This is a genomic window from Arthrobacter sp. 18067, from assembly GCF_902706295.1.
GTDB lineage: Bacteria > Actinomycetota > Actinomycetes > Actinomycetales > Micrococcaceae > Arthrobacter.
Genome location: NZ_CACSJJ010000004.1, coordinates 1 through 115,343, shown reverse-complemented (window position 1 = coordinate 115,343; position 115,343 = coordinate 1). Strand labels below are relative to the sequence as shown.

The following is a 115,343-nucleotide window of genomic DNA, read 5'->3' as shown; positions in this document are numbered from 1 at the left end:
GAAACCACGCGCAGGGACGTGAAGCGCCGCGTATTGGATACCGCTCCGGCACCCGCCGAGTAGGACAACCCACCGCGCATATAAGCAACCGAAAAAGGGTGTATCTCTGTCTCCCTCGCGTCGCACTCTCAGGAAATTCGCAGGAAACTCCAGAGAGTGGCTAAACTCATGCTGGCCGTAGACTCGCGGCCATTTTTCCGCGCTCTTGGGGGCGTTTGAGCAGAGGGCGCTGTCTATGCAGAACCGACGGAGAGCCAGCGTGCGCTCTCAAATACTACTTGTGGGCGTTATCGCGTTGGTCGGAGCTGGTTTGCCAGCGTTGCCGGCAGTGGCGGATGACGTGCCTGTGCCGGCGCCGAGCGCGGCACCGTTATCGACGGCCACCCAATCGTCGGTGATACCGACCGATCAGTTCATCGTGAAGTTCAAAGAGCGAGCGGGCATCCAGTCGGCTGATCGGCAGTCCTCTCTTCGCCAGGCTGCCGGTGCAGCAGGCGTTCCTGTCCAAGCGGTTCGCAGCACTGCCACGGGCGAGGAGGTCGTCAAGACCGACCGAAAGCTTGGGGCCGAAGAAGCAGGTGAGCTGGCTGCCACCCTGGCGGCGGACCCCAATGTGGAATATGCCGAACCGGACACGATCATGCGGCTTCACGATGTCCGGCCCAACGACACCTACTTCGATTTTCAGTGGGGTGTGGGTGACAACAACAGCGGCGGCATACGCATGCCATTGGCATGGGAGATCAATCAGGGTGAGGGCAGCGTAGTTGCAGTCATCGACAGCGGCATTCTGAGCCACAGTGACCTGAACGCAAACGTCCTCCCTGGCTACGACATGATCAACGACCCCGCTGTTGCACGCGATGGGAACGGGAGGGACTCCAACCCGCGGGATGAAGGAGACGCCGTCACTGCTGGTCAGTGTGCGCCGGGTGAGCCTGCCAATATTTCTTCCTGGCACGGGACGCACGTAGCCGGCATTGTTGCGGCCGTAGGTGGTAACGGAAAGGGCGTCACCGGCGTGGCGCCGAAAGCCAAGGTTGTGCCCATCCGCACCATCGGCACGTGCGGTGGCTACACCTCCGATATTGTCGACTCGATTGTATGGGCCGCAGGTGGAGCCGTGACCGGTGTCCCCGCGAACGCCAACCCTGCCCGCGTCATCAACCTCAGCCTTGGTGGGCGGTCCACGTGTCCCGCAGCCATCCAGAACGCCGTGGACTTCGCGCATGGCAAGGGCGCGGTGGTAGTCGTATCGGCCGGCAATGAAAACATCGACGCATCGCTGGTGAGCCCCGGCAACTGCCGGGACGTCATCAACGTCGGCGCCACCACTAAAGATGAGAGCAAGGCCTACTACTCCAACTACGGTGCGGCCATCGACGTCATGGCGCCCGGCGGCGACATGCGCGTGGACGTTCTGGGCGGCATCGTGTCCACTCTCAACAACGGTACCGACCGCGCCACAACGGAGGACTACTACCTCAAAGCCGGCACGTCCATGGCTGCGCCGCACGTCGCAGGAGTGGCAGCAATGATGTTGTCGGTCCTGCCAGCCTTGAAGCCGGAGGACGTAGAAGCGAAGCTCAAGGCAACGGCCAAGGCACCAACGTGCAGCGGTTGTGGTGCGGGGCTCATTAACGCAACGGGTGCCCTCCGAGACGTAGAGCTGGAAGCTGAGCCCATCATTGGTGGAACTCCGGTGATCACGGGTGAGCCCTTCGTAGGCAAAACGTTGACCTCGACGGACATCGGTAACTGGACCTTCAACCACCTCACTCAGTGGACGCATCAGTGGAACCGAAGCGGGGTTGCGATCCCCGGCGCCACTGACTACTCGTACACGCTCGTGCCGGAAGACCTGGGCTCTACACTCACCTTTACTGTTACAGCCAAAAAGGACTTCCATCCCACGGTCTCAGGCACCTCAGCTCCGACGGCCACGGTAAAACCGGGGATGCTGTCCTCAAACGTTCCCACTATCAGCGGCTCGGCCTATGTCGGCAACGCTCTGACAATGGACGCGGGAACATGGGGACCTGAACCTGTCGAGCTTTCGTACCAGTGGTATCGGGCCGGTGCCGCCATCCCTGGCGCCACGGGGACGGGTTACACACTTGCGGATGCAGATGCGGGCAAGGCACTGACAGTGAAGGTAACTGGCACAAAACCGGCCTACGGCACCGTGGTGAAGACCAGCGCTGCTACGCAGACCGTGGTGACGGCCGACAAGGCGGTCACGCCGAAAGCAGTTGGCTTCGCAGAGGCCCCTTACATGGCGAACGATAAGTACACGATCCCGGAATCTATTGGCACTGAATACCAAATCTCGGGGACTGCCGTTGCGGCCGGGACATATACAGCTCGTGGCCAAGTCAAGGTAACGGCCAAAATCAAGGACGGCTTTGCACTGGCTAACGGTGCAGCCTCCGAATGGCTGGCGTACTTCAGCTCAAAGGGCCCCGCATTCACGCCTCCAGCCAAGTCGCCGTTCAAGGACGTGCTGACTACCCAGCAGTTCTACAAGGAAATGGCATGGATGGCCGACCGGAAGATCTCCACGGGATGGGTCGAAGCGGACAAGTCCGTGACTTACCGCCCCGTGACACCGATCAACCGTGACGCGATGGCTGCGTTCCTCTACCGCATGGCGGGATCGCCTGCCTACACCCCGCCAGCCAAGTCGCCGTTCAAGGACGTGCTGACCACCCAGCAGTTCTACAAGGAAATGTCCTGGTTGGCTGAAACAGGCATTTCATCGGGGTGGACGGAATCTGATGGTTCACGGACCTACCGACCTTTGACTCCCATCAACCGTGACGCCATGGCTGCATTCCTGTACCGCCTGGCGAACAAGCCCGACTACCAGCCGCCAAATTGGCTGCCATTCTATGACGTCCCCTATGGAACGCAGTTCTACAAGGAGATGGCGTGGATGTACGAACAGGAGATCTCCAAGGGCTGGCTGGAGGCTGACGGACAGTACACGTACCGCCCGCTGTCGCCTATCAACCGCGACGCCATGGCAGCCTTCCTCTACCGGATGCCGTAGGGACGCCAAAGCGGATATCAACCGGGGCCGGTTGCAGATTTTTCTGCAGCCGGCCCTCGGCGTCACTGAGCATGTGAGATACGACTCACAGGTAATTCGCAGGAATCTCAACTCTTTGGCTAAACTCAATCTGGCCGCGCATCGCGGCCATTTTTCCGCGCTCTTGGGGGCGTTTGAGTAGAGGGCGCTGTTTATGCAGAACCGACGGAGAGCCAGCGTGCGCTCTCGAGTATTACTGATGGTCGTAATCGCGATGGCCGGCGCCGTGCTGCCGGCTCTGCCTGCTGCTGCCGACGATGAGCCCGTGCCCAGTGCTGCACCGCTGTCGGAATCTGTCTCTGCGGCACCAGCACCGACCGATCAGCTCATCGTCAAGTTCAACGAGCGGGCAGGAATTCAATCTGCGGATCGCCGCAATTCCCTGGACCGTATCGCCGATGACCTGGGCGGACAGGTTGAAAGTGTTCGAACCACCGCCGCAGGCGAGCAGGTAATCAAGGCTGACCGGAAGCTGACTGCTGACGAAGTCGGTGACGTCATTGAAACCTTGGAATCGGATCCAAGCGTGGAGTACGCCGAACCTGACGTCATCATGAGGCCATTCGCCACCGCACCGGACGACACTTACTACGATTTGCAGTGGGCGCTTGGCGACGGGACCGCTGGAATCGACATCCTTGGTGCCTGGGACTACAGCGAAGGTGAAGGCAGCGTGGTTGCTGTCATTGATAGCGGCATCCTCAAGCACACCGATCTCGATGCCAACATCCTTCCGGGTTATGACATGATCGCGGACCTCGACACTTCCCGTGACGGCGATGGCCGGGACTCCAACCCCCAGGACGATGGTGACACAACCTTTGATGGCCAGTGCGCTGCTGGGGAGCCCGGGACAAAGTCCTCATGGCACGGAACGCACGTCGCAGGCATCATCGCCGCTGTTGCTGACAACGCGAAGGGTGTTGCCGGCGTCGCTCCGAAATCGAAAGTAGTCCCGATCCGGGCTATTGGAACGTGCGGGGGATACACCTCTGACATCGCCGACGGCATCCGATGGGCCGTCGGCGGAACCGTGACCGGGGTGCCCGCGAACGCTAATCCCGCCCGGGTGGTCAACTTGAGTTTGGGCGGAAAGGCTACGTGCTCAACTACTTACCAGAACGCCGTGAACTTTGCGCGCAGCAAAGGAGCGGTAGTGGTTGCTGCGGCCGGCAACGAGAACGTGGACGCCGCCCAGGTCAGCCCGGCTAACTGCCAAAACGTGATTACCGTAGCCGCCAGCACACGAACGCATGCCAAAGCCGATTACTCGAACTTCGGATCCGTGGATCTCTATGCTCCCGGTGGCGAGATGAGCAAGGCAGCCGTAGATGGCATCGTGTCCACGCTTAACAACGGAACGGACCGACCCGGCGTCGAGGATTATTACCTCAAAGAAGGCACATCCATGGCGGCTCCGCATGTGGCGGGCGTCGCTGCCCTCATGCTGGCGCGGATGCCGGCCTCCACCCCCGCCGATATTGAACGACGACTCATCAAGACCGCCCAAGACCTCGGATGCACCTACTTCAGCTGCCGGGTGAACGTGGTTGACGCCAGATTGGCTTTGAGGGAAACCGCGTGGGATGCAACCCCTTTGGTTGCTGTCCCTCCCACCATCAGTGGTGATCTGAGGGTGGGCTCGGCCTTGTATGCGCTCCCAGGCAACTGGGGACCTGACGCTTCTGATGTTGTCCGCTGGGGGTACCAGTGGTATCGGGACGGCGTACCCATTTCAGACGCTTCGAGCGCTTCCTACAAATTGGTCCCGGGAGACCTGAACGCCGGCATGACGGTGAAAGTCTCGGCAAACAAAGTCCACTTTGACGAAGTATCTGCGACCTCGGCGCCCACGGCCAAGGTGGGGCCGGGGATCATGAGTGCCAGCGTTCCCGTCATCGATGGTCCCGCATACGTGGGAAGCGTGCTGAAAGCACAGGCAGGGACGTGGGAGCCGGCTCCAGTTGAGTTGACCTACCAATGGAGCCGTGCCGATAACCCAATCGAAGGTGCCACCGCCGCCGACTACGAGGTAACGGAAGCAGACGCGGGCAAGCCGCTGCGAGTAACCGTGTCGGGGACCAAGGCTGCCTACGCACAGGCGTCGAGTACGAGCGCCCCGACCATTAACGTGCTTGGCGCCGACAAAGCGGCGACGCCCGCACCGGTGGTCTTCAAGGACGAGACCTACATGGGCGACGACGCGTACACCATTCCCGAGTCCACGGGCGTGGAGTATCAGGTAAGCGGCAAGACCGTCGCGGCGGGTACCTACCCAGCCAGGGGACAGGTGAAGGTTTCAGTCATAGCTAAGTCCGGGTACCTCCTGAAGGCAGGCGCCACGGCCGGGTGGTCCGCATACTTCAGCGCGAAGGGCCCTGATTTCACCGCACCCACCACGTCGCCTTTCAAGGATGTGCTGACGACGCAGCAGTTCTACAAGGAAATGTCCTGGTTGGCTGACCGGAAGATCTCCACGGGTTGGGTTGAGGCGGATAAGTCTGTGACGTACCGGCCCGTGACGCCCATCAACCGTGATGCCATGGCTGCTTTCCTCTATCGCATGGCTGGCTCGCCGGATTACACACCGCCGGCAAAGTCCCCGTTCAAGGACGTGCTGACCACGCAGCAGTTCTATAAGGAGATGTCCTGGCTGGCTGATACGGGCATTTCGTCCGGTTGGACGGAAAGCGACGGTTCACGCACGTACAAACCGCTGACGCCTATCAACCGTGACGCCATGGCCGCCTTCCTCTATCGTTTGGCCAACAGCCCGGACTTCGAGGCTCCCACGACGTCGCCCTTCCAGGATGTGTACACCTATCAGCAGTTCTACAAGGAGATGGCGTGGATGGCCGACAAGAAGATCTCCTCGGGCTGGCTGGAGTCGGACGGCGCCTACACTTACCGGGCTTTGTCTCCCATCAACCGTGACGCGATGGCCGCCTTCCTCTACCGCATGCCATAGGTCTTGGGAGCTGCTGCTTCCTGACCCTCTTTGAACAAACAACGGCCGCAGAACAACCCCTTCAGGTTGTTCTGCGGCCGTTGTGGTTTCAAACAAGGTCAGGAGGCCACCGAATCCGATGACACCGGCCGCGGTGTCTTCCACACCCGGTCCGGTACCTTGCCGGTGACAAGGGCCACTGCGATCACCAGCAGCACCAAGCCCCACGTCGCATTCGCTGCATCCAAGGCCGTCCTCATCACTACGAACGGCGGAATGATGGCCAGGGCAGTCCCTGCCGCGATGCGCCACATTGCGGGCCTTGAAGCACCCGGCGCCAGGGCAGTGGTGGCGAGCTCCAAGCGGACCAGCGGGGTTGAGACCAGGAGCACCAAGGCCCAGGCCGCAACGTAGAACGGAGGCCGGGTGAGCCACCACTCGCTGCTGGCCGGCTCGGGGAACGGCAGCCTCAGGACAAGCGCGACGCCGAACATGGCGATGATCAGCGGCAAGTGCCACAGGTAAATAGTCATCGCCCGACTACCCACCACGAACATCACCTTCTGCACCCACGCAATGCGCACGAACCGCTGCAGAACCGGGTACACGGCCTTCACCAGCAACACATGTGCCAGGCCCACCAGGATGAGCGGGAACATCGGCGGGTTCTGGCTGGTCAGCATATCCACGGGATACGGGCCGGAATGAGTGAGTGGAACCAGGACGACGTAGCAAGCAGCAGCAGCCATGATGAGCTTCCAGCGGGAGAACCTGTCAAAGAATCCATCGGCATAGAAGAAACCCAGTTGCTGCAGCAAGCCCCACACGAACACCATGTTCAACAGGCCGATCGGGTTCGAGTCGAAGCCCCACGGGTTGCGCTCCAAGCCCAGGCGAAGGACATCGACGACGACGGCGCCCGCGGCCAGCGCTGCGAGGGTCCGGTACGGTGCCAGGCCGTGGAGCTTGGCCATCGTGGGCACCATGGCTTGGCAGATCAGGTACGCAGCCAGGAACCACAGCTGGACTCCGGCGCCGGCAGCGATAACAGCAAGCAGCTCGCCCGGGACGCCTGCCGCCGTCGCACTCCACAAGGCAATGGCGAGGAACGCATACAAGGCAACTGTGGGACGGACCAGTCGGAGCACCCTGTTCCGGAGGTAGTCACCGGCGTCGCCACCCTTCCGTTGCAGGCTGCGCCAGGAGGTGAGCGAAGCGAAGCCGCCCACCACAAAGAAGAGTGGCATGACCTGGCCGAACCACGTGCCCTGAGCAAACCAACTCAGGGAAGTCAGTGGATTTCCTACTCCGATGCCGGAGGAGTCCACGCTGATGCCCATCATGAGCAGATGGACGGCGACCACTGCAAACATGCAAGCGACGCGGATGAAGTCGACCACGAGATCGCGGGAGGCGGGAACGGCAGTACTGCGGCCAGCGGTGGGGCTCAAGCCGGGGCTGAGAGTCGAAGACATGGGGGCTCCTGGGATTTGCCATTGTTTATCCATCGAGTGGATTAACTGTAACCCATGGATGGCAGCCCGTCGACGTCACACGCAGAAACCCGGACGCAATCGGGTCAAGATCGGCAGTGCCGGGCGTAGCCTTAAAGAGGACCTCCGCCCCCGATCACCCGAGAATTACTCCGGCGCAAAATGGCGCATTCCATGAACCCACACCCCACCAATGAAGGGCAGTGCTGATTGTTGTGCACATCAAAGAATTCTGGGACCAGCTCTCTTCGGACACGCAGCAGTGGCTCATCGACAACCCGGGAACCATGATTGTGCCCCGAACCGTCACGGCGATCATCAATGGCGAGACGGGGGAGAGCGACACTGTGGACGCACATGGTGGCACGCAGCTCACTGATGAGGACCGGCATTTCATCCGGGATCAGGCCAGGCGCGCCGGGTAGCGCGAATCGGACCCATAAGCTCGGGTGCGATCGGCGCGGAAGTGGTGCGCCGCCGTCGAACGTGAAGCGCGTTTAGCTCTTCCGCGCCGCCAGGCCGAAGAGCCAGGTGCCGCCGAGGGCTGATAGGTAGCCGGCAATCACGATGAACGCTGTGCCTGCCCAAAAGTAATCGATGGTGCTGTCGGTGCTGAGGCCGGGCATGACCTGAAGCAGCGAGTAGGCGGCAACAATGCCAGCGATCACCAGGGCGATCACTGTGAGCCATACCCAAAGCCGGGATGCGGCCCAGTGCTCGCCGTATCCCTTCCAGACATTCCAGCTGCTGCCGGTGCGCAGGATGAGCCATCCTGCGGGGAGCATGACAGCTCCAACGAGCAGGAAGGCTGCCACGACGTCGGCCGGCCGGTGCCATTGGTTGATGAGCGTGGAGACCCCTGTGGCTACGGCGAAGGAGCTTCCGAGGAAGCCTGCCAAGGGGCGCCAGCGCGGCGACACCATCAGGAACACGGCAGCCGCTGCTGAAGCGGCGAGGGTGGTGTGCCCGGAGGGCAGTGAGTTCAGCTCCAGGGTTTGCACGCCGCGGTCAGGCCTGTCCGGGATGAGGAACTTGAGGATCTGGGTGGCCACATTGGCGGCGACGCAGGCTGCGACAGCGATGCCGGCAGCCTTCCAGCGGCGGCGTGCGATGGTCACGAAGAGCACCATAATGGCGGCGATCGCCAGCGAAAGCATGGGGAGCATGTCCAGGAATTCCGTGGAGGCCCTGCCGGCTGTTCCACCCAGCACCGTGGCTTCAACCAGCGCGGACTCGTCGATGAACTGGCCCATAGTGGTGCGCACAAAGAAGTAGTAGGTCGCGGCAAGGCCCACCACGCTGGCGATCGTGGCCAGGATGAAGAGGAATCCTGTTCCAACGCCTGCGTTGCGCTGCTGAAGCGGCCGTTTGCTCGACCTCCCGCTGGTGCGGAATTGCTGGGAACTCATTCTGTCTAGGGTGCCACAGTTCTCTGGATGGCCCATGTGAGTGCTGCCTTCGCGTGGCGGGGCCAAGCGAGATCCCTGCAACATTCCTGTGACGCTTGACACGTGTTAGGTGACGGGTTTAGGCTTCCTAACACGTGTTAGGGAAGGAAATCTACATGTCGGGAACCAATGGGGCTTTGCGTCAATTCACACGCAGAAGTGCCCTCACAGCCCTCGGCGCCGGGATTGTTGGAGTAACCGCGGCGTCGTGGCCGCGCTTGACCGGGGCGGACATTCCAGGCCGGGGAGACAACAGCCTCAGCATCGCCATCATGGGCACCGCGGCAGATGCGGCAGCCCGCCAAAAGGTCATTGATGCCTTTGCCAAAGTCCACCCCGAAATCAAGGTCAAGGTCCAGGCGATCCAAGCCGTGGACTGGAAGGACTTCTTCACCAAGATCCTCACCATGGTGGCCGCCGGCACCCCGCCGGACGTCGTGTACGTAGCCACGGAAGGTGCCCAGCTCTTCGCCGAGAAACTGGCCCACCCGCTGGACGAGTACCTGCGCCGCGACGCAGCGGACATGAAGGAGTACTTCGAGGACGTCCACCCCAGCCTGGTGGAAGCGTTCATGTACAAAGGCAGCCTGTTCCAGCTCCCCATCGACTGGAACGCAGCCAACATGTACTACAACACCGCGTCACTTCGCTCGGCAGGCCTGGAACGCCCAGCCGACAACTGGACGCAGACCGACTTCCGCAGCACACTCGCTGCGATGAAGAAGGCCAACCCCCGGGACTTCACTCCGTACTACTGGACCAACCGTCTCTTCGGAGGCGTCGTGCCATGGCTCTACGCAAACGAGACCAGCTTCCTCAAGGAGACCAAGTCCCCGGGCGGCGAATGGCTCTGGGACAGCTTCTACGCCAACGACCCCTCCCGCAGCCTTCGCTCCGGCGGCTACCAGTGGCTGGAACCCAATGCGGACGATCCCAGGGTCTTCGAATCCTTCGACTACCTCCGCGGACTGGTCAAGGACGGGTTGGGTGTTCGGCCGGAGGAAGGCGGAGGCAGCGCGCTGATCGGCCTCTTCGCCTCCAACAGGATAGGTACGACGCCGGCGGGCGGCTATTGGGTGCAAGGCCTCCACGAAGCGGGGATGACTGAGGACGGTTTCGACGTCCAGTTCTTCCCGAAATGGCGCACCCAGCGGCACCAGTTCGGCACGGCGGGCTACGCGATCATGAAGACCGCCAAGGACAAGGACGCCGCCTGGGAATGGGTGAAGTTCAGCTCCAGCCTCGAGGCCATGCAGATCGTGTTCCCCACCCCGAACACCACACCGGCCCGGCGTTCCATGGTCAATGAGCAGCTATACGCAGGAACTGGTCCGCGGAACTGGAAGGTCTTCTACGACACCCTGGACAGGTTCCCCACCACAGGTCCCATTCCAGCGCCACCCCAGCAGGCCGCCGTCGAAACCGCCCTCATGAAAAACGTGAGCCTGGCTGTCAGCGGAGATGAGCGCCAACTCAAAGACGCCCTCAGCTCCATGCAGCGTGACCTCGAACTTGCCCTGAGGAGGCAACCATGAGCACCGCAACCAGTACGCCTACGGGCACGGGGAGCGAGCCGGGCCGTCGCCAGGCCGCCCACAAGAACGGCCAAGGCTCCACACGCCGCCGCGTGCAGCAACGCTGGCTGCCGTGGGCCTTCCTGGCGCCCACCATCGCGGGTATGGGCATCTTCACCCTGCTGCCGATCGTCGCATCGATCGCGCTCGCGTTCTTCCGCTGGGACATCATCTCCGCGCCGACGTTCGTGGGATTCGACAACTTTGCCGAGGTAGTCCAAGACCCCACCGTCCGGGTCTCGTTCCTGAACACGATCGTGTTTGTTGTGGTGGCAGTGGCACTCCAGCTCGGACTGGCCTTGGGCCTGGCCATCATGGTGCAGGAGAAGCTCCCGGCCTGGCTCAGGGTGTTCTTCCGCTCCGCGTTCTTCTTCCCGCTGATCCTGTCCGCGGCTTCCGTGTCGATCTTCATGCGCTATCTCTTCAACGAACAGTTCGGCGTAGTGAACTGGATGCTGTCCATCGTCGGCATCCCAGCGGTCCCGTGGCTGACGACGCCAGGTGGATCTGCCGCCGTCGTGATTCTTGTCTATGTGTGGCAGAACTTCGGGTTCTCGTTCCTGCTGTTCATCGGCGGGCTGGCCTCCATTCCGGTGGAGACGTACGAGGCTGCGTCCATCGACGGCGCTACCGGGTGGCGGAAGCACTGGTTCGTGACCCTGCCGCTGCTGAGCCCCACCACACTGGTGGCCTCGGTCATGGCGATCATCAATGCCCTCCAAGTGTTCGACCAGCCCTACGTACTGACCCGAGGCGGTCCCGGCGACTCAACGCGCACGGCTGTGATGGTCATCTTCGAGTCGGCATTCCAGCGTCTTGAATTCGGCCAGGCTTCGGCGATCGGCGTGATCCTTACGCTCATCATCATGGCCATCACCGCCGCGCAATTCCGGCTCAGCAAACGATTCGTCTTCTACCAGTAAGGCCCGTCATGACCACTATTCAAGAACGTGTCACCACCACGGCGCCTGTAGTCACGCGGAAGAAGCGCGACTGGTCAGTTGCCGTCCGCGTCATCGTCTTGCTGATCGCGTCCGTCTTTGTCCTGGGACCCGTGCTGTGGACGCTGTCCACCTCGCTGCGGCCGCCGTCGGAATCCTTCCAGCTGCCTCCCGCCTTCCTGCCGCTGAACCCGGACCTGACCTCCTACGAACAAGTGTTCAAGCAGCTCAACATCGTTGCCCTGGTAGTGAACAGTGCACTGGTGACCGGCCTCATTGCCGTAGGGCAGATGCTCACCGCCGCGCTGGCCGGGTACGCCTTCGCCCACCTGAAGTTCCGGGGGCGCGGAGCGCTGTTCTCGATCGTGCTGGCCACCATGATGGTGCCTGCACAGGTCACGATCGTGCCCGTCTTCATGCTGATCCGTGGTGTTGGCCTCTCGGACACGCTGCTGGCGCTGATCATTCCGGCCATCCCGACGGCGTTCGGCACCTTCCTGATGCGCCAGTACTTCATGGGGTTGCCGGGTGAGCTCGCTGAAGCGGCCGCGATCGACGGTGCCTCGCCCTGGCGGACCTTCCGCTCCGTGTATGCACCGTTGGCCATGCCGGGCCTGGCGATCGTGGGCATCCTGGCATTCAACTTCCACTGGAACGAGTTCTTCAGGCCACTCATCATGACCATCTCCGAGCAGAACTTCACCCTGCCCTTGGGCTTGGTCTCACTCCAAGGCAACCTCGGCACCGGAAGTATCTCGGTGGTCCTGGCCGGTGTTGTCCTCTCCATGATTCCCGCGTTGGTGGTGTTCATGTTCGGTCAGCGCGCGCTGCAGGACGGGCTCACCGCCGGTACGGGCAAGTAGTTCTCTCGTCTTCTTTCTGAAAGGGGTTCCGTTGACGGACCTTGCACTTATTTCCTCCCTGGCCATTGCGGCGACGCATCCGGATCCCGCGTTCCCGCGCTTCCACCCGCGCCCGGCGCAAGGCTGGATCAACGATCCCAACGGCATCAGCTACATCAATGGCCGGTACCACGTGTTCTTCCAGTACAACCCGTCGTCCGCGCGGCACTCTCAGATCCAGTGGGGCCATGTGAGCTCCGCGGACTTGGTCCAGTGGGAAGAACACCCCGTAGCGCTTTCGCCCCAGGAAGGCGGACCCGACTCCGCTGGGTGCTGGACCGGCGTGGTGACTTCCGATGGTGGTGTGCCCACCGCGGCGTACTCCGGCATCAAGGACCACGGCGGTCACTCGCAGGTGGTGATTGCCCGCGGTTCCTCTGACTTGGTGACGTGGGAGCAAGATGGGCATGTTGCGGCCTCAATGCCTAACGACCCACTGGTGACCGCGGTCCGCGATCCCTTCATCTTCCACTTCAACGGCGCCCGGTACGCCATGCAGGGAGCGGGCCTGTCCGACGGGCGCGCCGCTTTGCTGTTGTACACCGTGGAGGACATGGATTCCTGGGAGTACCAGGGGATCTGGCTGACCACCGCCGATCCCGTGGCCGCCGCCCACACTCCGGCTGAGATCTGGGAGTGCCCTCAACTGGTGGAGGTGCCTGTCTCTTCGGGTGGCTCGGCTTGGGTCATGATGTTCTCGCTGTGGCTCTCCGGCGACAACCACGAGCACGCCAACGGTGTGGGGCACCTAGTCGGTTCCCTGACCGCGGACCCTGAGACCGGGTTGCCTGTGTTTGCGGCTACTTCGGGCGGAAGGTCCGATCTTGGCCGCGACTTCTACGCCCCGCAGATCATGCAGCTCTCTAATGGATCTGCTGAGTCCGCGCCTGCGGCGTTGCTGTGGGGGTGGGCCAACGAAGGTCCCGGACGTGACGGTCGCCGAGGCCGCACCCAGGAAGAAATCGACGACGCCGGGTGGGCCGGTGTGCTGACGCATCCCCGTGTTCTGTCTGTGGTTGACGGGGCCCTGGTCGTCTCTCCTGCGCCCGCGGTTGAGGCGTACCGTGGTGCTGCTGTTGCTGCGGGTTCCTTGGTGGTTCCGGAGTTTGCCGAGGTTCTGGTTCAGGGTTCGACCGCAACGTCAGGCTCTGTGGATCTGGTGCTTGGTTCGGGAGCCGATGCACAGGTGGTCTACTCAGGCTCCCTGGAAGCGGGGGAGGAGCTCCGGATCTTCATCGATGCTTCCCTCGTGGAGGTGTACCGCGCTGGTTCCGTGGCCACGACCCTTCGGGCCTACCCGGCTCCGGGCGAGGAATGGCAGCTCACCTTGCCCGACGGCGCGACTGCCGATGTGTGGGAGTTGGGCCTTCCCGCATAGGTGGCAGGCCGGCGTCGTGCTTGTGAGGCCTGGTGTGCAGGGTTTGACGCTTGGTTCAGCGCGACGGCGCGGGGCCGGTCGACTCCCGGGTGACAAGGCGGCAGGGGACCATCGTTTCGACGGAGGTCCCCTTCCCCGTGGTCTCTGTTCCCTCGATGGCGTCCAACAGTGTGGTCATGGCGGCGCGGCCAATCTCGCGCAGCGGCAGGGCCATGGTGGTGAGAGCCGGGACCATGGTGTCAGCGATCCGGGCTTCGTCGTCGTAGCCCATCACGGACAGGTCCTCCGGGACGCTCAGTCCCAGGCGTGCGGCGGCAAGGGTAACGCCGATGGCCAGGCGGTCATTGGCGCACATGATGGCAGTGGGCCGATCAGCCGGGGACACGTCCTCGAGCAGTTTCATGGCGCCCCGGTAGCCGGCATCGATGTCCCAGCCGGCCATGACAATCCGGTCCTCGTTGGCTGTGAGCCCGGCAGCAGCGTATGCATCCCGGTAGCCCTGGACGCGCAGGGGAGCCGCAGGCGAATCCACCGAGCCGGCGAGCAGCGCGATGTCCCGGTGCCCCAGTTGCAACAGATGTTCGGTGGCTTCGCGGCCGCCGGAGACCTCGTCCGGAATGACGTGGTGCAGCTGAGGTTCGGGGTGGGCGTCGTAGCAATTCGCCAGGACCGAGGGAACCCGGAGCATCCCCTGTGGCACGTCAATGGGTTTCAGGCCAACGGTCACGTACATGAGCCCATCCACCTGCCGGTCCAGAAGCGTCTCGATGGCGCTCGCATCCCGGGCGGTATCGCGCTCGGTGTCCATGACCACCGTGACGAAACCACGGCTGCGGGCGATGTCGTCAGCACCGCCGATGATGTTGCCGTCGAAAGGGCTGACCACCACCTCGTCGGACAGGATCCCGATAACCCGGGAACGCTGGTTCCGCAGACTCAATGCGATCGCGTTGGGGGAGTAGTTCAGCTCCAAAGCCGCCGCACGTATCCGGTCCTGGCTCTCCTTGGCTACGTTTCCGTCGCCGCGGCCATTCAGGACCAGCGAGACCGCGCTCCTGGAGACACCCGCCCTCTTGGCGACGTCCAGTGCAGTGGCCTTGCGGTTCATCGGGAGAGTCCTTCCATCTTTTGACAGCAGTCTACCTAACGCGTGTGAGGTTTCCTTCGTGTCAGGTAGAGATGGAATATCCGAAGGACGACATCATGGTCTGCATCATGTTCGACGTCCAAATGCCGGCCACCACCATGCTGATCACAAAAACGGCGATGGTGATCCACACCGGCAACAGTCCGCGTTTGGGCGCCACTTTGTTGACGATCACTGAACGGCCAATGACATAGACCACCGAATTCAGGAACGCCCAGGCCCAGTGGAAAGGACGTACGACGCCGGCCCTCGCCAACCGCTGCTGGTCCAGGTAAGCGAAGAACACCGAGAGTCCGTAGATGACGAAGCTCGATGCCATGAGCAGGAAATAGCCTGGTGTGTAGATCGAGAGGGGGTCGACGGTTGTGACGCCCTGCCGTGTGGTGATGATGCGGAATTCCGGCTGCCACGTGAGCATGAACAATACCGACACCAAGGGCAGCAGGGTGATCGCCCAGATGAAGGGGTTGTAAACCGGCGTCTCGGCGCTGATCTGGGTCCGAGGAGCCTTGAAAACCTGCTGGTACTGCACCTGCTGCGGAGCCTGGTGGGCTGTCCAGGCGTGTCCGTCCCACCAGCGGACAAACCGCGGGTCCGAAGGGTCCGGGTACCAGCCGGGAGGCGTCGTGGAACCGGGCATTGATTGCGTCATATCTCCCCCACATTGAGTCGTATTCTGAGAATATCGCGATTGAGGTCTCTCGGTTGTCAGGTACCCCTCCCCAGTGTCTGTGTGGTGGTGTAAGAGTGGATTATGAGCTTCTTCGACGACCTCCCTGAACCCCCTGCGCGGCCACGACATCCGCAGCCGGTGAGGCCCGGATGGTTCGGCCCACCGACGGATGAATTGCCGGGCATCGTGCCTGTTGGTGGGATTCTCTACAACAGCCCCAGGATGGTGGTGGCCCTGAAATTGCTGGAAGTGTACTCCACGGGGTGCCTGCTGGACCTGGTGTGGTGTGTCCGGCGCGAAGAGGAATCAGACCAGGAATGGCGGGACGTCATGGAGGTGAGCTTCAGCCGGCCCGCCCTGCCAGGCATCATGATCGGAGTGGCGTTCCCTGACGGCAGGAAGGCCATCGCAGCACACCCCACCCCGTCCATGTTTGAAGGTTCCGAGGACGTGATAGGTCCCGTGCTGACCCATCAAGGCGGCGGTGGCACCGGCGGAAGTGACGAGCAAGTGGATGGCTCCGCGCGGTACTGGCTGTGGCCGCTGCCCGTTGAAGGGGATGCGCAGTTGGTGGCCCGCTGGGACGAGCTGGGGATGCCTGAGAGTTCACTCGTCCTGCCCGGTGAGGAGTTCGGCGACGCCCTCGGGCGTGTTCGGAACTACTGGGCGGAGTAGCTTTCCACATAGCCCAATTCGCCTTCCATGGAGGCGACGGGCCGCCGGTACAGTGGCAATATGCCTGCTCTTCCCTCCCTCGAAGAACTCCTCGACTCCGCCCACGTAGTCTCGCTGCCCATGCGCGTGAAGTTCCGCGGCATCATGGAGCGCGAGACACTCCTCCTGCGCGGGCCGCTGGGCTGGGGCGAGTTCTGCCCCTTTCCCGAATACGACGACGACGAATCCTCCCGTTGGCTGGCCGCAGCCCTGGAGGCTGGCTGGCTTGGGTTTCCCCCTCCGCTGAGGGGCAGGATCCCGGTCAACGCCACAGTTCCCGCTGTTCCTGCCGAACGTGTTCCTGACGTGTTGGCCCGGTTCGGCCGAGTGGACGCGGTCAAGATCAAGGTTGCCGAGCGCGGTCAGGAGTTAGTCGACGACGTCGCGCGCGTGCAAGCGGTGCGCGAGGCCCTGCCTGACGCTGCCCTCCGGGTGGATGCGAACGGGGGCTGGGATGTAGAGCAAGCAGTGGAGGCCTTAGGCAAACTCTCTGCTGTTGGCCTTGAATATGCCGAGCAGCCCGTCCCCACCATTGAGGGACTGGCCGAAGTGCGCCGAAGACTCGTTGCCGCCGGGACACCTGTCCTCATCGCTGCCGACGAAAGCGTGCGAAAGGAAGATGATCCCCTGCGCGTGGCCAGAGCCGGCGCCGCAGACCTCATCGTGGTCAAGGTCGCGCCGCTCGGGGGAGTCCAGCGGGCCCTGGACATCGTGGAGCAGGCGGGGCTGCCCGCCGTCGTCAGCTCCGCCCTTGATACCTCGGTGGGTATCCGAGCCGGGCTCGCGCTGGCAGCGGCTCTCCCTTCCCTTCCTTACGCCTGTGGGCTGGGAACCGTTTCGCTGTTCGCCTCAGATATCACGCTGGACCCCCTGGTGGCTGACGACGGCGCCATCACGTTGCGCGAAAGCGTCGCCGATCCGGGGCTGCTTGAGCAGTACGCGGCATCGGGGGAGCGTCGCGACTGGTGGCTGGACCGTCTCCGGCGGGTGCACTCGGTACTCGAGGGAAACCAGCACGGTTTGTTCACCGATCCTTAACCAGAGGGACCTCTCAGATTCGGATTCCGCTGAAAGGCTCAACGGGAACCCGATACATCCTCTGGAAGGTCTTCCCCCATGTCTGAAACCACCGGACGCACGTTTGCGCTGCTCCCCATGCTCGGCCACACCAAGGGCAAGCGCAGCCCCGTTACGTGTGCCCTGAAGTGCGATAACGCCTGTTCGGGCGATGTTTGCAACACCAGCGCCAACGGCTACTTTCGCGACATTGCCTCAACGGCCATGTCCCGCCGCGCCGCCCTTGGCCTCGGCGCCGCCGGTGCGCTCGCCGTCGTACTCGGTGGTGCTGTAACCGGTGCCGAAACCGCGGTGGCTGACTCCGGCAACGGACTCTCCGAGGCTGCGAAGAAGGGCTTCGAGAAGTCCAAGCTCAAGTTCTCTGCCATCAAGCCAGTAGATGCAGCTGTGGACGCTTTCACCGTGCCCGAAGGCTTCGACTGGAAGCCGATCATCCGCTGGGGCGACCCCCTGTTCGCCGATTCCCCGGCCTTCGACCTCAACGCGCAGACCGCCGCAGCCCAGGCCCGACAGTTCGGCTACAACAACGACTACACGGACATCCTGCCCATCCCGGGTTCCAAGGATCGCCGTGCCGTGCTGTTCACCAACCACGAGTACACCAATGAGAACATCATGCTGCCCGTGGGCTTTGACCCCGCCGAGGCACGTGCCATTGGCCGGGCCGGGCACGGGCTCGCGGTGGTTGAGCTGGAACGCAAGAACAAGAACAAGCCGTGGAACTATGTCCAGGGCGCACCCCTGAACCGGCGCTTCCTCACTGACACGGTCTACGAACTGACCGGCGCCGCAGCAGGCACCAACCTGGTCAAGACCATCGATGACCCTGCGGGCCGGTGGATCAAGGGCACGCTGGGCAACTGCTCCGGCGGAACAACCCCGTGGGGCACCATCCTCTCCGGCGAAGAGAACTTCAACGGCTACTTCGCCGCACCCGGTACAAGCGATGGCGACAAACGCTACGGCATCACGGCCAACCCCACCTCACGTAAGTGGGAACTCGACGAGCCGCGCTTCGACACCCGCAACTCCGGCTACGCCAACGAGACCAACCGCTTCGGTTGGATTGTGGAAGTTGATCCGTTCGACCCCACCTCCACACCCAAGAAGCACTCCGCCATGGGCCGCTTCAAGCACGAAGGCGCCAACGTCATTGTTGCCCCCTCCGGCAAGGTAGTGGCGTACATGGGTGACGACGAACGCTTCGACTATCTCTACAAGTTCGTCTCCAAGGGCAAGTACAAGGCCGGTGACTCCAAGGAAGCCCGCCGGAACAACATGGCCCTTCTCTCCGAAGGCGACCTCTACGTGGCCAAGTTCACGGGAGATTCTCCGGCCGCGGAGATCGATGGCACAGGAAAGCTTCCCGCCGATGGTGCCTTCGACGGCAGTGGCGAGTGGCTGCCCCTGGTTGTTGACGGTAAGTCCGCAGTTCCCGGCATGTCCGTGCCCGAGGTTCTGGTTTACACCCGCCTCGCCGCCGACAAGGTTGGCCCCACCAAGATGGACCGCTGCGAAGACGTCCAGCCGAACCCGCTCACCGGAAAGGTCTACGTCGCCTGCACCAACAACTCCGACCGCGGCAAGGCCGGCAAAGAAGGCGCCACAGAGGTCAACCCGCGCACGTTGAACCGCGATGGACACATCGTGGAAATCACCGAAGGGCGCGAGCAGACGGGGACCAAGTTCAACTGGAACCTCCTGCTGGTGGCCGGTGATCCCGCCAAGAACACCTCCACCTACTTCTCCGGATTCCCCGCGGACAAGGTCTCGCCGATTTCCTGCCCGGACAACGTGGCGTTCGACTCGGTCGGCAACCTCTGGATTTCAACCGATGGCGCTCCTTCCACCATTGGCTACGCCGATGGTCTGTTCAAGGTCACGCTCGAGGGCCGCGAACGCGGCAAGGTGGAGCAGTTCCTCGCCGTGCCCCGAGACGCCGAGACCTGTGGACCGATCGTCCACGACGAAGAGCGAACAGTGTTCGTCGCCGTCCAGCACCCGGGTGAAGAGGGTTCGTTCGCAGCGCAGAACTCCTTCTTCCCGGATTACGTGCCGGCCGGAGCCACTCCTGCAGCTGGTGCCGTCCGCGCCCCGCGTCCGTCGATCGTGCAGGTTTTCCGCAAGTAACCCTCTATCACCTTCCACGCCCTGCGGGCCGACCCTCTCGCACCTCCCAACACCTTCCGGTGGGTAGGTGCGAGAGGGTTTGGGTTTAAGGGGGATTCGGTGCGAGAGGGTTGGGGTTTAAGGGGGAATGGGTGCGAGAGGGTTGGCCGAAAGGGGGCGGTACGTGAGAGAACGTGGGGGACGGCGGGCGCCAATAGACTGGAATGGTGACTTCCCAGGACTCTCTGACATCAATCGCCGCCGCCCGGATAGCCGTTACGGCCCTGCTCGACGGCGGCGTGCGGCACGTGGTGGTGGCGCCGGGTTCACGGTCGGCGCCCATGGCCTACGCCCTCGCGGAAGCAGAAGCTGCGGGAAGAGTTCGGCTCCACGTCCGGATTGACGAACGCGATGCCGGGTTCACGGCTTTGGGGCTTGCCCTCTCCACCGAGGCCCCCGTTGGCGTGGTGACCACGTCTGGAACAGCTGTTGGAAACCTTCTACCGGCCGTCATGGAAGCGAACCATTCCGCCGTTCCCGTGATCGTCATCTCGGCGGACCGTCCGGAGGAGCTCCACGGAACCGGGGCCAACCAAACCACCGTCCAAATGGACCTGTTTGGCGAGCACGTACGATTCGCCGTCGACGTCCCTGCCGGTGACCATCCCCAAAAAGCCCTTGCTACTGCGCTGTACGCAGCAACGGGAGCCCTCGAAGACACCCCTCCGGGGCCCGTCCAAGTGAACCTTGCGTTCCGGGATCCTTTGGTCCCGGCACCCGGTGACGCCTTGCCGACGGCCGCGGGACACGGCGTGTTCCATTACGACGCCGGACCTCAGGCACTCGATCTGTCGGCGGCCCCGAGCGAACTAACCGAGCGACGCACTGTAGTCCTCGCGGGCCACGACGCCGGTCCTGTGGCCGAAGCCTTCGCACGCGCCCACGGATTGCCGCTGCTGGCCGAACCGTCATCCAATGCACGCTTCGGCCCGAACGCTGTGGGACCGTACCGGGTGTTGTTGGAGCACTTCGGACCCGAATCGCCCGCCCCGATCGAACGGGTGGTCCTGTTTGGCCGGGCAACCCTGTCCCGTCCCGTCGCATCCTTGCTGGCGCGCGAGTCCGTGGAATCCGCGATCTACCAACCAGTCCCCGTCGCTTGGTACGAGGCCGGCCGACGCCGCGAAACACCCATCGAGACCCTCCCCGAACTGGCTGATTTTGCCGGTCGAGGGTCTGCGGAATGGCTGGATTCCTGGCTCCTTGCCGGTGCTGCCGCCCAACACGGCCTTGACGTAGTGCTCGCCGGAGAGGCACTTGCCAACGGTCCGTCCGTTGGGTCAACCGTTTGGGAACACTCCCGCGGGCAGCTGGTCCTGGGGTCCTCCAACGGCATTCGGGATGTGGACCTCGCCGGACAGCCCCACACCGAACCCATCGCCACGGTCTACGCCAATCGTGGCCTCGCCGGAATCGACGGCACCATCGCCACGGCAACGGGAATTGCGCTGGGCAGCGGACGTGAGACCACGGTCCTCTTGGGCGACGTCACGTTCCTCCACGACGCCGGGGGACTGCTCCTCGGACACGGCGAGCCCGTTCCGGACCTTCGCATCGTGGTGCTCAACGACTCCGGGGGAGCCATCTTCGCGCTGCTGGAGCACGGTGCCGTCGAAGACTCGGACGCCTATGGCACCGCCGTCGAACGCCTCTTTGGTACCCCCCACTCCGTGGACATCGCGGCACTCGCGGCGGCGTACGGCGTCGGGCACCAAGCGGTAAGCACGACGGCGGAACTCGCCGACGCACTCAAGTCGCCGCTGAAGGGGCGCACCGTTGTGGAGGTGCGCGTGGACCGGGCAAGCCTGCGGGCACTCCATGCGCGGATCAAGGAAGCCATCTCCGCTGCCGTGGGCCAGGTCCTCACAGCGGGCTAAGTCCTGGCCCTCCCGTTTCTGTGGCGCTAACGAATCTGCGTGGCGTCAGGCTTCCTCGACGCCAATGTGCGTCGGGTCCAGGACGCGGCGCAGGAATTCCTTGGTGCGCGGCTGGGTGGGGGCGCTGATGACGTTCTCCGCCGGGCCCTCTTCCACCACAACACCGGCGTCCATGAAGACCACGCGGTCGGCAACTTCACGGGCGAAGCCCATCTCGTGGGTAACCACCAGCATGGTCATGCCCTCCTGGGCCAGCTTGCGCATGACGGCCAGGACGTCGCCCACGGTTTCGGGGTCCAATGCGGACGTGGGCTCATCGAAGAGCATGAGCTGCGGGTCCATGGACAGGGCACGTGCGATGGCCACGCGCTGCTGCTGGCCACCGGAGAGCTGGTCCGGGAAACGGTCGGCGAGGTGTCCCAAGCCAACGCGTTCCAGGTTGTGGCGGGCCACTTCCGATGCCTCGGACCTGGATCGCTTGAGGACCTTCATCTGGGAGATGGTGCAGTTGTCCAACACGCTGAGGTGCGGGAACAGGTTGAAGTGCTGGAACACCATTCCAACGCTCTGGCGCATCTTGTTGAGGTCCACGTCGGGATCGGTGGCCTCGAACTTGCCCACATTGATGGTGCCGGCGTTTGGCTGCTCCAGCAGGTTGACGCAGCGCAGGAGCGTGGACTTGCCCGAACCCGAAGGCCCGATCAAGCAGACCACCTGTCCTGGTTCAACAGTCAGCGAGATGCCTTTGAGGACCTCATTGCTGCCGTAGGACTTGCGAAGGTCCTTGATGTTTACGCCCGCGGCGCGAACGGTGCTGTTGACGACGTCGTTCATGACTGTCCTGCCTATCGCTTCGTCCGCGCGGAGCGGCTTTCGAACTTCCGTGCCAGGAGGCTCAAGGGGATGGTGATGACCAGGTAGAAAGCGCCGGCCACGAGGAGCGGCGTCAGGCCGGCTCCGAGGCTGGAGATGCCGTCACGGCCGAACTTGGTGAGCTCGTACTGGGACGCGGTGAGGCCCAGGACGTAGATCAGCGAGGAGTCCTTGGTGAGCAGGATGATTTCGTTGGTCAGCGGCGGAAGGACGATCTTGAAGGCCTGGGGGATGACGATGGAAACCATGGCCCGCCACTGCGGCATGCCCAGTGAACGGGCAGCTTCCATCTGGCCCTTGGGCACAGCCTGGAGGCCTGCGCGGAGGGTTTCAGCGATGTAGGCCGAGGCCACCATGCCCAGCGAAACCATGACCACGATGTTGACGTCCCACTGGACACCGAAAGCCAGCGGAACGCCGTAGCCGAAGGCGATGAAGACCAACAGTGCAGGAACGCCGCGGAAGAACTCGATGTAGCCCGTGGCCAGCCAGCGGTACAGCGGGAAGGTGGAGAGCTTCATCAGGGCAAGCAGGAGGCCGCCGGACAAGCCCACCACGAAGGCCAGCGCCGTGTAGATGAGCGTGTTCTTGAGGCCCACCAGGAAGATGTCCGGGAACATCGGCCCGATCTTGGCGAAGTTGAAGACGCTGGTGCCGATCGTCTTCCAGTCCACGGCAAGGATCACTGTGGCCAGGACCACAACGAAGATTCCGGCCTGGACGTACAAACTGACTTTGGCTCGTTGACGTGCAGTCATTGCCATGGTGTTCTCACATTCATGTTGCGCAGGTGGGGCCCCGAAACAACGTATCGTTTCGGGGCCCGCCTGCGTGGATCTCGGGAGCCGGGGCTCGGACTACTTGGTGGCTTCGCCGAACCAGGTGGTCTCGAACTTCTTCAGTGAACCGTCGTCGGTGATGCGCTTCAGCGTGGCGTTCACGGCATCCGCCATGGCGGTGTTGCCCTTCTTGATGGAGATGCCCAGCTTCTCGCCCGTTGCGTAGTCTTCGACACGCTTCAGGTTGGAGTCGTCCTTGATGGCGTAGCCCAGGACGGACTGGTTGCCGATTGCGGCGTCGATGGTGCCGGCCTTGAGGGCCTGGACCAGGAGGCCGGAGTCTTCGAACTGCTGGGCGTCGATTCCCTTGTCCTTGGCGTACTGTGCCCCGGTGGTGGCCTGCTGGACGCCAACCTTCTTGCCCTTGGCACCATCAATGTTGCTGATGCCGGAGGACGAGGTGGCCACGAGGGTCAGGTCGTCGTCCAGGTACGGGGTGGAGAAGTCCATGACGCTCTTGCGGACGTCCGTGATGGAGATCGAGGAGATGGAAACGTCGCAACCCGTCAGGGCGGTGCCGGTCTCGATCGCTTCGAAGGAGCTGTCCACCACGTTGAGTTCGGCCTTGGTGTCCTTGGCGATCTCAGCGGCGATGTCCATGTCGAAGCCGACAATCTTGCCGTCCTTCTGGAATTCGAAGGGCTCGTAAGGAACGTCCGAGCACACCGTGAGCTTGCCGGCATTGATGAGCTTGAGGCCCGAGGCATCCGTAGCCGCAGGGGTGGACGAGCCACCGCAGGCGGTGAGGGCCAGTGCGCCGGCGGCGAGCACGGCGGCAATCTTGGTGCCGGACATAACCGAACGGGAGATCTGCATGTTGTTTACCTTTTGTTGCGGTGGATGCTGAACTGAGTCGGTTTTAGTGTAGCGCCGAACGTGAGATGTGCATCACAGGAAACGAAGTTTCACTATTGGATAACAAGTTTACCCACTTATCAACCACCCCTGCAGAAGGTCTGTCTGGGATCCCAGATTCAGCGGCGGATACCCAGCGCCTCAAGCATCGGCCGGAACTTGGCCCACGTTTCGGCCAGTTCCGCCTCCGGCTGCGAGCCTTCCACGATGCCGCAACCCGCAAAAAGGCGTACCGTGTTGGCGTCTTCAATGACCGCGCCGCGAAGTGCGATACCCCATTCGCCGTTGCCTGCGGCGTCAAGCCAACCGACGGGTCCGGCGTACGGTCCGCGGTCCAAATGCTCGAGTTTGCGGATCAACGCGCCGGCTACCAGGGTCGGGGTTCCGCACACTGCAGCCGTGGGGTGGAGGGCGTTGATGAGGGCCAGGCACGTGGGCACGTGTCCCTCAATATCCGCCAACTCAGCCTTCACGTCCGAGGCCAGGTGCCACACGTTGGGCAACTCAAGAATGAACGGCTCGCTGTGGGAGTTCATCGCCTCAGAGAAGGGCGCCAGCTGCCGTGTCAACGAATCAATGGCGATCTCGTGTTCGTGGCGCTGTTTCTCGGATCCAGCCAGGACGCGTTCGGCGTACGCCATGGGGGAGCCGTCCATGCCATCGGCATCCCGGCGGTCCAAAGTTCCGGCCAGCACGCGGGCCTGCGCAGTGCGGCCCTCCACCTGGATCAGCATCTCGGGCGTCGCGCCGACCAGTCCATCCACGCCGTACGTCCAGCATTCGCGGTACCTTGCGGCCAGCTGGCGAAGTACCTCCGCAGCGTTGACGCCGTCCGGAAGGGTCGCGACGACGTCGCGCGCCAACACGAGCTTTTCCAGTTTTCCGGCGCGGATCTCGTCGACACCATTGGATACGGCCTGCATCCACGCGGACTCGCTGAGGGAACCGTGGCTGAGGTGACCGCCGGAACCGTTCGCGGCAACAGCCTCAGGTGAGGGTCCGACGTCGGAACCTCCCGCCGCTGAATCCTCGCCGTTCGGCTCCGGTTCAGTCAGCCAGCGGTTCACTGAGGCGAGGACGCCGGCCTCGGTGAGGGGGCCGTCGTCGAACGTCAGCTGTGTTGCCCAGGCACGGCCATCGCGGATGCCAACCACCAATTCGGGAAGGATCAGACGTGAGACATGTGGGGACGTCTTGGAGAAGGCAAAGGAGCCGAAAGCGACGGGACCGGTGCCCGGAAGGTCTACGTGGTCCGTGATTTCGGCCTCAAGGATGAGGTGCCGCCACCAGATATCGGCCTCAAGGAATCGCTCGGGGCCGGTGGCATTGAAGCGGGTCAGTTCGCCGTAGCCAACCAGGCCGGCCTCCCGGCGGGACCAGCACAGGACGTCGTCCCGCACCAGAAACGACGGCAGCCCCCCGGAGGATGAGTCAACATCGAGGGGGACTGTCAAAGTGCGGAGCGTGCTCGTCATGATGGAACAACAGTACTCCCGCGCGTAACCAGAATCTGAGCCGACTTCTACAGCGCAGCAAAGTCGGTTGAATGTCTGAGACAATTACAGGGTGAACCGAGCATCCTTGGAAAAGCGTCCGGACGAAGTTGCGACGATGTTTGATGATGTCGCCCCAAAATACGACGTCGTCAATGATGTCCTGTCCATGGGGCAGACGCGGCGTTGGCGCCGGATCGTGGTTGATGCCATGGATGTGAAGGTGGGCCAGAAGGTCCTGGACCTCGCCGCCGGAACGGGAACCTCCAGCGAGCCGTACGCAGATGCCGGCGTGGATGTTGTGGCCTGCGACTTCTCATTGGGCATGCTCAAAGTTGGCAAGCGCCGCCGCCCGGACATCGACTTCATCGCAGGTGACGCCACCAATCTGCCCTTCGCGGACAACAGCTTCGACGCTTCCACCATTTCCTTTGGCCTCCGCAATGTCGTGGAGCCCCGCAAGGCCCTCGAGGAAATGCTGCGCGTCACCAAGCCCGGTGGCCGCCTGGTCATCGCCGAGTTCTCCCACCCCGTTGTCCCGCTCTGGCGCAACCTTTACACCGAGTACTTGATGCGCGCGCTCCCGGCCATCGCCACCAAGGTGTCGTCCAACCCGGACGCTTACGTGTACCTCGCCGAGTCCATCCGTGCCTGGCCGGACCAGGACCACCTGGCCCAGTGGCTCAGCGACGCCGGCTGGACCGACATCACCTACCGCAACCTCAGCGGCGGCATCGTCGCCGTTCACCGTGCACAGAAGCCGGCCGAGCACCGCGAGAGTGTCCCCGTAGCCAAGCTTCGCCGCCAGATCAAGCCGCGCCACCAGGCCGGCTGACTTCGTACTGCCTGCTGATTTAGGACGACGTGAAAGTACTGATAGTTGGCGCGGGCCCGGCCGGGTCCACCGCCGCGTATTACCTCGCCCAGGCGGGCATCGACGTCACGGTGCTGGAAAAGACCTCCTTCCCGCGTGAGAAGGTGTGCGGCGACGGCCTGACTCCCCGCGCTGTCCGCGAAATCCAGAAGCTCGGACTGCCGCACGCTGTTGAGGAAGGGTGGCGCCGGAACAAGGGGCTGCGCTTGATTGCCGGTGGGCGCACCATCGAGCTGCCCTGGCCCGAGGTCTCCGACTTTCCCACCTACGGCCTGATCCGCACCCGTCTCGGGTTCGACGAAGACTTGGCCCGACACGCCCAGGCCGCGGGCGCCGTCGTGCTGGAACGCCACAGCGTCACCTCGGCTTTGACAGCCGACGACGGCCGCGTAATCGGCGCGCGGGCGTCCATTCTCGACGGGTCCGGACGCAAGACGGGCGAAACGCGCGACTTCCATGCCGACGTCGTACTCGCCGCCGATGGAAACTCGACGCGAACCGCAGTGTCGCTGGGCATGCACAAGCGCGACGACCGTCCGCTGGGTGTCGCTGTGCGCACCTATTTCACGTCGCCGCGGCACGAAGACGACTGGATGGAAGGCTGGCTGGAACTTCCCGGCAAGTCGGGCAAACCGCTTCCCGGCTATGGCTGGGTATTCGGTGTCGGCGACGGCACCTCCAACGTTGGCCTCGGCATCCTGAACTCGTCCAAGGAATTCGGCAAGCTCGACTACAAGCAGGTCCTGCGCGAATGGACCGCGGGCATGCCCGCGGATTGGGGCTTCACGCCTGAAAACCAGGTGGGGGAGATCCGCGGTGCCGCGCTGCCCATGGGCTTCAACCGCACTCCGCACTACTCGCCCGGCCTGCTCCTGCTGGGCGACGCCGGTGGGATGGTGTCCCCGTTCAACGGTGAGGGCATCTCCTACGCGATGGAGTCGGCCCGGTTCGCGGCCGAGTTCTTGATTGATGGCGCCGCGCGTTCACGCTCAGCAGGCTGGACCGCCGACGACGCCGATGCCCACCTTTCGCGGTACGCCGAATACGTGCGGGACCAATGGGGATCGCATTTCACGCTGGGACGTGCCTTTGCTGCGTTGATTGGCAAGCCTGCCGTGATGAAACTGGCGCTGCGCACGGGCATGCCCATTCCGGTGCTGATGCGCTTTGTGGTCCGCATGCTTGCCAACCTCACCGACCCCGCCGCGAAGGGCTTCGAAGACCGCGTGATCCGCGTCCTCGAGATGCTGGTTCCGGCCACGTCCAACACTTCCGCTGCCCGCGCCCTTACGCCGGCAGGCACCGACACCGCGGTTTCCGCAACAACTAGTTAGGGTTATTCCGTGACGAACTCTGCCGAACACAGCTGGACGCATGCCGGGCACGGCCTGCCGGACACTGTTGAGCCTGCTCCCAACACCACCGCGATTGCCACGGGACTCCAGTTGCCCGCCGGTTTTGCCGCCATCGCCGGCGACGCCGAGCTCGGCCCTGCCATCACCACCAACCTTGCCCGGGTTGAGAAGAAGCTCCGCGAAGCCATCTCCAACTCGGACCCCCTGGCTGACGCGACGTCGCGTCACTTGGTGGAAGCCGGTGGCAAGCGCATCCGTCCGCTCCTCACTCTGCTGTGTGCGCACCTCGGCGATGCTTCACGCCCCGAGGTTGTCCAGGCAGCCGTGGTTGTTGAACTCACGCACCTCGCCACGCTGTACCACGACGACGTGATGGACTCTGCTCCCTTCCGCCGCGGTGCTCCCACGGCACACGAAGTATGGGGCAACTCGGTAGCCATCCTCACCGGTGACCTCATCTTCGCCCGCGCTTCCATCTTGGTCTCCGAGCTCGGCTCCCGCGCCCTGGGCATCCAGGCCCGGACCTTCGAGCGCCTGTGCCTCGGCCAGCTCCACGAAACCGTGGGACCGCGCGAAGACGAAGACCCCGTGGAGCACTACCTGTCCGTCATCGCTGACAAGACCGGCTCCCTGGTTGCGGCGTCCGGCCAGCTAGGCGCGATCTTCGCCGGTGCAGATGAAGCCTACGAGGACCTGCTGGTTGAGTACGGCGAGAAGGTGGGCGTTGCCTTCCAGCTTGCCGATGACGTTATCGATGTCACCGGTGTGAAGGTCAAGTCCGGTAAGTCCCCGGGCACCGACCTCCGCGAAGGCGTGCCCACGCTGCCCGTACTGTTGCTGCGCCGCGATGCCGCAGCGGGGGATACCTCGGCTGCTGCGCTCCTGGAATTGATCGACGGCGACCTGTCCTCCGACTCGGCCCTGGCCGAGGCCGTAGCCGGCCTCCGCGAGCACCCCGTCACCAACGAGTCGTGGAAGATTGCCCGCCAGTGGTCCGCCGAGGCTGTCGCTGCCCTTGCCCCGCTGCCCGAGGGTGTTGTGAAGGCATCGCTGACCAACTTCGCTCATGCCGTGGTGGACCGCAGCAGCTAAGTTCTCTTCTGCGGGTAAGCAGGCGTCCGAACCCTTGTGGCTCGGGCGTCTGCTTTTTTGTTGCCCTTTGCGCGCAGTTTGTCCCGTACCCCGTACCGTCACCACTGACTTTGGGCGCTCAAGCGTAGAGACACGCCGGTTGCAGTGGTGTGTTGCCGGGCAGGTGTCCTCAAAGTGGGTGGTGGCTGAACGCGGCTGGGTTGTCACGTTAAAACGGAATGGCCCCGGCTCGCTGCAACGTTACGAGTCATACGCTGCACCGAACCGGGACCACAATCTCCGTTCGCATCAGACCCACCGGAGGCATTTAGTGGATCCGTGAAAAGCCTATGACAATCCTGTCACATATGCAACTTCTCGGGTCAACGAATTTTTCTCATCTGCGGTGCGATTTACAGGCTGGCGTTGATCCTCCACCACCAATTTTGGATTGCGGTTAGCAGGGACTGGCCGGGAGAAGGGCGTGTCACCGCTTCGTTGGCCCGCAAAGTTGGTGGTGGCGGGACGCGCAGTTGTCCACATAGGGAACGTCTCAGCAACCGAAAGGCCCTGAAGAACACAGCATGGCTGTATGGACATCAACAACTTCCTCCGAAGCCGGCGCGGATCCGGACGTCGTTGCTGCGTTCCGGGCCGATGGCGTACTTACCTGTGTCTCGGCCGCCGGTTCTATGGTCTGTGGACTCTTGAGGGTGCGGAGGAACTCCATCTGAGGACCACTACAGGAACAACGCGGCCACCCGCGGAGGGCTGCTAAGCCTTCACTATTACTACGCCGATGTCGTTCACCACCCACAGCGAATGGTGGCCGAAGTCCTGGCGGTGCTGCGTAACAGGGGAGTTGGCCGCTTCGCGCCGGCGAGGTACCCACTTGGGTGGGTTCCGCCGTCGTAATTCCCTGCTTCCTGTACCTCCACCACCAACTTTGGCGGTACGTGGTTCCAGCAAAACAGCCCCCTCGCAACCTAGTGATGGCGCGCGGGGGCTGTTTTGAAAGCGAGACTTAGTCTTCGTCGTTGAACGCCCACTCGAACATGTCGAACGCGAACTCGGAGAAGGTGCCCTCTTCGCTCTTCCACTGGCCGCGGGCGTTGTTGCGGCGCCAGACGATGGGGTCCGGGATGCCGAGATCGGCCGTGCGGAAGCCCCAGGTGAACTGTTCCTCTTCGTCTTCGAGGAACATGAGGAAACCTTCGTCATCGACCTCGAGTTCCTCGGGGTCCCAGAAGTAGTGGTAGGCCTCCATGAGGTCCTCGCAACCGCCGATTGCCAGGTAGAACTCGCGCAGGACCAGCGGGATGGTGAAGGAGTGATCGGCGAGGGCATCGTCCAGTTCGTCGGGCGTGAGGCCGTCTTCTTCCTGCCATTCATCCTCGAGATACTTTGGGACCAGCGCACGGAACTTCTCGAGGAACATGTCAGTCATGCTCTTATCCTAGCTAATCCCGGACACCTGAAATTGCGCCTGTTCCACTGCCGGGGCGGTGCCATCCTCGCACGGCCAACGGCACGTGCCAGCTGCGTCGCCACGCGATGACACGGAAGGCGAAAACAACAGCTGCCACGATGCAGGCAGAGAGGCCGCTGAAGATGCCCAGATGCCACAACAGCGTAGTGAGTCCAGCCCCCACAAAGGCCGGCAAGGCGTAGAGATCGCGGGCGTTGAAGAGGGTAGGAATTTCATTGGCTGTGATGTCGCGGAGGAGCCCGCCGCCCACAGCAGTAGTGACACCCAACAGGATGGCGGCCACCGGGTTCATCCCGGCACCCAACGCCTTCAACGTCCCCGTGATGCAGAACAGGGCAAGCCCGCCGGCGTCGAACAGTGTCAGCAGGGATGTGAAGCGCTGGACCGAGGAGAACAGGAAGTAGACCAACATCGCAGCCAGCAGCGGCGGAGCCAGATACGCAGGGTTTGTGAAGGCGATCGGGGGACCGGCGTTGATGACGATGTCGCGGATCACGCCGCCACCCAGGGCGACGATGGAGCCGAGGAGCACGGAGCCTACGATGTCGAATTGTTTGCGGGCGGCCAGCAGGGACCCGGAGACTGCGAAGAAGAACACGCCTACCAGGTCAAGCCAGAGAAGGACGATGTCGATGGAAATCAAGTGGACGGGTTCTTTCTGGGTACGGCTCTCAACAGATGCTGGCTCAACGTTACGCTAGCTCCCATGAACAGCCCCGTTTTGATCGCGTGCGCCCACGGAACCCGCAACGCCGAAGGCCAGGCAGCCATCCGCAGGGTCATGGCTGACATCGAAGCCCTCCGTCCCGGACTGCAGGTGCTGGAGGCGTATGTGGACGTGCAGGAACCCGAATTGTCCGGTGTGGTGGAAAACATGCCAGAGGGGACAGCCGCCGTCGTCGTACCGCTTTTGCTCTCCACCGGCTTCCACGTGAAGGTGGACGTACCCAAGGCGATTAAGAGCCGACCCGAAGTTGTGGCGGCCCGGCCGCTTGGCCCCGATGCGCGGTTGGCTGAGCTGCTCGCCACGCACTTGCGCGCCGCTGGACTGACTGACAACGACGGTGTGCTGCTGGCTGCCGCTGGATCCTCCCTTCCTGACGGCTCCGTGGACTCGGAAGAGCAGGCGCGGTTGCTCGCCGAACTGCTGCCGAACAAAGTGCGGGTCGCCTATGGCGCCAGTGCGCAGCCGACAGTGCCCGACGGCGTCGCCTCCTTGCGTGCGGAACTCGCCTCCGACGGTGGGGCAGCGGGCCGGGTCTTTATCTCCTCGTACCTGTTGGCCACCGGCTACTTCCACGACCAGCTGGCCAAGGCCGGCGCAGACATTGTTACGGCACCGCTGCTGCCGTCGCGGGTGCTCGCTGAGATCGCCCTGGAACGCTACGACGCCGTGGTTGGCAACGCTTCCTGACGCGCAAGCAAGGGGTGGCTAATCCCGGCGGGAACCTGCATAAGTGGCGTAGTTGAACAAGGTCCGGAAACCCTTCGTGACGAAATGTTTCCCTAGGTGACTTAGCGTTTCCGGACCTTTGCTGGCGAAAACTGGCCAGACCTACAGTCGAGATATGACAGATACAGCTGTAGCCGGTGCGTCCGCGGACACCGCAGTCCCCTCGCGCCCAGCACGCACCCGCCCTGCCGCCAAGCCCCACGGCCAGTGGAAGGTTGATGGCACTGCGCCGCTCAACGCCAACGAGACCTGGAAACAGGAAGACAACGGACTGAACGTCCGTGAGCGCATTGAGTCTGTCTACTCAAAAGAGGGCTTCGACTCGATCGACGGCACGGACCTTCACGGCCGCTTCCGCTGGTGGGGTCTCTACACCCAGCGCAAGCCCGGGATCGACGGCGGCAAGACGGCAACGCTCGAACCGCACGAGCTCGAAGACAAGTACTTCATGCTGCGCGTGCGAATCGACGGCGGTGCGCTCACCACTGAGCAGCTGCGCGTCATCGGGCAGATCTCCGTGGACTTCGCCCGCGGCTCGGCCGACCTCACGGACCGCCAGAACATCCAGCTGCACTGGATCCGCGTTGAGGACGTGCCGGAAATCTGGCGTCGCCTCGAGTCCATCGGCCTGTCCACCACAGAGGCCTGCGGCGACGTTCCGCGCGTCATCCTCGGTTCCCCGGTTGCGGGCATTGCCAAGGACGAGATCATTGATCCGACGCCGCTTATCCACGAGCTCGCCGAGCGTTTCATCGGTGACCCGGAACTGGCCAACCTGCCCCGCAAATACAAGACCGCCATCACCGGCCACCCGTCCCAGGACGTGGTGCACGAGATCAACGACTTCGCCCTGGTTGGCGTGGTCCACCCCGAGCTCGGTGCCGGCTACGACCTCTGGGTTGGCGGCGGCCTGTCCACCAACCCCCGCCTGGCCGAACGCCTCGGCGTTTTCGTCTCGGCTGACGTTGCCGCTGAAGTATGGCTCGGCGTCACCAGCATCTTCCGCGATTACGGCTACCGCCGCATGCGCACCAAGGCCCGCCTGAAGTTCCTCATGAACGACTGGGGTCCGGCCAAGTTCCGCCAGATCCTCGAGGACGAATACCTGGGCTTCAAGCTTCCGGACGGCCCCGCCGCTCCGAAGCCCACGGCTCCCGGAGACCACATCGGTGTTCATGAGCAGAAGGACGGCAAGTTCTTCATCGGTGTGACCCCGACTGTGGGCCGCACGTCCGGCGAAGCGCTGGTCACGCTGGCTGACACGCTGGAGAAGCACGGCAGCTACCGCCTCCGCACTACTCCGCACCAGAAGCTGGTCATCCTTGACGTTGCCAAGGAACAGGTTGAGCCGCTCATCGCCGAACTGGACACCTTGGGCCTCTCCGCACGTCCTTCCGTGTTCCGCCGCGGCACCATTGCCTGCACCGGCATCGAGTTCTGCAAGCTGGCCATTGTGGAAACCAAGGTCACCGCGGCAACGGCCATCGCCGAACTGGAAAGCCGCCTGGCCGACCTCGTGGAGACCAAGCAGCTGCCGTCGGCACTGTCCCTCCACATCAATGGTTGCCCGAACTCCTGCGCACGTATCCAGACGGCCGATATCGGCCTGAAGGGCATGATGCTGCCAACGCCCGACGGCGACCCCACCCCGGGTTTCCAGGTCCACCTCGGTGGCGGGCTGGCTAACAACGAGCGTGAGGAAGCCGGTTTGGGACGTACCGTCCGCGGCCTGAAGGTCACGGTGGAAGACCTGCCCGATTACGTGGAGCGCGTGGTCCGTAAGTTCGTCGCCGTAGGCGCCGAGGGCCAGACCTTCGCTGAGTGGGCACACTCCGCAGACGAAGGAGATCTCCAATGACAGATCCCGGGACCATCACCAACCTCGCAAGTGCGGCAGCCCGACCGGCACTGCGTTCCCACGAAGAGCTCAAGGCACTGGCTGAAGCCGGAGCCGCTGAGCTCGGCTGGAACGCCCCTGCCCGGGACGTCATCGCCTGGGTGGCCCGCAACTTCGAACTGCCCACAGTGACGGTGGCCTGCTCCATGGCCGACGCCGTCCTGCCGGCCTTGGTCGCTGACCAGCTTCCCGGCGTCGACGTCTTGTTCCTGGAGACCGGCTACCACTTCAAGGAAACGTACGAGACCCGCGACGAAGTCGCAGCGAATCTGCGCGTCAACGTGGTGGACGTCCTTCCGGAGAACACGGTGGAACAGCAGGACCGCCTCCTGGGCAAGGACCTTTTCGCCCGCGACCCCGCCCAGTGCTGCGCGCTGCGTAAGGTCCAGCCATTGCGCCGCTCGCTATCCGGCTACGAGGTGTGGTTCACCGGGGTCCGACGCGACGAGGGACCCACCCGCACCAAGACGCCGGTGATCACCTGGGATGAGGGTTTCGGCCTGGTCAAGGTGAACCCGATGGTGGACTGGACCTTCGATCAGCTGATCGAGTACTCCGAGGACAACATCCTTCCCGTCAACCCCCTCCTGAGCCAGGGCTACCCGTCCATCGGCTGCCAGCCCTGCACCCGCAAAGTGGCCCCGGGTGAAGACCCCCGAGCCGGCCGCTGGGCAGGATCCGACAAGACAGAATGCGGACTACACACATGAGCACGTACACAACAGAGGAGTCCACGGTGGAAGTTGCAGCGGCAGTCGACGCCCCTTCAGCGGAGCGTCTCTCCAGCCTGGACACCCTCGAGTCCGAAGCGATTCATATCATCCGTGAGGTTGTTGCCGAGTTCGAGAAGCCCGCGTTGCTGTTCTCCGGCGGCAAGGACTCCGTGGTCATGCTCCACCTGGCCACCAAGGCGTTCTGGCCGGGCAAGGTTCCGTTCCCCGTCCTGCACGTGGACACCGGCCACAACTTCCCGGAGGTCATCGACTTCCGCGACCGCACGGTTGAGCGCCTGGGCCTGAAGCTGGTTGTCGGCTCCGTCCAGGAGTTCATCGACCGCGGCGAATTGGCAGAGCGTGCTGATGGCACCCGCAACCCATTGCAGACCGTTCCGCTGTTGGATGCGATCCAGCGCAACAAGTTCGACGCCGTGTTCGGCGGCGGCCGCCGTGACGAGGACAAGGCCCGCGCCAAGGAGCGCATCCTGAGCCTCCGCGACGAATTCGGCCAGTGGGACCCGCGCAACCAGCGTCCCGAACTGTGGAACCTGTACAACGGCCGCCACACGGTGGGCCAGCACGTCCGTGCGTTCCCCATCAGCAACTGGACCGAGCTGGACATCTGGCGCTACATCGAGCGCGAGAACATTGAGCTCCCCGGCCTCTACTACGCCCACGAGCGCGAAGTTTTCGCCCGCGACGGCATGTGGCGCGCGGTGGGCGAGGTTTCCCAGCCGTTGCCGCACGAGGACGTCATCACCAAGCTGGTCCGGTACCGCACGGTGGGAGATATGTCCTGCACCGGTGCCGTTGAGTCCGACGCACGCACTGTGGCCGACGTCGTTGTTGAAGTCGCTGCCTCCACCCTGACCGAACGTGGCGCCACCCGAGCAGATGACCGCATCTCCGAGGCAGCCATGGAAGACCGCAAGAAGGACGGCTACTTCTAAATGAGCACCGAGACACTGGCTGCCGGGCTGGAAACAGCCCTGCCCACAACCCTGTTCCGTTTCGCTACTGCCGGATCGGTGGACGACGGCAAGTCCACTTTGGTGGGCCGCCTCCTTCACGATTCCAAGGCGATTCTTGCTGACACGCTCGACGCCGTTGCCCGCACCTCTGCGGATCGCGGCTTTGGCGGCGAAAAGGGCGGGATCGACCTCGCCCTCCTGACCGACGGCCTGCGTGCCGAGCGCGAGCAGGGCATCACCATCGATGTCGCCTACCGCTATTTCGCAACGGACCGCCGCAGCTTCATCCTGGCGGACTGCCCCGGCCACGTTCAGTACACCAAGAACACGGTGACCGGAGCGTCCACTGCGGATGCCGTCGTCGTGCTCATTGACGCCCGCAAGGGTGTCCTCGAGCAGACCCGCCGGCACCTGTCCGTGCTGCAGCTGCTGCGCGTTGCGCACGTGATTGTGGCCGTGAACAAGATCGACCTGGTGGACTTCAGCGAGCAGGTGTTCCGCGACATCGAGACTGATGTGCAGAAGGTTGCCCGCGAGCTCGGACTTGGTTCCGACGGCGTGGCTGATCTGCTCGTGGTTCCTGTTTCAGCCCTTGATGGCGACAACGTGGTGGACCGCTCCGAGCGCACCCCTTGGTACACCGGTCCGGCGTTGCTGGAGGTCCTCGAAACCCTCCCCGCAGCGGACGAGCTTGAGGCCGAACTGGAGAGCTTCCGCTTCCCGGTCCAGCTGGTCATCAGGCCGCAGGGCGCCCTGGCTCCTGACGCTGTGGCTGCCGGGCTCGATGTGGAGGCGTACCGCGATTACCGCGCCTACGCAGGCCAGATCACCGAGGGCTCCGTAAAGGTTGGCGACGAAGTTTCCGTCATCAGCCCAGGCCACGAACCTCGCACCACCACGGTGGTTGGCATCGACTTTGCCGGCCAATCGTTGGACGAAGCGGCTGCTCCTCAATCCGTGGCTGTCCGTTTGGCTGACGAGATCGACATCGCCCGCGGCGACACCATCGCTGCTGCCGGCACCGTCCGGGAAAGCACCGCTGACCTGTACGCGTCGCTGGCGTGGCTCTCACCGAAGCCTTTGCGTGAAGGCCAGAAGGTCCTGGTGAAGCACGGTACACGCACGGTCCAGGCACTGGTCCGCAACGTCACCGGCAAGCTGGACCTGGCCACGTTCAACGTTGAGCCTGCGTCCAACCTGGAGCTCAACGACATCGGACACGCACAGCTGCGCCTGTCCGCTCCGTTGCCGCTGGAGAACTACCTGCACCACCGCCGCACCGGCGCTTTCCTGGTGATCGACCCCATCGACGGCAATACCCTTGCCGCCGGTTTGGTGAAGGACCACCCGGGCGACCACGAAGACGAACGTTACGTCATCTAGGGTCACACGTAGTCACAAAACCGCAGCTTGTTCGCGACTCCTCACGTTGTACGGCGGGAATTTCGAACAGGCTGCGGTTTTCTTTTTTGGAATTTTGGAAGGTCGCATGGCACAGAACACCGCCCTCAGCACGCTCCTGGACGCCGGCACGGACTTGGTCCTGGACGGTGCCTTGGCCACGGAATTGGAAGCGCACGGCTGCGACCTCGAGGATCCGGTGTGGTCGGCCAAGGTGCTGTTGGAGCAACCGCACCTGATCAAGCAGGTCCACCGCGACTATTTCGACGCCGGCGCCTCCGTAGCGATCACGGCCAGTTACCAGGCGACTCCGCAGGGGTTTGCGCGTCGAGGGCTTGGCTCCGAGGAATCGCTGGAACTTGTGGCGTTGAGCGTCCGACTGGCCGACGAAGCCCGGCGGGAAGCTTTGGCGGACGGATCCGCGAGCGGGACCTTGCTGGTTGCCGGATCCGTTGGCCCGTACGGTGCATACCTTGCGGACGGCTCGGAGTACCGGGGTGATTACACGCTTTCTGCCGCGGAATTCCAGGATTTCCACCGTCCCCGTATTGCTGCGTTGGTGGACGCCGGCGCCGATTTCCTGGCGTGCGAGACGTTGCCGTCGTACGCCGAAGCAGAGGCGCTGTTGGCGCTCGTGGCGGAGTTCGACGTCGAATCCTGGTTCACGTTTACGCTGCGGGACAGCGGACACATCAGCGACGGAACGCCCCTTGTACAAGTGGCTGAGCTGCTCCGCGCGGAACCGCGCGTGGCCGCCGTCGGGGTTAACTGTGTGCCGCTGGAACTGGTGACCCGGGCGCTGAGCACGCTGCAGAACGCCACTGATTCGCCGCTTGTCGCCTACCCGAATTCCGGCGAGACCTACGATGCCGTGACCAAAACCTGGGGCCCCTCTGCCGGCGTGGGCGGCACCGGAACCTTGGCCGCCAACGCAGCTGTTTGGCAGGATCGGGGAGCCCGTCTCATAGGTGGCTGCTGCCGCACAACCCCGCGCGACATAGAAGGCCTCGCGGCGAATATGACGTCAGGTGACCCTGCGTGAACCTTGGTTTCTACGGGATTGAAGCGGAAATATGACAGTCCCTACTGTGAACACATGACCTCTCCGGAATGGTCCTTCCTTGCCCATCACGGGCGATGTTACGGGGCCTGATCTTCGCCCCAACCCGCATCCCACATTTTTCATAAGGACCCCCCCATGGCAAACACACCCGAGTCACAGAAACCCGATTCCGGTACCACCCGCATCGTCGCCGGTGAGACCGCACCCAAGCCCAAGCGCCGCCGCACGCTGGAAATCGGCCTCGCCGTCGGCCTCGTGCTGCTGATCGGTGCAGGCGCCGCAGTGGCCTCCGCTGTCTCCCAGAACAACAACCAGGCAGCACCGGCACCCACCACGTCGCCCGCCGCTGAGCTCAGGCTCGGCTACTTCAGCAACGTGACCCACGGCCCGGCGCTGGTTGGTACCAGCAAGGGCATCATCGCCAAGGAACTCGGCGACACCAAGCTCAGCACCCAGATCTTCAACGCCGGCCCCGCCGCCATTGAAGCGCTGAACGCAGGCGCCATCGACGCCACCTACATTGGCCCGAACCCGGCCATCAACTCCTTCGTCAAGAGCAACGGCGAGTCCATCAGCATCATCGCCGGTGCCGCAGCAGGCGGTGCCCAGCTGGTGGTCAAGCCGGAGATCAACTCCGCGGCCGATCTCAAGGGCAAGGTGCTCAGCACTCCGCAGCTCGGCGGAACCCAGGACGTGGCACTCCGCGCCTGGTTGGGCGACCAGGGCTTCAAGACCAACACCGATGGCAGCGGCGACGTCAACATCAACCCGACCGAAAACGCCCAGTCGCTCAAGCTCTTCCAAGACGGAAAGCTCGACGGCGCGTGGTTGCCTGAGCCGTGGGCCTCCCGCCTGGTGCTCGAAGCCGGAGCGAAGGTCCTGGTTGACGAGAAGGACCTGTGGGAGAACGGTGACTTCACCACCACCATCCTGATCGTGAACAAGAAGTTCGCCGCTGAACACCCCGAAACCGTGAAGGCACTCCTGAAGGGCCACGTGGAATCGGTGAACTGGCTCAACTCGGCTTCGGCTGAGGAGAAGGCGACAACCATCAACGCTGTCCTCAAGGACACTGCCGGTAAGCCGCTCCCGGCCAACGTGATCGAACGGGCGCTGCAGAACATCAAGTTCACCACCGACCCGCTCGCGGGAACGTACAAGAAGCTGCTGGAAGACGGTGTCAAGGCCGGCACCACCAAGCAGGCTGACATCAACGGCATCTTCGACCTCCGCACCTTGAACGAGGTTGAAGGCGAGAAGACCTCCGCTGCAGGTCTCGGCCAGGACTAAGCAGTAACGGGCTGGTCCGCTTCCCCTTCGATTCTCGCGGGGGAGCGGGCCGGCCTTTAGCCACATCAGCTCTACCAATCAACACGAAGGACGGGACCATGCCAGTCGTACTCGAGAACCTGGGCAAGCGCTTCGGCGACGGCGCCCCGGTGCTGGACGACGTCAACGCCACCATCGCGCAGGGCGAGTTTGTCGCCCTCCTCGGTGCGTCCGGCTGCGGCAAGTCCACCCTGCTGAACATCATGGCGGGACTGGAAAAGCCGACGTCGGGCGCTCTTGAAGTCCCCAGCGATGGTGCCGCCTTCATGTTCCAGGACGCATCCCTGTTTCCCTGGCTGACCGCGCGCGGCAACATCGAACTCGCGCTGCAGTTGGCGGACAAGACCAGCACCAAGGCGAGCCGGCGTGAACGCGCCAGCGAGTTGTTGGAACTGGTCCATCTGGGTGGCGCCGGCGACAAGCGCCCACATGAACTGTCCGGCGGTATGCGGCAGCGTGTTGCCCTGGCCCGTTCGCTGGCGCAGGACCGGCAGCTGCTGTTGATGGACGAGCCGTTTGCTGCCCTCGACGCCATTACCCGCGACCTCCTGCACGATGAGCTTGAACGCATCTGGAAGGAAACCGGGCGGACCATTGTGTTCGTGACACACAACGTGCGCGAAGCCGTTCGTCTGGGTCAGCGCGTGCTGCTCTTGTCCTCGCGTCCCGGCCGTGTAGTGGCTGAATGGGATGTCACCGAGGAGCACCGTACCGATGCTGGTCGCGCTGGGGAGCTGACCGGCGTTATCACCCGCCGTCTTCGCGAGGAGATTCGCCGCCATGCCAAGTAACCCCATCACCACCGAAGAGCGGACCCTTCCCGTGACTGAATCCAAAGAGCACATCACGTCGCCGTCGTTGAAGGGCAATGCCTCCGAACTTCGCGACCTTGAAGCCGGCCTGGATAACCTGCAGTCCGATAGCGGGCGCAAGGCCGGGATCGAATGGAAGCGCGTGCTGCTGCCGATCGCCGCATTGGTGATCCTCATTCTTGCCTGGCAGTTCTACGTTTCGCTGGGGCTCAAGCGCCGCGACCAAGTGCCTGGCCCGCTGGACGTGCTCAACCAGCTGATCGTGTTGTGGGGTGAAGGCAAGGTCCAGGAATCGGTGTGGACCTCATTGCAGCGAGGCTTGGTCGGATTCCTGATCTCGGTGGTCATTGCAACGCCCGTCGGTCTCTTGCTTGCCCAGGTCGCTCCTTTGCGCCGTGCGTTTGGTCCACTCATTTCCGGCCTGCAGGTCCTTCCATCTGTGGCGTGGGTTCCGGCGGCTATCATCTGGTTCGGCCTGACCGACGCCACCGTCTACTTTGTGGTCTTCATGGGTGCCATCCCGTCCATCATCAACGGGCTGATCTCCGGCGTAGATCAGATCCCTCCGCAGTATCGAAGCGTCGGCACCGTCCTTGGCGCGAACCGGCTCCAGATGGCGCTTCAGATCGTCCTCCCGGCAGCCCTTCCCGGCTACATCGGCGGTTTGAAGCAGGGCTGGGCCTTCTCCTGGCGCTCCCTCATGGCCGCGGAAATCATCGCAGTGGGCGGCACCATCGGTTTCGGTCTGGGCTCTTTGCTGGACCAGGGCCGCGCCTTGTCCGACATGGCCATCGTGATGTCCGCGATCCTGCTCATCCTTGCCGTGGGCATCCTGATCGAGCTCCTGGTGTTCGGCCCGATCGAGAAGCGTTTGCTGCAGCGTAGGGGTTTGCTGGCGGGCAGCAGTCGGTAGGCTCCTCCTTCTAAAGCAACGCGGGGTCAGATATGGCCCATGTTTGGCCTCAACTTAGGCCGTATCTGACCCCGCGTTGCTTTCAGGGAGCCTAGAATCGTCGAATGGGCCTCTTAACGTTCAGCATCAATGTCACTTTGGATGGTTGCATTGACCACCGGGAGGGCATCGCCGATGACGATACGCACGTCCACTTCACCCGCCTTCTGGACCAAAGCGGCGCAATGCTCTGGGGCCGAACCACCTACGAAATGATGGAGGTCTACTGGCCGTTGGTGGCCCGCGGCGAGGTCGATGCGCCGCCGGCGTTGAAGGAGTGGGCGCTCAAATTGGAAGCCAAGCCCAAGTATGTCGTCTCGGCGACGCGCAGCGACTTCCCTTGGACCAACAGCCACCACCTCGTCGGCCAGCTGCGCACGGCGGTGCAGGAACTCAAGGACAGGACTCCCAGCGGGGTGCTTGTCGGCAGCGGGAAGCTTGCCACAGAGCTGGACCGATTGGATCTGATCGATGAGTACAAATTCCTCGTCCACCCCATGATCGCCGGTCACGGCCCCACGCTGTACGAAGGCGGGCTGCCCAGCACCCGACGCCTCGAACTGATCTCGGCGGAGCCGCTCAGCAACGGCGCGGTCGCCATGCACTATCGACGCGCTGATTGAGGAATGAGCCGGGACTGGTCAGCGTTGTTCGGGACATGCACAACAAACGGATCGGCTTCCTGTCCTTCGGCCACTGGGCCCGCGTACCAGGATCGCTGGTTCCCACGGCCGGTGAAGCCCTGAAACAGGGAATTGAACTCGCTGTAGCAGCGGAGGAACTGGGTATAGACGGCGCCTTCTTCCGAGTCCATCACTTCGCAAGGCAGCAGGCCTCTCCCTTCCCGCTCCTGAGCGCGATCGCTGCCAGGACCAGCCGGATCGAGATGGGTACAGGCGTGATCGACATGCGCTACGAGAACCCGCTCTACATGGCCGAGGAAGCCGCCGCCACGGACCTCATCAGTGATGGAAGGCTCCAGCTCGGTGTGAGCCGTGGTTCACCCGAGCCAGCACGGAATGGTGCCGCAAACTTCGGCTATGTCCCCGCAGATGGTGAGGACGGAGGCGACATGGCACGCCGTCACACCGCACTGTTCCGGAAAGCCATCGCCGGGCACGGTGTCGCTGAGGCAGATCCGCATTACGCGGGTGGGGCCACAGGTCTGCTGCCTATCCAACCCCAGTCACCTGGTCTCCCACAAAGAATCTGGTGGGGTGCCGGAACCCGCAAAACTGCCGTGTGGGCAGCGGAACAAGGCATGAACCTCATGAGCTCCACGCTCCTCACCGAGGACACAGGTGTGCCGTTCGACGAGCTGCAGGCGGAGCAGATCCACATGTTCCGTGAAGCCTGGGCTGCGGCCGGTCACGACTTTGAACCGAGGATCTCCGTGAGCCGCAGCGTGATCCCCATCGTGGACGACGTCGACTACCACTACTTCGGCCTCCGCGCGCAGGCAGACAGCCAGGACCAGGTTGGAATACTCGACGGCGCGTTGTCCCGTTTCGGGAAAAGCTACATCGGCGAGCCGGATCAATTAGCAGACGAGCTGGCCAAGGACGCAGCCGTGCAAGCAGCGGACACCGTCCTCCTCACAGTGCCCAACCAGCTTGGCGTCGACTACAACGCCAAGCTGCTGGGCAACGTCGCCAAGCACGTCGCGCCGGCTATCGGATGGGACGCGAAAGCCTAGGAAGCTGCCGCCAACAGCCCGGAAGCCGAAAACGAGACAGGCTCCACGAACACCCGATACCCCCGTTCGTGATCAAAGCCGTGAATTTCGCGGGTATCCAAAGCAGCCATGAATTCGAGGGTCTGCCGGGTGATCATCTGGCCCGGGACCAGAATGGGGAACCCCGGCGGATACGGTGTAACGAATCCTGCCGAGATTACTTCCTGTCCTTCGGCCACAGCAGAAGCCACGTCAGCCGCGGACAGGTACACCGTGGAATCGGGTTTGTAGCTCTCAAAGTAGGCAGCCCGGATGTCCCCGTCCTCGCAGGAATCGTCCACACGGAAGCGCGCGGCAAAGGTGCTGAAGTCCGGGAGCGGGGGAGTCGGGCGGGAAGCGTCAGAGGCGGCAGGAAGTGACCGCTGCCGCGCCGATGGATGAGGATTCTCAAAGCCCTCAGCGAGTTTCACCAGGACCTCGATCAGGTACGCCACGGAGCTGCGGGAGGTGCCGATGTTGGTCATGAACAGCACCGTGTTCCGGGACGTTTTGTTCACCTGAATGCCGTGATCATCCATGAGGTAGCTGTGGCGGAAAGTATCGCCGTCGATCCCCGTCTTGCTGATGTCCAGCGTCAGGCGGCTGGGATCGATGACGAACTCGTCCCGCTGCCAGGCGTCTTCCAGCTCCGCCAGCCCATCCCGCAGCGGCATGCTGGAGGCGGTTTCCCTGTAGCGCGAACCGATGAGGTCCCGCGAGGTCAACACACGGAAGTACTTCTTCAGCAGGGGGTGCCTGGCAACGGCCTGGGCCACGGACACAGCAAGGTCGGATTGCCGCTGCACCAGGCCGAAACCTTCCAGCTCCACCTGTCGCCTGCCAATGTCCAGGGAAGCCAGGATCTGATAGTTGGGCGAGGTTGACGTATGGGTCATGTACGCCTCGCGGAAGGACTCCCGGTTGGAGCCGGCGAAGTCCTGGTCAAACACATGGATCATGGAACCCTGCCGCAGCGAGGTCAACGTTTTGTGGGTTGACTGCGTTGCGTAGACCCGCAGGCGTGCCTTGGCAGGATCCGGAATCAGCCTGGTGGCGAGCCAGGTGTCGTCATCAACGGGTTCTCCCGTGGCCGGGTCATGAAGGGCTGCGGCCTGTTCCGCATACCGGGCGGCGTAGGCAGGATCGCTGAAGGAAGCTTCCAGGGCGGCTGCTGCCGCCATGCCGGTTCGACGGCGGTACACCGGATGGGATCGGGCGAAGGCAAACCACGCCTCATCCCACAGGAAAACCAGATCCGGTTTGATGGCCAAGCATTCCTCCATGACCCTTTCGACATCGTAGACAACACCATCAAACGTGCAGTTGGTGAGGGTCACCATCTTCACTTCATGAAGCCTGCCAGCCCGCCGATATTCCAGGAGCCTGCCCTTCAGGCTGGCCAGGGGAACAGCGCCGTAAAACGCGTACTGGTCCAGGGGATAGGCGTCCAAGTACGAAACTCGGGCACCCGCGAGCACGAACGCGTAGTGATGCGATTTGTGGCAGTTGCGGTCCACCAGCACAACATCGCCCGGGGCAAGCAGCGATTGATGCACAATCTTGTTGGCCGTGGACGTGCCGTTGGTGACAAAGTAGGTTCGTTGCGCCCCGAAGGCCCGGGCAGCAAGTTCCTGTGCGCGTTTGATGGACCCGTGAGGGTCCAGCAAAGAGTCCAGCCCGCCCGAGGTGGCGGACGTTTCGGCCAACAGCAGGTTTGTCCCGTAAAAATCGGCCATGTCCCGGATCCAGGGTGAAGTCCCTACCGACGCGCCCCGGGAAATCGGCAGGGCGTGGAAGACACTGGCCGGCCGGCGGCTGTAGTCCTGCAACGCCGTGAAGAACGGCGTTTCGTAGCGTTCGGCCACCCCGGACAGCAAGGACAGATGCAGGTCCAGATGGTCCTGTCGCCGGAAAATCCGCCGGAACTTTCGCGTCAGGGATCCCGCCAGGGACTCGATGGAAACCCCTGCCACCAGGTAGACATCAAGCTCCGGCCGAAGCCCGGAGACAGCCTCAGCCAGGGCAAGGATCCGCTCGATGGGGCGCGAGTCCCGCAAGTCTGCGGAAGTGTGCCGGACCAGGAATCGTTGGAGGTCGCTGCCCAAGAGGTGGGAGCTGCGGAGGGAGAAGCCCGGGCGAAGGACAACAGACTGGATATCGGGGTTCAGCATGATGGCCACCAAGGCATCCTCATAGCTGGGAACCACGTTGACCGTGTAGGTGAACGCATCCGAAGGGCGGCGCTGGGCAGCCATGGTGTTCTTGAGTGCTTCGGATTCCTCGGGCTCAATGGTGTCCACCACGAGAACCTCAAAGCGTGGACGCTCAGCCGGCTCGGACTGGTCGACAGTTTCCTCGTCGACCGCTTCCCCGCGCGGCACCGCAGCCGTTTCACCGGATGAAGCGAGCGGGAGGTGGGACAAACCGCCCAGGAGCTGGAGCGCGGCCTGGGGTTCGCCGTCGTCGATTAACTGGCGTAACTGGGCCACAGCGTCGACGCCAGGCTCTGCCCAATACGGTTCAACCGCTGCCAGGAGGGCAAAGGTCCGGTCGATCTGTGACAGCAAACCGGACCCCTGCTGTCGGGCCGAGGCGAGCTGCCTGAGGGCGTATCCCAAAAACTCCCACGCATCGGCACGGGACCGCCAAGCCCGGCTGGGGGTGCCGATTTTCGGGGACGGGGAAGGGTTGCTCATGTGTTTCACTTTCAAACTGAAGATAGGTCTAAGACGTCAGGGCAGTGCGGATGCGGCCGCGATACGCGTACCAGCCGGCTATCAGCAGCGGCGCCAGCACCAGCAACGAGGCCAGCACCCAGCGGCCTGTCTCCGAGAACCCCATGGTGACCAGGACAAAGGCCAGGAACCCGAGCGTGAGGTAGGAGGTAAAAGGCGCTCCGAATAGCCGGAAGGCCGGGCGGACCACCCTGCCGCTGCGAACCCACCGCTGGAGCTTGATGTGGCAGAGCATGATGGTGGCCCAGCCGCCGATGATGCCAACGGCAGAGATTTCCAGCACGATCTCAAAGACCTGCGAGGGGACAACGGCGTTCAATCCAACGCCCACCAAGGTGATGACCGCTGTCAGCAGGATGCCGCCGTAGGGCACTCCGGACGCGCTGATCCGTCCGGTGAATTGCGGAGCGGAGCCGTTGACAGCCATGGAGCGGAGGATGCGGCCGGTGGAATAGAGGCCGGCGTTGAGGCTGGAGAGCGCGGCGGTGAGAACCACGAAGTTCATCACCGACGCGGAGATGGCTCCGGCCTGCGGATCGCCGAGGTGCGAGAAGAAGGTGACAAACGGGGATTCGCCGGATTTGTAGGACGTGAAGGGAAGCAACAGCGAGAGCAGCAGGACGGAGCCCACGTAGAAGACTCCGATGCGGATCACTACGGTGTTCACAGCCTTGGGCATCACCTTGTGGGGTTCGGCCGTTTCGCCGGCTGCGGTGCCCACGAGTTCCACCGCAGCGTAGGCAAACACCACGCCGCTGATGGCCAGGAGTGGCGCCACGGAGCCCATGGGGAACATGCCACCGTTCTCAGCGATGACGTTGAAGCCCGGAACGCCAACGTCCGTCCGTCCGCCGAAAACAATGAAGCAGATTCCCACCACGAGGAACGTCACCAGGGCGCCCACCTTGATCATGGCAAACCAGAACTCCATCTCGCCAAAGATCTTCACGGACACCAGGTTCAGGGAGAGCACCACTACCAAAGCGATCAACGCGATTACCCACTGCGGGACGTCATTGATGGGTGCCCAATACTGGCCCCAGAACTTCACGTAGAGGGCAACGGCGGTGACGTCCACAATGGAGGTCATGGCCCAGTTCAGGAAGTAGAGCCAGCCGGCGGTGTAGGCCATTTTCTCGCCGTAGAACTCGCGGGCGTAGGAAACGAACGAGCCGGAGGTGGGACGGTACAGCACCAACTCGCCCAGTGCCCGGAGGATCAGGAATGCGAAGAATCCGCAAACGGCATAGACCAGGACCAGCGCTGGTCCGGATCCGTTCAAGCGGCCTCCGGCGCCCATGAACAGCCCGGTACCGATGGCACCGCCGATGGCGATCATCTGGATCTGTCGGGGCTTGAGGGTCTTGCGGTAGCCGGCTTCCTCTTGGGCGAAAGCGTTCGACGACGGACTGGCGGCCAGGTCTGTGGGGGAGGGAAGGGTTTGTGTGGACGCAGGGGTGGGTATCACTTCGGGGGTCTCCTTTGACTCCGTTGCCACCTCAGGTGGCTCAATACTCCACAACGTGGGGCTGACTGCCTGGCAGCTGCGCCTGAAATTGGCCGCGCTGCAGGCAGTCTTTGTGGTGTTTGGGACAGTTACCAACTCTAGGTCGCTGCCGTCGCCAACAAATTGGCTGGCGAACCAAATTAGGGGCCCGACTCTTGTGCCGACGGGACAACACTGGTGTTCTGGAGGGCCGGTAATGTTTCTCGCTGTGCGTGCTTGCGTACATGTACCGGCGGCGCCCCTCAATGGCGAGGAAGCGTACTGCTGAAGAAACTGATGTGGAGAGGAAGCGATAGCTTCGTTGAAAGCCCTGGAAATTGACGACGACGGCGTCGTCACCCTATTGAGCGATGTCCTGGAAGACCTGGGTGTCGGCAACGCGCGGTTGCTGCTGGCCCCGGCGGAGGACAACAGAACCGTTCGTGAAACTGTCATTGTTGACGCTGAAGACGACGACGAGGTCCGCCCAGGGGCCCTCGTCATGTTGATCGGCGTTCGCGGGCGTGCGGCGCTCCCTGCGGTCCGTCGAATGATGGCGGGCCGTCCCACAGCAGTTGCGGTCAAGGGCAGTGAACGCGAGTTGGAAGCCGCGGCCGAGTTGCTCCGACCAACGGGCATTGGACTGGTGGCGGTTGCCCCGGGACTCCGTTGGGATAAATTTGAGAGCATCGCGCTGGACCGGGTCCGTGAGAACGATGTCCCTGGGGAAACCCCCACGTCAGTTCACCGCGATCTGTTCGGGATCGCCCAAACCACGGCCACACTGACCAATGGTCACGTGGTGATAGAAGATCCGGGCAACAGGGTCCTGGCCTACTCCCCGGCGTCCAATGACGTTGACGAGCTCCGCCGGCTGTCCATCCTGGCGAGGCGGGGCCCTGAAAAGTACCAAAAACTCCTGAAGGAATCAGGAGTCTACAAGCATCTTCAGGCCACTGAAGCGCCTGTCCATGTGGAAGCCAACCTCGACGCGGGTCTTCGTGAACGTGTGGCAATCGGCATTCACGCGGGCAGCCGTGTCATGGGATACATCTGGTTGCAGGAAGGGGCTGAACCGTTGGCGGCCAACACTGACCGCATCATGGTGGGTGCAGCCCGGCATGCGGCCATCGAATTGGTACGCCACCGCAATGAGCAGTCCCAATCGATGCGCGAGGACCGGGTGTCCAGCCTGCTCAGTGGCACCGCACAAGTCCATTCGCAGGCCCAATCGGCTGGCATCGACCCGTCGAAGCCAGCGGCTTTGGTACTGATCTCGGCGGGCGGGCTCAGCCAGAGTGCGGCGGGGCTTCAGCTTCGCAGGGGAGAGCTCTCCAAAGTGGCGTCAATCCACGCGGCGGCCTACCGACCAGGCGCCGTAGTGGGGGCTTTGGGAATGGAAACGGCCATCATCCTGCCCGATGTGGACCCGCTGAAATCCCTCCCAGCCATCAATCGCCTGGTCAACACCATTGTTCGTGATGCCACCACCCACCTTCATTTCCAGGTGCAGGCAGCAGTTGGTCCCATCGTTCCGCGCCTGGACGCCCTGCACGCCACCCTTGATCACGTGCGCAGCGTCCTCAAAGTCATGGAAGCAACACCGGACGTTCGCGTGGCCTCGTACAGCGACGTGGAAACAACAGTCCTGACCAGGGAATTGCTGGAGTTGATGGAATCGCGGACCACCCTGCGTCATGCAGGAATCACCCGGCTGTGCAGCCGCTATCCGGAATTCGCGCTGACCCTCCTGACCTACCTGGAGTTCTTTGGCGACGTGAACAGGTGCGCCGAGGAATTGGCCGTCCACCGCAACACCGTTCACTACAGGCTCCGGCGCGCCTGCGAGGTGGCTGGCCTGGACCTGCAATCCGCGGATGAACGCCTGCTGGCACACCTCCAGATCAGGCTCTGGACCTACGCAGGGACCAAGGGATAGAAATATGGATATCCAGAATCTCCTCGACGACATCGTCGGGGCCGTGCAGCCACATGTCGGCCAGGGAAACGTGGCTGATTACATTCCCCAGCTCGGGGCAGTGGACGCGCACCAGTTCGGAATCTCGGTAGTCACACGGGACGGGGAAGTGTTCTCAGCCGGGGACGCCCACGTGGAGTTCTCCATTCAAAGCATCTCCAAAGTCTTCGCCCTCGCCTTGGTGCTGGCCGCCGACGGCGACCGCATCTGGAACCGCGTCTTCCGGGAGCCCTCGGGCAACCCCTTCAACTCACTGGTCCAATTGGAGAGCGAGGACGGGATTCCGCGGAACCCGTTCATCAACGCCGGGGCAATCGTTGTGACGGACAGGCTCCTCAGCCTGACAGGCAACGCCGCCCACGCTGTGCGGGACCTGATGCGCCAGGAGACGGGGAATACAAGCGTCGACACGGATCAACGCGTGGCGTCATCCGAAATGGGCAAGGGGCACCGCAACGCGTCGTTGGCCCACTTCCTGGCAAGCTGTGGCAACTTGGAGAACCCCGTGGATGAGGTCCTGGACTCGTATGCGAAGCAATGCGCCTTGGCTATGACCTGTGAAGACCTCGCGCTCGCAACCCGGTTCCTCGCGTCCAACGGCCTCGGAGCGGCAGGAACCCTGCTGTTGTCTCCAGCGCAGACCAAGAGGATCAACGCCGTAATGCTCACCTGTGGAACGTATGACGCCGCGGGTGAATTCGCCTACAGAGTGGGCCTTCCCGGCAAAAGTGGCGTCGGCGGCGGCATCGTCGCGGTGGTCCCCAATAAGTGCTCCATCAGCGTGTGGAGCCCTGGCCTGGGGCGCTCCGGGAATTCCGTGGCAGGCGTGGCCGCGCTGGACGAATTCACTACCCGTACTGGCTGGTCCGTTTTTTAGGCGCATTATTGAGGGATGACCCCCAAGGTTGGAAAGACACCTAAAACCGGGAAGGCGCCTAAGGCGGGAAATTCCGGAAAGCCCGCCGCGCTGGCGCCGGGAACCCAGCCCACCGCCGTCGGGTTCCTGGAGCGCCTGAAAACACGGCAGTCCGACGTGGAGCAAGCCAAATACCAGCGGTACTTCAAGACCGGCCAAGGCGACTACGCCGAGGGTGACTTCTTCATGGGCGTGCGCATGGGCGAGGTATTCACGCTCGCCAAGGAGTTCGCGGCCATGCCGCTGGACGAGATCGAGAAGCTGCTGGACGAAGACATCCACGAAGCGCGGGCTGGTGCTGTGAAGATCATGGCGCTCCAAGCGCAGAAAAAGAAGACCACCGAGGAGAGGCGCCAAAGCCTGTACGAGCTGTACCTGCGACGGCACGACCGCATCAACAACTGGGACTTGGTGGACCTGGGAGCGGGGCGGGTGGTGGGTGGCTGGCTTATGGATAAGCCCCGGGATCCGCTGTATGAGCTGGCGCGCTCGGCGGACATGTGGGAGCGCCGGACGGCCATTGTGGCGACGTCGGCATTCATCCGCGAGGGCGAATTGGATGACACGTTCGCCATCGCCCAGATCCTGCTCGGAGACCAGGAAGATCTGATCCACAAGGCCGTGGGCGGCTGGGTGCGCGACGCTGGGCGCAGCAGCCGCGAACGGCTCCTGGCGTTCCTCGACCAACACGCAGCCACCATGCCGCGCACCGCGCTTCGTTACGCCATCGAGCATCTTGGCAAGGAGCAGCGGGCCCATTACCTGACGCTTAAAGACAGGGTTTCTCCCAGCTGACCGCAGAGATATGTGACGCTGGATTACCCAGCGTTACCGGGTGTTTCCGAGCCTTTGAAGCATGTTACGGGGCCGCCCTACAGTTTTTTCATGGCAATACAGGACATTTACCCCACTGCGCTGCGGCTGCTCGGCCGCCCGGTGCTGGTTGTGGGCGGCGGACCCGTCGCGGAGCGGCGCGCCAAGGGGCTGCTCGACGCCGGTGCGAAAGTCACCGTGATCGCTCCCATTGCCACCGAAACACTTTGCGGACTCGCCACATCCGGACTCCTCACCTGGGAGCAGCGCGAGTACCGAACGTCAGACCTCGACGGCGTCTGGTTCGTTCAGACAGCCACCGGCACGTCCGCTGTGGACACCCAGGTAGCGGCCGACGCCGAAGCGCAGCGCATCTGGTGCGTCAATGCCTCGGACCATGAAGCATCGGCCGCATGGACACCCGCTGTTGCGGTGGTGGATGACGTCAAGATCGCCATCAACGCCGGGGGAGACCCTCGCCGTGCCATGGCCCTCCGGAACGCCGTAGCTACTGCCCTGGAAACAGGTGACCTTCCGCTCCGTCGTCACCGCAAGCCGGATGCCGCCGGTAAGACGCCGGCCGGCTCCGTAGCCCTCGTAGGTGGTGGTCCTGGCGACTCGGGTCTCATCACAGTCCGCGGCAGGCGCCTGCTGGGCCAGGCCGACGTCGTGGTTGCTGACCGTCTTGGCCCGAGGGAGCTGCTCAAGGAGCTTGCCCCGGATGTCCGCGTGATCGAAGTCGGCAAGACGCCCGGCCACCACCCGGTTCCTCAGCTGGAGATCAACCGCATCCTGGTAGACGAGGCTTTGAAGGGCAACCGTGTGGTCCGCCTCAAAGGCGGCGACCCCTATGTCTTGGGCCGCGGCGGCGAGGAAGCAGAGTTCTGCCGGCAGAACGGCGTCGAGGTTGAAGTGGTGTCCGGCGTGACGTCCGCAATCTCGGTTCCGGCCGCTGCCGGTATTCCGGTCACGCACCGTGGCCTGGCCAAGGGCTTCAGCGTGGTGACCGGACACGAAGAGTTGTCCGAGGTCCCCGCACGCCCCGATCACACTGTGGTGTTGCTCATGGGAGTGGCGCAATTGCGTGATTCCGCGGCCGCACTGACAGGCTCGGGTCTGCCGTTGGATACACCAGTAGGTATCGTAGAGAACGGGTATTTGCCGGACCAGCGCGTCACCATCGGCACTCTGGGTACCATCGCGGACCAGGCGGAAGCCGTCGGCGTGGCCAACCCGGCGGTCATTGTGATCGGCGATGTGGTCCGGGTCAGCCCCTTTGCACCGCAGCATTTCAAGACCGCTGACTACAGCACTATTACCCCCAATCGTCCCCGCGTCCGCAGTAACTGAGAAGAAGAAGGAACACAGCCGTGTCAATTAGCACCCCCGTAGGTTCTGCGGACCGTCCGCTTCGCGTCGCCGTCATCGGCTCCGGCCCGGCAGGCGTCTACGCAGCGGACATCCTGACAAAGAGCGAGGCCGTCAAGAGCGGCGAACTCACCGTCAGCATCGACCTCTTTGACCGCTACCCGGCACCGTACGGCCTCATCCGTTACGGCGTTGCTCCGGACCACCCCCGTATCAAGGGCATCGTCAACGCCCTGCACAAGGTGCTGGACCGCGGCGACATCCGCTTCTTCGGCAACGTGGACTACGGCACGGACATCTCCATCGAGGACCTCCGCAAGCACTACGACGCCATCATCTTCGCCACCGGCGCCATCAAGGACGCGGACCTGAACATCCCGGGCATCGAACTCGAGGGTTCCTTCGGCGGCGCCGACTTCGTCTCCTGGTTTGACGGCCACCCGGACGTCTCCCGTGAATGGCCGCTCGAGGCCACCGAGATCGCGGTCCTCGGCAACGGCAACGTGGCACTGGACGTGGCCCGCGTCCTCTCCAAGCACGCCGATGACCTGCTGGTCACCGAAATCCCGGACAACGTTTACGCCGGCCTCAAGAGCTCACCGGTCACGGACGTGCATGTTTTCGGTCGCCGCGGCCCCGCACAGGTGAAGTTCACCCCGCTGGAACTCCGCGAACTCTCGCACTCCAAGGACGTTGACATCATCCTCTACGCCGAGGACTTCGAATTCGACGAAGAGTCCGACCGCCAGGTCCAGACGAACAACCAGATCAAGACCATGGTTGGCACGCTCACCAACTGGATCGCCGAACAGCCCGAGGACCTCTCCGAGCTCAAGGCTTCCCGCCGCCTGCACCTGCACTTCCTGCACAGCCCGGTGGAGATCGTGGACTCCGCCGAAACCCCGGGCAAGGTTGCGGGCATCAAGTTCGAGCGCACCGAGCTGGACGGCACGGGCAACGCCCGCGGCACCGGCGAGTTCATCGACTACCCGGTCCAGGCCGTGTACCGCGCCATCGGCTACTTCGGTTCGGCCCTGCCGGACGTTGAGTTCGACCACAAGAAGGGCGTCGTCACCAACGACGGCGGTCGCGTCCTGGATGCCGAAGGCCAGCACGTGCCGGGCCTCTACGCAACGGGCTGGATCAAGCGCGGTCCGGTTGGCCTCATCGGCCACACCAAGGGCGATGCCCTGGAAACCGTCACCTACCTCCTGGAAGACCGCGAAAACCTGCCGTTGGCCGAGGTTCCGGCAGCTGATGCAGTGGTGGAACTCCTTGACGCCCGCGGCGTGAAGTTCACCAGCTGGGAAGGTTGGCTGGCACTTGACGCCCACGAACTCGCCCTCGGCGCAGCAGCCACTGAGGCCGGCACCTCCCACGGTGTTGAGGTCAAGCGTGAACGCATCAAGGTTGTGCCGCGCGAGGACATGGTCAACATCTCCCGTGATGGCGTAGCCGCACAGGTCTAAACCAACGCGGGGTCACTTACGGCCCATCCTGGGACTCCGGATGGGCCCTAAGTGACCCCGCGTTGCTTTAACCTGAGGTATGGACGTCGTGGTCATCGAAACTCCCCAGCTGGGGGACCGGAGCTACCTGGTGCACGACGGCAGCGTTGCGCTGGTGATCGATCCCCAAAGGGACATTGATCGCGTTGAAGCTGCCGCCCGCGAAGCCGGTGTCCGGATCACGCACGTTGCCGAAACCCACCTGCACAACGACTACGTCACTGGCGGTCTGATCCTGGCGGAGAAATACGGTGCGGCCTATTTGGTGAACGGTGAGGATCACGTCTCTTTCACCCGCGTCCCGGTCACTGACGGCCAGGTCCTGCGCGTCGGCCGGCTCTCGGTTTCGGTAGTTGCGACGCCGGGCCACACCCACACGCACCTTTCATATGTGGTGCGGGATGACGCGCACGACGGCGGCACTGAGGCTGTGTTTTCCGGCGGCAGCTTGCTCTTCGGTTCCGTCGGACGGACGGACCTGGTCTCGCCCCATGACACCGCGAAGTTGGCGCACGATCAATACTCTTCAGTCCGACGCCTGGTGGAGTCGGCGCATCCTGAAGCGACGCTCTACCCGACCCACGGTTTTGGATCGTTCTGTTCCATCGGCCCCGCGAGCCACCAGGAATCATCAACGATCGGTGAGCAGGCCGAATCCAACCACGCGCTGACGGACACCAACGAGGACCACTTCGTCTCAGAGTTGCTGGCCAACATCACGGCCTATCCCGCGTATTACGCCCACATGAGCCCGCTCAATGCCGCCGGTCCGGGTGCGGCGAAGCTCGGGGTTCCGGACGCTGTGGACCCTGAAGAACTGGGTCGGCGGCTGAAGTCAGGGGAGTGGGTGGTGGATCTGCGGCATCGCGTGGCCTTCGCGGACAGCCATCTGCAAGGCAGCGTGAGCTTCGAGTACGGGAAGGGCGACAACTTCACCAGTTACCTCGGCTGGGTGATCCCGTGGAACCAGCCGCTCACGTTGCTGGGCTCCGTGGTCGAGGTTGAAAAGGCGATCCGTGACCTGGCGAGGATCGGGATCGAAAGTCCGGATGCCGCCGTCGGGCTTCAACCTGGTGAGTGGGCACCGGAGTCTCCACGGGCGAGCTACCCACATGGCGATTGGACTGCGCTGTGGAAGGGCCGTGAACCGGAGGACGTGGTGCTGGATGTGCGCCGACCGGAAGAGTTCGAGGCCTCACATGTGGTTGGCGCCCTGAACGTGCCCGTCTACGAGCTCCTTGGGAAGATCACGGAGCTACCGGATGCCAGGATCTGGGTGCACTGTGCCACGGGATATCGGGCGAGCGTCGCGGCCAGCCTGCTGGACCGGGCCGGGCGCAATGTGGTGCTGATCAACGCCCGGTTCAAGGACGCGGCCGGGGCAGGGATCGAAACGACGCCGTAAACAATAGCTGGGCTACCGCGGACCCTGGTCCGAGCAGTAATCCAGGTTCCTGTATACGCTTCGCACGGCGGCGTCAGGGTCGTGGGCTTCCAAAGCATCAACCAATTCGTCGTGGCCTTCGCGGGGGATGCCGTTGAAGCCACCCTTGCGTTGCTGCCGCAGGAGGTCGTTGTGGAAGACGCCGCCGAAGGAGACGTACAGCTGGTGCAGCAGCGGATTGCCGGATGCCAGGGCGACGCGTTCGTGGAACTCCCAGTCGGCGCTGGCCCAGGTGGGGTAGTCCTCGGCCTGCCAGGCATCGTGGCGGACGGCAAGGAGGCGGCGCATTTCGGCCAGATCCTCGGCGGTGGCATGCTTGGTGGCCAAGCGGGCCGCCTGGGTGTCCAGCCCGAGCCGGACCTCCACGATGTTTTCCTGCGTGTGCTCCAAGTACATGCGCTGGGCTGCACCGGACATCTCGCTGTTCGCCCGCACATACGTGCCGTCGCCGCGCCGGACCTCCAGCATGCCCGAGTGGGCCAGAGCCTTGATGGCTTCGCGGAGGGTTCCTCGCGAAACACCCAAGGTGGACATCAGCTCAGGCTCGGCGGGGATGCGCTCCTGGAGCGGCCATTCACCGGACTTGATCATGTCCCGCAGCTTGGCGGTGATCTCCTCGGCCAGGGCCGGGCGATGCGAAGGAGTAAGGGTCATGCTGTCCTCGGTCCGGTCTTGGTGGCAGTGCGCTTGCTGGTGAGCAGGTGGCAGGTGACCATGAGCGCCACCGCCACGACCGACAGCAGGCTCAGGGGCAACACCCAGCCGCCGGTGGCGCTGTGGAGCAGGCCCATGCCAAAGGGGCCAATTGCCGCAATCAAGTATCCCAGCGATTGGGCGATGGTGGAGAGTGCAGTGGTTTCCGCCGTCGACCGTCCGCTGCGGCTGATGATCACCAGGACCAGCGGGAAGATGCCCAAACCGAATCCGAACAGCACGGCTGGGACAAAGGCCAGCGATGTTGGCAACCAGATCATGGCGGCGATGGCCAGGAGAGTGGAGCTGCTGGCGGCATACAGTGCGGGCCGCAGCATTCCCGGCCGGGACCCGAAAGCCAGCAGGATCATGCCGGCGGCCACGGAGACCAGCTGCATGACGCCGAACTGCAGGCCGCTATCGGAGGCGCTGAGGCCCTGGGAGGTCAGGATGTAGGCGAACCAGCTCATCACGGCATAGGCCAGGAAAGCCTGGAAGGTGAAGATCGCGGTGATCAGGATACCCAGCCGGGTCCGCAGCAGGGGCCACATGGAGACCCGCGGACGATCGGTCTTGGTGGCGGTCCGGTGCGTGTGCAGGACGACCGGCAGGAAGCCTAGGAGGGCCGCGACGCCCAGCAGCCCCCAAGCAGCCAAGCCCATGGACGGCGAGCCGAGCTCCTGGGCCAGAGGTACGCTGACGACCGCAGCAAAGGTGGCTCCGCCGGACATGGTGAACGTGTAGAGGCCGGTCATCATGGAGGTGCGCTCGGAGTAGTGTTCGCGGATGAAGGACGGCATGGCCACGTTGCACACGGCCAGGCCGGACATTGCCAGCACCGTACCGCCGAGCAGGGCGCCGGTCACCGGAACACCGCGCAACAGCAAACCGCCAGCCAGCAGGGCCAGCGCGATGGCGATTGCCTTCTCTACACCTACGCGGCGGGTCAGCCAGGACGTTCCCATGCCAGCAACGGCGAAGCACAGCAGCGGAATGGACGGCAGGATCGAGGCCACCAACGCGCCATAGCCCAGCACCTGCTGCAGTTCGTGGAACAGGGCAGCTGCGCTGGTGATGCCTGCGCGCAGGTTCAGTCCGATGAGCACCACGGCAATAATGCCGACGACGGCGACGACGCGCGTCTTCGGGACAGCTGAAGGTGCCGAAAGCGCAGGGGCGGCCTGTGCTGGGCTAACAGTAGGGATGTTTCCGGTGCTGGGGGTAAGAGGAGTCGTCGCGGCCATATCTAAAGGTTAGACGTTTGACGTCTAATGTCTAGGGTTTTGTGGCGAACCTCTCCGCGCTGCTTCGCGAAAGGGGTTACCGCGGGTGGCGTGAACCCAGCCGCTGTACCGCCAAAGCCAGCCAGAGCTGCACCCGGTCCTGAGTCTGGGAGGGGTCGTAGCCGGTCAGCTCTGTGATCTGTGCAAGCCGGTAGCGCACCGTATTGCGGTGCAAAGTCAAGGCTTCGGCGACCGCGGCAACAGACCCATTGTGGTTCAGGTAGCTCTCCAGGGTTGCCACCAACTCGGCCCCATGGGCGGCGTCGAACTTCCGGAGAGGCGTGAGTGACTCACTGGCCATATCCGCCAGGGGAACGTCCTCGCTGGCGAGCAACAGGGACGTCAGGCTCAGGCGTTCCGGCTCGTTGACCGGTAAGCCGTGCGCCACGGCGTCGCGCGCTTCAAAGTAGCTCCAGCGCAGGCCGTTCGGCTTCGTGTAGGCGCCGCCAATACCAATCACGGCGTGGATTCCGGCCTCCTGCAGGTGGTCGCTGAGGCTCTTGGCCAAGGCGGTAGCGGAACTTCCGTCATCGCTGATGATGGTGACCAGGTCCTTCCCGACGACGGCGCTGACACCGGCTTCCAGCGCTTGGGGCAGCGAAATGCTGACCAGTTGCTTGTGGTGTGCCGCGGATTCGGCAACGAGCACTACGTTCTTCCGCGTGCTGTTGATGCCGACGCCGGCCAAACGGCGGGCGGCCTCGATGGTTTCCAGGGTGCCGTGGATGACGTCGTCCAGCACCTGCCCGGCCATGGCACGCTGGGACTGGCGCTGCTTGACCATGTTGTTGAGCTCCACGCTGATGAGGTTCTGCGCGTAACTGACGATTCCGGAGTCCACAAAGGGCTGCCGGAGCCAGAGCGTGCAGGCGTCCCTGCGGCCGGTGGGAATCGGATACGAAGCCCAGCTATCCGCCGTCGGCGCCGGCTTGCCGGCCACGCTGTTGTAGAGCTGTGCGCTGAACTGGGTGAGCACAACATCGGTGCGGAGCATGCTGCCCAACTGCTTGAGGAGTTCGTTGAGACCGCCGCCGGTGAGGAGCGAGCGGGCCAGGATCTGGTGCCCGGCAAGAAGTCGTTCCAGGTTGGAGTAGTGGTCCGCGGAGTGCGACTCGGCCACGAGCTTTCCGATCGCGATGAAGGGGATCTCATAAGGCACTTCCACCAAGGGCAGGCCCCAGCGGTTGGCTTCAGCGACCAGGGCATCCGGAACCGACTCGTGGGTCAGGCCGATGCCGAAACCGATCCCCACGGCTCCCGCACGCTGGGCTTGCCGGACGAAACGCCGCTGATCCGCTGCACTCTTGAGGCGCAGGCCCGTGGTGAGGACCAATTCTCCGCCGCTCAGGAATCGCTGCGGGTCCTCCAGCTCCGTCACCGCAACCCAGCTGATGTCTTGGTTCAGCGTGGTTTCCGCAAGGCCTGCTTGGCGGAGTTTCAGTGAGGGGACAGCGACGAGCGAAGCGAGGGACATTGCCATGATTAAAGCGTAACCCGGCACTGGTCAAGCGCACTAAGCGGGGGGTTCTTGTGTGTGCAGCTGGCTATTCCTTGGACCCCCTCCCTGGCATAGGCTCTGATCAGCTAAACCCATGCCCAGACTCCGAAAGAGGGTTGCACACCGTGGTTCAAACCTTGCAGAACTTCATCAACGGCGAATTCGTTACGCCGGCAGGTACGGGTCTCCTTGACATCGTGAACCCCACCAATGGGGAGATCGTTGCCAAGTCGCCGATTTCGGTGCAGGCCGACGTCGACGCCGCCATGATCGCTGCCAGCGACGCCTTCAAGACGTGGAAGCACGTCACGCCGGGCCAGCGCCAGCTCATGCTGCTCAAGCTTGCCGACGCCGTGGAGGCCAACAGCGACGAACTCGTTGACGCGCAGCACCGCAACACCGGACAGGTGCGCTCCCTGATCGCTTCCGAGGAAGTTGCCGCCGGCGCCGACCAGCTCCGCTTCTTCGCCGGTGCCGCACGCATCATGGAAGGCAAATCTGCCGGGGAATACTTCGAGGGCCACACCTCCTACGTACGCCGCGAACCGATCGGTGTCGTAGCCCAGGTTGCGCCGTGGAACTACCCGTTCCTCATGGCCATCTGGAAGATCGGCCCCGCGTTGGCAGCCGGCAACACCGTTGTCCTCAAACCATCGGACACCACACCGGAATCCACCCTGGTGCTGGCACGCCTCGCTGGCGAGATCTTCCCGGCCGGTGTCCTGAATGTTGTCCTCGGCACCGGTGAGACCGGCGCAATGATGGTTGACCACAAGGTCCCCGGCCTGGTCTCGATCACCGGTTCCGTCCGCGCCGGCATCGCCGTCGCAAGCGGCGCAGCCAAGGGCCTCAAGCGTGCACACCTGGAACTTGGCGGCAAGGCTCCGGCCATCGTCTTCAAGGACGCCGACATCAAGAAGAGCGCCGCGGCCATCGCCGAGTTCGCCTTCTTCAACGCCGGCCAGGATTGCACCGCCATCACCCGTGTCCTCATCGAAGACTCGGTCCACGATGACGTCGTGGCAGCAATGGTGGAACACACCAAGACCCTGCACACCGGCTCCGAGAACGACGAAGATAACTACTTCGGACCGCTCAACAACGTGAACCACTTCAACGCTGTCACCTCGGTTGTGGAACACCTCCCCGCCAATTGCAAGATCGAAACCGGCGGCCACCGCGCGGGCGAGAAGGGTTTCTTCTTCGAGCCCACCATCATCTCCGGCGCCAAGCAGACCGACGACATCGTGCAGAAGGAAACCTTCGGTCCGGTCATCACCGTGCAGAAGTTCAGCACCGAAGCCGAAGCGCTCGAGCTGGCCAACGACGTCGAGTACGCCCTGGCGTCCAGCGTCTGGACCACCGACCACGGCACGGCCATGCGCATGAGCCGCGACCTGGACTTCGGTGCGGTCTGGATCAACACCCACATCCTCCTGACGGCTGAGATGCCGCACGGCGGCTTCAAGCAGTCCGGCTACGGCAAGGACCTCTCCATGTACGGCGTCGAGGACTACACGCGCATCAAGCACGTCATGAGTGCACTCGATGCATAACCCGGATGCATAACGCAGTCGCGTAACCCGTACGAATTTCCCAGAAAGGCAACCACCCCATGACTACCACCGCGAACGAACTCTCGTACCGCATCGAGCAGAAGCGCAACATCAACGGCGCCTTCCCCGGCCCCAAGTCGCAGGCTCTGGCTGAGCGCCGCGCCGCCGTCGTTGCTGCCGGTGTCGCCTCGGGCGTCCCCGTCTACGTTGAAGACGCCGACGGCGGCATCGTCCGCGACGTCGACGGCAACTCCTTCATCGACCTCGGCTCCGGCATCGCCGTGACCAGCGTCGGCGCGTCCGACCCCGCCGTCGTCGCCGCTGTCCAGGAAGCTGCTGCGCACTTCACGCACACCTGCTTCATGGTCACCCCGTACGAGGGCTACGTCGCAGTTGCCGAGCAGCTCAACCGCCTCACCCCGGGCGACCACGCCAAGCGCACCGTGCTGTTCAACTCCGGCGCTGAAGCCGTAGAGAACGCCGTCAAGGTTGCACGCCTGGCCACCGGCCGCGACGCCGTGGTTGCTTTCGACCACGCGTACCACGGCCGTACGAACCTGACCATGGCACTCACCGCCAAGGCCATGCCGTACAAGACCAACTTCGGCCCGTTTGCGCCCGAGGTCTACCGCATGCCCATGAGCTACCCGTTCCGCGAAGAGAACCCGGAGATCACGGGTGCCGAGGCCGCCAAACGCGCCATCACCATGATCGAGAAGCAGATCGGTGGCGACCAGGTTGCTGCGATCATCATCGAACCCATCCAGGGCGAGGGCGGCTTCATTGTCCCGGCCGAAGGCTTCCTGCCGGCACTGTCCGCATGGGCCAAGGAAAAGGGCATCGTCTTCATCGCTGACGAGGTCCAGTCCGGCTTCTGCCGCACGGGCGAATGGTTCGCCGTTGACCACGAAGGTGTTGTCCCGGACATCATCACCATGGCCAAGGGCATCGCCGGCGGCCTCCCGCTGTCCGCGATCACCGGCCGCGCCGACCTCCTCGACGCCGTTCACCCGGGCGGCCTCGGCGGCACCTACGGTGGCAACCCGGTCGCTTGCGCAGCAGCACTCGCAGCCATCGACACCATGGAGCAGCACGACCTCAACGGCCGCGCCCGCCACATCGAAGAGCTCGCCCTGGGCAAGCTCCGCGAACTGGCAGCTGAAGTTTCCGTGGTTGGCGACATCCGCGGCCGCGGCGCCATGCTGGCCATCGAACTCGTTCAGTCCGGCTCCAAGGAACCGAACGCCGAGCTCACCAAGGCTGTTGCCGCCGCCTGCCTCAAGGAAGGCGTCATCATCCTGACCTGTGGCACCTACGGCAACGTGATCCGCCTGCTCCCGCCGCTGGTCATCAGCGACGAACTGCTGATCGACGGCCTGGAGGTCCTCGCCGCAGCCATCAAGGCCCACGCGTAAGTCTTCACGCTGTACTCCTCCTTCAATTAAGCAACGCGGGGTCACTTACAGCCCATGTTTACCACTCGGATGGGCCGTAAGTGACCCCGCGTTGCTTTCAGCTAGCTGACCAGCGTCAGGTTCTTCTGGTGGCCGTGTCCGTCGAGCTGGACCTCGATGACCAACGGATGGGCGCTGACCAAGGCAACGCCGGCGTCGGAATCAAGGAGCGTTCCCCAAGCGGAGCCATCGAGAGTGATCCGCAACGAGGACTGCGTCCGGGACGGATCCGCCACGGCCAAGGTGAGCTTGTCTCCGGTCTGGTGTGCGGACACGGTGCACGGCCCGGACGCTGTGTACCCGCCGGCTGATCCTGCGGCGAAGAAGTTGGCCATGACCAGCTTGTCCTTGCCAACCTCCACCATCTGGACTTCGGCAGAGTTGGCCAGGACCTTCACATCGGGGTTGGCGGACTGGGAGAACGTGGTGGAGTGGCCGGCAGCGGGCAAGACCATATAGGCGTAGCCGGACGCCACCGGGTCAGTACCGTGCCGATGTGTAATGGTGACGTAGTCCCGGGTGACCGGATCCGTGGTGCCGCCAGTGTCCGCCCCCGAATTCACGTCGAACCAGCTGCCCGTCCGGCGAACCACCGCAACTTCAGGAGACCCGGAAACGCCAGGCGCATCGAGGAAGACGTAGCTTCCGTGCCCTTCAAGGTGCGCGGACCGCTTCAAGACCACGGGTGTGTCACCCGGCGCCATACGACGATTCCGGGAGTCGGTCCGCACCGCTGGTACGGACCCCACAGCGAAGGACCTGTTCTCTACTGTGGTCTGTACCGCCGCGCCGCCCGTACCAGTGATGCCGGCCCCGAGGCAGACCACGGCGTCATCCAGGAAGAACCACGACTTCCGGCCGGACAGCGTCTTGTTGTGGTTGAGGTGGTCCATGCCGATGACGCCCCAGCGGCCGTCGACGGTTAATCCGCCTGCGAAAGCCTGGAAGGCGCGGGGGATTCCGGTCCCGGCAGCTCCTGCTCCGCTGGCACGTACCTGGTCGTTCACGGTGGTCCCGGGAAGGGCGTAGGGGTCAGCTGTCGGCCAGAAGTCAGCGCTGAACTGGGACGGATCCTGCCGCGTGTACAGGAAAGTCATGCCGTCGCCCTGGTACCAGCCGAGGTTGTTCTCGCTGTTGCCCCACTCGTAGCGGCCGATGCGCTTGGAGGACAGGTTCACCGTGCAACCCCACTGGGGGCGGTGATGTACCAAACGGTCTTGATCGGCGAACATACGGCTGTAGACAGGCGCGGGTGCGGGGACCACGGAGGAGTCAGAAAGAACACCCAGCGACAACAGGGACTTTGCCAGGCTCTGCGTTGGGTGCCCCACGAGTTTCTGGTCCGCGCATCGTTCCAGCCAGCCCTTGGCCAACGCCAGGAAACGGGAACGGTACGGCTCCTCGCAACCCGGCGCCAGCAGCAGGACAGCGGAGATCAGTCCAAAACCGCTGACATAGTCGGGTTCGCGTTGGCGGGAGACTGCACGGCCGCGGATGGTGTCCATGATGCGTCCGTCCCACACGAACGGCGCGTAGGTATCCTCCACGGCGTCCAGGAGCACGGAGCGCTTGGGATCGTTGACTGCCCACGTGCTTCCACCCAGCATCGCGATGATCTCTGCGATGCCGGCCAGGGCCACCACGCCGTAGGTTCCTGCATACGGGAGGTAGGAGTGCTGAACATAGGAGCCGTCGGCGTAGAAGCCGTCGCCGCTGGTGACGTAGGTGAAGACACTGTTGGTCCCACCGCGGACAGTATCGCTCAGGGCGTCGCGGCCCAGGGCGATCTCGTCCGCTTTGTTGTCCAGGATGCCGCGCATGCAGCAGGCCAGTGACTTGTCCACGCGGTTGGCGCCGGTCTCTGCCAGGGATGTAGCACGCCCGCGCCAATTCGGGTTGGGCGCGAACCAGCGGACAGCGGCCAACAAGGAAGTCCGCAAAGTTTCGGGGACTTCCGCGTAGAGGAGCGTCAGGATGTCCACGGTCTTTCGGGGGACACCGATCTCCCAGAACCACCAGTTGCCCGCAGCCTTGGTGGAGGGTTTGTACGCCGTGTCGTTGAGGAGCTTCAGCCCGGCAACAATGTCAGCTGCCAGCTCAGGATTGCCAGCAAAGGGGTTTCCCGGCACGGCGTATCCAAGTGCCATGTCGTAGAGGCGATTGAAGTGCAGGCCCATGTTGCCGGTGGCAGCAGTGGATTGTCCGATGCCGGTCAGCGGAATGTCGCTCCACAAAGCCGTCCTGGCCATGGTCTTGTCCATGGACGTCCACCACTTCCCGGCAGTCTGGCCCATTCCCTCCAGCTGCGACGCGAGTTCCGGAATGTCCGCGGCGCTTTGGCCACCTGTGAGGACCAGGCGCCGTCGATTAACAAGTTCCTGCAGCCCGGCGTCAGAGGCGGCAAACGAAGGCCCGGCCTGGGAAAGTAGTGCACCCGCGACGGTGACTGCGCCTACCGTGCGGAAAAGGGTCCTGCGGCTCACTGTGGGTCCATTGAAGTTCAAAACTGCTCCGTTCAAAACTGTTCTAGGCGGGGTGGGGGTGGACATTGCGGTGAAAGTTTCCGCAACCTTATGTCCGGTTCCCGGGCCTCTTAACAGAAATGAACAAAACTGCTCAGGCCTTATTGGGAGGCGAAACCGAGTCCCGGATGACGATGTGGGTACCGACGGTGAGGGTGTTGTCAGAGGAGGCACCGGCGTCGTGCGGTGTCTGGGACAGGGCCAACCGCACGGCCTCGCGACCCAGTTCTTCCAGCGGAACGCGGACCGTGGTGAGGCGGGGTCGCAGCTCGCTGGCAACTGGAACGTCGTCGTAGCCGACCACTGAGACATCCTGGGGAACCCGGATCCCGCGCTCCTCGAGCGCCTCCAGGATGCCGGCGGCCACGAGGTCGTTGGCCCCGAAGACCGCAGTGAAGTCGATTTCCTGGTCCAGGAGCTCGCGCATGCGGCTGTATCCGAAACCACGGCCAAAGGCGCCCTCGTGGACCAGCGCAGGATCCCGCTCAATTCCTCGAGCATCCAGGGCGCGGTAGAAACCGGCCAGACGGGACGCCGTCGTCGAGAAATCGCGGGGCCCGCCGACGTAAAGGATCCTGCGGTGTCCTTGGGAGATCAGGTAGTCCGTGATCGCGAAGGCACCACCCTCGTTGTCGTAGGTGACCATTTTGGTAGGGACTCCGGCTCCCAACGAAGGGCGTCCGCAGAGAACCAGGGAGGATCCGGCCGCCGCCAGTGCCCGGGCACGGTCAGCCATTTGCTTCCTGTATCGGGGGTCGTCCGAGGCACCACCCACCAGGATCACGGCGTCAGTGCGTTGCTCGCGCATGAGGTCCACCAGTGCAAGTTCGCGCTCCTTGTCCCCGTGCGTGGCGGTGATAAGGCACATGCGTCCCTCTGCGCTCGCCTGCCTCTCAACTCCGCGGGCGATGTAGGCGAAGAAGGGATCGGCGACATCGTTGATGATGATTCCGACGGTGCGCGTCGTGGCGCCGGCGAGGGCACGGGCGTGCGCATTGGCCACGTAGCCAAGGTCGGTCACGGACCGGAAGATGCGCTCGCGGGTGGCTTTTGCCACCGGGTAGTTGCCGCTCAGGGCCCTGGAAACGGTGGCCACCGACACGCCTGCCGCCTGCGCGACGTCGGCAATGGTGGCGCCGCTGCCGCCGCGGGCGTGGATCGGATCTGTGGGGGAGCTTTTCTCAGTCACTAAGCGATTCTCGCAAGATCCGTGGCCAATACCGGATAGGCCAAGGGCAAGCCCTCACTCAATCGGCGGATTTCCATCACGGCGTGGCTGCCCAAACGGTGGATTTCGTTGCCCATCGCCCCTGCAATGTGGGGCGTCAGCACCACATTGGGCAGCGTGTGCAGTACGGAGTCAGCTGGGAGCGGCTCGGGGTCTGTGACGTCAAGATACGCGTCGAGCCGGCCGGAAACCAGTTCGGTCGTGAGGGCTGCGGCGTCGATGAGGGAACCGCGGGCGGTGTTGATGACCAAAGTTCCGTCCTTCATGAGGGCAAGTTGCGGCGCACCGATGATGCCCCGGGTTTCCGCGATGTCCGGGGCATGGACGCTCACAACATCGGACAAAGCGCACAGCTGGTCCAGCTCCACCGTTTCAACGCCAAGTTCTGAAGCGTCGACGGCGGTGAGGTAGGGATCGTAGACCAGTACCCGCGCGTCGAGGTTCTTGAGCAGTCCAATCACCAGGCGGCCGACACGCGACGCACCCACCAGGCCGATGGTCACGCCGTTGGTTCCGATGGTCGGGAAACCGGCAACGTTGCGGGTGGCCCCTGTGGTGCGGAGCTGTTCGCTGAACCTGCGTGCACGTTTGAGGCCCATGACGATCGCGGCAAACGTGAACTCAGCCACCGGCACGGCGTTGGCGGCGGCAGATGATGACACCTCGATCCCGCGGGCATAGACCTCGGGGGACAGGAACGTCTTGACTGTGCCCGCGGAATGCACGATGCAGCGCAGCTCCGGCAGGCGGTCCAGCAGATAGGCATCGATGACTGGTGCGCCCCACCCTGTGATGAGGAGCTGCACGCCCTTGAGTCTTTCGAGGGCTCCCGGTGCGGCGAAGTCGGCAATGGGCTCGGAGTCCACGAGGGCGACCATTCCGTGGAGCCGCGCAAGATCCTCGGGGCTGAACAGGGTACGCAGGGTGTTGCGGCCCATCACGAACGCAGCCGTGATGGTGCCGGCTTGCTGGAGATTGGTGGTCACTGCGGTTCCGTCCGGTTCGTTGATGGAAATCTATAGAAAGCGCTTGCTATTTGCAGTCACACTAGGCGGGTGATTGAAATCCTGTCAATCCCAGTGAGAGCAATGAATGTATGGTTCTGTGCATGTTATTGACATCACACCTCGATTCTGGGTAGCTTCTTCTCCATAGTAAACGCTTACTATTTCTAGCCACTGAGCGCTCCCCGGGCGCCGGGCCACTCCACATCCGCCCTGACGGCGCAGACAGAGGAAATACATGAGCAGCAACAGCCAGACACTCACGCCCCAGGTGACGCCCGACGTCGGCGGGCCGGCGACGGTGGCGGAAGGTCGCCGTCGGGGTCGTCCACCGGCCCCTGGCGCGGGGCAAGAGCGCAAGAAAAGCCTCACGGCAAGGATCCGACGCGACAAAGTGATGTTGTTGCTGATCGCCCCGGGCTTCTTGTACTTCGTGGTGTTCCACTACGTCCCGCTCGCCGGCAACATCATCGCGTTCCTGGACTACAAGCCGTATCTCGGCTTCATGGACAGCGTCTGGGTAGGCCTGGACAACTTCGCGGCCATGTTCCAGGACGGCGCCTTCTGGGAAGCCCTCCGCAACACGCTGGTAATCACGGGCCTCCAGTTGGCCCTCTTCTTCCCGGTGCCCATCTGCCTGGCACTGCTGCTCAACAGCATCGTGTCCAACAAGATCCGGAAGTTCGTGCAGAGCGTGGTCTACCTGCCGCACTTCATCGGATGGGTCATCATCGTGGCGGTCTTTTCCGAGGTCCTCGGCGCTACCGGGGCCGTTCCGCACCTGCTGGAAAACCTGGGCCTGCCACGCTTCGATGCCATGACCACGCCGGAGTTCTTCCCCTTCCTGGTCACCATCCAATCCATCTGGAAGGACGCCGGGTGGGGCACCATCATCTTCCTGGCCGCCCTCATGAACGTGGACCAGGAACTCTACGAGGCCGCGGCCGTGGACGGGGCAAACGCCCGGCACCGGCTCTGGCACATCACGCTCCCGGGGATCATGCCGGTGATCGTCCTGCTGCTCATCCTCAACCTGGGCAGCATCCTGTCCGTCGGGTTCGAGCAGATCGTCCTGCAGCGCGACAACGTAGGACCCGGAGCCGGTGAAGTGCTGGATACGTATGTCTACTTCCACGGCATCCAGGACGGGCAGTGGGGGCCAGCCGCCGCCGTCGGGCTCGTCAAGGGGATCGTCGGACTGATCCTGGTGCTCGGCGCCAACAAGCTCGCGCATTTCTTTGGACAGGAAGGTGTCTATTCCAATGGCAAATCCAAGTAGCACGCTGGCGGCCGGCCTGGGCCGGCGCCCGAAGAGTCGCCCAAAGAACGGCCCGAAGCCCAAGGACACCCGCCCAGTCTGGATGGAAAAACCCAAGCCGGCCGTCCAACTTTCCAAGGCCATCGCCCTGGTGGTCATCTGCTTCCTGGCCCTGTACCCGTTGCTTGCGGTCTTGGCCACGAGCCTGTCCAGCCAAAGCGAGATCGCCAACAACAACGGCCTGGTCCTGTTCCCCAAAGAACCAACCTTCGCCGCGTACCAGACCATCTTCGCCGGCGGTGTGGTCACTGACGCGCTGATCCGTTCCCTGGTCATCACCACCGTGGGCACCGCACTGTCCCTGGTGGTCACGGTCGCGATGGCGTATGGCCTTACCCGACGGGACCTCGTGGGCGGACGGTTCTTCCTGATGACGGCCCTGTTCACCATGCTCTTCAGCCCGGGCATCATCCCCAGCTTCCTCATGGTCAAGGAACTCGGCCTGCTGGACAGTTACGCGGCCTTGGTCCTGCCCACCTTGATGAGTGCCTTCAACCTGGTGGTGGTGCGGTCCTTCTTCATGAACCTCCCGCAGGAGCTGTTCGAAGCCGCGAAGATCGACGGCGCCGGCGACTTCCGCATCCTGGTCCAGATGGTGCTGCCACTCTCACGCGGTGTGCTGGCCGTCGTCGGGCTTTTCTATGCCGTGGGTTACTGGAATGCGTTCTTCAACGCCATGCTCTACCTGAACGATGACAACTGGCCGTTGTCCATGATCCTGCGCCAGTACGTGCTGCTCGGCCAGCCCATGGGCGATTCCGCAGTAGCCGAGATCGCGGTGCCGTCGCAAGCGATCCAGATGGCCGTCGTCGTGATTTCGCTGATCCCCATCGTGATCGTGTTCCCGTTCCTTCAGCGGTACTTCACCAAAGGCGTCCTCACCGGCGCCATCAAAGGCTAGTCAAACCATTTGTGAAAGGGCATCCCATGAAATCAATCCAGACTTCCGGCCCCAGCCGCCGGAACTTCCTTTCCGTCACGGGCATCGGCGCCCTGGCGTTGTTCAGCGGCGGGGCCTTGGTTGGCTGCGGCCAGCGCACCTCCAGCGTCGCCTCGAATGCCAGCGAAGCGTTGCTCCCCACGCACATGCCCCTCAAGGCGGCTGCGGCGGACATCGCCGGCACGGCAGAGGGCGTGCCGGCGGCGTTCTACAAGTACCCTGCACCGTTCCGAAGCGTGCAAGGTGCGCCGCTCAAGGGCGGCAAGATCACGGCGATCACCAACCTGTTCGGCACGGCGCCCAACGCCCGGGCGGACAACCCCGCGTGGCAGGCCATTGAGGCCCGCCTGGGCGGTCAGGTGGAGATCACCTCGGTTTCCTCCGATGACTACGCCACCAAGTTCAACACGATCATTGCCGGCGGCGAGCTCCCGGACCTCATGCTCAACGACGGCGCCGCCGTGCCCAACATCGTGGAGTTCCTCCAGGCCAAATGTGCGGACCTGACTCCGTTGCTGGGCGGCGACAAGATTAAGGACTACCCCAACCTGGCCGCCATCCCGGAGGTGTTCTGGAAGCAGACCGTCCAGGCCGGAAAGCTCTACTCGCTGCCCATCCCGCGCAACCTGACGGGTGGCTCCGGCTTCGTGAACCAGACCCTGTTGGAGAACGTGGGTATCAAGTCCACCGAGGACATCAAGGACAAGGACGATTTCTACCGGGTGGCCAAGGAGCTCACCAACCCGTCAAAGAACCAGTGGGCGTTGGGCAGTACCAAGTTTGGCCTCACGATGCTGCACCACATGTTCCGCACGCCGAACGTCTGGAAGAACGACGGCGGCAAACTCACCAGGGCGTTCGAGACGGACGAATACATGGCCGCGATCGAGTTCGCAGCCAAGCTCTACAAGGACGGCCTGTATGTGCCGGGTTCCGAGGGCTGGACCAAGTCGCAGATGGTGAACTCCTTCATCTCCGGCAAGGTGGCCATGATCTACGACGGCCTCCCCGCTTACATCGGACCCACCGGCTACGGCCGCAGCATCCCCGCCGCGAACAAAGCCAACAAAGCCGTGCCGTTCATCCCTGTAGGCCACGACGGCGGCAAGGCGCAGACCTGGCTGGACAACATCACGTTTGCCACCGTCATGCTGAAGAAGGCCGACGAAGCCAAGCTCAAGGAAGTCCTGGCCGTTGCAAACTTCCTGGCGGCCCCGTTCGGCAGCGAAGAGTATTTGCTGCTCAACTACGGTGCAGAAGGAGCGGACTACACCCTGGATTCCAACGGCAACCCCGTGGTGACCGAGCGTGCCCTGTTGGACAACGCAGTGCCGTGGAAGTACCTCGCCGCCCCGCAGCAGGTTGTCTACGATCCCAGCAACAAGGACATTGTGGACGTCATGCACAACGCTTATTCCAAGCTCATTCCGTTGGGTGTCGAAGATCCCTGTGGCACGCTGTTCAGCCCCACCAACGCCAGCAAGGGCGCCAAGCTGGGGCAGCCCGTCTCCGACGCCGCCACGGCAGTCATTGCCGGCCGTGGCACCATGGACGCACTCAGGAGCGCTGTGGCGGACTGGAAGAAGAATGGTGGAGACACTATCCGTGGCGAATACGAATCGGCGCTCGCCAAGTAGCTGGTCCACTCGCCCCAGTCAGCCAAGACCCAAGGATCCAACACCGTGACACAGTCCATGCCCAACATTCCCAGCCAGCCAGGTCTGCCGTGGCTGCCCGGTCCTGACGCATTCCAGTCCCCGTTCACCGGCTGGACGCGCAGCCATTGGGAAGCCACAGCTGACCACTGGCTGGAACACATCCGTGAATATTCCAGCCCGTTGAAGGCGAGTCCACGCCTCCCTGGCCCTGTGACCCGCGACGGCGAGCGCCGGGAGGGCATGGAAACCATTGGCCGCAGCTTGTTGATGGCCGCGCCGCGGATCGCCGGAGCACGTGGCCAGGACCGGCTGGGTTTGGCTGCCTGGTATCGGGAGGCGCTGCTTGCCGGGACTGACCCGGAGGGCGCGGAACGCTGGCCATTGGGTGTCACGTGCAAGTCTCCTTTGCTGGGGGTGACCAACTCGATCGTGGAGGCCGCGAACATCGCCTTCTCGTTGCATATTGCCCGCGAATGGCTGTGGGAGCCCTTGGCAGCGGGGGAGAAGAAGCAGGTTGCTGATTGGTTGCGGCACCATGCCCGGCTTGAGGTGTGGGGCAACAACTGGCAACTGTTCCCCGCCATGGCGGAGGCTTTCCTGCGTTCGGTGGGCGAGGACGTGTCGGGCTGCATCGGGGCACGGAACGTGGCACGGGTGGAGTCCTGGTACTTGGGGGATGGCTGGTACACGGACGGGCCGGAACACTCAATCGACTACTACAACGCGTGGGCCATCCATCCGTATTTGTGGGCTTGGTACACGATGACGGGCCAGCAGGACACCCCTGAGGGCCGCCGTCACCTGGACCGTTTGCGTGAGTTCGTGGGAACGCAGAGCCTCATGTTCGCCAAGGATGGAGCGGTGCTGCACGTCGGGCGATCCCTGGCGTACCGCACTGCTGTCCTGGCTGCGCTGTGGTGTGCGGAAATCTCGGGCGTGAACCCGCTGAGCCCGGGCGCCACGCGTCGCCTGGCGTCCGGTGTGCTGGCGAACTTCACCGCCAAAGGCGTTGGCGTTGATGGACCGCCGAACCTGGGCTGGTATGACCAGCACCTGGGATCCTGCCAGGCGTACAGCGGCTTCGGCTCACCGTATTTGGCGGGCATCGGCTTCCTTGGCTTGGCTTTGCCGCCGGAGCACAGGGTGTGGCAGGACGTGGAAGAGCCGCAGCCCACCGATGGTCCTGCTCTGGTGCGGGCTTTGCCTGATGCCGGCTGGACGTTGAACACCCACGGAGGCCTGGTACGTCTCACCAACCACGGCAGCGACCACTGCGGCCTGCCCGTGGGCGGCGGCACGGATCCTGACGATCCGCACTATGCCAAGTTTTCCTATTCCACGCACACGGCACCCGGTACAGGAGCCGCATGGGAGGACAACGTGGACGGTCACCTTGCGTTGTTGGGATCCGACGGCGTAGCGAGCCGGCGGTGTGCCCTCCGCGCCACCCGCACGGAAGGACTCGTCAGCGGATCCGTGCACATTCCGCAGCTGCACGGCAAAGCCTTGCCCGGGACGGCAGTCACTACCATTTCGGTGGTGGAGGGGATTTACGAGCTTCGCTGCCACTTGGTTCGCGGGCCGGTGGAGTATGCCGTCCGGGAAGGTGGTCACGCCGTGGCCGGAGCCCAACCCGTGCAAACGGGCCGGTCCGAGGACAGTGCGTGGGTCAGCAACGGCGACGTTTTCGCTGCGGTCACAGCTATCCACGGGTGGCAGGAGCCGGACACCACACGTTATACGGGAGCCAACGCCATGGGCGAGCACTCAGCTGTGCCGGCCCTGGGCGCGCAGCGCACCACTGAGGAAACGGTCCACGTCGCGCTCCACACCCTGACCCGGGACGAGGCTCCGTCCCCCGAAACGCTCAAGGCGGCTGCCGCCGTCGTGGTTTCCGGCACGGACGTGTCTGTCACATGGGCGAGCGGTGCTTCACAGGCCTTTGACCTGCGCACGTTCGTGCCGTGGGATGGGCAGGTGGGAAAGTGATCGAGCTCAAGTACGGGGCGTCCCTGGCAGAACCTCGGCAAGATGCGGCCATGCAGCGTTTTCGTGGCCACAGGGTGGGGCAGTTCATCCACTGGGGGCTCTACTCGCTGCCGGCTGGCCGATGGGAGGGAAAGGACGTGGAGTTCGCGGCTGAGTTCCTGCCACGCGTCGCAAAGATTCCGCAGCAGCGGTGGGAAGCGTTGGCGAATGATTTCACCCTGGCCGACTTCGATGCCGAGCGGTGGGCGGACACTGCCGTGGCCCTCGGTGCCCGCTACATGACCATCACCACCAAACATCACGACGGCTTCTGCCTCTGGCCGAGCGCCCACACGAACTTCCACATGGGCAACACCCCGTCAGGCCGCGATGTCCTGGCCGAACTCATCGAGGCCTACGAGGCCCGGGGGATTGACGTCAACTTCTACTACTCAGTGCTGGACTGGCGGCATCCGGATTGGCGCTTCACGCTGGAGAACGACGCCGACAACCTGGCTTTCGCACGCTACCTGGACTTCGCGATGAAGCAATTGGAGGAACTCGCTGAGCGGTATCCGTCGGTCAAGGGATTCTGGTTCGACGGCACCTGGGACGAGTCCGTGAAAGCCAACGGGTGGTGGACCTGGGACGTGGAGCGGATGTTGAAGGACCGGATTCCCGGCGTGGTGGTCAACAGCAGGCTCCGGGCGGACGACTTCGGCGCACGGCACGTTGATTCCAACGGGCGGCTCATGGGCGACTACGAAAGTGGTTACGAGCGCAGGCTGCCGGAGCCGTGGGACCGCGGCGTGGCTGCCCGCGACTGGGAAGCGTGCATGACCATCCCGCAGGCCAGTTGGGGGTATCACCAGGGACCATGGGCCCAGTCAACGCTGAAGCACCCTTGGGATGTGGTGGACATGATCGCCCACTGCACGTCCTTGGGCGGTAATTTCCTGCTGAACTTCGGACCCCGTGGCGACGGGTCCATGGCCCCGGCCGAGATGGAGATAGCCCGCAGCGTGGGGGAGTGGCTCTCAGTGAATGGGGAGGCCATCTACGGGTGCGGCTTCGCGGAGGGCTGGGACTACCCGGGATGGGGCTACTTCACCCGTTCTGCCACGGGCGACGTCTACGCGGTTGTCACCCGGGCACCGTCATCCGGGCGGATCCGGCTGCAGTTGCCGTCCGGAATGGCGCTCGCCGGCGTGCGGTTGCTGGGCTCCGGCGAGCACCCGTTCAAGCGGCTGGCGGATTCGCTGTTCGAGGTGGACATTGAGAGTGACTCGAGTGTTGGGCCGCTCGTGTTCGCGCTGGAAACCGGTGCACTGGCCAGGCCATCGTCCGAGAAGGAGCCCAACCCGGACGTGCTGGACTAAAGCAACGCGGGGTCACTTACGGCCCATAATTCCCCTTCACATGGGCCGTAAGTGACCCCGCGTTGCAGTACTACTGGGCAGCCGCCAGACGGGCCTTCTTCTTCAACACGGAGTTCTTCCGCGTGGTCCGCAGCATGTCGATGGTGAGCAGGACCAGGGCGAGCCACACGACGCAGAAGCCGATCCAGCGGGCCGTGGTCATGGTCTCGTTGAACACAGTCAGGGCCACGATGAACTGGAGGACCGGGGCGAAGTATTGCAACAAGCCGATGGTGGTCATGGGCAAGCGTCGGGCGGAGGCTCCGAAGAAGAGCAACGGCACGGCGGTGATGACACCCGAGGCCACCAGCAGCCAGAAGTGGCCGGCGCCCAAAGTCGTGAGGGTTTCCACACCCGTGACGCCCAGGACCACCATGGTGATGGCAGCGAAGGGGGCCAACACCACGGTCTCCACGCTGAGGCTCGTGAGGGCGTCAACCTTGGGTCCGACGCGCTTCTTCACGAAGCCGTACAGGCCAAAGCTGAAGGCGAGGATCAGCGCGATCCAGGGAAGCTGCCCGTAGGAGAACGTCAGGACTCCGACGGCCACGAAGCCAATACCCACTGCTGCCCACTGCAGGGGACGCAGCTTCTCCTTGAGGACGAAAACGCCCAGGAGGACAGATACCAGCGGGTTGATGAAGTAGCCCAAGGAGGTTTCCACCGCGTGGCCGGTGGTGACGCCGAAGGTGTAGGTGAGCCAGTTGATGGCGATCAAGCCCGCTGCCAGGGCGAGTGGACCGAACACAGAACGATCTTTCACCGCAGCCCAGAAAGTCTTCCAGGCCCGGGTGATGGTGATCAGCAGGGCACAGAAGAGCAGGGACCACACGATCCGGTTGGCAACAATCTCGATGGCACTTGCCGGCATCAGAACGAAGAAGTACAGCGGGAGCAGCCCCCACAGGCCGTAAGCACCGATGCCGAACAGGACCCCCGCCGTCGACTCGCTCCTCACCGGCTTGCCAGCCCCGCCGGTACCTCGGCCACCGCCCCCGACAGTCGTCGTCGTGGGCTGGGTTGAAGAGGATGAGCTGGCTGTTATCTGTTCCGGTGTCGACACATTGTCGCCAACACCATCCGCCGACGCAATATTCCGCAATGTTTGGGAATTTCTGTGACTCCTGCCATATAAGCGGCCTGGCGTAAGGTCGACATCTAGAATTGGAATCTGCGCGCCCCAACAATGGCGTGGCTCACTGCTTCGGAAGGGCTTACGGTGTCCAACTCAGCCGCAACCACCCCCAAACGTCCGCTTCGCGTTGCGATCGTTGGCGCAGGTCCCGCAGGTGTCTATGCCGCGGACATTCTGACTAAATCCAACGAGGTCAAAGACGGCGACGTGGAGGTCAGCATCGACCTCTTCGAGGCATACCCGGCGCCGTACGGCCTGATCCGCTACGGAGTGGCCCCGGATCATCCACGCATCAAGGGCATCGTTAACGCACTGCACAAGGTGTTGGATCGCGGCGACATCCGCTTCCTGGGCAACGTGACCTACGGCCGGGACCTGACGCTCCACGATTTCCGCGCCTTCTACGACGCCGTGATCTTCTCCACCGGTGCCATCAAGGACGCGGACCTGAACATCCCGGGCGTCGAGCTTGAGGGTTCCTTCGGCGGCGCCGACTTCGTGTCCTGGTACGACGGGCACCCGGACGTCCCCCGGGACTGGCCGCTTGACGCCAAGGAAATTGCCGTGATCGGCAACGGCAACGTGGCTTTGGACGTCGCCCGGATGTTGGTCAAACACCCTGAGGAACTGCTCGTCACCGAAATCCCGGACAACGTCTACGCCGGACTGAAGAAATCCCCGGTCACCGACGTCCATGTCTTTGGCCGCCGCGGCCCGGCCCAGGTGAAGTTCACTCCGTTGGAACTGCGCGAACTGTCCCACTGCAAGGACGTGGACATCGTGCTCTACCCGGAAGACTTCGAGTTCGACGAAGCCTCGGATGAAGCCATCAAGACGAACAACCAGATCAAGACCATGGTGAACACCATGACCAACTGGCTGGTGGAAGAGCACGCCGAATCGGAGCAACCCTCATCCCGCCGCCTCCACCTGCACTTCCTGCACAGCCCGGTGGAAATCCTGGACTCCCCGGAAACCCCGGGCCAGGTCTCCGGCATCAAGTTCGAGCGCATGCAGCTGGACGGAACAGGCAACGTCAAAGGCACCGGCGAGTTCATCGAATACCCGGTCCAGTCCGTGTACCGCGCCATCGGGTACCACGGTTCACCGCTGGAGGAGCTTGAGTACGATGCCCGTCGCGGCGTCATACCGAACGACGGCGGTCGCGTCCTGGATGCCGACGGCGAGCCAGTGCCGGGAATCTATGCAACAGGCTGGATCAAGCGTGGACCTGTCGGGCTGATCGGCCACACCAAGGGAGACGCCCTGGAGACCATTGGCTTCCTCCTGGAGGACAGGCTCACCCTGCCTCCCGCCGAGAACCCGGATCCGCAGGCGATCATCGACCTCCTCGAGGAACGCGGCATCGAATACACCACTTGGGAAGGCTGGAACCGGCTGGACGCCCACGAAGCCGCCCTGGGTGCTTCCTGGTCCGGCGGCGAGGGTACGGGCAATGGAATGGTCCGCGAACGCGTCAAGGTTGTTCCGCGCGAGGAAATGATCCAGATCTCCCGCGGCTGACATTCACCACTCACCGAACTAGACTTCACGGTACTGTGCCGCCCATCACACGCAGCGCACTGTCATTGCGAACTAGCAGGGAGTTCGATGAGGAAACCCATTCATCCGCCGGTTCCAGGCAGCGATGCCGCGGAGTTGGTCCAGAAGCATGCCTTGGTTGGCCACGAGCGCCTGGACTCCCTACGACTGGGGGCGACCGAGGATATCGTGGGCCTCCGCCGTTTGGTGCGTGAATCCTGGCAGCGTTCGGCCAGCCTTCAGGCCAATCCGGACGTCGCCGAGGCGCCCCTCGCGATGGACCAGGATGAGTTGGAGGAGTACCGCAGGCAGCATCCGCTGGCCACCATCATGCCTGTGATCAAGAAGCTGCTGGTCCAACCCAGCCATGACAGCGGGCTGTTGGTGGCAGTGGGCGACGACGTCGGCCGGCTCTTGTGGGTGGATGGCGACCCCGTGATGCAACGGCGTGCTGAAGGCATGATGTTCGTGGCTGGCGCCGATTGGTCCGAGGCTTCGGTGGGCACCAGCGCGCCAGGCACTGCGCTGGCCCTTGACCGCAGCATCCAGATCTCCGGTGCCGAACACTTCAAACGCTCGGTCCATCCATGGAGCTGCACCGCGGTTCCGTTCCACGATCCCGATTCCGGCGCCGTGCTGGGCGTCGTGGACATTACAGGCACGGAAACCGCCGTCGCCGCGCACACCCTCTCCCTGGTGGAGGCAACGGTTGCTGCTGCGCAGGCCCAACTGCGGATCGAGCGGCTCCAACTGGCTGCCGCCGTCCGTGAAAAACCACGACGCCGGAGCGCGGCTGCCACCTCCGGCCACGCCCTCTACAGGAACAGCCTGCAGCTGTTGGGAAGGGACCAGGCCCTGCTCAGCATCGATGGCAGGACGGTGTCCTTGTCCGCACGGCACAGCGAAATCCTGGCCATCCTGGGCAACCACCCTGACGGTCTCAGTGCCGAGGACCTTTGCACCCAGCTGTACCCCGGGGACGGATCCTCGGTGACCCTGCGGGCCGAGATGGTGCGGCTCCGCAAAGTGATCCAGGAACTGAGCCCGGACGCGGTTCCGCAATCCCGGCCCTACCGCTTACCAGTTGAGTTGCTTCCCGATTCCGGCCAGGTTCTCAGTTGCCTGCAACGTGGCGCCCACCGTATTGCCTTGGAAATCTATAAAGGTGCGGTCCTGCCGCGATCGGAGGCGCCCGGCGTCGTGCAGTTGCGTGAGCGTGTGGCGCACTTGCTGCGCGAGGCGCTGCTCAGCGACGGCAGCGTCGATTCGCTCCTCAAGTATGCGGAGCTGCCCGAGGCGAAGTACGACGCCGACCTCCGCCTTGCACTCCTCAAGCTGCTGCCGCCGCGCTCACCCAAGCGGGCCGCCGTCGTGGCTGACCTTGAACGGATCGACACCGAACTGTCTGCGTGAGCTGAATCACAAGGTTGCAACGTAGCTGCAACCTCCCCGCTCCTAGGCTCGAATCAATGGCGACAGCCACCGTGATTCGCAGCAAAGGAGCTAGCAATGACTGTTTACGCACAGCCGGGTGCCGAGGGTTCGAAGGTCACGTTCAAGGACCGTTACGAGAACTGGATCGGCGGCGAGTGGGTTGCCCCGGTCAAGGGCGCCTACTTCGAGAACATCACCCCCGTCACGGGCAAGGCCTTCTGCGAAGTTGCCCGCGGGACATCCGAGGATATTGAGCTTGCCCTTGACGCCGCGCACAAAGTTGCACCCTCATGGGGCAAGACCTCCGCCACCGAGCGCGCAGCCATCCTGAACAAGATCGCCGATCGCATTGACGAGAACGTTGAGCTCCTCGCGGTTGCCGAGACCTGGGACAACGGCAAGCCCGTACGCGAGACCCTCAACGCCGACATTCCGTTGGCCGCCGACCACTTCCGCTACTTTGCCTCAGCCGTCCGTGCGCAGGAAGGCCACCTCTCCCAGCTGGACGAGGACACCACCGCCTATCACTTCAAAGAGCCGCTGGGCGTGGTCGGCCAAATCATCCCGTGGAACTTCCCCATTCTCATGGCCGTCTGGAAGCTGGCCCCCGCACTCGCCGCCGGCAACGCCGTGGTCCTCAAGCCGGCCGAGCAGACACCGACGTCCATCCTGGTGCTCATGGAACTCATCGGCGACCTTCTCCCGGCCGGTGTAGTGAACGTCGTCAACGGCTTCGGTGTTGAAGCCGGAAAGCCGCTCGCCTCAAGCTCCCGCATCCGCAAGATCGCCTTCACAGGCGAGACCACTACAGGGCGCCTCATCAGCCAGTACGCATCCAACAACCTCATTCCCGTCACGCTGGAGCTTGGTGGCAAGAGCCCCAACATCTTCTTCGACGACGTCGCCTCCCAGGACGACGCCTTCTACGACAAAGCCCAGGAAGGCTTCACGCTCTTCGCCTTCAACCAGGGCGAAGTCTGCACATGCCCCTCCCGCGCGCTGGTCCAGGAAGGTATCTACGACTCCTTCATGGGAGACGTGGTGGCCCGGACCAACAAGATCATCCAGGGCAACCCGTTGGACACGGAGACCCAGATCGGCGCGCAGGCATCGAATGACCAGTTGGAGAAGATCCTTTCCTACATCGACATAGGAAAGCAGGAGGGGGCCAAGGTGCTGACCGGCGGTGCCCGGGCAGAGCTTTCCGGCGACCTTGCAGGTGGCTACTACGTGCAGCCCACTATCTTTGAGGGCCACAACCGGATGCGCATCTTCCAGGAGGAGATCTTCGGCCCGGTGGTGTCCGTCACCAAGTTCAGCGATTACAACGACGCCATTGGCATCGCCAACGACACCCTTTATGGGCTTGGCGCCGGCGTCTGGTCGCGCAACGGAAATGTCGCCTACCGCGCTGGCCGGGAAATCCAGGCCGGCCGCGTGTGGGTCAACAACTACCACGCCTACCCGGCAGGTGCTGCCTTCGGTGGCTACAAGTCCTCAGGTATTGGCCGTGAGAACCACGCCATGATGCTGGACCACTACCAGCAGACCAAGAACCTTCTGGTCAGCTACAACGAGAACAAGCTCGGCTTCTTCTAAATCCGTCTTGTCCATCGATCAAAGGAGATCGTCAATGACCACCATGCAAGCTGCAGTAGTTACGGAATTCGGAACCGATCTTAAGATCCAGGAAGTGGAAAGGCCGACGCCGGGTCCCGGCCAGGCGTTGGTCCGCCTCATCACCTCGGGGGTATGCCACACAGACCTGCACGCCGCTGAAGGCGACTGGCCGGTCAAGCCGACGCCGCCGTTCATTCCCGGCCACGAAGGTGTGGGAGAAGTGGTGGCCCTCGGCGAAGGCGTCACGGATGTTGCCATTGGCCAGTTGGTGGGCAATGCCTGGCTGTGGTCTGCCTGCGGGGACTGCCAGTACTGCCGGACCGGGTGGGAAACCCTGTGCGAGTCGCAGCAGAACGGTGGCTACAGCGTGGACGGCTCGTTTGGCGAGTACATGCTGGTGGACACACGGTTCGCCGCACGCATCCCGGAAGGCTCGGACCCGGTGGAAGTTGCGCCCGTCCTGTGTGCCGGCGTCACGGTGTACAAGGGCCTGAAGATGACCGAGGCCAAACCGGGGCAGTGGGTCACTATCTCCGGGATCGGCGGTCTGGGACACATCGCCGTGCAGTACGCAGTGGCCATGGGTCTTCGAGTGGCAGCGGTGGACATTGCCGACGACAAGTTGGCACTGGCCCGCGAGCACGGCGCCGAAGTGACCGTCAACGCGCTGCACGAGGATCCGGCGGAAGTGATCCAGCGTGAAACGGGCGGTTGCCACGGAGTCCTGGTGACGGCTGTGCATCCTTCGGCCTTTGGACAAGCGATCGGGATGGCTCGCCGTGGCGGGACGATCGTCTTCAACGGGTTGCCACCAGGAGACTTCCCTGCGCCGATCTTCGAGATCGTCCTCAAAGGCCTCACTGTCAGGGGGTCGATCGTGGGCACGAGGCAGGATCTTGAAGAGGCACTGGAGTTCTATGCGCAGGGAAAGATCAAGCCAACGGTCTCAACGCGGGAACTCTCCGAAGTCAACGCGGTCTTTGACGAGATGAAGCACGCCAAGATCGATGGCCGTGTGGTGCTGAAGTTCTGATGAACAATACCGGCTTGGAAGCCGCGGTGACGCTGCCCGGGGAGGATTTCTCCCGGGTGGCGCTCACCGCAGTGTCCGTGGAGCTCCTCCGCAAGCTATGGGACCAGCATGGACCGCTCATGTTCCATCAGTCGGGCGGCTGCTGCGACGGCTCGGCACCCATGTGCTACCCGGCGGGGGAGTTCCTGACAGGTGATTCCGATGTGTTGCTCGGCCGGTTCGATATTGGGTCCGACGGCGGGGCGCAGCCACTGGAGTTCTGGATGTCCAAGGAGCAGTTCAATTACTGGTCGCACACCCATCTCACGGTGGACGTGGTTCCCGGCCGTGGCAGTGGGTTCTCAGTTGAGTCTCCCGAGGGGAAGCGATTCCTGATCCGTTCCACCCTCATGGACTGGGACGTGCCAAGCCTTTAGGTCCACAGCTGGTGTGACGAGGGCAACCCGCCTTCGTCACATCAGCCACATCTGCCCCGCGCCCCACAGGCCGTCTCACTATCTGGGATAAATATGGCCGTCCATTGGCCGGACACTATTCTTGATGAGTCCTATACCACTCCCATCCAGAATGTGGCATTTTTATGAACATTTTCAGGACCAAATCGATCGAGCAGTCGATCGCCGATGCCGATGAGCCCGGGCGAAAGCTGAAGCGCAGCCTCAGCACCTGGGACTTGATGATCATGGGCGTCGCCGTTGCTGTCGGCGCCGGGATCTTCTCGGTGGGCGCCAAGGCTGCCGCAAACTTTGCCGGCCCCGCCGTCACCATCTCCTTTGCCATCGCCGCCGTCACGTGCGCGCTGGCCATCATGTGCTACGCCGAATTTGCCACTGCCATCCCCGTGGCAGGCTCCGCCTACGTGTTCACGTACGCCACCATGGGCGAGGTCCTCGCGTGGATCATTGGCTGGAACCTCATTCTCGAACTTTTTACCGCCGCTGCCGTCATCGCCAAGTACTGGGGCATTTACCTCAGTACGGTCTTTGGCCTGATGGGCGTGGACATGCCGCCGTCAATCAAGGTCGGCGGGGTTGACCTCTACTGGGGTGCCTTCCTCATCGTCGCGATCTTCACCGTGCTGCTGGTGCTGGGGACAAAGTTGTCCGCCCGCGTCGGCAACGTCTTCACGCTGATCAAGATCGCCGTTGTCCTGTTCGTGATTGTTGTTGGCTTTAGCTACGTGAAGTTCTCCAACTACACTCCCTTCATTCCTGCCTCCGAGCCCACAGACTCCGGTGCTGCCGATGTCATGAAGCAGTCCTTCTTCGGCTTCCTCACCGGCGCCGCTCCGGCCCAGTACGGAACGCTGGGCGTCTTCGCCGGCGCAGCCTTGGTCTTCTTTGCCTTTATCGGCTTCGACGTAGTGGCAACCTCCGCAGAAGAGGTGAAGAACCCGCAGAAGACCCTTCCCCGCGGCATCTTCGGTGGCCTTGCCGTAGTGACGCTGCTTTACATCCTGGTCTCCCTCGCGCTGACTGGCATGGTTTCCTACACGCAATTGGCCGAGGTGAAGAACCCCACCCTGACCACGGCTTTCGAGGCCGTGGGCAATACGGATGCTGCCAAGGTCATCGCGTTCGGCTCCCTGGTGGGCTTGACCACCGTGATCATGGTGCTGCTCATGGGCCTGTCCCGTGTGGTCCTTGCCATGAGCCGCGACGGACTCCTGCCGCGCTCACTGTCCAAGACCAGCGAAAAGCGCTCCACACCGGCCCGTCTGCAGATCATCTGTGGCGCAGCGGTGGCCGTAGTGGCAGGTGTAACCAAGGTGGACTTGCTCGAGGAAATGATCAACATCGGAACGCTCTCCGCGTTCGTGATGGTGAGCTTGGGCATCCTGGTGCTGCGCAAGAAGCGTCCGGACCTGAAGCCCGCCTTCCGTGTCCCGTTCGGCAAGGTCCTGCCGTGGGTCTCCGCAGTGCTCTGCTTCTACCTCATGACCAACCTTGCTGTTGAGACCTGGATCTTCTTCGCGATCTGGCTGGTCATCGGCATGGGCATCTACTTCGCCTACGGCCAGCGCCACTCGCGGCTGAACGAGAAGTTCGCCTCTGCCAAAGCCTCCGTCAACGGTGCCCCCGAAGTCCGCCAGGCCGACGGCGATGAGGATGAAGACAGCTACACGAAGGTCTAATCCAATCACGGCAGCTTGTCAGACAGCTGCCATCTCTTGCTCCACAAAGCGCCCGGAACCCATCGGTTTCCGGGCGCTTTGACGTTACGGTGCCGCATGCTCACCGACCCACTCGACCAGCGGCCGCAGCACCTCCCAGCGGGCAGCGATTTCTTCTTTGGCAGCGGGAGAGGACAACCAGTCCGGCTGCCCCACCTCGACGCCCGCCGACAACGACTTGTGCCTCAGGAGCCCGGCGCGTGGGTGGTCTTTGTCGAAACCGCGCGGAACGGTCTTGAGTTCCTCGCCCTCAATGGCGAAACCGGCCGCCGCGATTGAATCCACGATCTCCTGCAGCTCCAGGCCACTGTCAGGGGCATCCACAGCGGCCCGGAAGCGGGCGAGCTGGGCAGGCGTATGGGAGTGGTAGCCGCCACCGATCAGCAGGCCATCCGCACTGATCTGGACGTAGAAGCCGACGCCCTCCTGCGTGGCGGCAAAGGCACCTTGGGCGGTTTTGTATGGCGACTTGTCCTGGGAGAACCGAATGTCCCTGTTGGGACGGAAAATCTTGGCCGGCCCGAACTGCGGCTCCAACTCTGAAAGTAGAGCTGTCAGCGGCTCCTTGACCTCGGCGTCGTACGTTGATTTATGCTCCAGCCACCACTCACGGTTGTTGTTCTCTTCAAGCTCAGCGTAGAAGCGGAATGCGGCAGTAGGGATGCCTTCGAATGTGCTCATAGAAGGATCCTAGGGACGCCACTACCGGCCAAACCATAGGCCACCAGTGCTATGTGGAAAACAAAAAGGTCACCCCGCCGCGGAGATCCGCAGCGGGGTGACCTGGAAATGCAGTAACGCGAAGACGCTTAGAGCTTGTTGGCTGCTTCGGCGTCGGACTCGGTCTGGCCCGCACCGAGGTTGGCACGGAGCTTGGCGCCGAGATCGGAGTCAACGTTGGTCCAGTACTGGATGGCGCGTTCCTTGATGTCGGCGGTCTTCACGCCGCCCACGGCACCGGTGATGGTGTCCAGGAGGCGGGCCTTGGCGGCGTCATCGTAGACCTCGCGGTACAGGGTACCGGCCTGGCCGAAGTCGTCATCCTCAGTGTGCAGGGTGTGCGCGGAGAGGGTGAGCTCGCCGTCGTTTTCCCAGCCACCGGCCGGCGAGGTGGGCTCAACCGCAGCCGGGCCACCCACGGAATTCGGTGCGTAGACCGGCGTGGAGGGAGCGTTGAACAGGAAACGGCCTTGGCCGTCCTGGCTGTAGTTGTTGACCTGGTTCTTGGGCTGGTTCACCGGGATCTGTGCGTGGTTGGTGCCCACGCGGTAGCGGTGTGCGTCCGCGTAGGAGAAGATGCGGGCCTGCAACATCTTGTCCGGGGAAGCGGCGATGCCCGGAACGAAGTTCGACGGCGCGAAGGTGGCCTGCTCGATCTGCGCGAAGTAGTTCTCCGGGTTCTTGTTCAGCTCCATGGTGCCCACGTGGATCAGCGGGTAGTCAGAGTGCGGCCACACCTTGGTGAGGTCGAACGGGTTGAAGCGGTAGGTCTTGGCGTCTTCGTACGGCATGACCTGGACGTGCAGTTCCCAGGAGGGGAAGTTGCCATCGGCGATGTTTTCCTGCAGGTCGCGGATGTAGAAGTCTGCATCCGAGCCGGCAAGTTCTTCAGCCTGGTCGCCCGTGATGGTCTTGACGCCCTGGTTGGACTTGAAGTGGTACTTGACCCAGAAACGCTCGCCAGCGGCGTTGATCCACTGGTACGTGTGCGAGCCGTAGCCCTGCATTTCACGCCAGGAAGCCGGGAGGCCGCGGTCGCCCATGAGCCAGGTGACCTGGTGTGCGGACTCGGGGGAGAGGGTCCAGAAGTCCCACTGCATGTCAGCGTCACGCAGGTGGGTGCCCGGAAGGCGCTTCTGGGAGTGGATGAAGTCCGGGAACTTGATGCCGTCGCGGATGAAGAAGACGGGGGTGTTGTTGCCCACGAGGTCGTAGTTGCCCTCGGAGGTGTAGAACTTCACGGCGAAACCGCGGGGGTCGCGCCAGGTGTCGGGGGAACCGTTCTCGCCAGCGACGGAGGAGAAACGGATCAGCATGTCCGTCTCGGTGCCCGGCTGCAGGAAAGCTGCCTTGGTGTAGGCAGAGACGTCCGAGGTGGTCTTGAACGTACCGAAAGCGCCGCCACCCTTGGCGTGCACTACACGCTCCGGGACCCGCTCGCGGTTGAACTGTGCGAGCTTCTCCACCAAGTAGTGGTCGGTGAGGATGATGGCACCGTCAGCGCCGACGGACTTCGAGTGCGCGTCGGACGTAACGGGGGCACCTGACTGGGTTGTTGAAATGGCAGTCATTGTTCTCCTTTTTCCTATTTCTGAGTTACGGAAGTATCTACGGGAAGCTGTTGTTTGGACTGGCAGTCCTGGCAGATGCCTTGGTAGAGGACGTCTGCGATCTGGATGGTCATGGGCTTGGAATTCTCATCCCAGTGCGGTGTGAGGCACGGTGCGTGTCCCACGGCGCAATCCACGTCCTCCACCTTGCCGCAGCTGATGCAAACGGCGTGGTGGTGGTTGTCGCCCACCCGGGTTTCGTAAAGCGCCGGGGAGTGCGGGGGCTCAAAGCGGCGCAGCATCTGCAGGTCCGTGAGGTCGCTGAGCACCACGTAAACGGACTGCGCCGTCAGTTCAGGAAGCTCTTTGCGGGCAGCGGCAAGGATGCCTTCTGCCGGGGAATGCGGATGGTGCTGGACCGCGGCGAGCACAGCCAGCCGCTGTTTGGTCACACGCCGGCCGTGGGCATGCAGGGCCGCGGCCCATGCTTCCTGCTCGGCTGTGTGATCTGTCATGCATTTATTGAAACACTTATTTTGAGGAGTTCACAATAAGGCAAGGCTAACTTCCGGTGAACGGAGCAGGGCCTCGAGCGGATTCACTTCCTCAGCGACGGATCGTCCCAGCGCATGGACCCGCAAGGGCACGCCGGAGGATTCGGGTTCCAGGGCAACACAACTGAATCCACTGGTTCCGCCGGATTGTCGAAGTGATCCCAAGGCCGAAGCCATCGCCAGGAGTTCCGCTGGCCGGATGTCCCCGATGGACTCGAATTGCCGGGCCGCCTCAATGACCGTGTGGCGGGGTCCGGCATCCACGGTCCGCACCAACGGACCAGAGCCACTGACAGGCTCGACGGCGGCGCTTAGGTCATCGGCGGACGTCACCGCGGCGTCGGGCCGGCCTCTCCGCAGCGCGTCGCGGAGCGCGGCGTCGGTGCCGTCGAGTTCGTGTTCCGGCACCCCCGCCCGACGATGGGCCGGAAGCGAAAGCTGGCGTCCCGGCGTCGTGGTCTCTCCGGTCCAACGAGCAAACACGTGGAAGGTCGGGGTTGAGGACTCCGCCACCGGCTCTCCAATGGCCGAGCCCAGTGGGTGCCATTGGTGGGCAAACATGATGGCGCATCGTGTGGCACCCAGGACGTCGTTGAGGGCGGCCCGAACCAGCTTGTGGCAGAAAAGCCAGTCGGCAGCTGAGGAGTGGGCAAATTCTGTGGAGGGGTCGGAAAGCCTGATCAGGACGTGTCCGGCGGTGAGGGGATGGCGCGGCCGGGCGATCTCCCAAAAACCCGAACGATACAACAATTGTCGCGACATGACCTTGTCAACTCCTTCCCCCGGGTGAGCCTACCAAGCCGAGTACCACACGTGGGAGAACAGCGGCGGGAGGCCACCGCAATGGTCGTTAAGGTAGGACGGTGGCGAAACTACTGGCAGACCTCACCCCACTGAAGGAGAGTCCCGCTTTTCGGCGGCTCTGGATGGGGGCATCGGTTGCCGCCATTGGTACGCAACTGACGCTGGTGGCTGTCAGCCTGGAGGTCTACAGGCTCACCCAGGAGAGCTTTTATGTTGGCCTCCTCGGTATCTTCGCACTGGTCCCATTGGTCATCGCAGGGCTTTACGGGGGATCCATTTCGGACGCCTATGATCGACGCAAAGTGGCCCTCATCGCCTCGCTGGTTCTGTGGGCAACAACGGCCGGACTGGCGTTGCAGGCATGGCTGGAGATCGGCAACATCTGGATCCTCTACGCGCTGGTGGCCATCCAGAGTGGCGCGCAAGGCATCAATGGTCCCGCCCGCAGTGCCATCATCCCCCTCCTGGTCCGCAAGGATTTGCTTCCCGCTGCCAATGCCCTGAGCATGCTGACGTTTGGCCTGTCCATGACAGCAGGGCCACTGCTGGCCGGGGTGCTGGTGGCCACCATTGGCTTCGGCTGGACTTACACCATTGATGTCATCAGCTTCACCTTCGCGCTCTGGGGACTCTTCAAGCTGCCGCCGCTGCCGCCTTCCAAAGATGCCGTGCGGCCAGGGCTCCGGTCCGTAGTGGAGGGCTTCCGTTTCCTGGGCACCCGCCCCAACGTCCGCATGACTTTCATCATCGACCTCATCGCCATGATTTGCGCCCAACCCCGCGCATTGATGCCTGCCATCGGGGCGGTCATGATCGGCGGAGGCGAAACGACCGTGGGCGTCCTGTTGGCGTCGACCGCCGTGGGAGCCTTCCTCGCGGGCCTGTTTTCGGGGCCACTGGGCCGCGTGCGAATGCAGGGCAGCGCCGTGGTGTGGTCCGTGGTTGGTTGGGGAGCCTCGATAGCCGGATTCGGGCTGGTGGTCCTGCTGGCCGGGGATGCCGGCCGCGATGGTGTCACTCCCTGGCTGATTCCTGCAGCCCTCTGCTGCGCGTTGGCCGGGATCTCGGACTCCATCAGCGCCGTCTTCCGAACCACCATCCTCCAGTCGGCCACTCCGGATCACCTGCGGGGTCGGCTCCAAGGCGTGTTCATCGTGGTGGTGGCCGGTGGACCCCGGGTGGGGGACATGCTGGCCGGCGGCGTCACGCAGTTCCTCAGCGAAGGCGGCGTACTGCTCATCGGCGGACTTCTCTGCATTGTCCTGGCATGGCTGGCTTCACGCTTGCAGCCCGGGTTCGTTGCCTACGATGCGAAGCATCCTGTGCCCTAGCCCTGCCAGCCGCAGGGCCAACGTAGGCTGAAGACGGAACACGACGACCGGCGTCGGCGTTAATCCGTACAGAACCCCTGCAAGAGCCGACGAAAGAGACAAGAAAAGCCGTGCATAAACACAACAATGGACTCAAGACCGCAGCGCTCTTCGGTGTGCTGTGGGCAGTGTTGTTGGGGTTGGGCGCCATCATCGCGGCAGGGACGCGCAGCACGACGCCTATCTGGATCATGGCTCTGATCGGCGTTGGCACTACCGCGTATGGATACTGGAACAGCGACAAAATTGCCATCCGTTCCATGGCCGCCTACCCGGTGACCGAAGCCCAGGCGCCGCAGCTGTACCAGATCGTGCGGGAGCTCTCAGTCCGGGCCAACAAGCCGATGCCGCGGATCTATCTCTCGCCCACCATGACGCCCAACGCCTTCGCTACCGGTCGCAATCCAAAGAACGCTGCGGTGTGCTGCACCGAGGGAATCCTGCACCTGCTCGACGCCCGCGAACTCAGGGGAGTGCTGGGGCATGAGCTGATGCACGTGTACAACCGCGACATCCTGACCTCATCCGTGGCTGCTGCTGTTGCCGGTGTCATTACTTCCGTGGGGCAGATGCTGCTGATCTTCGGCAGTGGCGACCGCCGCAACGCCAATCCCCTGGCCACCATCGCCATGGCCCTGCTGGCGCCCTTTGCCGCATCGCTGATCCAGATGGCCATCTCCCGCACGCGGGAGTACGACGCCGATGAGGACGGCGCCGAGCTCACCGGCGATCCGTTGGCACTCGCCTCAGCCCTGCGCAAGATCGAGTCGGGCGTCACCCAGTTGCCGCTCCCACAGGACCAAAAGCTCGTCAATGCCTCGCACCTCATGATCGCCAACCCGTTCCGTGGCGGCGGCATGCGGCGCATGTTCTCCACCCACCCGCCCATGAAGGAACGGATCAGCCGTTTGGAACGGATGGCCGGGCGGCCTCTCTCGTAGGACCCGCAACGGATTACCCGGTCACCAGCGCTAAGCGAACAGCCCTTCGCCGATGAAGCCGCCCGCTGCAATGCCCGGAGGCACCGCAAAAAGCCCCGAGCCCGTGTGTTTCAGGTACTCCACGGACAAGGTGTCGCCCTTGGCCAGGGCCAGTTGCATGGGCACGTAGTGCGTCCGGGGATCCTTGACGAACGCAATAAAGAACAGGCCGGCATCCAAGTGCCCCAGCCCGTCCGAGCCATCCGTGAAGTTGTATCCGCGGCGCAGCATCCTGATGCCGGCGTTCTGGTCCGGGTGCGCCAGCCGGACATGCGCATCGAGGGGGATGAGGGGCTCGTCGTCACGTCCCTTGATCCCGAAGTCAGGAGCAGAGAACTCCTCTCCGCCGGACAGGGGAGCGCCCACGCCCTTGGTGCGGCCGATCAGCCCTTCTTGTTCCCGCAGCGAGGTCCGGTCCCAGATTTCTATGTGCATCTGGATCCTGCGGGCCACCAGGTAGCTGCCCCCAGCCATCCACTGCTCGGCTGGCCGTGAGCCGGACGGAACCCACACGTGCTCCTCAAGCAGCGCGTTGTCTTCGACCTTGAGGTTGTTGGTGCCGTCCTTGAAGCCAAAGAGGTTCCGCGGTGTCACCTGCGCCCTGGACGTGGAGGAGGTGCGTCCAAACCCCAGTTGCGACCAACGGACACGCACCTTGCCGAAGCCGATCCTGGCAAGGTTGCGGATGGCGTGCACGGCAACCTGGGGATCGTCCGCGCAGGCTTGGATGACGATGTCCCCACCCGTTCGCCCCGGTTGAAGGTCGTCCCCCGGGAAGTGCGGGAGATCGATCAAGGCCTCAGGCCGGCGACCATCCAGACCGAAGCGAGCTTTGCCGTCCTTCTCGAACAAGCCCGCGCCGAAGCCGAACGTCAGGGTGAGCTTGGCGGCGGGCAGGTCCAGTGCCTCGCCAGTGTCTTCCGGCGGCGCATCATAGGGGCCATCGACGGCCCCCGTCCGGCCCGTGGGAACGCCGGTGGTCATGGCCTCGGCCGCGGCCGTCCAGTCCTTGAGGAGCTTGATGAGTTCCTTGCGGTCCTCTGTGGTGACATCGAACGCGGCCATGTGCAGGCGGTCCTGTGCCGGGGTAGTAATACCCGCCTGGTGAGCGCCAAAGAATGGGACTACGGCATCCCCTGCAGTGGTGTCCGCAGCGGAAGCAGTGGCAGCCGTCAGGGCATCATGGCCGAGGAATCCAGCGGCAAGCCCGGCTACAGCTCCGGCGCCGCCAACCCCCGCAAGGGAGAGAAGGCCGCGCCGGGACATACGGGAACTGCCCGTGGCAGCGGCGGCCGCCGGACCGCCGTCGGCCGCTTCCTGGGAACTTACGACGGCGGCCGGCTCGACTGAACGCTCGACGCCGGCGGACTCGCCGGTTCGTTCGGTGCCGGCCGGATCGCCGCTGTGCCCGAAGGGGCAGCCGCTCACAGCACCACGGCTGCGGTGAGCTTGGAGAGGGGCTCACCCAGCGAATCGACCAGGGCAGCGAGTTGCTGGACCTGCTCTTGGCTCAGCTCGTTGTAGTAGACGAAGCCGTCGCCCTTGGCGTGCTTCTTGAGTTCGGTTTGCAGGGCCGTGAACTTCTCGTCCAAGGACTTGGCGAGTTCGGCGTCCTTCTGCTCAAGCGCCGGCTTCAGGTTCTCGAAGGCGATGCGGGCACCGTCTACGTTGGCTTGGAAGTCCCAAAGATCAGTGTGGGACCAGATTTCTTCTTCGCCGGTGACCTTGCCGGTGGCCACTTCATCCAGGAGTTCCTTGGCGCCGTTGCCGAGCTTGTCCGGGGTGAGTTCCACCGTGCGGGTGCGGGTGACGAGGTCTTCGGTGTCAGCTACCAGCTGTGTGGAAATGGCGGTGCGCTCCGCCGGAGTCATGGCGGTGTACTCTGCCGGCGGGAAAAGGTCCTTCTCAGCACGGTGCCAGCCGGTCCATTCCTGACCGGGCTCAAGGTCGGCTTCACGGGCATCCAGCTTGGGGTCCAGGTCGCCGAAGGATTCAGCTACGGGTTCGATCCGCTCCCAGTGCATGCGGGTGGAGGCGTAGAGGTCGCGGGCCTTGGCGGCGTCACCGGCGGCGAAGGCTTCTGCGAACGCTTTGGTGCCGACAATGAGCTGCTCAGTCTGATCCTTGACGTAGGCCACGTATTGCTGGGATCCGTTGTCCAGGAGCTTTTGGAAGTCGGCATCCACGCTGGGCTTGTTGCCGGATTCGGTGACCTCAAAGGAAGCGCGGATGCCCTCTCCCTGCATCCCGGGCTTGCACGCAGTGTTGTACTTGCCGGCCGGAGCGGTGACCACCAGGTTGCGGGTGATACCGGGGCCGATATTCTCCACTTCGCCCAGGATCCGGAGGCCGTCCTCGGCCAGCAGGTAGAACTCGGTAACTTCCGTGCCCTCGTTCTTCACGGCAAAGGTGAGGTTGCCGCTGGGTGCGGTTCCGGTAGATACCTTGCACTCGTTGGCGGTGCTGCTGACCTGGATGGGACCGTCCGTGGCGCCCGTGGTCTTCGTGTTGTCGGTGCAGCCGGCAAGTACCAGGGGCACAGCTGCGGCGGCGCCGATCACGGCGAGTGTCCTGCGAAGTTTGGGTGATCCGAGCATGGTGGGTCCTTTGTGTTGAAGGTAAGCGCGAGGCGGGAGTTACCCGGAAAGAGTGTGGTGGCCCTAGGGCTGTGTTGCGACCGCGGGGGCTGACGCCTTGCTGGAAGCCTTGGGCGGGGCGGACCGGTTGGCCCGGATGTAGAGGAACAGCACCGGAATCACATACAAAAGCCACGCTGCGGCTTCGAGCCAGGTGGTGGCGGGGGAGAAGTTCAGCGTGCCCTTCAGCAGCGTGCCGTACCACGACGACGGCGGGATGGCAGCTGAGACGTCGAAGGCCAGGTTGTTCAGCCCGGGTAGTATGCCGGCTTCCTGGAGATCGTGGATTCCGTAGGCCAGCACGCCGCCGGCAATGATGATGAGGCCAACCCCGGTCCAGGTGAAGAAACGGCCAAGGTTCACCTTGAGGACTCCGCGATGAAGCAGGTACCCCAGGCCGGCCGCTGTCAGCAGGCCGAGCAAAGCCCCGAGCAGGGGAAGGGTGGTTTCGCCCGTGGCCTGGGCCGCGGCCCAGATAAAGAGGGCGGTTTCGAGGCCCTCCCGGCCCACGGCCAGTGCCGCAACCACCACGAGGCCCCAGGCGGCGCCGTCGGCCGCTTTGTCCACCTGGGAGCGCAGCTCGCCGCCGAGGCTGCGCGCTGTGCGGGCCATCCAGAAGACCATCCAGGTCACCAGGGCGACGGCCACAATGGACAGACCGCCGCCGATTGCTTCCTGTGCCTCGAACGTGAGGCCGCGGGGGCCGAAGGTCAGCAGCGCGCCGAAGCCAAGGGAAATAGCGATGGCGAGGCCGACGCCAGCCCAGACGCGGGGGATCAGGTGCCGCCTGCCGGTCTTAATGAGGTAGGCCATCAGGAGGACCACGATCAGTGATGCCTCAAGGCCTTCGCGCAGGCCGATCAGGTAATTCGCGGTCATGGGTTTTCTTTCGCTAAGGGGAACCGTACTTAGGCTCACCTAAGGAAGAAGGATACTGTGACTTGACTATTACGCAAACTAATCGTGTGCTAATGGGCCCGTCCATTACGACAGTCGTTGTAGTTTCGGGCAGCAAAAAGCCGGGAGGCAGGCCTTGTAACGGGCTCGCATCCCGGCCTTTCGGGCGGTGCTGAGCTACCTAGCTGCGGAAGTTCACGAACTGGAGGTCAGCCTCTTCGAACTTCTTGAGGATGTTCATGGTCTCCTGAAGGTCGTCGCGGGACTTGGAGGTCACGCGGAGTTCGTCGCCCTGGATCTGGGACTTGACGGACTTGGGGGCTTCATCGCGGATGATCTTGTTGATCTTCTTGGCGATGTCCTGGGCGATGCCCTCCTTGATGGTGCACTCCAGGCGGAATTCCTTGCCGGAGGGGAAAGGCTCGCCCTGGTCCAGGGACTTCAGTGAGATGCCGCGCTTGATCAGCTTGGACTGGAAGACATCCAGGACAGCAAGGACGCGGTCCTCGGAGTTGGCCTTCATGAGGATCTTCTCGCCGCTGAAGTCGATCTCCGCGCCGACGCCCTTGAAGTCGTACCGCTGCGCGATTTCCTTCTGGGACTGGTTGAGCGCGTTGGCGACCTCTTGCTTGTCTACCTTGCTGACGACGTCGAATGTGGATTCGCCTGCCATGACTCTCCTTAGGTTGGGGGCCCTGTGAGGGCGGGTTGGTCTGGCATCCAGCCTAGTACGGAAGCCGCGGCTTAGGGCCGTGGAGCACTTTCACAGTTCGCTCACAGCACATGCATGGTGGGAACCGAGGGTTTGGGTTGAGAGTTGTACCAGTTGGAAGAACGCATCGTCGGAGGATCAGCATGAGCAGCAAGGCCGTCCAGTCCATCAGCAAATCCGCTTCTGCAGCAGCGGGCTCCATTGGTACGGCTGCCGTTGCCGCAGCGAGTGCAGTTGCGGCAGCCGCAGTTGCAGCGTCGATCGTCCTGAGCCCGGTTCCCGACGCCACCTCCCGTATGGATGGAGTGCATGCCGATCTGCTGCGGGCCGTGCAGCTCAACCAGATCACCGCCGAGCAAGCCGAAAAGTTCGAAGCGAAACTGGCCGGCAGGATCCTCGGGGAAGCCTGAAATACGCGGAAATACAGGGCGTCTGCCCTCGATTAGATTCTTCGCAAAAACTTCTGTAAGGTTGTCTCTGCCTTCGGTTACCGGATCGAAAAGAAACGGTCTCCGGAAGTGATCTTCTTTTGAAGTTCGGCAGATTACCCGAGCGGCCAAAGGGGGCTGACTGTAAATCAGCTGGCAACGCCTACGGGGGTTCGAATCCCTCATCTGCCACCCAAGGAAAATCCCCGGAACCATTGGTTCCGGGGATTTTTTGTGTGCCCGGAACACTTCACCGGTTCGTCGGTGGCGGCACGGGGATCGGCGGGGAAGCAGGGGTCCCGGACTAAGCCTCGTGCTGCCGCCTGAGCTCCGTGGCTTCCCGTAGTTCCGCGATCTCCATCCGCAGGGCGGCGATTTCGGTCACCAGGTCGGCCATCTCCGCGCGAACCGGTTCCTCGGCAGCGGCGGCCTTCTCTTCCGCCGCCGCTGCGACGCCCTCGGCGTTCTCCTCGATCCGTTGAACAAGCCAGGAGGCGATGGACGCCGTGACAATACCTAGCACTGCGATGCCGCTCATCATGAGGGCTGCGGCGACGATCCTGCCGATGGGGGTCACGGGGTACAGGTCCCCGTAGCCAACGGTGGTGATGGTAGTGACGGCCCACCAGGCGGCGTCGCCGAAGTTGACGATTTTGGCGTCGGGGGCGTTCTGCTCGACGTCCAGTACGGCCAGCGCGCCGATGAGGATGAGCATCGCCGCGGCCCCGGCCACATAGGTGGCGACCCGTCCGCGCAGGGTTTCGCCCACCGTGCGCTGGAGGACGGACAAAAGGGTGACCAGTCGCAGCAGGCGCAAGGGCCGGAAGAATGGCAGCACCACGATCAGGAGTTCGTGCAGGTTCCACAGGAACCACCGCCCACGGTCTTCAGCAAGCCACAGGTTGACGAAGTAATCCAGGGCGAAGATGCCCCAAGTGATCCAAAGAATAATCTCGAAAGGCAATGCCGCGGCGCCGTCGACGCGACCGATGACCTGCCACGCGTAGGCCGTGAGGAAGATCAGTGCCGTAGCCATCAGGGGCCACTCGACCAGGTCCCGGTATCGCGCTTGAGTCATAGGGGAATCCTAGCCATAGGGGCCAGGCATTGAATTGGTCAGGCGGCGGGCGTCTCCAGCCAGTAACCGTCAAGGTGGTGAATGAGCTGCCTGCCCAGGCCGCCTTTGAGTTGAATCCACAGCGTGCTGCGGTCGTTTGTCATGCCGTCGATGGTTCCCTCGATGCGGTTGCCGCGGGCATCCTGGAGGACAACGTTCTGGTGCCGTGAGAGTTCCGGCCACACCTGACCCTGTGGCCTGGTGGTTTGCAGCGTGCTCAAAGGAGTCCCCCTTAAGGTCATTTATCAAATACGAGTTCCAGACATTCTGCACGGCTTTGATGAACCGGCGGTAAACGTTAGTGCAAACGTTGGACATAAAGCGGGCGATGTACTAATTGCCCGTCCACCATGCGGTCGGCACCTTTCCCCGGAAGTTACTGGCGGGTAACATTGCTGCCATGCATCTGCTTCTTCGCACCCTCATGCTGCTGTTCACCTCGTCCAAGCGCCCGCCTTTGGGTGTATGGGAAGAGTCGTCACTGCCCCTGAGGGTGCTGCCGACGGACATCGACATAGCCATGCATGTGAACAACGGCATGTACTTCTCTCTCATGGACCTTGGCCGCTTTGACCTCATGGTCCGCAGCGGCATCTGGACCAAGATGCGCAAGAAGGGGTGGAGTCCGGTGGCTGCCGGCGAGACCATCGCTTTCCGCAAGTCCTTGCAGCTTTGGCAGCGCTACACCATCGAAACCCGCATCATTGGCCTGGATACCAAGGCCATCTACTTCGAGCAACGCATGGTGGTTAACGGCGAAATCTACGCCCGCGCCCACATCGCCACGCGCTTGGTCGCCAAGGGCAAACCGGTCACGCAGGAAGAGATCATTGCCGAGTTCGGAGCGCCTCCGGCTGGCCTTGAGCTGCCGGAATGGATTCACGAATGGCGCGAAAACAATGCACTCCCTGGAGCCCGCCGTCCGGCTCCGCACGTGTGGAGCTAAACACCCACATCGCGTCGCTGCAGTGCCACAGCACCCAGCATGATGAGGGCTGCCGAGATACCGAGCAGCCCGGCGACGGCTCCCCAGTCAGCACCATTGGCCACAGGGGAGTTCCCGTACGCCCAGTGGTAAGGCGAAAGGTTCAGCAGCCATGCGACGTCGGGACTTTGCCTCCCCACCGCGTTGAACACGTAACCGAGGACAGCGACGGCGGCACCAGCGGCGATCGCGTAAATCTTCCGTCCGGTCAAGGCCCCGACACAGAGGGCTGCGGTTCCGCTGAGGAGGGCAAGCGCTGCAAACAGCAGCACCGCTCCGGCGAGATGTCCGACGTCGATGCTTAGTTCGGAGGGCCCGTTCAGGACCAGGACCAACAGGAAGACAAGGACTGAAAGGAACGCGATCCGCACCAGGATGGCGAGGGCGCGCTCCAAGACGACCTGCACGCGTGTAACGCTGTGCGCGAGGGTCAGTTCCAGCAATCCGGATTCTTCGTCCCCACCAACGGCCGCGGCGCCCCAGCCAACAGAGGCCATGGACATCAGCAGGAAGCCGACCAGCCCGAACAATGTTGCCTGGGTATAGCCGGGACCTGTGGCGATTTGGTCGTAGTTCAGTGCCTTGGTCATCTCCGGTGGGAGGGCGTTGATCAAGTCCTGCATTTGCGAGTTTCCGCCGATGGACGGATACAACGGCAAGTACAACATGATCGCGGCTGTCAACCCCAAGGCCCAGGCGAGGGTGGAGCGCCACGAGTCGGTAAGCGCTTTGGTGAAGAGGGGCAGGAACCTAGGCACGATGTGCTCCTTCGGTTCGAATTGCTTGGCTGTGGTTGTGGCCGTTGTCATTACCCTGCGAAGACCCCGTGTACAGGGTCAGCACAGCCTCTTCCAGGTCCGGTTCCTCGAGGACCAGATCCGTCAGGTTGAGCCGTGCCAGCTCTTGGACCAGGTGCTGGACGTGCCCCGAAAGTGTCGCCGTGGCCTCTACTGTTCCGGCAGTGTGTCCGTCGGCCGGCAGCTCCCGTAACGCCACGTTGGCGACGCCGGGCACGCGGGCCAGCAGCGCTCCGACGTCGTGCGCTTCCGTTCCGGTGCTAATGAAACGAAGCTGCCGGACTGCTGCCGTCCTGAGGGCGTCCACGGTTGACACGGTGACGATTTCGCCGTCGCGGAGGATCGCCACGGCGTCGGCGGCCTGCTGGACTTCGCTGAGGACGTGGGAACTGAGGAAGACGGTGGCGCCGCCTTCCACGGCCTCGCGGACCAAGGCGTGGAAAACTTGCTGGACCAAGGGGTCAAGACCGCTGGTGGGTTCGTCGAGGACCAGGAGTTCGGGTTTGTGCATGAACGCCTGCAGGAGTCCCAGCTTCTGCTTGTTGCCCTTGGAGAGCTTCCGGGTCTGGCGGTCCAGGTCCAGGTCCAACCGATCCGCGAGGCTGTTGACGTACCGCGGATCCACCGGGCCGCTGATCGCAGCGAAGTGCTCCAGCACGCGGCGGCCCGTGGTGCGGTTCTCCAAATGCAGTTCACCGGGCAGGTAGCCGATCCTTCGGCGGAGGGCCGTGCCGGCACGACGCGGATCCTGACCGAGCACCGAAATGGAACCCGCGCTGGGCCGGATGATGTCCAGCAAGCAACGCATAGTGGTGGTCTTGCCGGCTCCATTCGGTCCGATGACGCCGAACACAGTCCCGGAATCCACCGCAAAATCCAGGCCATGCAGGACCTCGCGGGGACCGAACTTCTTGCGTAACCCCTCCACGACGATTGCCTGGGTCACGGGGCATGCTCCCTTCCGTGGTTGGTGGTGTCTTGCTCCAAGGCATCGCGGGCTGCATCCAGGAACCGCGAGTCCGTGTAGAAGCCGTGGGTGTAAATCTCCAAGGCGGGCAGCGTCAGTTGCCGCAGCAGCTCAGGTCCGATGCCATGCGGCTCCGGAGCCACAGCCCCCAAAGTCCTCGATAGGTGCCTGCCCAGCATGAGCATCGAAAGACTGTTGGAAGCGATGACGACGGCGGTGGACCGGGTGTCGGCGAAGTTCCGGATAGTGCCGGCTTCGATCCCTGCGTGGATGATGTCCTGGGTCTGTTTCACAACGGCGTCGAAGAAGGCGTCGCCCGCGTCCGATTCGTCCCCCAGGGAGCGCCGGATGTAGGCGATCTCGTGGGCATATTGGTCAGGATGGTTCAGATAGTCCTGGATCAGCTGACGGGTGGATATGGGGTCCGCCTTCTCGCGCCCCTGCGTAGCTGTCTGCGCGAGGACGTGCTGGTCACAGGCCTCGCGGAGCCCTGCTTTGCTACCGAAATGGTGAATGACCAACCCTGGGCTGACTCCGGCCGCCGAGGCGACTGCGCGCACTGTGGCGCGGGAGAATCCATCGCGGCCGAAAAGTCCGATGGCGGCGTCGCGGATGCGGGCCCGCGTGGTGAAATCCTCTGCGATTGAACGCATGTTTCAAACACTAAACAGTTGTTCAATGCTGATCAAGAGGCAGCGACATAACGATGTGACACCATTGGCTGCGTCGCCGGTGTTGGGACTGCCGGCGTCGAAGATACTTGCCTCAGTGTTTTGATGTGGCAGCAGTTTGGGGGTTGGCGAAGTGGGTTTTACCAAGACGGCGATGGGGCCCGTGCGGCGTTGGTTCCTGGGCTCGCTGGCGGTGGCGCTCCTGCTTCCAAGCACCCTTGGGGCCGCGTTACCAACCGAAACGTTGGCGGTCCGGGCAGCCGTTCCCGCCACTGTTCAGGCTTCAACGCCGCCCCTCACCGGTGCCATCGGACACCTCTACAACACCAGCGCTTGGGCACGTAGTGTGCTGATCCGCCCCACCGGGGCCGAAGAATGTTCAGGAAGTGGAAGCACCAGCGGCTGCGTCCAACGGTTCGCGGGCGGCGATATCGCCTGGTCGGCCCGCACGGGAGCACGCGTAGTGGTCAACGGACCTGTTCGCACGTCGTGGTGGGGCGCCGACGGCCCGGCCGGCTTCCACGGCTATCCCACCACCGATACGGCGAGCGGGCTCCGCAACGGCGGCTCAAAGCAGTCATTTGAGCGCGGAGCCATCACGTATTCGCCGGCCACGGGCTCCCAGCGGACAGGCGGATCCATCCATTTGGCCTGGGGCCGCAGCGGGTTCGAGGGTGGCTTCCTCGGCTATCCGGTCACGGGGGAAAGCACCGGACTGCGCGACGGCGGTGCGTGGCAAGCCTTCGAACGCGGCTTTGTGGTGTGGTCACCGGCCACTGGTGCCCATCCATCCATGGGCGCCATCCGTGAACGCTGGCGGCGGGCCGGAATGGAAGAAGGGGAGCTGGGATACCCGGCAACAGACGAAGCTTTGGGCCTGAAGAGCGGAGGCTCGTCCCAGGAATACCAGCGCGGAACCATCATCTGGTCACCGGCCACTGGCGCCAAGGCCCTGACCGGGGCCATCCGAAGCTACTGGTCATCCACGGGAGGCCAAGACGGCGCCCTCGGGTATCCAGTGGGAGAGGAAGTCAGGCAAAACAACTTCGTGTACCAGCTCTTCCAAGGCGGCACGGTCTATTGGTCGGCGGCAACGGGAGCGCACTCCACCACCCATGGGGATGTTCATAACCGCTACAACCAACTGGGTGGCGCGGCCGGTCAGTTGGGCCTGCCGCTCACGGACAAGCTTCCGCGCGCCGGTGGACTCGTGCAGCAGTTCGCCAACGGCTGGCTGGTGTGGGGCCCAGCCACGGGAGCCCGGATCGTTGGCCACCCCACCTACAAAGTGTGGTCCATCAATCCCGGTGAGTTCGGCTGGCCGGTAAAGGACATGTGGGCGGATGGCCGGGGTGCCCACGTAGCTTTCCAGAAATTGGAAACCATCTGGAGCGATGCCACCGACGAGCTCTACTCGGCCGAGGCCGTTGACGCGTCCACCGTCGTCTTCCTGGGCGACTCGCAGCTGGACATGGATTCCTGGGGCGAGCAAGGAGCCCGCGCGGCCGGCTACCCGCGCCAAGTAGTCCGCAGCATTGGTGGGATCGGCTACGTTTCGGGAAGTCCCGCCGTCGGTGGTGGCTCCGCGACTGATGCGCTGGCGCAGGACCGTATCCTCCTGCCGCAGGGAAATCCGGGCTTGGTGGTGGTGACCCTGGGCGGCAACGATGCCAGGATCGGCGCCACGGATGCGGCCATCCTCTCGCAAGCGAACCGCCTCTGGGACGAGTTGCGCCGCAAGTATCCCCGCAGCACCATCCTGATCAACGGCGTCCTCTCCCGCTACGATGCCAGCCATGCCCAACGCCGCTGGGTGGACGGGCTCGTGATCCGTGAAGCGGCCCTCCGTGGTTGGCCGCGCATCTCTATGTCCGGCACCGCAACCATCGCAGGGGCGGCCGGCGACTACCTCGATGGTGCCCACATGAACCAGACGGGCCACAACAAGGTGGCGCCGCTCTACGCCTCCGCACTGAGGTACGTGTTGGCCAAATAGCCGCTCGACTGCTTTATTCCCGGTAACGCGGGAAGCGAACAGGGCACTGCTCCACGGGACTTAGCAGGCAGGGTCGCGTACCGTGGAAGCATGGCTACAGTTGACATCACTGGGGAACAGTTCGCATCGACCATCGAGGACAACGACATTGTCCTGGTGGACTTCTGGGCTGCCTGGTGCAGCCCGTGCCGCCAGTTTGCGCCCACGTACGGGGCAGCGTCGGAGAAGCACACCGACGTTGTTTTCGCGAAGGTGGACACCGAGGCCGAGCAGCAGCTCGCCGCCGAAGCCGGGATCACCTCCATCCCCACGCTGATGGCTTTCCGCGAAAAGGTCCTGGTCTTCTCGCAGCCGGGCGCCCTCAACGGCCCGCAGCTTGAACAGGTCATCGAGGCCGTAAAGGGACTGGACATGGAAGAAGTCCACGCCCACGTTGCCAAGGCCCGTGCCGAGGCCCAGGAAAACTAAAGACCAACCCGGCTGCTTGAAACACCGAAACCGCCGTAAAACAACGAGGTCGCCGGAAAATTCCGGCGACCTCGTTGCATTTAAGGTGTCATCGCAGCTTTCCGGCGTTTTCGCCGAACTGAAGCGGAAAGAGCCTAGAGCCGTTCGAGCTTGACGGGCTCGGAAAGAAGCGCACTGAGGGACTCGTTCAGGTCCTGGACGGCAATACCCTTGGAGTGCTTCTCGAGGAGTTCCTCGGATTCCCAACGCTCGGTCAGGACCAGCTTTTCCTCGGTGGCTTCGGTCAGCTCATAGCGGATGCAGCCGGGCTCGTTCACGACCTCGTCGATGGCGATTTCCAAAGCGAGCTTCACACGGAAGAACTCGCCTTCGTTGGGGATGAACGTGGCCTGCAGGTCAATGGGTGCACTCATGGATCCAACCCTACCGGCAGGACACGGCGCCACTGGAGGTGGTTACGGTTCTGTTGCGCGCAGTCCCTTGGTAGCGTTCCGTCATGTTGTCCTACACTGCCGGAGACACTGACGTCCCGCTGCTCGAAGAGACCATCGGCGCCAATTTTGAGCGCATCGCCGCCCAGTTCCCCTTACGGGACGCCCTGATTGAAGCGGCCGCGACACCCGGCGGTGATGCCCGCCGCTGGAGCTACCAAAAGCTGAACGACGACGTCAATCGCCTCGCCCGCGCACTGCTCGCCACCGGTGTGGCCAAGGGCGAGCGGATCGGAATCTGGAGTCCCAACTGCGCCGAATGGACCATCCTCCAGTACGCCACCGCCAAGATCGGCGCGGTGCTGGTCAATGTGAATCCCGCCTACCGGAGCCATGAGCTGGAGTTCGTGGTGAAGCAGAACGGCATGCGGATGCTGGTGACTGCGCCGTCCGACAAGAACAGCGACTATGTGGGCATGGCCAGGAACGCGGCCGCCAGCTGTCCCGAACTCCGGGAAATCGTCTTCCTGCCGGGAGACCCTGCTCTCGGATTGAACGTGGGCGAACCGGAAGCCAGCCACGAACTCACCTACGCCGAGCTCCTGACCCGGGCTGACGGCGTCGGGCCTTCAGCAGTGGCGGAGCGCATGGCCGAACTGGACCCGTACGATCCCATCAACTTGCAGTACACCTCGGGAACCACAGGCTTCCCGAAGGGTGCCACCCTGACCCACCACAACATCCTGAACAACGGGAACTCAATCGGGCGTCTGCTGGGCTACACGGAGCACGACCGCGTGGTGATTCCGGTGCCGTTCTATCACTGCTTCGGTATGGTGATCGGCAATCTGAACGCGTTGAGCTTCGGAGCGGCCACCATCATTCCCGGCCGCGGCTTCAATCCGTCGGCCGCGCTGGAAGCGGTGCAGGACTTCGGCGGAACCTCGCTGTACGGCGTTCCCACCATGTTCATCGCAGAGCTGGCGCTGGAGGATTTCGCATCCTACGACCTCTCGACGCTGCGGACCGGCGTCATGGCAGGTTCGCTGTGTCCCATCGAAGTGATGCGCCGGGTCATCGACGAGATGCACATGGTGGATGTGGCCATCTGTTACGGCATGACGGAAACTTCGCCTGTGTCCACCATGACCCGGGCGGGGGACACCCTGGAGCAGCGCACCACCACGGTGGGACGGACCATGCCGCATTTGGAGAGCAGGATCGTGGACCCGGGCTCGGGCGAGGTGGTGGAGCGTGGCGTGATCGGTGAGCTCTGCACGCGCGGTTATGCCGTGATGCAGGGCTATTGGGGCCAGCCGGACAAGACGGCAGAAGCGATCGACGCTGAGGGTTGGATGCACACCGGCGACCTTGCCCGTATGGACCAGGGCGGCTACTTGGTGATCGAGGGCCGGATCAAGGACATGGTGATCCGGGGAGGGGAGAACATCTACCCGCGCGAGATCGAGGAGTTCCTGTATCTGCACCCGTCCATCCAGGATGTCCAAGTGATTGGCGTTCCGGACGAAAAATATGGTGAGGAACTGATGGCGTGCATCATCCTCAAACCAGGTGCAGAGCCGCTGACCGCCGTGGACGTGGCCGAATACTGCCGCGGGAAGCTGGCCCACTACAAGATCCCCCGCTATGTGGACGTCCGCAAGAGCTTCCCCATGACGGTCTCGGGCAAGGTTCGGAAGGTGGACATGAGACAGGAAGCGGTGTCCCGCCTGCACCTATAACTCCAACACGGGGTCACTTACGGCCCATGTTGGGGCCGCTAATGGGCCGTAAGTGACCCCGCGTCGCATCTTTGGGAACTCAACCTGTGGATAACGCTTTGAGGGCCGCGCTTCGCCGACAGACTTGAAGGCATGGTCCGTATCAACCCGCTGCCCGAGGGACTCCGGTACCGGGCGTTCACCACCTACGAATCACGCGAGCTTGGCATCCCGGCCAAGAGGCTGAGGGCGAAAGACCTCTCCGACGGCGGCCGGTTGATTCACGTGCCAAAGGGGAGACCCCTCGACTTGGTCGAACGCGCCCGGGTGCTTACGGAGGCAACACCGGGAGCATGGATTTCCCACGAAACTGCGGCAATCCTTACGGGTTTGGGGCTCCCTCCGTGGTTGGATGGCGGAAAGTCGATTCACCTCAGCAAACCGCACACCCTTCCAAGGGTCCGCCGTTCCGGAGTAACCGGACACCGCGTCCGTGTTCATCCCGGGGAAGTTATGGACTTGGACGGAATTCCAGTATCGGTGCGTCCCCGGACGTGGCTGGACCTGGCCAACGTTCTTCCCCTCAATTATGTGATTGCCATGGGGGACCAGTTGATCAGGCGGCCACGCCCGTCGTTGGAGTTTCGTACGGAGCCCTACGCCTACCTCTCCGGACTGCAACTGCTGATAAGACAACACCCCAACCTTCAGGGGGTGGAGAAGGCAAGGCTCGCACTTGAAGAAATGCAGGTGGGTGCCGATTCGTATCCCGAGACATTCTTGAGACTGGCCATGAGGGAGGCCGGACTGCCCGAACCGGAACTGCAATTGCGGCTTAACCCGACGGACCCCATGTCACCTGCGGCCGATCTTGGATACCGACGTTTCCGGATTGCGGTCCAGTACGACGGAGCGCACCACCTGACGAGGCAGCAACAATCGCGCGATAATCGGCGGGATGAGGCATTTCTAAGCGCGGGGTGGAGCTACTTCAAGCTCAATGCCGACGATCTGGCCGATGGCTTTGCTGGAGCGATCGGGAGAATCAAGAAAGCGAAGCTGCGTGCGCCCTAAGCAACCCGGGGTCACTTACGGCCCAAAGATGGAGCCAGGATGGGCCGTATCTGACCCCGCGTTGCTTTTAAAGGTCAGTGCCTGCGATGATCCTGAACGGTCATGCGTGGCCCGAAAGTGGGTTTGCGGAAGCCGCTCACATACAGCATCCTGACCAGACGCTGCCGCTGCCCGCGCCACGGTTCCAGGAGTTCGATCATGCCGGCGTCATCGGTCTTCCTGCCTGTCAGGGCATAGCCCACGTACGAGGCCAGGTGGTAGTCGCCCACGGAGATCGAATCCGGACAGCCATGCGTCCGCTGGACCACCTCAGCTGCGGTCCAGATGCCTATTCCGGGAATGGTCTGCAGCTTTGCACCGGCCCGGGCGGAGTCCAGGTCCGCCAAACGTTCAAGCGCGACGGCGGACTGCAGCGCCCGCATCACCGTCGCCGAGCGTTGTGGTCCAACCCCGGCCTTGTGCCAGTCCCAGGACGGAATGGCCAGCCACTGCCTGGCGGTAGGAGGCACGAGGAGCCCGGAAGGGGCCTTGCCAGGTGCGGGTGTTCCGTAGCGATACATCAAATACCGGTACCCGCGACGAGCCTCCAAAGTGGTGACCTTTTGCTCCAAAATGGTGGGCACAAGGGAGTCGACAACCCGCCCGGTCGAGGGCAGCCGCAGAGCCAGGTTCCGGCGTCGTGCTTCAGTGACAAGGCGCGGGAGGGTGGCATGGAACGTCGGCTCGTCGAATCCGGACCAGTCGTCATCGGCGCCCAAGAGCCTCGGCACTCCGGCGATGGCATCCGCTGCTCCGGGTCCCCAGGCTTGTGCGTCCACGAAGGAATCGGCGCCCAAACCGCCCGCCGAGAGGCGGAGAGTCACGGGGCCCGAGGGAGCAGTGAAAGCCATCCAGAAGCCATTGTGGTGTGCTGCGAAGGAAGGATCCGCGTTGCCGCGCATCAGCGGAAACATGGTCTGGTCCAAACGGAAGGAACCGCCCGGATGCCACCTGACGGATGCATCTGCCGCGGCCGCAACAACGGGCGGGGCGTCTGCGATGGTCATGTTTTCATGGTCCCACGCCCGGAGGCGGAGGTCGGTGTCCAGAACACTCTCCATCTGATTCCAGTTCTGTTCACTTTTGTTCCCTTCGTTCCTCAACGCGACCGCGTGTCCCTAGCATCGGGAAATCCGTTCGGTACGGTCCGTCTTTGACTGCTGCCGTAGTTCACGAGAGGAACACGTAATCATGAGCGTCAATCGTCGCACGGTGCTGAAATCTACCTTCCTGGCCGGCGCCCTGGCTTCAATCCACTTCAGCACGCTTTCCCCGGCACGGGCCGCCACTGCTGAAGCGTTCGCTGCATCGCGACAACAATGGGTGCACTACCTCGTAGGCGAAAACCTTGACCGTGCAGACCCTGTCATTGCCGCGAAGTTGGATGCGATGGCGGTCGCGGCCCGCTCGGCAATGGCCGGCTATGTCACGACGCCCACGCGAACGGGCCTCTGGGCGGACCTGCCGCTCAGTGCCCGTCAAACCAACGCCGATTCAGCCCGCGTAAGCACTACTGCCCGGCGTCTACGTTCGATCGCCCTCGCTTGGGCTGCGGGAAGCCTCGGGCCCGACGCCGGCGCTGCCCTTCAGATGGTTGCCGACGGAGTCGCCTGGTTGACCCGCGACGTGTTCTCCACCTCCGGGGTCAGATTTGGGAATTGGTACGACTGGGATGTGTCCCTCCCCCAAGCACTCAACGACACACTGGTCTTGACCTACCCGGCAATCGATCCTGCCCTGGTGCAGACCGTCGTCGCCGCAGAGCGGCTGTTCACCCCGTCAATTCCCCAGGCAGGTACGCAGGCCGCTGCTGCCAATCGTGTTTTGTATTGTGATTCCTTCTGCGGACGGGCGATCTTGGCTGGAGACGCCGCCGAGCTCGCGTCCGCCAAGGACAATCTGGCACCGGTGCTTGCCAATGCCAAGCCATATGGGGGTCCCGTTGGCCTTGTCAACGGAGACAAGGATGAAGCGGCCTTCTTCAGCAACGACGGGTTCTATCCTGATGGTTCCTTCATTCAGCATGGCCAGTTCCCATACGTAGGCGGCTACGGCGCTTCACTCCTGAGCTCCATCACCGCCATCGCGGCGCGCACCACCGGAACATCCTGGAGTCCCGATATCAGCATCGTGCAGGGATGGTTCAAGGGCTCGTTTGAACCATGGCTGTGGCGCGGGCTGGTGATGGACACGGTCCGCGGCAGGCAGCTGGCCACGGTGGCCGGTGACCAGTCAACAGGTGTCGCGTTTATCGGAGGGATGCTGAACCTGCTGCCCAGCGTGAGCTCCGAATCCCGAAGGTATCTTGAAACGGTCATCAAGGCCGAACTGGGCTATCGCGGCACTCAACCAACGGAAGGACTGGGGCTGCGGGAATCGGCTGCAGCGTTGGCCATTATCCGGAACGCAGCAATCACCGCCAGACCAGCACCTGAATTCACCCATGTCTTCGGGCCCATGGACAGGGTGCTGCACCGCCGGGCGGAATGGTCCGTTGCTTACGCCATGCACTCGCTCCGGATGGCAGACTACGAAACCGGCAACAACGAGAATTTGCGAGGGTGGTATACCTCGGATGCCGCAACCTACCTCTATACGTCGGACCGGGAGCAGTACGACGACGGATATTGGTGCACTGTGGATCCTTACCGCCTCCCCGGTACGACGGTAGACCCGGTCCCGCGAGCCGCCACGCCCGTACCTTGGCGTGCGGAATACCACAACCCCAGCCTGTACGCCGGCGGGCTTTCGGCCGGAACGTGGGGCTCCGCGGCCATCGATCTGAAGGCCAAGGCACCCTCAAGCATGCACGGACGCTTCTCGCGATTCTTCTTCGACGATTTCTACTTGTGCTTGGGCGCGGGGATCTCTGTTGCATCAGGCCGCAGTGCAGAGACAACGGTAGAGAACCGGAGGGTGACCGCGACCAGTAGCGGGCCTTTGGTCATTGATGGCTTGCCGGGACCGAGGATAGGTGAGAGCCGAACCGTGAACGGCGCAAAATGGGCGCATATCGGGGGCGTTGGGGGTTATGTGCTGCTGGATGCTCCAGACATGCTGGCCATGCGGGAAAACCGGAGCGGCAGGTTGTCTGATATCAGTGGGACGGTAACCGGGTCCACCGCCAGCCAAGTACGAACAGGCGAGTACCTGACCTTGGCACTGCAGCACCGTCAAGGTGCCACGTCCAGCTCGTATGCCTATGCCGTGCTGCCAAACGCTGACCAGCAGGCAACCAATGACTACTCCTCGCGGCCGGACGCCAGGATCGTGACGAACACCCCGGCGGTCCAAGCGGTGCGGCACGAGAGATCCGGTCGCTTTTCCGCTGCCTTCTTTGAGGCCGGCGCTGCGTCAATCGTTGCTGCAGATTCACCCTGCATCGTCGCCGTCGAAGAGAGCACCCGTCAGATCGCTGTGCACGTCAGCGATCCCACTCAAGCCTTGAGCAGAGTTCAAATCCGCCTGGGTGTGCCGGGAATGGGCCCGGTGGAGGACAATCCCGGCGTTTCTGTTGCAAGCCGCGGCGAGGTCACCGTAGTGACGGTGGACGTATCTGGCTTGGCGGGAGCCACTGTTTCCGCCGTGCTCGATTGGCAGCCACCCAAAGCCTCCGACCTCACCAGCATGACCGCCAAGGCGGCCGATGCCCACTTTGAGCCTGCGACGGCGTCCTCACTGCATAAAAAGGCTGGTCGATTCGCGGGAGCAATGAACAGCAATCGGTTAGCGGCTGCTCGCTTGGAGCTGCGGGCTTTTCAGGACGAGTTGGATGCTTGGCTCGTCCAAAATCATGATGCCGATGCTTCCGTAAGAGACCTCTCGGACCTGGCATCGCGGCTGGTTGTTCAGACCTCGTCCTGACGGATCAACCGCATCCCACGGCAGAGCCAAACAGAACGGCCGCGACGCTCAAGAAACCCTGAGCGTCGCGGCCGCACACGGTTGCTTAGTCGACGTCGGCGAATGTGGTGCCCACACGGAGGCTATCTACCCGGTTGATGATCTGATCAGTGACATTGTCCCGATCGTACACACCCCATTTTGGTTCGTTGGCGCTGTCCCAGGTGCGTCCCACGAAGCGCTGCTGGCCGTTGGTGAACTGCTGCTGAACACCGTCGAACCACAACTCTATCCAGCCATCGGTGGCAGAAGTGGAAGTATGGATGCCAAGGGCAAACCGGTGCCACTCGAAGGCAGCGACCGGCGCTGACCATATCTGGTTCCAGATGCCACCCGGAGCCACGTAATGGAGGCGGACACTGCCATTGGCAACTGTCATCAGTAGTGGATAATTCTGGTCTGCATTTGGATATGATTTCCATTGAAATACCACAAAGTCACCACTATCCGGGAGGGCGACTTTATCCAGCTTACTCTCCCATCCCAAATAGTATGTGGAATTCTCGGCAAAGCTGTAGGCACTGCCTCCGGTCTTGATTCCCCTGCCTTCGCACCGCCAGGCCGTTGTGCCCTTGGTAAACCTGAAAACCGTACCGTGTCCGTCTGTCTGGTCGGCGAGGTCCAGGCTCCCCGGGGATTCACATTCCGTCCCATGGAAGATCCCGGTGCCTTGTGACGCATCACCATCCCAGATAGTAGCTGCGCTGGCCGGGGGAACCATGGTGAAGCAGTAGACCCCGGCAAGCACGAAGGCGGCCATCCAGCGTCGTTGATGTGAGCGTCCGGAGACTGCTCGGGTCGTGTTGTTCATCAATGCTCTTTCCGTTGGTCTGATAAAACCTTTCTGAATCCATTCGAGAATTCATGTTCTGTTTATCAATGCGCATACACAGGAAGAAGAAGATAAACATAAATGAACAGCTCCCGGAATCCCGGCAAGAGAATTGACGGACGCAACACTAAGGAGTGCAGATGATCCTCGTGCACCATCACGTTCCTTTTCGATGAGTCAACGTGGCCCCTTACGGCGGCAGCCGACCGGGTCTAGACTCCCAGATGTGGCGTGGGTTGGCCGCGCCATATCCCAGGAACTGACATCAGGAACAAGGAGCGCGAGCCATGGCTGCCATAGTGCATTTCGAGATTCCCACGGACGATAAGGACAGGGCCAACACTTTCTACGAGAGTGCCTTCGGCTGGAACCTCAGCCCAATGCAAGGGATGGACTACACCATCGCCCTTACCGCACCCTCCGACGAGCAAACCGGGACGCCCAAGGAACCGGGAGCCATCAACGGCGCATTGTTCCCACGGACGGACGCGCTGAAGACCCCCATCCTGACCATCGACGTGGAGGACATTGACGCAGCCCTCAAGCAGGTGGAGTCCGCCGGTGGCAGCGTTGTCCAGGCCAATGACGCCGTTCCCACCATGGGCTGGTACGCCTACTTTAAGGACACCGAGGGCAACGTCCTGGGCGTGTGGCAGACCGACACCTCCGCCGGAACCTAGTCAGGGCCCGGCCCCGTGCGCACCCGGACGGGGCCCGCCGGGTATGGGGCCGAAGCAAGCCCCACTGCGGGCAGGCGGTAACTTTGTACTTATGAAGTACGCCCAGTCCGTGTTGGACCTCATCGGCAATACGCCGCTCATCAAGCTCAACCACGTAACGGACGGGATCAAAGCCACCGTCCTGGTCAAGCTCGAATACCTCAATCCCGGCGGATCCATCAAGGACAGGATCGCCGTGAAGATGATCGAGGATGCGGAAAAGGACGGTCGGCTCCAGCCGGGCGGAACCATCGTTGAGCCGACGTCGGGCAATACCGGAGTGGGACTGGCGCTGGTGGCCCAGCAAAAGGGCTACAAGTGCATTTTCGTGGTGCCGGACAAAGTGGGCGAGGACAAGCGTGCCGTCCTGCAGGCGTACGGAGCAGAAGTAGTTGTAACGCCAACGTCCGTGGCCCCTGACAGCCCGCAAAGCTACTACGGCGTTTCCGATCGCTTGGTCAGTGAGATCCCGGGCGCCTTCAAGCCGGACCAGTTCTCCAACCCCGCTGCCCCCGGCAGCCACTTCGAATCCACGGGCCCGGAAATCTGGCAGGACACTGACGGCCGGGTCACGCACGTGGTCATCGGCGCCGGAACCGGCGGCACCATTACCGGCACAGGCCGGTACCTCAAGCAGGTCTCCGCTGACCGTGCAGAGTCCGACGGCGGTCGGGTCAAGATCATCGGCGCGGACCCGGAAGGTTCGGTCTACTCAGGCGGAACCGGCCGGCCCTACTTCGTGGAGGGCGTGGGTGAGGACATGTGGCCTGACAACTACGATCCTTCCGTGCCTGACGACGTCATCGCCGTATCCGATGCCGACTCCTTCTCCATGACCCGCCGCCTTGCCCGCGAAGAAGGCCTCCTGGTGGGCGGTTCGTCCGGCATGGCTGTTGTTGCGGCCCTGCAGGCGGCCAAGGACCTGGACGAGTCCGCTGTGGTGGTGGTGATCCTCCCGGATTCCGGTCGCGGCTACCTGGCCAAGATCTTCAACGACCAGTGGATGCGCTCCTACGGCTTCCTCTCCGGCGGCGAAGAGTCCTCTGTGGGTGAGGTCCTCAAGTCCAAGACGGGCGAGATGCCGGACCTGGTCCACATCCACCCCAACGAGTCCGTCCGCGATGTCATCAACATCATGAACGAGTTCGGCGTCTCCCACATCCCGGTCCTCTCGCAGGAACCTCCTGTGGTGATGGGCGAGGTCATGGGTGCCGTGGACGAGCGCAGCCTCACCAGCAAACTGTTCCGTGGCGAAGCGAAACTGACTGACAAGATCTCCGAACACATGGGTGAGCGCCTGCCCGTGATCGGCTCACTGGAAACCATTTCCGCCGCGCGCGAGCTGCTGTCCGACGTCGATACCGTCATGGTGACCTTCGCCGGCGCCCCGGTGGGCATCCTGACGCGCCACGACCTTCTGGCGTACCTGAGCAGTTAGGCGCCCTGCGCCCCATTCACCTCGACGCCTGATCCAACCGTTGACCGATCCCACTTTGAATGAACCAAGAGGAGCATCCATGTCTGCCACCAACAACGCCGGGTTCAACACACGTGCCGTCCACGCCGGACAGGCCTTCGAACCGCGGACCGGCGCTGTGGTGCCGCCGCTGCACTTCAGCTCCACCTACGCCCAGGACGGCATTGGCAACCTGCGCTCCGGATACGAGTACGGCCGTGGCGGCAACCCGACGCGCGACGCCCTCCAGGAGCAGCTTGCCGCCCTTGAAGGCGGCACGGCAGCGTTCTCCTTCGGCTCGGGACTCGCTGCCGAGGACTCGCTGATCCGCGCCATCGCACGCCCCGGTGACCACATTGTCCTGGGCAACGATGCGTATGGCGGCACCTACCGCCTCATCAACCGCGTCCTGGGCGACTGGGGCATCGGCAACACCCCCGTGGACATGTCGGACCTCGACGCCGTGGCTGCCGCAGTCGCTGCGAACAACACCCGCATCGTCTGGGTGGAGACGCCGTCCAACCCGATGATGAAAATCACCGACATCGAGGCGCTCGCCGCTGTAGCGCACGACGCCGGTGCCCTCCTGGTGGTCGACAACACCTTTGCTTCGCCCTACTTGCAGACCCCGCTCGCCTTGGGCGCGGACGTGGTGGTCCACTCCACCACCAAGTACATCGGCGGACACTCCGACGTTGTAGGTGGCGCCATTGTGGTCAAGGACTCTGAGCTCGCAGAGAAGATCGGTTTCATCCAGTTCGCCGTTGGTGCGGTCTCCGGTCCCATGGATGCGTTCCTCACCACCCGCGGGCTCAAGACCCTTGGCGTCCGCATGGACCGCCACAGCGAGAACGGCCAGGCGGTGGCTGAATGGCTGTTGCAGCGTCCAGAGGTGGAAGCTGTGCTGTACCCGGGCCTCCCTGACCACCCCGGCCACGAGCTCGCTGCCAAGCAGATGAAGAAGTTCGGCGGCATGGTGTCCGTTCAGTTCAAGGGCGGCGAGGCAGCAGCCCGCACGGTTGCAGAGTCCACCTCGGTCTTCACCCTGGCGGAATCCTTGGGTGGCATTGAATCCCTCATGAACTACCCCTCAGAGATGACCCACGCCTCCGTGAAGGGCACCGAACTGGCTGTCCCCGTCAACCTCCTGCGTCTTTCCTGCGGCATCGAAGAAGCCGAGGACCTGATCGCCGACCTTGAGCAGGCCTTCGCCAAGATCAGCAACGGCTGACACTATGGCTTCTCCTTCACAGACGCTGGCCCCCACCAGGCAGCGGGGCTGGATCCTCACGATCGCGGGTGCACTGACCCTCGCTGTGGCAGTGTGGTTCCTCTACACCGACTACCAGCCGGCCCTGAACGACTTCGAGGTCTATTTCTACGGCGGTGGCAAGGTCCTGGAAGGCGGCGATCTCTACGCAGTCCGGGAGGGCCTGCCGTTCACCTACCCGCCCTTTGCTGCACTGCTCTTCACCGGTCTTGCGGCCATGGGCTTTTTCGCCAGCAGCTTGGTGTTCATCGTCGTTGCCTTGGTGGGTGCCGCTGTGGTTTCCGCGTGGCTGGCAAGGCACTATTTCGGTCTGAAGACCTGGCGTGAGGCTTTTGCCGACTACCGTTTCCGGACCACGGCTTTGGTGGGAACCGGGGCCATTTTGCTCCTGGGGCCGTGGCGGGACACGTTCGTCTTTGGGCAGATCAACATCATCCTGATGGGCGTGATCCTTGCTGATTTCGCCCTGTACGGGAAGGCTCGTGCGGGTGCTATCCGTTGGCCTGCAGGCCTCCTGATTGGTTTGGCTGCCGGGGTGAAGCTCACTCCGCTGGCATTTGGCCTGTACTTCCTGGTTCGCCGCGACTTCAAGGCACTGGGCTGGATGGCTGTGGGTTTCTTCGGCTCCATCGCCCTGGCTTGGGCTGTGCTGCCGCAGGCTTCCTTGGATTTCTGGACCAAGATCCTGCCCGACACCGGCCGCATCGGTGGACCCGCGTACGTGGACAACCTCTCGGTCAAGGGGCTTCTGCTGCACTTCGGCATGCCTGACTCCTCCCTTACCAACGTCGTCTGGATGGTCCTGTCCCTGGGGCTGGTGGTCCTTGCGGGACTCATCATCAAGTGGGCCGTGGACGCTGAGGAGAACTTCATTGCAGTATCGGCCACCGCCATCCTGATGCTCCTGATCAGCCCTGTTTCGTGGTCCCATCACTGGGTGTGGGTTGCCGTTGCCCTGCCCAGCATGGCGTTCGCCATGCATCGGGTTCCTTCGCGTTCCGGTCGGATGCGCACCGCCGGCTGGGCCATTGTGGCGTGCTCCACCATCGCGTTCTTCATGACCCCCAAGAACCTTGCCGTGTGGGCCGGTGCAGCCGAGTGGGGCAAGGATCCGCAGACCCAGTGGCAGCTCATCATTTCAAGCCTGGGCGTGGTGTGCGGGATTGCCATGCTGGTCTATTGGGCCCTGGCATATCATCCTTCGCGAACCAGGAAATAGGCCCCAAACATCGAATCATGCCAACGAATCCGGCCCTTGGCTGCCCGCCCAACCGATGGACGGTGCGTGAGGCAGACAAGGGCCGGATCTGTTGCCGCGCCTAGCCTGAGATGCCCTCCCGGCCGTCTTCCTCACGCCCGGTCAGACGCCGCCTGAACGACGCGTCTTCGGCCGAGGTGAGCTGAAGGTCGTACCAACCCTCCACGGTGTCCCAGCCGATCTTCTTGGTGTGGCCCGCCTTGAGCTTCACGGTTTGGTTGTTGACCGCGTACTGCAGTGACTCCAGCTTTACGTTGACCGTTGCAGCGCCGTTGTTGCTCAACTCCAGTTCCACGGCCTTCTTGCCGCGGCGTCCAGTAACGGTGATGTCGACGCTGGAGGCAGCGCCCGCCGTCGTGCCCTTCAGTTCGTAGTGGTACCGGTTGGGGCCGGTGACGACGACGTCGAAGGCGCCGGAGGCCAGCGGAAGTTCCATCTCCTGGCTGCCGAGGACGTCCGCGTGCCTGGGTTCGGTGACCTCGCCCGCATAGCCGTACACGGTGAAGTGGGCGGAACTGGTTCCCTTGTTGGTCAGCGCCAGGGCAATCTTCCCCGGCTGTACCGCAGCAGAGACTCGCGGACGGTACGGGAGAGGTCTGGCAGGTCGGCTGCCGGTTTCCTGGATCGGGGCCACTTGGATGGCCGGGGGATTGGGGCGCCAGCGGCTGATTTTGGCGGGCACCGCGGCGGGGTGGTCGAGAACCGGTGGCGTGCCGGGGGAGGCGAAGTTGAACACGCCGGTCAGGTCGCCGCAGACTTCGCGGCGCCATGGAGAAATGTTCGGTTCCTCCACGCCGGTCCAGGTTTCCAGGAAGCGGAGCACAGAGGTGTGGTCGAAGACTTCCGAGCTGACGTAACCGCCCACTGTCCAGGGCGAGACCACCGTCATGGGCACGCGGGGGCCAAGGCCGATAGGCCGGGCGGTGGTCCAGTCGCTGGACTCGCCCGATGCCGGACGCGGCTGGACAGGCGGCGGGACGTGGTCGAAGTAGCCATCGTTCTCGTCGAAGTTCAGGAAGATCGCGGTGCTGTCCCACGTGTCCGGGTTGCTCGCCACAGTGTCCAGCAGGCGGTAGACGAAGTTCGCGCTGCCCACCGGTGTAGAAGCGCCGGGGTGTTCGGAATCAGCTGCGGACGGCACCAGCCAGCTGACCTGCGGCAAGGTGCCGCTCTCGATGTCTGCGCTGAGGCGTTGCAGGAGGGTATCGGGACGGCCACGCCACATGGCTTTATCGAACAGGGACCTTTCCGCGTCTGTGAGGGCGGCACGACCCTGCTCCAATTGGGCAAGAAGGCGGTCCTGCTCAGCGGGCGTCTTGCCCTTGATCGAGTCGTAGAACTCCTCGGTGGTGCGCAGGTTTCCCTCCACCGATGCGAGCATCTTGCGACCAATTGCCTTGAAGGTTTGGAAATACTCCACGGCGTTGTCCGTGAAGTTGTCCCAGTCCTGGTAGATCTTCCACGAAACCCCCGACTGTTCAAGGCGCTCAGGGTAAGTGGTCCAGTCGTAGCCTCCGTGGCCATAGCCGTAGGCGGCGTTGGTGACGGCACGCTTGGTGCTGGCTGGCTCAGTGCCCGTCGTTCCGCTCCAGAGGTAGTTGCGGTTGGGGTTCGTGGACCCGTTGACGGAGCAGTGGTAAGCATCGCAGATGGTGAAGGTGTCTGCGAGTTCGTACTGAAGCGGGATGTCCTGGCGCTCGTAAAAGGTCATGGTGGAGGCGCTCTTGGCGGGAATCCACTTGTCACACCAGCCGTTGTTCCATGCCGTGGTGGTGCCGTTGAAGGAGTGGTCCAAATCGCCCAAGTACTGGATGTCCGAACCGGGCCTGCCGGCAAGTTCCGCGGCTTTGCGGAGTGAGAATGGCAGGACGGTCTCACCGGTGGCCCGTGGCTGCTCGAACATGGACCTGCCGTTGGGCAAGCGGGTTACGGCCTTGTCGCCGTATCCCCGGACGCCACGCAGCGATCCGAAGTAGTGATCGAAGGAGCGGTTTTCCTGCATCAGAACGATCACGTGCTTGATGGACTTCAGGCTTCCCGGCGGAACCGGCTTGGCCATCGCGGCCTGCACGGACGGCGGGAGCAGGGATCCGGTGGCTGCAAGCGCCGTCGCTGCAGCGGCGGTGCCGAGGAAACCGCGGCGCGAGAGCCCGGTGGAATCGGTTGAACGATTAACCATTTCAGGGGTGTTCGAGGACATTCAAGGGAGCCTTTCGTGGTCAGAGTTGACCGGGCAAGCCTAAGCACCCCGAGTTAACCTCCGATGAAACCAGGGCAAACCGGCGGGGTGTGTCGCGTAGATCACATCGACTGCCGGTCGTTATCAGTTCAGTGCGATGACCAGCATCTGGCTGGTACCCGGGATGCAGGTCTGCAGGACGGCTTTGGGAAAGCCGCCGAAAACTGCCGACACGTGATTTGTGGTGCCGCCCAAGGGGACCTGCCCAAGCGCGTCTACCGTGTACGATCCGTAGCCTGCCAGCGTGACCGTTTGGCCCACGTTGATGCCCGAGAACCGTGCCCACCCGCCGCAGTAGTCGTGCTCAGTGATGAAAAGCGAGTAGGCATCGGTGGGCGTGAAGTGGACCGGGCCGATGCAGGCATCCACCAGGTCCTGTCCTCCGGACCCGGCTACGTAGATCGTCCATCCCGGCTGCGCGGACGGGGGCTCGACC

The 115,343-nt window shown here is 63.2% G+C and carries 94 protein-coding genes, 1 tRNA gene and 1 pseudogene (1 of these 96 running past the window's edge); 59 read left to right on the top strand and 37 right to left on the bottom strand.

The genetic code is table 11. The features are described from left to right. The 3 genes from GVL04_RS05850 to GVL04_RS05840 form a co-directional block, all read left to right on the top strand. Window positions 1-63: the 3' end of a hypothetical protein gene (locus tag GVL04_RS05850; protein WP_159700958.1), read on the top strand. It extends 861 nt beyond the left edge of the window; the window shows 63 of its 924 coding nt (coding positions 862-924); its start codon lies beyond the left edge, outside the window; the stop codon is at window positions 61-63. Between the two features lie 172 nt (window positions 64-235). Next, window positions 236-3,052, top strand: coding sequence for a S8 family serine peptidase (locus tag GVL04_RS05845; protein WP_159700955.1), 2,817 nt, complete (start codon window positions 236-238; stop codon window positions 3,050-3,052). Between the two features lie 238 nt (window positions 3,053-3,290). Then, complete coding sequence (locus tag GVL04_RS05840; RefSeq protein ID WP_235036180.1) at window positions 3,291-6,059, top strand: S8 family serine peptidase; 2,769 nt, start codon at window positions 3,291-3,293, stop codon at window positions 6,057-6,059. A gap of 98 nt (window positions 6,060-6,157) precedes the next feature. Here the strand turns inward: GVL04_RS05840 and GVL04_RS05835 are convergent, their stop codons facing one another. Beyond that, a complete protein-coding gene (locus tag GVL04_RS05835; protein WP_159700949.1) occupies window positions 6,158-7,513 on the bottom strand; it encodes an acyltransferase in 1,356 nt (451 codons plus the stop codon). Window positions 7,514-7,734: 221 nt separating this feature from the next. Between GVL04_RS05835 and GVL04_RS05830 the strand changes: the two genes are divergently transcribed. Then, window positions 7,735-7,956 (top strand): hypothetical protein, encoded by a 222-nt coding sequence (locus GVL04_RS05830; protein WP_159700946.1) that lies wholly within the window; start codon window positions 7,735-7,737, stop codon window positions 7,954-7,956. 72 nt (window positions 7,957-8,028) lie between these two features. On the opposite strand, the gene GVL04_RS05825 is transcribed toward GVL04_RS05830, so the two are convergent. After that, the gene (locus tag GVL04_RS05825) at window positions 8,029-9,042 is read right to left on the bottom strand and encodes a phosphatase PAP2 family protein (protein ID WP_159700943.1); all 1,014 of its coding nucleotides are present in this window, start codon (window positions 9,040-9,042) and stop codon (window positions 8,029-8,031) included. Between the two features lie 53 nt (window positions 9,043-9,095). Between GVL04_RS05825 and GVL04_RS05820 the strand changes: the two genes are divergently transcribed. The 4 genes from GVL04_RS05820 to GVL04_RS05805 are packed head-to-tail and all read left to right on the top strand — an operon-like array spanning window position 9,096 to window position 13,774. Beyond that, complete coding sequence (locus GVL04_RS05820; RefSeq protein WP_159700940.1) at window positions 9,096-10,514, top strand: extracellular solute-binding protein; 1,419 nt, start codon at window positions 9,096-9,098, stop codon at window positions 10,512-10,514. Further along, window positions 10,511-11,476: a carbohydrate ABC transporter permease gene (locus GVL04_RS05815; RefSeq protein WP_159700937.1), complete on the top strand. Its 966-nt coding sequence runs from the start codon at window positions 10,511-10,513 to the stop codon at window positions 11,474-11,476. Before GVL04_RS05820 ends, GVL04_RS05815 begins: the two co-directional genes overlap by 4 nt. 8 nt (window positions 11,477-11,484) lie before the next feature. After that, the gene (locus GVL04_RS05810; protein WP_159700934.1) at window positions 11,485-12,357 is read left to right on the top strand and encodes a carbohydrate ABC transporter permease; all 873 of its coding nucleotides are present in this window, start codon (window positions 11,485-11,487) and stop codon (window positions 12,355-12,357) included. A gap of 31 nt (window positions 12,358-12,388) precedes the next feature. Next, window positions 12,389-13,774 (top strand): glycoside hydrolase family 32 protein, encoded by a 1,386-nt coding sequence (locus GVL04_RS05805; RefSeq protein WP_159700931.1) that lies wholly within the window; start codon window positions 12,389-12,391, stop codon window positions 13,772-13,774. 55 nt (window positions 13,775-13,829) lie between these two features. On the opposite strand, the gene GVL04_RS05800 is transcribed toward GVL04_RS05805, so the two are convergent. Beyond that, entirely contained in the window at window positions 13,830-14,882 is a 1,053-nt protein-coding gene (locus GVL04_RS05800) for a LacI family DNA-binding transcriptional regulator (RefSeq protein ID WP_159700928.1), read from the bottom strand. A gap of 61 nt (window positions 14,883-14,943) precedes the next feature. Further along, window positions 14,944-15,573, bottom strand: coding sequence for a DUF2510 domain-containing protein (locus tag GVL04_RS05795; RefSeq protein WP_159700925.1), 630 nt, complete (start codon window positions 15,571-15,573; stop codon window positions 14,944-14,946). 102 nt (window positions 15,574-15,675) lie between these two features. On the opposite strand from GVL04_RS05795, the gene GVL04_RS05790 reads away from it, so the two are divergent. From GVL04_RS05790 to menD, 4 genes are all read left to right on the top strand, one after another. Beyond that, window positions 15,676-16,269 carry a hypothetical protein gene (locus GVL04_RS05790; RefSeq protein WP_235036179.1) on the top strand — a complete coding sequence of 198 codons (594 nt, stop codon included), beginning with the start codon at window positions 15,676-15,678 and terminating at the stop codon, window positions 16,267-16,269. Between the two features lie 60 nt (window positions 16,270-16,329). Beyond that, the gene (locus GVL04_RS05785; RefSeq protein ID WP_159700922.1) at window positions 16,330-17,346 is read left to right on the top strand and encodes an o-succinylbenzoate synthase; all 1,017 of its coding nucleotides are present in this window, start codon (window positions 16,330-16,332) and stop codon (window positions 17,344-17,346) included. Window positions 17,347-17,424: 78 nt separating this feature from the next. Next, window positions 17,425-19,515: a PhoX family phosphatase gene (locus GVL04_RS05780; protein ID WP_159700919.1), complete on the top strand. Its 2,091-nt coding sequence runs from the start codon at window positions 17,425-17,427 to the stop codon at window positions 19,513-19,515. Window positions 19,516-19,718: 203 nt separating this feature from the next. Beyond that, window positions 19,719-21,431 (top strand): 2-succinyl-5-enolpyruvyl-6-hydroxy-3-cyclohexene-1-carboxylic-acid synthase, encoded by a 1,713-nt coding sequence (menD, locus tag GVL04_RS05775; protein WP_235036178.1) that lies wholly within the window; start codon window positions 19,719-19,721, stop codon window positions 21,429-21,431. A gap of 45 nt (window positions 21,432-21,476) precedes the next feature. Here the strand turns inward: menD and GVL04_RS05770 are convergent, their stop codons facing one another. The 4 genes from GVL04_RS05770 to GVL04_RS05755 all read right to left on the bottom strand — a co-directional run bounded on the left by GVL04_RS05770 (window position 21,477) and on the right by GVL04_RS05755 (window position 25,473). After that, window positions 21,477-22,265 carry an amino acid ABC transporter ATP-binding protein gene (locus tag GVL04_RS05770; protein ID WP_159700916.1) on the bottom strand — a complete coding sequence of 263 codons (789 nt, stop codon included), beginning with the start codon at window positions 22,263-22,265 and terminating at the stop codon, window positions 21,477-21,479. 11 nt (window positions 22,266-22,276) lie between these two features. Then, window positions 22,277-23,068, bottom strand: a complete 792-nt coding sequence (locus GVL04_RS05765; protein WP_159700913.1) for an amino acid ABC transporter permease — start codon at window positions 23,066-23,068, stop codon at window positions 22,277-22,279. A 93-nt stretch (window positions 23,069-23,161) separates the two neighbouring features. Continuing rightward, entirely contained in the window at window positions 23,162-23,959 is a 798-nt protein-coding gene (locus tag GVL04_RS05760; RefSeq protein WP_159700910.1) for an ABC transporter substrate-binding protein, read from the bottom strand. A 158-nt stretch (window positions 23,960-24,117) separates the two neighbouring features. Continuing rightward, window positions 24,118-25,473, bottom strand: a complete 1,356-nt coding sequence (locus GVL04_RS05755) for an isochorismate synthase MenF (protein WP_159700907.1) — start codon at window positions 25,471-25,473, stop codon at window positions 24,118-24,120. A 91-nt stretch (window positions 25,474-25,564) separates the two neighbouring features. Here GVL04_RS05755 and GVL04_RS05750 point away from each other — a divergent pair, with 91 nt between their 5' ends. The 3 genes from GVL04_RS05750 to GVL04_RS05740 are packed head-to-tail and all read left to right on the top strand — an operon-like array spanning window position 25,565 to window position 28,812. Beyond that, a complete protein-coding gene (locus GVL04_RS05750) occupies window positions 25,565-26,326 on the top strand; it encodes a demethylmenaquinone methyltransferase (RefSeq protein WP_090817170.1) in 762 nt (253 codons plus the stop codon). Between the two features lie 29 nt (window positions 26,327-26,355). Then, window positions 26,356-27,699, top strand: a complete 1,344-nt coding sequence (locus GVL04_RS05745; protein ID WP_159700904.1) for a geranylgeranyl reductase family protein — start codon at window positions 26,356-26,358, stop codon at window positions 27,697-27,699. Between the two features lie 9 nt (window positions 27,700-27,708). Further along, a complete protein-coding gene (locus GVL04_RS05740) occupies window positions 27,709-28,812 on the top strand; it encodes a polyprenyl synthetase family protein (RefSeq protein WP_159700901.1) in 1,104 nt (367 codons plus the stop codon). Window positions 28,813-29,815: 1,003 nt separating this feature from the next. Here GVL04_RS05740 and GVL04_RS05735 read toward each other — a convergent pair. Beyond that, complete coding sequence (locus GVL04_RS05735; protein WP_159700898.1) at window positions 29,816-30,238, bottom strand: hypothetical protein; 423 nt, start codon at window positions 30,236-30,238, stop codon at window positions 29,816-29,818. Between the two features lie 13 nt (window positions 30,239-30,251). Then, window positions 30,252-30,923 carry a trimeric intracellular cation channel family protein gene (locus GVL04_RS05730; RefSeq protein WP_159700895.1) on the bottom strand — a complete coding sequence of 224 codons (672 nt, stop codon included), beginning with the start codon at window positions 30,921-30,923 and terminating at the stop codon, window positions 30,252-30,254. On the opposite strand from GVL04_RS05730, the gene GVL04_RS05725 reads away from it, so the two are divergent. From GVL04_RS05725 to GVL04_RS05675, 11 genes are all read left to right on the top strand, one after another. Next, window positions 30,924-31,694, top strand: coding sequence for a sirohydrochlorin chelatase (locus GVL04_RS05725; RefSeq protein ID WP_159700892.1), 771 nt, complete (start codon window positions 30,924-30,926; stop codon window positions 31,692-31,694). A 154-nt stretch (window positions 31,695-31,848) separates the two neighbouring features. Beyond that, window positions 31,849-33,591: a nitrite/sulfite reductase gene (locus GVL04_RS05720; RefSeq protein WP_159700889.1), complete on the top strand. Its 1,743-nt coding sequence runs from the start codon at window positions 31,849-31,851 to the stop codon at window positions 33,589-33,591. Continuing rightward, complete coding sequence (locus tag GVL04_RS05715) at window positions 33,588-34,340, top strand: phosphoadenylyl-sulfate reductase (protein ID WP_159700886.1); 753 nt, start codon at window positions 33,588-33,590, stop codon at window positions 34,338-34,340. The genes GVL04_RS05720 and GVL04_RS05715 overlap by 4 nt, the downstream gene beginning before the upstream one ends. Beyond that, a complete protein-coding gene (cysD, locus tag GVL04_RS05710) occupies window positions 34,337-35,296 on the top strand; it encodes a sulfate adenylyltransferase subunit CysD (protein ID WP_159700883.1) in 960 nt (319 codons plus the stop codon). Before GVL04_RS05715 ends, cysD begins: the two co-directional genes overlap by 4 nt. Next, window positions 35,297-36,700 (top strand): sulfate adenylyltransferase subunit 1, encoded by a 1,404-nt coding sequence (locus GVL04_RS05705; RefSeq protein WP_159700881.1) that lies wholly within the window; start codon window positions 35,297-35,299, stop codon window positions 36,698-36,700. Between the two features lie 106 nt (window positions 36,701-36,806). Next, window positions 36,807-37,760 carry a homocysteine S-methyltransferase gene (gene mmuM / locus GVL04_RS05700; protein ID WP_159700878.1) on the top strand — a complete coding sequence of 318 codons (954 nt, stop codon included), beginning with the start codon at window positions 36,807-36,809 and terminating at the stop codon, window positions 37,758-37,760. A 156-nt stretch (window positions 37,761-37,916) separates the two neighbouring features. Next, window positions 37,917-39,071, top strand: coding sequence for an ABC transporter substrate-binding protein (locus GVL04_RS05695; protein ID WP_159700875.1), 1,155 nt, complete (start codon window positions 37,917-37,919; stop codon window positions 39,069-39,071). Between the two features lie 98 nt (window positions 39,072-39,169). Beyond that, on the top strand, window positions 39,170-39,901 hold the full coding sequence (locus GVL04_RS05690) for an ABC transporter ATP-binding protein (protein ID WP_105690185.1): 732 nt from the start codon (window positions 39,170-39,172) through the stop codon (window positions 39,899-39,901). Beyond that, a complete protein-coding gene (locus tag GVL04_RS05685; protein WP_159700872.1) occupies window positions 39,891-40,835 on the top strand; it encodes an ABC transporter permease in 945 nt (314 codons plus the stop codon). The genes GVL04_RS05690 and GVL04_RS05685 overlap by 11 nt, the downstream gene beginning before the upstream one ends. Window positions 40,836-40,939: 104 nt before the next feature. Continuing rightward, the gene (locus GVL04_RS05680) at window positions 40,940-41,497 is read left to right on the top strand and encodes a dihydrofolate reductase family protein (RefSeq protein ID WP_159700869.1); all 558 of its coding nucleotides are present in this window, start codon (window positions 40,940-40,942) and stop codon (window positions 41,495-41,497) included. Between the two features lie 35 nt (window positions 41,498-41,532). After that, window positions 41,533-42,570 carry an LLM class flavin-dependent oxidoreductase gene (locus GVL04_RS05675; protein WP_159700866.1) on the top strand — a complete coding sequence of 346 codons (1,038 nt, stop codon included), beginning with the start codon at window positions 41,533-41,535 and terminating at the stop codon, window positions 42,568-42,570. Here GVL04_RS05675 and GVL04_RS05670 read toward each other — a convergent pair. Beyond that, complete coding sequence (locus GVL04_RS05670; protein WP_159700863.1) at window positions 42,567-45,284, bottom strand: aminotransferase class I/II-fold pyridoxal phosphate-dependent enzyme; 2,718 nt, start codon at window positions 45,282-45,284, stop codon at window positions 42,567-42,569. The two genes, GVL04_RS05675 and GVL04_RS05670, sit on opposite strands and share 4 nt — an antisense overlap. 28 nt (window positions 45,285-45,312) lie before the next feature. Next, complete coding sequence (locus GVL04_RS05665) at window positions 45,313-46,743, bottom strand: amino acid permease (RefSeq protein WP_235036195.1); 1,431 nt, start codon at window positions 46,741-46,743, stop codon at window positions 45,313-45,315. A gap of 388 nt (window positions 46,744-47,131) precedes the next feature. On the opposite strand from GVL04_RS05665, the gene GVL04_RS05660 reads away from it, so the two are divergent. The 6 genes from GVL04_RS05660 (at window position 47,132) to GVL04_RS05635 (ending at window position 54,797) form a co-directional block, all read left to right on the top strand. After that, window positions 47,132-48,748, top strand: a complete 1,617-nt coding sequence (locus GVL04_RS05660; RefSeq protein WP_159700857.1) for a CdaR family transcriptional regulator — start codon at window positions 47,132-47,134, stop codon at window positions 48,746-48,748. Between the two features lie 4 nt (window positions 48,749-48,752). Next, on the top strand, window positions 48,753-49,664 hold the full coding sequence (locus tag GVL04_RS05655) for a glutaminase (RefSeq protein ID WP_159700854.1): 912 nt from the start codon (window positions 48,753-48,755) through the stop codon (window positions 49,662-49,664). 15 nt (window positions 49,665-49,679) lie between these two features. Next, window positions 49,680-50,498 carry a DNA alkylation repair protein gene (locus GVL04_RS05650; RefSeq protein ID WP_159700851.1) on the top strand — a complete coding sequence of 273 codons (819 nt, stop codon included), beginning with the start codon at window positions 49,680-49,682 and terminating at the stop codon, window positions 50,496-50,498. Window positions 50,499-50,588: 90 nt separating this feature from the next. Beyond that, window positions 50,589-51,866: a uroporphyrinogen-III C-methyltransferase gene (gene cobA / locus GVL04_RS05645; RefSeq protein ID WP_159700848.1), complete on the top strand. Its 1,278-nt coding sequence runs from the start codon at window positions 50,589-50,591 to the stop codon at window positions 51,864-51,866. A gap of 20 nt (window positions 51,867-51,886) precedes the next feature. After that, window positions 51,887-53,353 (top strand): FAD-dependent oxidoreductase, encoded by a 1,467-nt coding sequence (locus GVL04_RS05640; protein ID WP_159700845.1) that lies wholly within the window; start codon window positions 51,887-51,889, stop codon window positions 53,351-53,353. A gap of 79 nt (window positions 53,354-53,432) precedes the next feature. Then, window positions 53,433-54,797 (top strand): rhodanese-like domain-containing protein, encoded by a 1,365-nt coding sequence (locus GVL04_RS05635; RefSeq protein WP_159700842.1) that lies wholly within the window; start codon window positions 53,433-53,435, stop codon window positions 54,795-54,797. A gap of 12 nt (window positions 54,798-54,809) precedes the next feature. On the opposite strand, the gene GVL04_RS05630 is transcribed toward GVL04_RS05635, so the two are convergent. The 3 genes from GVL04_RS05630 to GVL04_RS05620 all read right to left on the bottom strand — a co-directional run bounded on the left by GVL04_RS05630 (window position 54,810) and on the right by GVL04_RS05620 (window position 58,292). Further along, window positions 54,810-55,490, bottom strand: coding sequence for a FadR/GntR family transcriptional regulator (locus GVL04_RS05630; RefSeq protein ID WP_159700839.1), 681 nt, complete (start codon window positions 55,488-55,490; stop codon window positions 54,810-54,812). Beyond that, window positions 55,487-56,773 (bottom strand): CynX/NimT family MFS transporter, encoded by a 1,287-nt coding sequence (locus tag GVL04_RS05625; protein ID WP_159700836.1) that lies wholly within the window; start codon window positions 56,771-56,773, stop codon window positions 55,487-55,489. Before GVL04_RS05625 ends, GVL04_RS05630 begins: the two co-directional genes overlap by 4 nt. Before the next feature lie 76 nt (window positions 56,774-56,849). Then, on the bottom strand, window positions 56,850-58,292 hold the full coding sequence (locus tag GVL04_RS05620) for a PucR family transcriptional regulator (protein WP_159700833.1): 1,443 nt from the start codon (window positions 58,290-58,292) through the stop codon (window positions 56,850-56,852). 143 nt (window positions 58,293-58,435) lie between these two features. Between GVL04_RS05620 and GVL04_RS05615 the strand changes: the two genes are divergently transcribed. Both GVL04_RS05615 and gabT read left to right on the top strand, forming a co-directional pair. After that, window positions 58,436-59,866 carry a gamma-aminobutyraldehyde dehydrogenase gene (locus tag GVL04_RS05615; RefSeq protein WP_159700830.1) on the top strand — a complete coding sequence of 477 codons (1,431 nt, stop codon included), beginning with the start codon at window positions 58,436-58,438 and terminating at the stop codon, window positions 59,864-59,866. Window positions 59,867-59,925: 59 nt separating this feature from the next. Continuing rightward, the gene (gene gabT, locus GVL04_RS05610; protein ID WP_159700827.1) at window positions 59,926-61,281 is read left to right on the top strand and encodes a 4-aminobutyrate--2-oxoglutarate transaminase; all 1,356 of its coding nucleotides are present in this window, start codon (window positions 59,926-59,928) and stop codon (window positions 61,279-61,281) included. Between the two features lie 101 nt (window positions 61,282-61,382). Here the strand turns inward: gabT and GVL04_RS05605 are convergent, their stop codons facing one another. The 3 genes from GVL04_RS05605 to GVL04_RS05595 form a co-directional block, all read right to left on the bottom strand. Next, the gene (locus GVL04_RS05605; protein ID WP_235036177.1) at window positions 61,383-63,803 is read right to left on the bottom strand and encodes a polysaccharide lyase 8 family protein; all 2,421 of its coding nucleotides are present in this window, start codon (window positions 63,801-63,803) and stop codon (window positions 61,383-61,385) included. A 133-nt stretch (window positions 63,804-63,936) separates the two neighbouring features. Next, window positions 63,937-65,031: a LacI family DNA-binding transcriptional regulator gene (locus GVL04_RS05600; protein ID WP_159700821.1), complete on the bottom strand. Its 1,095-nt coding sequence runs from the start codon at window positions 65,029-65,031 to the stop codon at window positions 63,937-63,939. Next, on the bottom strand, window positions 65,031-66,056 hold the full coding sequence (locus GVL04_RS05595) for a hydroxyacid dehydrogenase (protein WP_200846759.1): 1,026 nt from the start codon (window positions 66,054-66,056) through the stop codon (window positions 65,031-65,033). The genes GVL04_RS05600 and GVL04_RS05595 overlap by 1 nt, the downstream gene beginning before the upstream one ends. Before the next feature lie 256 nt (window positions 66,057-66,312). Between GVL04_RS05595 and GVL04_RS05590 the strand changes: the two genes are divergently transcribed. The 5 genes from GVL04_RS05590 to GVL04_RS05570 are packed head-to-tail and all read left to right on the top strand — an operon-like array spanning window position 66,313 to window position 73,337. Continuing rightward, window positions 66,313-67,353: a sugar ABC transporter permease gene (locus tag GVL04_RS05590; RefSeq protein ID WP_200846758.1), complete on the top strand. Its 1,041-nt coding sequence runs from the start codon at window positions 66,313-66,315 to the stop codon at window positions 67,351-67,353. Further along, window positions 67,337-68,293 (top strand): carbohydrate ABC transporter permease, encoded by a 957-nt coding sequence (locus tag GVL04_RS05585; RefSeq protein WP_200846757.1) that lies wholly within the window; start codon window positions 67,337-67,339, stop codon window positions 68,291-68,293. The genes GVL04_RS05590 and GVL04_RS05585 overlap by 17 nt, the downstream gene beginning before the upstream one ends. A gap of 26 nt (window positions 68,294-68,319) precedes the next feature. Further along, a complete protein-coding gene (locus tag GVL04_RS05580) occupies window positions 68,320-69,969 on the top strand; it encodes an extracellular solute-binding protein (RefSeq protein WP_159700818.1) in 1,650 nt (549 codons plus the stop codon). Window positions 69,970-70,014: 45 nt separating this feature from the next. Then, window positions 70,015-71,979 (top strand): DUF2264 domain-containing protein, encoded by a 1,965-nt coding sequence (locus GVL04_RS05575; RefSeq protein ID WP_235036176.1) that lies wholly within the window; start codon window positions 70,015-70,017, stop codon window positions 71,977-71,979. Further along, a complete protein-coding gene (locus tag GVL04_RS05570) occupies window positions 71,976-73,337 on the top strand; it encodes an alpha-L-fucosidase (RefSeq protein ID WP_235036175.1) in 1,362 nt (453 codons plus the stop codon). Before GVL04_RS05575 ends, GVL04_RS05570 begins: the two co-directional genes overlap by 4 nt. 70 nt (window positions 73,338-73,407) lie before the next feature. On the opposite strand, the gene rarD is transcribed toward GVL04_RS05570, so the two are convergent. Next, a complete protein-coding gene (gene rarD / locus GVL04_RS05565) occupies window positions 73,408-74,478 on the bottom strand; it encodes an EamA family transporter RarD (protein WP_159700815.1) in 1,071 nt (356 codons plus the stop codon). Between the two features lie 117 nt (window positions 74,479-74,595). On the opposite strand from rarD, the gene GVL04_RS05560 reads away from it, so the two are divergent. The 6 genes from GVL04_RS05560 to GVL04_RS05535 all read left to right on the top strand — a co-directional run bounded on the left by GVL04_RS05560 (window position 74,596) and on the right by GVL04_RS05535 (window position 82,274). Next, window positions 74,596-76,035 (top strand): FAD-dependent oxidoreductase, encoded by a 1,440-nt coding sequence (locus GVL04_RS05560; protein WP_159700812.1) that lies wholly within the window; start codon window positions 74,596-74,598, stop codon window positions 76,033-76,035. 87 nt (window positions 76,036-76,122) lie between these two features. Next, complete coding sequence (locus GVL04_RS05555; RefSeq protein ID WP_159700809.1) at window positions 76,123-77,466, top strand: GAF domain-containing protein; 1,344 nt, start codon at window positions 76,123-76,125, stop codon at window positions 77,464-77,466. 96 nt (window positions 77,467-77,562) lie between these two features. Next, window positions 77,563-79,086 (top strand): aldehyde dehydrogenase family protein, encoded by a 1,524-nt coding sequence (locus GVL04_RS05550; RefSeq protein ID WP_159700806.1) that lies wholly within the window; start codon window positions 77,563-77,565, stop codon window positions 79,084-79,086. Between the two features lie 43 nt (window positions 79,087-79,129). Continuing rightward, window positions 79,130-80,140, top strand: coding sequence for an alcohol dehydrogenase AdhP (adhP, locus tag GVL04_RS05545; protein ID WP_159701225.1), 1,011 nt, complete (start codon window positions 79,130-79,132; stop codon window positions 80,138-80,140). Further along, window positions 80,140-80,556, top strand: a complete 417-nt coding sequence (locus GVL04_RS05540) for a DUF779 domain-containing protein (RefSeq protein ID WP_159700803.1) — start codon at window positions 80,140-80,142, stop codon at window positions 80,554-80,556. The genes adhP and GVL04_RS05540 overlap by 1 nt, the downstream gene beginning before the upstream one ends. A gap of 164 nt (window positions 80,557-80,720) precedes the next feature. Then, window positions 80,721-82,274 carry an APC family permease gene (locus tag GVL04_RS05535; protein WP_159700800.1) on the top strand — a complete coding sequence of 518 codons (1,554 nt, stop codon included), beginning with the start codon at window positions 80,721-80,723 and terminating at the stop codon, window positions 82,272-82,274. 84 nt (window positions 82,275-82,358) lie between these two features. On the opposite strand, the gene GVL04_RS05530 is transcribed toward GVL04_RS05535, so the two are convergent. The 4 genes from GVL04_RS05530 to GVL04_RS05515 form a co-directional block, all read right to left on the bottom strand. Beyond that, a complete protein-coding gene (locus GVL04_RS05530) occupies window positions 82,359-82,994 on the bottom strand; it encodes a DUF2461 domain-containing protein (protein ID WP_159700797.1) in 636 nt (211 codons plus the stop codon). A 128-nt stretch (window positions 82,995-83,122) separates the two neighbouring features. Beyond that, on the bottom strand, window positions 83,123-84,604 hold the full coding sequence (locus GVL04_RS05525) for a catalase (protein ID WP_159700794.1): 1,482 nt from the start codon (window positions 84,602-84,604) through the stop codon (window positions 83,123-83,125). Between the two features lie 14 nt (window positions 84,605-84,618). After that, window positions 84,619-85,098, bottom strand: a complete 480-nt coding sequence (locus GVL04_RS05520) for a Fur family transcriptional regulator (protein ID WP_159700791.1) — start codon at window positions 85,096-85,098, stop codon at window positions 84,619-84,621. 30 nt (window positions 85,099-85,128) lie between these two features. Beyond that, window positions 85,129-85,899, bottom strand: a complete 771-nt coding sequence (locus tag GVL04_RS05515) for a hypothetical protein (protein ID WP_159700788.1) — start codon at window positions 85,897-85,899, stop codon at window positions 85,129-85,131. Between the two features lie 101 nt (window positions 85,900-86,000). Here GVL04_RS05515 and GVL04_RS05510 point away from each other — a divergent pair, with 101 nt between their 5' ends. Both GVL04_RS05510 and htpX read left to right on the top strand, forming a co-directional pair. After that, entirely contained in the window at window positions 86,001-87,272 is a 1,272-nt protein-coding gene (locus GVL04_RS05510; protein WP_159700785.1) for an MFS transporter, read from the top strand. Between the two features lie 110 nt (window positions 87,273-87,382). Continuing rightward, a complete protein-coding gene (gene htpX, locus GVL04_RS05505) occupies window positions 87,383-88,252 on the top strand; it encodes a zinc metalloprotease HtpX (RefSeq protein WP_159700782.1) in 870 nt (289 codons plus the stop codon). Window positions 88,253-88,282: 30 nt separating this feature from the next. Here htpX and efeB read toward each other — a convergent pair whose 3' ends face one another. From efeB to GVL04_RS05485, 4 genes are all read right to left on the bottom strand, one after another. Beyond that, window positions 88,283-89,719 carry an iron uptake transporter deferrochelatase/peroxidase subunit gene (efeB, locus tag GVL04_RS05500; RefSeq protein ID WP_159700779.1) on the bottom strand — a complete coding sequence of 479 codons (1,437 nt, stop codon included), beginning with the start codon at window positions 89,717-89,719 and terminating at the stop codon, window positions 88,283-88,285. Beyond that, window positions 89,716-90,888 carry an iron uptake system protein EfeO gene (efeO, locus tag GVL04_RS05495; protein WP_159700776.1) on the bottom strand — a complete coding sequence of 391 codons (1,173 nt, stop codon included), beginning with the start codon at window positions 90,886-90,888 and terminating at the stop codon, window positions 89,716-89,718. Before efeO ends, efeB begins: the two co-directional genes overlap by 4 nt. 63 nt (window positions 90,889-90,951) lie before the next feature. Next, window positions 90,952-91,806 (bottom strand): iron uptake transporter permease EfeU, encoded by an 855-nt coding sequence (gene efeU / locus GVL04_RS05490; RefSeq protein WP_159700773.1) that lies wholly within the window; start codon window positions 91,804-91,806, stop codon window positions 90,952-90,954. Between the two features lie 199 nt (window positions 91,807-92,005). Then, window positions 92,006-92,497, bottom strand: coding sequence for a YajQ family cyclic di-GMP-binding protein (locus GVL04_RS05485; RefSeq protein WP_017200185.1), 492 nt, complete (start codon window positions 92,495-92,497; stop codon window positions 92,006-92,008). 182 nt (window positions 92,498-92,679) lie between these two features. On the opposite strand from GVL04_RS05485, the gene GVL04_RS05480 reads away from it, so the two are divergent. Beyond that, window positions 92,680-92,946, top strand: coding sequence for a hypothetical protein (locus GVL04_RS05480; protein ID WP_144648679.1), 267 nt, complete (start codon window positions 92,680-92,682; stop codon window positions 92,944-92,946). A 128-nt stretch (window positions 92,947-93,074) separates the two neighbouring features. Beyond that, a tRNA-Tyr gene (locus tag GVL04_RS05475) sits at window positions 93,075-93,156 on the top strand. A 112-nt stretch (window positions 93,157-93,268) separates the two neighbouring features. Here the strand turns inward: GVL04_RS05475 and GVL04_RS05470 are convergent. Both GVL04_RS05470 and GVL04_RS05465 read right to left on the bottom strand, forming a co-directional pair. Beyond that, entirely contained in the window at window positions 93,269-94,042 is a 774-nt protein-coding gene (locus GVL04_RS05470) for a potassium channel family protein (protein ID WP_159700770.1), read from the bottom strand. Between the two features lie 38 nt (window positions 94,043-94,080). Continuing rightward, window positions 94,081-94,302 carry a hypothetical protein gene (locus GVL04_RS05465; RefSeq protein ID WP_159700767.1) on the bottom strand — a complete coding sequence of 74 codons (222 nt, stop codon included), beginning with the start codon at window positions 94,300-94,302 and terminating at the stop codon, window positions 94,081-94,083. A 179-nt stretch (window positions 94,303-94,481) separates the two neighbouring features. On the opposite strand from GVL04_RS05465, the gene GVL04_RS05460 reads away from it, so the two are divergent. Beyond that, entirely contained in the window at window positions 94,482-95,027 is a 546-nt protein-coding gene (locus GVL04_RS05460) for a thioesterase family protein (protein ID WP_159700765.1), read from the top strand. Here the strand turns inward: GVL04_RS05460 and GVL04_RS05455 are convergent. The 3 genes from GVL04_RS05455 to GVL04_RS05445 are packed head-to-tail and all read right to left on the bottom strand — an operon-like array spanning window position 95,024 to window position 97,483. Further along, on the bottom strand, window positions 95,024-95,824 hold the full coding sequence (locus GVL04_RS05455; protein ID WP_159700762.1) for an ABC transporter permease subunit: 801 nt from the start codon (window positions 95,822-95,824) through the stop codon (window positions 95,024-95,026). The two genes, GVL04_RS05460 and GVL04_RS05455, sit on opposite strands and share 4 nt — an antisense overlap. Further along, window positions 95,817-96,809 carry an ABC transporter ATP-binding protein gene (locus GVL04_RS05450; RefSeq protein WP_159700759.1) on the bottom strand — a complete coding sequence of 331 codons (993 nt, stop codon included), beginning with the start codon at window positions 96,807-96,809 and terminating at the stop codon, window positions 95,817-95,819. Before GVL04_RS05450 ends, GVL04_RS05455 begins: the two co-directional genes overlap by 8 nt. Then, window positions 96,806-97,483 (bottom strand): TetR family transcriptional regulator, encoded by a 678-nt coding sequence (locus GVL04_RS05445; RefSeq protein WP_159700756.1) that lies wholly within the window; start codon window positions 97,481-97,483, stop codon window positions 96,806-96,808. Before GVL04_RS05445 ends, GVL04_RS05450 begins: the two co-directional genes overlap by 4 nt. Before the next feature lie 151 nt (window positions 97,484-97,634). Here GVL04_RS05445 and GVL04_RS05440 point away from each other — a divergent pair, with 151 nt between their 5' ends. Together GVL04_RS05440 and GVL04_RS05435 are read left to right on the top strand one after the other, a co-directional pair. Beyond that, window positions 97,635-99,497, top strand: a complete 1,863-nt coding sequence (locus tag GVL04_RS05440; RefSeq protein WP_159700753.1) for a GDSL-type esterase/lipase family protein — start codon at window positions 97,635-97,637, stop codon at window positions 99,495-99,497. A gap of 90 nt (window positions 99,498-99,587) precedes the next feature. Further along, window positions 99,588-99,965, top strand: a complete 378-nt coding sequence (locus GVL04_RS05435; protein ID WP_011775683.1) for a co-chaperone YbbN — start codon at window positions 99,588-99,590, stop codon at window positions 99,963-99,965. Between the two features lie 134 nt (window positions 99,966-100,099). Here GVL04_RS05435 and GVL04_RS05430 read toward each other — a convergent pair whose 3' ends face one another. Continuing rightward, window positions 100,100-100,378, bottom strand: coding sequence for a putative quinol monooxygenase (locus GVL04_RS05430; RefSeq protein WP_159700750.1), 279 nt, complete (start codon window positions 100,376-100,378; stop codon window positions 100,100-100,102). An 83-nt stretch (window positions 100,379-100,461) separates the two neighbouring features. On the opposite strand from GVL04_RS05430, the gene GVL04_RS05425 reads away from it, so the two are divergent. Next, window positions 100,462-102,138 carry an AMP-binding protein gene (locus tag GVL04_RS05425; RefSeq protein ID WP_159700747.1) on the top strand — a complete coding sequence of 559 codons (1,677 nt, stop codon included), beginning with the start codon at window positions 100,462-100,464 and terminating at the stop codon, window positions 102,136-102,138. A 132-nt stretch (window positions 102,139-102,270) separates the two neighbouring features. Beyond that, complete coding sequence (locus tag GVL04_RS05420; RefSeq protein WP_159700744.1) at window positions 102,271-103,191, top strand: hypothetical protein; 921 nt, start codon at window positions 102,271-102,273, stop codon at window positions 103,189-103,191. 74 nt (window positions 103,192-103,265) lie between these two features. On the opposite strand, the gene GVL04_RS05415 is transcribed toward GVL04_RS05420, so the two are convergent. Further along, complete coding sequence (locus tag GVL04_RS05415) at window positions 103,266-104,237, bottom strand: DNA-3-methyladenine glycosylase (protein WP_159701223.1); 972 nt, start codon at window positions 104,235-104,237, stop codon at window positions 103,266-103,268. Between the two features lie 184 nt (window positions 104,238-104,421). On the opposite strand from GVL04_RS05415, the gene GVL04_RS05410 reads away from it, so the two are divergent. Continuing rightward, entirely contained in the window at window positions 104,422-107,094 is a 2,673-nt protein-coding gene (locus GVL04_RS05410; RefSeq protein WP_159700741.1) for a polysaccharide lyase family 8 super-sandwich domain-containing protein, read from the top strand. A gap of 85 nt (window positions 107,095-107,179) precedes the next feature. On the opposite strand, the gene GVL04_RS05405 is transcribed toward GVL04_RS05410, so the two are convergent. Next, window positions 107,180-107,944, bottom strand: coding sequence for a heparin lyase I family protein (locus tag GVL04_RS05405; RefSeq protein WP_159700738.1), 765 nt, complete (start codon window positions 107,942-107,944; stop codon window positions 107,180-107,182). Between the two features lie 308 nt (window positions 107,945-108,252). Here GVL04_RS05405 and GVL04_RS05400 point away from each other — a divergent pair, with 308 nt between their 5' ends. From GVL04_RS05400 to GVL04_RS05385, 4 genes are all read left to right on the top strand, one after another. Continuing rightward, on the top strand, window positions 108,253-108,645 hold the full coding sequence (locus tag GVL04_RS05400) for a VOC family protein (RefSeq protein WP_159700735.1): 393 nt from the start codon (window positions 108,253-108,255) through the stop codon (window positions 108,643-108,645). 91 nt (window positions 108,646-108,736) lie between these two features. Then, on the top strand, window positions 108,737-110,122 hold the full coding sequence (locus GVL04_RS05395; protein WP_159700732.1) for a cystathionine beta-synthase: 1,386 nt from the start codon (window positions 108,737-108,739) through the stop codon (window positions 110,120-110,122). Between the two features lie 79 nt (window positions 110,123-110,201). Next, window positions 110,202-111,371 carry a cystathionine gamma-synthase gene (locus tag GVL04_RS05390; protein ID WP_159700729.1) on the top strand — a complete coding sequence of 390 codons (1,170 nt, stop codon included), beginning with the start codon at window positions 110,202-110,204 and terminating at the stop codon, window positions 111,369-111,371. A gap of 4 nt (window positions 111,372-111,375) precedes the next feature. Continuing rightward, the gene (locus GVL04_RS05385) at window positions 111,376-112,629 is read left to right on the top strand and encodes a glycosyltransferase 87 family protein (RefSeq protein WP_159700726.1); all 1,254 of its coding nucleotides are present in this window, start codon (window positions 111,376-111,378) and stop codon (window positions 112,627-112,629) included. A gap of 100 nt (window positions 112,630-112,729) precedes the next feature. Here GVL04_RS05385 and GVL04_RS05380 read toward each other — a convergent pair whose 3' ends face one another. Together GVL04_RS05380 and GVL04_RS05375 are read right to left on the bottom strand one after the other, a co-directional pair. After that, window positions 112,730-114,868 (bottom strand): phosphocholine-specific phospholipase C, encoded by a 2,139-nt coding sequence (locus GVL04_RS05380; protein ID WP_159700709.1) that lies wholly within the window; start codon window positions 114,866-114,868, stop codon window positions 112,730-112,732. 123 nt (window positions 114,869-114,991) lie between these two features. Further along, window positions 114,992-115,343: pseudogene (locus GVL04_RS05375) on the bottom strand (peptidoglycan-binding protein); the annotation flags it as partial.

What these genes read in the sequence shown, in the direction of transcription:
- gabT (WP_159700827.1), top strand. Translation starts at nt 59,926, where the DNA reads ATGACTACCACCGCGAACGAACTCTCGTACCGCATCGAGCAGAAGCGC.
- GVL04_RS05785 (WP_159700922.1), top strand. Translation starts at nt 16,330, where the DNA reads ATGCCTGCTCTTCCCTCCCTCGAAGAACTCCTCGACTCCGCCCACGTA.
- efeO (WP_159700776.1), bottom strand. Translation starts at nt 90,888, where the DNA reads ATGCTCGGATCACCCAAACTTCGCAGGACACTCGCCGTGATCGGCGCC.
- GVL04_RS05655 (WP_159700854.1), top strand. Translation starts at nt 48,753, where the DNA reads ATGGATATCCAGAATCTCCTCGACGACATCGTCGGGGCCGTGCAGCCA.
- GVL04_RS05425 (WP_159700747.1), top strand. Translation starts at nt 100,462, where the DNA reads ATGTTGTCCTACACTGCCGGAGACACTGACGTCCCGCTGCTCGAAGAG.
- GVL04_RS05445 (WP_159700756.1), bottom strand. Translation starts at nt 97,483, where the DNA reads ATGCGTTCAATCGCAGAGGATTTCACCACGCGGGCCCGCATCCGCGAC.
- GVL04_RS05390 (WP_159700729.1), top strand. Translation starts at nt 110,202, where the DNA reads ATGTCTGCCACCAACAACGCCGGGTTCAACACACGTGCCGTCCACGCC.
- GVL04_RS05705 (WP_159700881.1), top strand. Translation starts at nt 35,297, where the DNA reads ATGAGCACCGAGACACTGGCTGCCGGGCTGGAAACAGCCCTGCCCACA.
- GVL04_RS05530 (WP_159700797.1), bottom strand. Translation starts at nt 82,994, where the DNA reads ATGAGCACATTCGAAGGCATCCCTACTGCCGCATTCCGCTTCTACGCT.
- GVL04_RS05795 (WP_159700925.1), bottom strand. Translation starts at nt 15,573, where the DNA reads ATGACGCAATCAATGCCCGGTTCCACGACGCCTCCCGGCTGGTACCCG.
- GVL04_RS05470 (WP_159700770.1), bottom strand. Translation starts at nt 94,042, where the DNA reads ATGACTCAAGCGCGATACCGGGACCTGGTCGAGTGGCCCCTGATGGCT.
- GVL04_RS05405 (WP_159700738.1), bottom strand. Translation starts at nt 107,944, where the DNA reads ATGAACAACACGACCCGAGCAGTCTCCGGACGCTCACATCAACGACGC.
- GVL04_RS05435 (WP_011775683.1), top strand. Translation starts at nt 99,588, where the DNA reads ATGGCTACAGTTGACATCACTGGGGAACAGTTCGCATCGACCATCGAG.
- menD (WP_235036178.1), top strand. Translation starts at nt 19,719, where the DNA reads ATGGTGACTTCCCAGGACTCTCTGACATCAATCGCCGCCGCCCGGATA.
- GVL04_RS05635 (WP_159700842.1), top strand. Translation starts at nt 53,433, where the DNA reads ATGGACGTCGTGGTCATCGAAACTCCCCAGCTGGGGGACCGGAGCTAC.
- GVL04_RS05790 (WP_235036179.1), top strand. Translation starts at nt 15,676, where the DNA reads ATGAGCTTCTTCGACGACCTCCCTGAACCCCCTGCGCGGCCACGACAT.
- GVL04_RS05535 (WP_159700800.1), top strand. Translation starts at nt 80,721, where the DNA reads ATGAACATTTTCAGGACCAAATCGATCGAGCAGTCGATCGCCGATGCC.
- GVL04_RS05650 (WP_159700851.1), top strand. Translation starts at nt 49,680, where the DNA reads ATGACCCCCAAGGTTGGAAAGACACCTAAAACCGGGAAGGCGCCTAAG.
- mmuM (WP_159700878.1), top strand. Translation starts at nt 36,807, where the DNA reads ATGGCACAGAACACCGCCCTCAGCACGCTCCTGGACGCCGGCACGGAC.
- GVL04_RS05515 (WP_159700788.1), bottom strand. Translation starts at nt 85,899, where the DNA reads ATGTCGCGACAATTGTTGTATCGTTCGGGTTTTTGGGAGATCGCCCGG.
- GVL04_RS05625 (WP_159700836.1), bottom strand. Translation starts at nt 56,773, where the DNA reads ATGGCCGCGACGACTCCTCTTACCCCCAGCACCGGAAACATCCCTACT.
- GVL04_RS05780 (WP_159700919.1), top strand. Translation starts at nt 17,425, where the DNA reads ATGTCTGAAACCACCGGACGCACGTTTGCGCTGCTCCCCATGCTCGGC.
- GVL04_RS05675 (WP_159700866.1), top strand. Translation starts at nt 41,533, where the DNA reads ATGCACAACAAACGGATCGGCTTCCTGTCCTTCGGCCACTGGGCCCGC.
- GVL04_RS05585 (WP_200846757.1), top strand. Translation starts at nt 67,337, where the DNA reads ATGGCAAATCCAAGTAGCACGCTGGCGGCCGGCCTGGGCCGGCGCCCG.
- GVL04_RS05720 (WP_159700889.1), top strand. Translation starts at nt 31,849, where the DNA reads ATGACAGATACAGCTGTAGCCGGTGCGTCCGCGGACACCGCAGTCCCC.
- GVL04_RS05380 (WP_159700709.1), bottom strand. Translation starts at nt 114,868, where the DNA reads ATGTCCTCGAACACCCCTGAAATGGTTAATCGTTCAACCGATTCCACC.
- GVL04_RS05480 (WP_144648679.1), top strand. Translation starts at nt 92,680, where the DNA reads ATGAGCAGCAAGGCCGTCCAGTCCATCAGCAAATCCGCTTCTGCAGCA.
- GVL04_RS05540 (WP_159700803.1), top strand. Translation starts at nt 80,140, where the DNA reads ATGAACAATACCGGCTTGGAAGCCGCGGTGACGCTGCCCGGGGAGGAT.
- GVL04_RS05735 (WP_159700898.1), bottom strand. Translation starts at nt 30,238, where the DNA reads ATGACTGACATGTTCCTCGAGAAGTTCCGTGCGCTGGTCCCAAAGTAT.
- GVL04_RS05400 (WP_159700735.1), top strand. Translation starts at nt 108,253, where the DNA reads ATGGCTGCCATAGTGCATTTCGAGATTCCCACGGACGATAAGGACAGG.
- GVL04_RS05690 (WP_105690185.1), top strand. Translation starts at nt 39,170, where the DNA reads ATGCCAGTCGTACTCGAGAACCTGGGCAAGCGCTTCGGCGACGGCGCC.
- GVL04_RS05810 (WP_159700934.1), top strand. Translation starts at nt 11,485, where the DNA reads ATGACCACTATTCAAGAACGTGTCACCACCACGGCGCCTGTAGTCACG.
- cysD (WP_159700883.1), top strand. Translation starts at nt 34,337, where the DNA reads ATGAGCACGTACACAACAGAGGAGTCCACGGTGGAAGTTGCAGCGGCA.
- GVL04_RS05685 (WP_159700872.1), top strand. Translation starts at nt 39,891, where the DNA reads ATGCCAAGTAACCCCATCACCACCGAAGAGCGGACCCTTCCCGTGACT.
- GVL04_RS05410 (WP_159700741.1), top strand. Translation starts at nt 104,422, where the DNA reads ATGAGCGTCAATCGTCGCACGGTGCTGAAATCTACCTTCCTGGCCGGC.
- adhP (WP_159701225.1), top strand. Translation starts at nt 79,130, where the DNA reads ATGCAAGCTGCAGTAGTTACGGAATTCGGAACCGATCTTAAGATCCAG.
- GVL04_RS05420 (WP_159700744.1), top strand. Translation starts at nt 102,271, where the DNA reads ATGGTCCGTATCAACCCGCTGCCCGAGGGACTCCGGTACCGGGCGTTC.
- GVL04_RS05755 (WP_159700907.1), bottom strand. Translation starts at nt 25,473, where the DNA reads ATGACGAGCACGCTCCGCACTTTGACAGTCCCCCTCGATGTTGACTCA.
- GVL04_RS05840 (WP_235036180.1), top strand. Translation starts at nt 3,291, where the DNA reads ATGGTCGTAATCGCGATGGCCGGCGCCGTGCTGCCGGCTCTGCCTGCT.
- GVL04_RS05555 (WP_159700809.1), top strand. Translation starts at nt 76,123, where the DNA reads ATGAGGAAACCCATTCATCCGCCGGTTCCAGGCAGCGATGCCGCGGAG.
- GVL04_RS05485 (WP_017200185.1), bottom strand. Translation starts at nt 92,497, where the DNA reads ATGGCAGGCGAATCCACATTCGACGTCGTCAGCAAGGTAGACAAGCAA.
- GVL04_RS05835 (WP_159700949.1), bottom strand. Translation starts at nt 7,513, where the DNA reads ATGTCTTCGACTCTCAGCCCCGGCTTGAGCCCCACCGCTGGCCGCAGT.
- GVL04_RS05395 (WP_159700732.1), top strand. Translation starts at nt 108,737, where the DNA reads ATGAAGTACGCCCAGTCCGTGTTGGACCTCATCGGCAATACGCCGCTC.
- GVL04_RS05820 (WP_159700940.1), top strand. Translation starts at nt 9,096, where the DNA reads ATGTCGGGAACCAATGGGGCTTTGCGTCAATTCACACGCAGAAGTGCC.
- GVL04_RS05845 (WP_159700955.1), top strand. Translation starts at nt 236, where the DNA reads ATGCAGAACCGACGGAGAGCCAGCGTGCGCTCTCAAATACTACTTGTG.
- GVL04_RS05680 (WP_159700869.1), top strand. Translation starts at nt 40,940, where the DNA reads ATGGGCCTCTTAACGTTCAGCATCAATGTCACTTTGGATGGTTGCATT.
- GVL04_RS05800 (WP_159700928.1), bottom strand. Translation starts at nt 14,882, where the DNA reads ATGAACCGCAAGGCCACTGCACTGGACGTCGCCAAGAGGGCGGGTGTC.
- GVL04_RS05620 (WP_159700833.1), bottom strand. Translation starts at nt 58,292, where the DNA reads ATGGCAATGTCCCTCGCTTCGCTCGTCGCTGTCCCCTCACTGAAACTC.
- GVL04_RS05670 (WP_159700863.1), bottom strand. Translation starts at nt 45,284, where the DNA reads ATGAGCAACCCTTCCCCGTCCCCGAAAATCGGCACCCCCAGCCGGGCT.
- GVL04_RS05525 (WP_159700794.1), bottom strand. Translation starts at nt 84,604, where the DNA reads ATGACTGCCATTTCAACAACCCAGTCAGGTGCCCCCGTTACGTCCGAC.
- GVL04_RS05815 (WP_159700937.1), top strand. Translation starts at nt 10,511, where the DNA reads ATGAGCACCGCAACCAGTACGCCTACGGGCACGGGGAGCGAGCCGGGC.
- GVL04_RS05760 (WP_159700910.1), bottom strand. Translation starts at nt 23,959, where the DNA reads ATGCAGATCTCCCGTTCGGTTATGTCCGGCACCAAGATTGCCGCCGTG.
- GVL04_RS05460 (WP_159700765.1), top strand. Translation starts at nt 94,482, where the DNA reads ATGCATCTGCTTCTTCGCACCCTCATGCTGCTGTTCACCTCGTCCAAG.
- GVL04_RS05630 (WP_159700839.1), bottom strand. Translation starts at nt 55,490, where the DNA reads ATGACCCTTACTCCTTCGCATCGCCCGGCCCTGGCCGAGGAGATCACC.
- GVL04_RS05770 (WP_159700916.1), bottom strand. Translation starts at nt 22,265, where the DNA reads ATGAACGACGTCGTCAACAGCACCGTTCGCGCCGCGGGCGTAAACATC.
- GVL04_RS05580 (WP_159700818.1), top strand. Translation starts at nt 68,320, where the DNA reads ATGAAATCAATCCAGACTTCCGGCCCCAGCCGCCGGAACTTCCTTTCC.
- GVL04_RS05415 (WP_159701223.1), bottom strand. Translation starts at nt 104,237, where the DNA reads ATGACCATCGCAGACGCCCCGCCCGTTGTTGCGGCCGCGGCAGATGCA.
- GVL04_RS05430 (WP_159700750.1), bottom strand. Translation starts at nt 100,378, where the DNA reads ATGAGTGCACCCATTGACCTGCAGGCCACGTTCATCCCCAACGAAGGC.
- GVL04_RS05695 (WP_159700875.1), top strand. Translation starts at nt 37,917, where the DNA reads ATGGCAAACACACCCGAGTCACAGAAACCCGATTCCGGTACCACCCGC.
- efeU (WP_159700773.1), bottom strand. Translation starts at nt 91,806, where the DNA reads ATGACCGCGAATTACCTGATCGGCCTGCGCGAAGGCCTTGAGGCATCA.
- GVL04_RS05520 (WP_159700791.1), bottom strand. Translation starts at nt 85,098, where the DNA reads ATGACAGATCACACAGCCGAGCAGGAAGCATGGGCCGCGGCCCTGCAT.
- GVL04_RS05715 (WP_159700886.1), top strand. Translation starts at nt 33,588, where the DNA reads ATGACAGATCCCGGGACCATCACCAACCTCGCAAGTGCGGCAGCCCGA.
- cobA (WP_159700848.1), top strand. Translation starts at nt 50,589, where the DNA reads ATGGCAATACAGGACATTTACCCCACTGCGCTGCGGCTGCTCGGCCGC.
- GVL04_RS05385 (WP_159700726.1), top strand. Translation starts at nt 111,376, where the DNA reads ATGGCTTCTCCTTCACAGACGCTGGCCCCCACCAGGCAGCGGGGCTGG.
- GVL04_RS05550 (WP_159700806.1), top strand. Translation starts at nt 77,563, where the DNA reads ATGACTGTTTACGCACAGCCGGGTGCCGAGGGTTCGAAGGTCACGTTC.
- GVL04_RS05765 (WP_159700913.1), bottom strand. Translation starts at nt 23,068, where the DNA reads ATGGCAATGACTGCACGTCAACGAGCCAAAGTCAGTTTGTACGTCCAG.
- GVL04_RS05590 (WP_200846758.1), top strand. Translation starts at nt 66,313, where the DNA reads ATGAGCAGCAACAGCCAGACACTCACGCCCCAGGTGACGCCCGACGTC.